The organism is Bradyrhizobium quebecense, assembly GCF_013373795.3.
GTDB lineage: Bacteria > Pseudomonadota > Alphaproteobacteria > Rhizobiales > Xanthobacteraceae > Bradyrhizobium > Bradyrhizobium quebecense.
In genome coordinates this window covers 4,182,982-4,298,324 of the sequence record NZ_CP088022.1, presented here as the reverse complement: position 1 = coordinate 4,298,324, position 115,343 = coordinate 4,182,982, and the positions used below count along the sequence as shown (strand labels likewise).

Below are 115,343 nucleotides of genomic sequence, written 5' to 3'. Positions count from 1 at the left end.
TGAGATATTCGGTCGGCGCCTTCTGGAGCTTGATCTCCGGATTGCATCCCTTGGGTCCGACCAGGCAGGGATGATCCGAGCGATCGGCATAGGATGGGAGATAGCCGCCGCCATGCGCGGCGATGATCCTCAGTCCCGGGAAGCGGTCAAGCGTGCCCTCGAAGATCAAATGGGACAGTGCGATCGTGGTCTCGAGCGGATTGCCGATGGTGTTGCCGAGCCAGCCATTGCCGGAGAGCCGCCTGCCGAGCTCGGGTACGCCCTGCGGATGGATGAAGAGGGGGACGCCGAGTTCCTCGGCCTTGGCCCACACAGGATGAAACCTCGGATCGGAGAATTCGACGCCGTCGACGACACCGCCGATCGCGGCGCCCTTCAGGCCCTGCTTCTTGACCGCGGTCTCCAGCTCCTGCACCGCAAGGTCCGGCGCCTGCAGCGTCAGCGAGGCGAAAGCTGCGAACCGGTCGGGCTTCGAGGCGCAGAGTTCGGCGAGCTTTTCGTTCTGGATCTTCACGATCTTTCCGGCAAGCTCGCGATCTCGGTCGTACCAGTACGGATTGATCGAGAGGACCTCCATATCGACGGCCTGGGCGTCCATTGCAGCGAGGCGCTTGTCGATTTCGACGAAGGCCTCGGCGGCGCCGTTGACCGGCGGCAGTTGCAGTTTTCCGGCGTCGGCGCCGAGCAGCGCGCCGGCCTCGCGGAAGTGGCAATGCGAGTGAATGTCGATCGTCCTGATGCGCTTGCCGTCGACGGTGACCGGCAATTTCTGGCGCGATTGCTGCGCATTCGCATTGTGGACGAGCCCGCAGCCGCAGAACACGATGCCCGCCGCCGCTGCTCCCGCTTTCAGGAAATCCCGCCTTGTGGTCATGACGATCGCCTCCCTGGTCTTTTTGTTATGGACGGGGAGCCTAGGGGCGCCGGCGAGCGATCGCAAGACCACACGCTGTGCGTGTCGCGCAATGTTGATCTGCTCAGACCGGTTTGATCCCGGCCCTGGCGATGATGTCGATGGGTTCCGGTGACGGCCGCAGTTCTGCAAGACGCCGCTTGCCCTCAGTGCAGCACCTGGAGTTGCCGCGGCAGCCATAGCGAGATCTCCGGCAGATAGGTCACGCACATCAGGACAAAGAACATCACCGCGTAGAACGGCCAAATCTTGCGCATGACCTGCTCGATCGTGACCTTGCCGACCGCACAGCCGACAAAAAGGATTGCTCCGACCGGTGGGTGGCACAGGCCTATGCCGAGATTGAGCAGCATGATCATGCCGAAATGAACTGGATCGACGCCGAAGTTCTTCATGACAGGCAACAGGATCGGCGTGGCGATCAGGATCGAGGGTGCCATGTCGACGAGCGTGCCAAGCACCAGCAGCAGCACGTTGATCAGGAGCAGGATGACGTACTTGTTGTCGGAGATCGACAGGAAGAAGGCGGTCATCTTGGCCGGCATCTGCGTCAGGGCCATGATGTAACCGACGCTGGAGGCGCAAGCGATCAGCGTCATCACCATCGCGACAGTGCGCAGCGTGCGATGGAGCAGCACCGGCAGGTCGCGCCAGCGATAGTCGCGATAGATGAACATTGTGACGAAGAAAGCCCAGATGCAGGCGACGGCGCCGGCTTCGATTGCCGTGAAGATGCCGCCGAGAATGCCGCCAAGGATGATGACGAGGGTGATGAGACCCCAAGAGGCATCGATGGCGATCCGGATCGCGTCCTTGGCCGGCACGGTCTGGCCGTGCGGATGCTTTTCGCGATAGGCGACCGCCAGGCACAGGATGATCAGCGAGAAGCCGAGCAGCAGCCCCGGGAATACGCCGGCCATGAAGAGGGCGCTGATCGAGATCGTTCCGCCCGTCGCCAGCGAGTAGAGCACCGCATTGTGGCTCGGCGGCACCAGAAGGGCCTGGACCGACGAGGTGATCGTCAGGTTGGTCGCGAACACGCGCGGATAGCCGTTCTTTTCCATCTGCGGGATCATCACCGAGCCGATGGCGGATGTATCGGCGACCGCCGATCCGGAAATGCCGCTCAGGAATGTCGTCGCAAGCACGTTGACGATCGAAAGGCCGCCACGCAGACGGGTCAGTCCAACCAGCACGTCGGCAAACGCAACCAGCCGTCGGGCCATGCCGCCCTCCGCCATGATTGCGCCGGCCAGCACAAAGAACGGGATCGTGAGCATCGCGACCTTGCTGACACCGTCGGAGATCTTCAGCATCACCGCTTCCAGGGGAATGCCGATCCATAAGGCGCCGACGATGGCCGCCATCGCCAGCGAATAGGCGATCGGCATGCCGATCAGAAAGCACAGCAGCATGGTCGCGAGCAGAATGAGGATGTCCATCGTGGCCTCGCGCGATCAGTCGGCGGAAAAGTCGCGGTGCGGCCCGATCGGATCGGGCGGCGCACCCAGGAAAATCCGTTCGATGATGAACAGCAACAGGCAGGCGCCGCCGATCGGAATCGGAAGATAGGTGACGCCGACCGAAAGCGACGGGAAGTCGGCGATCGTGTTGTACCAGGTCACCTCGACGAGACGAGCGCCCCAGATGATCATGAACAGCGCGATCAGGCCCATCAGCAACTGGACGACAAGGTCGGTCAGGTTGCGGAGCGGGGCGGGCAGCTTGTTGGCAAAATATGCGACGTTCATATGCAGATTGAGCCGATATCCGGCGGCCGCACCGATGAACGTCACGACGATGGTGAGCAGCACCGCGAGAGGTTCGGGCCAGGATGCGGCGCTGTTCAGGACATAGCGCGTGAACACTGCCCAGGGGATGACGGCTGAAATCAGGATCAGCGCGACAGAGCCTGTGATGACGCAGGCAAGATACAGATAGTCCATCGCGCGGCGATATGATCCAGCCATGTCCATTTCCTGTAAGAGGACGATTTCCCGTATGGCGTGGTGTCAGGCAGACTGGATACGTCCGATCATGTCCTGGTATTTCGGGCCGTATTTGTCCCAGACCGGCTTGACCGCGTTCTGGAATGGCGCCTTGTCGGCAATCTCGATGATTTCGCACCCGGCAGCTTTCGCCTTTTCCATCGCCTGCTGCTCGTAGGTGTTCCAGAGCCCGCGCTCTTCCATCTGCGCCTCCCGGGCGAGCTTCCTGATCAGCGTCTGGTCATCGGCTGCCAGCGCGGACCAGGCGCGTTTCGAGAACACCAGCAGCTCGGGAACGATCAGGTGCTCGGTGAGCGAAAAGTGTTTCGCCGCGGTGTAATGATTGCTGAAGACGTAGCTCGGGGGATTGTTCTCGGCGCCGTCGATGACGCCGGTCTGCAGCGCGCTGAACACCTGATCGTAGCCCATCGCGACACCGTTGCCGCCCAGCGCGTTCATCATGTCGATGAAGATCGGATTGCCGATGACGCGGAACTTGAGGCCCTTGATGTCGGCGATCGTCTTGATCGCGTGCTTGGTGTTGTAGAGGCTGCGTGCGCCGGAATTCATCCAGCACAGTGCGACCAGTCCGGCATTTGGGCTTGCCGTGATCTTGTCCAGCAGCTCCTGGCCGATCGGGCCATCCATCATCCGCTCGGCATGTGCCATGTTCTTGAACAGGAAAGGCATGTTGACGACGTTGATGTCATCGACGATCGGGCCGATCGAGCCGGCGCTGACGCGCAGCATCTGGATCGCGCCGATCTGGGTCTGCTCGATGGTTTCCTTCTCGCCGCCGAGCTGCATCGAGGGAAACATCTGCAGCGACTGGCGGCCGTTGGTCGCCGCCGCCAGCTTCTTGCCGAGGTTTTCCGTCGCGACGACGGTCGGGTAGCCCGGTGGCTGTACGTCCGACGCCTTGAAGACCGCTTTCGACTGGGCGAGGGCGGTCTGCGCCGAGGTCGCAACCACCGCGCCGAGGCCGGCGCCGATCTTGATGACGTCGCGACGGTTGAGCCCGGCACCGCGGTGCTGCGATCGATCTGTACGATTCATGTCAAATCCTCCCAAAGTGCCTGGCCGGAGTCCGGCCGCGGTCATGCCGGCTGGCTCTGCTCGTCGAAGAACTCCGGATTGTTGTGCTGGGTGGCCGAGATATCGGCCAGAAGGCGTTCGAGATGCCGCGCCATCGCGGCTCCGGCGGATGCCGGGTCGCGGGCCTCGATCGCGGCCATCACGGCCTCATGCTCGGCGATGACTTCCGCCATCCGCCCACGCTGCGGCAGCGTGAGCCATCGGAAGCGGTCCACGTGAACCTTGACCTGCAGGATCAGCTTCCAGATGCCGGGATGTCCGGCAATTTCGGCGATGGCGGCGTGAAAGGCCTCGTCGGCCTGATGGAATGCTTCGCGATCGGCGGCCACCTCGGCCTCGCGCTGGCGTTCGAGGATCGCGTGCAGGCTGAGGATCTGGCTGGCGCTGGCGCGCTCGGTTGCCATGCGGGTCGTGGTTTCCTCCAGCGACCTGCGGACTATGATCGCCTCCGGAAGGGCGGCGAGCGGGATGCGAGATACGAAGATGCCCGATTGCGGGAAGATCTCGACCAGGCCTTCGTCCGACAGGCGCAGGATGGCTTCCCGCACCGGGGTCCGGCTGACGCCATATAAGCGCGCGATCTCGGCCTCGATGATCGGATCGCCGGGTCTGCGCTGTAGCGAGACCAGTTCAGCACGCAGTTCGGCATAAATCCGCGCCGCCGCAGTTGCGGCCCGCGGACGGCCGGTTCGCCGGTGGCCGGCGAGGTTGCGGAGCTTCGACTTTTTCGGCGAGCGGGCGGGCATTCGTGCTCCCAAAATTGATATATTAGTATATGAAGTCGTCACGGAAGGCAAACGAGCACCGGGAGGTCACATGACCGACTACCGCAAGCTATTCGATCTCACCGGCAAGACCGCCGTGGTGCTGGGCGCCGCCTCGGGCATCGGCAAATCCTCGGCTGAAGCGCTGGCGTCGCTTGGCGCACGCGTGCTGTGTGCCGATCGCACGCTCGAGGGCGCGGATGCGACCGCCGCGGCAATCCGGGAGCACGGCGGATCGGCAACGGCCGCCGGTTGCGATGCCGCCGACCGTGCGGACGTCGAGGCGCTGGCGGCGAAGGCGCTTGCGGAATTCCAGCGCGTCGACATCGCAGTCACCACGCCGGGGCTGAACATCCGCAAGACCATCCTCGACTACACCGACGAGGATCTCGACCGCGTCATCAACCTCAATATCAAGGGCACGGTGTGGTTCTTCCAGGCGTTCGGCCGCATCATGGTCCAGCAACAGGGCGGCAGCCTGATTGCCTGCTCCTCGGTGCGCGCCGTGACGATCGAGCCGGGGCTTGCAGTCTATGGTTCGACCAAGGCGGCGATCGGTCTGTTGGTCAAGGGCTTCGCGTCCGAGGTCGGGCGGTCCGGCGTCCGCGTCAACGCCATCGCGCCGAGTATCGCGGAGACCGCGTTGACCGGCCCGTTCAAGCAGCGGCCCGACATCTACAATCTCTATGCCGGCCACACCGTGTTCAATCGCTGGAGCAGCGCCGACGAGGTCGCCACCGCCGTGGCTTACCTTGCATCTGATGCGGCGAGCTATGTCAGCGGCAGCACGCTGTTCGTCGACGGCGGCTGGACGGCGGTCGATGGACCGCCGACGGGTCTCACGCAACTGGCGCGTTAGGCTGTCGCATCTAGGACGTCAGGCTGGAGACAAAGCCAGCCTCGCCACGTAGCTCCGACGTATCTGACGACGTCAGAATTGCGATCAAACGCTGCGCCTGCGATGCAGCCGAGGCCTGCGTTGCAACGGCAGCCGTATACATGGTCGCGAGCCCGCATCCCGGCGGCAAGGTGCCCGATAGCACGACGCCCTGCGTGCTGATGATCTCGGTGGATTGCGTGCAACCGATCGGCCGCCGGTCACTGGACCCGGCCAGATGCCGCATCGCCGTCGCGCCGTTCGGAAAGACTTTCAGCCGGTCGGCGACGACTTCGGCAATATCGAGTTGCGCCAGCACCTTCGCGACATGAATTCCGGCGGTTGACGCCTTGATATCGGGCACGAAGATCGCGTCCGCATCGAGCAGCACCGCGCGCAGGCTGGCCGCGTCACCAGCGGACGCCGGCGGATCTCCGGCGCGGACCGCAAGCGCCGTTTCAACGCGGCCGATGTCGGCGATCGAGCTGCGCAGAACCAGCCCTTCGTCGGCAAGCTTCGCGATCAGCGCGGCGGTCAGGATGACGATGTCGGTCGGAACGCCGGCCCGCAATCTGTCGGCCATGGCGCCGACCGCGCCGAAATCACCGGCAATGCCGAGGCCGGTTTCGGCTTCAAACGCCGGCTCCAGGCTGCGCACCAGTCCCTGCGCTGCGCCGCCGCTCAGGATGTTCAACGTCTTCATTTGCACCTGTTCCGTTACCACGGTTTGGCCGCTACGTGCCTATTCGGTCTTGTCCAGTCTTTTGACGACGTCTGTCCATTTCACGATATCGGCGCGCAGAAATTTGTCGAAGGCTTCCGGCGTCATGGTCATCGGCACCGCGCCCTGCTCGGCCCAAAACTTCTCGACCTCCGGCCGCCTGACCGCGGCATTCACGGCCGTGTTGAGTTTCTCGATGATCGGCTTCGGCGTGCCTGCTGGGGCCATCAAGCCGAGCCAGATCGTCGCCTCATAGCCGGAAACGCCCGCCTCGGTCACGGTCGGAATGTTTGATAGCACCGCGGAACGGGACTTACCGGTTGTTGCGAGCGCGCGGACCTGGTTTTCGGCAACATTCGGTGCCATCGCCGGAACTGCATCGATCATCATCTGGACCTGGCCGCCGATGACGCCGCTGCGGGCCTCACCACTGTTGCGGTAGGGCACATGCACGATGTTGACCCCGGCCATGGCTTTGAACAACTCGCCCGCCATGTGATACGGCGTCCCCTGACCCGACGAGGCGTAGTTCAGCTTTCCGGGCGCTGCCTTTGCAAGCGCGATGAACTCCTGCAGCGTCCTGGCCGGCACGGCGGGGTGAACCACGATCACCAGATCCGAAGTGTTCAGGGATGCGATCGGCGTCAGGTCGCGCATCAGCTCATATTTGCGCTGGGGCACCAGCGATTCATTGGCGGTCTGGGTGTTCGACATCATCAGAAGGGTGTAGCCATCGGCCGGCGCCTTCGCGACCTCGAGCGTGCCGATCACGCCGCCGGCGCCGGCGCGGTTCTCCACCACGAAGGGCTGGCTGAGGTTTTCCTGCAAGATGCTGCCGATCTGGCGCGCAACGACGTCGGCCGGACCGCCGGGACCAAACGGAACGACGATCCTGACCGGCCGCGCAGGATAATCCTCGGCGTCCGCATGTGAGCCCGACATCGAGACGGTCAGCAATGCCGCGACACACATCACGGCGTACCGAAAGTCCGCCATTGATCGTCTCCCCCAACTTTAGTCTTCTTTCTTGACCAGAAGTCTAGCTGCAACCTGAAGCATCTGTCGACGACAGACATCGTCTTCGCGCATCGGAACAAGGGCGGGAGGACGGTGTACTCAAACTTCGCCAACGCGTGCGGGGAATCAAATGAGGAAACATCCTGGATTATCGCGCCGCGATTTGCTGAAGGGCAGCAGTGCCGTGCTGGCAGGGACCGCCTTTTCAACGCGCGTGATGGCCGCCGCGCCAGCTGCGGAACCGGTGACGCCGGCGCTGATCGAGGCGGCGAAGAAAGAGGGGCAGGTCGTCTATTACACTTCGACCGATTTGCCGGTCGCCGAGAAATTGGCGAAGGCGTTCGAGGCTAAGTATGCGGGGATCGCCGTCCGTGTCGAACGCACCGGCGCGGAGCGTGTGTTCCAGCGGGTGGGCCAGGAATACGCCAGCAACATTCACGCGGTCGACGTCGTCAATTCCTCCGACGCCGCGCATTTCATCGTGTGGAAGCGCGACGGCGTTCTGGCGCCCTATGTGCCGGAGGAGGTCGCGAAATACTATCCGGACGAGCATCGCGATGCGGACGGCCAGTTCGCAAGCTTCCGGGTCTGGCTTTCGATCATTGCCTACAACACCAATCTCGTGAAGGCCGAGGATGCGCCGAAGAGCTTCGCCGACCTGCTCGATCCGAAATGGAAGGGCAAGATCGTGAAGGGGCATCCCGGCTATAGCGGCACCATCATGACCGCGACCTATCAGATGCAGCGCGACCTCGGCTGGAGCTTCTTCGAGAAGCTCGCAAAGCAGAACATCATGCAGGTGCAGTCCTCGACCGATCCACCGAAGAAGCTCGATCTCGGCGAGCGCGCTGTCATGGCCGACGGCAACGAGTACAACATCTTTCAGCTGAAGGAGATGGGCCGCCCGGTCGAGCCGGTCTACGCCACCGAAGGGTCGCCGATCATTGTCGGTCCCAATGGGATCTTCAAGGACTGTCCGCATCCCAATGCGGCAAGGCTGTTTCAATCGTTCGCGCTCGGGCGCGAGGGGCAACAGCTCAACGTCGAGATCGGCGGCCTCAGGTCCGTCCATGCGCAGGCCCAGGAGAAGGCCGGGCGCAAGCCGTTGAAGGACATCAAGACGATGAAGGACGACCCGGTGGCGGTGGAGAGGGAAGGGGAATCGATCAAATCGCACTACACCCGCATCTTCCGCGTTTGACGGACGGAGTGGGCCGGTAGCCGAGCCTTTGGGCGTTTGCCGCATGGCTTATGCGCGGTTTTCGCCCGGACCGGGTCAATAATGCCCCTCGGCGGGGCGGATATTTGATGTTACCAATTTGGCATGAACCAGCATGCCAAGGTTGACATCCGCCATTCCACCTGTCCGCACGACTGCCCTTCGGCATGTGCGCTCGACGTCGAGGTGATCGACGGCCGCTCGATCGGCAGGGTGCGCGGCTCGAAACAGCAGACCTATACGGCCGGCGTGGTCTGCGCCAAGGTCGCGCGTTACGCCGAGCGGATCCACCACGCTGAACGGCTGATGCATCCGCTGCGCCGGACCGGCCCGAAGGGCTCCGGTCAGTTCGCGCGGATTTCGTGGGACGAGGCGCTGGACGAGATCGCGGCGCGATTCGACGCTGCCGAGCGGGAGTTCGGCGCCGAGTCGGTCTGGCCCTACTACTACGCCGGCACCATGGGGCTCGTGATGCGCGACGGCCTCAACCGGCTGTCGCATGTGAAGAAGTATTCGCGCTTCTACGGCACGATCTGCTCGACCATCGCGCGCATCGGCTTTGCCGCCGGAACCGGCAAGATCGCCGGCGTCGATCCGCGCGAGATGGGCGTCTCCGACCTCGTCGTGATCTGGGGCACCAATCCGGTGAACACCCAGGTCAACGTGATGACGCATGCAGCGCGCGCGCGGAAGGAGCGCGGCGCCAAGATTGCGGCGGTCGACGTTTACAATAACGAGACCATGAAGCAGGCCGACATCAAGATCCTGCTGCGGCCGGGAACCGATGGCGCCTTCGCCTGCGCCGTGATGCACGTGCTGTTCCGCGAGGGACTTGCCGATCGCGACTATCTCGCGCGCTATACCGATTGCCCGGACGAGCTGGAAGCGCATCTGAAGACGCGCACGCCGGAATGGGCATCAGCGATCTCGGGCGTGCCGGTCGAGGAGATCGAGGCGTTCGCGCGGCTGGTCGGGACCACCAAGCGCTCGTTCTTCCGCCTAGGCTACGGGTTTACCCGCAGCCGCAACGGCGCCGCGCAGATGCATGCCGCGCTGTGCATTCCCGCGGTGACTGGTGCCTGGCAACATGAGGGCGGCGGTGCGTTCTTCAACAATGCCGGCATCTGGCGCTTCGACGAGTCCATTATTGAGGGCCACGATGCGATCGATCCCTCGACCCGCGTGCTCGATCAGTCGAAGATCGGCCGCATCCTGACCGGTGATGCCGAGGCGCTGCGCGGCGGCGGACCGGTCAAGGCGATGCTGATCCAGAACACCAATCCGATGACGGTGGCGCCCGAGCAGGCGCTGGTGCGGCAGGGATTTGCCCGCGAGGATCTGTTTGTCGCGGTGCATGAGCAGTTCATGACCGAGACGGCGCAGATGGCCGACATCGTGCTGCCGGCGACGATGTTCATGGAGCACGACGACCTCTATTACGGTGGCGGTCACCAGCACATCTCGGTCGGCCCGAAGCTGATCGATCCGCCCGGCGAGTGCCGCTCCAATCACGAGGTGCTGCAGGGGCTCGGCCGCAGGCTCAATGCCGTGCATCCCGGTTTCGACATAACGCCGCGCCAGCTGATAGACGCAACTTTGAAGAAAAGCGGGCACGGCGATATCGAGACGCTGGAAGCCGATATTTGGCGCGACCTGCAGCCGGATTTCCGCACCTCGCATTATCTCGACGGCTTCGCCCATCCCGACAAGAAGTTCCATTTCAAGGTCGATTGGGGCAAGGTGCCGGTCGGGGCAGGCGGGCTGATGGGCGCCTGGGACAAGATGCCCTCGCTGCCCGACCACTGGACCATCATCGAGGAGGCGGACGCGCAGCATCCGTTCCGGCTCGCGACGTCGCCGTCGCGCAGCTTCCTCAACACCAGCTTCAACGAAACGCCCTCGTCGCAGGCCCGCGAGGGCGCGCCGACCGTGATGATCCACCCCGACGATGCGGCCGCGCTGTCGATCGCCGATGGGGAGGCCGTGACGCTAGGCAACATGCGCGGTGAGACCACGCTGACCGCAAAACTGTTCGATGGCGTTCGCCGCGGCGTGCTGATCGCCGAGTCGATCCATCCGAACAAGTCCCACATCGGCGGGCGCGGCATCAACATGCTGACCGGGGCGGAGGCCGTCGCACCGCTTGGCGGCGCCGCGTTCCACGACAACAAGGTCTGGATCAGGAAGGCGTCCGCTGCCGATTAAATCCTGCTTGCAGTCGGCGCCGATCCTGCCGCAAATGTGCGCTGACACCAGCGTACAGGCAAGAAAACAGGCAAGAAAACAGGCAAGAAAACAGGCAGGAAACATGACCGACAACAGCGTTCTTCTCGAGAAGCGCGGACAGGCGTTCTGGATCACCATCAACCGGCCGGACAAGCGCAACGCGCTCAATGCCGGTGTGATCGCGGGCATCGCCAGGGGCTATCGCGAGGCGCATGACGACAAGGACGTGCGCGTCATCGTGCTGACGGGTGCGGACGACAAGGCGTTCTGCGCCGGCGCCGATCTGCAGAACAGCGGCGCGGCGTTCTCGATGGATTTCTCGCGTCCGAATGTCGACTACGCCGATTTGTTGCGGCTGTCGCAGAACGCGACCAAGCCTGCGATCGCGCGGGTCGGCGGCGTCTGCATGGCCGGCGGCATGGGCCTGCTGTGCATGACCGACATGGCGGTGGCCGGCGATCAGGTGATCTTCGGTCTGCCCGAGGTGAAGGTCGGCGTGTTTCCGATGCAGGTGCTGAGCCTGCTGCAGTCGATCGCTCCGCCGCGCCTCGTCAACGAATGGGCGCTGACCGGCGAGCCGTTCGACGCCAAGACGGCGCAGGCCGCGGGTCTTCTCAACTACGTCGTGCCGACGGCCGAGCTCGACGCCAAGGTCGATTGGCTGATCGGCCGCATCGTCGACAAGTCGCCGACCGCGATCCGTCGCGGCAAATATGCGATGCGGGCGATCGCGTCGATGTCGTTCGACGAAAGCATCGCCTACACCGAAAGCCAGATCGCGCTGCTTGCGATGACCGAGGATGCCAAGGAAGGCCTCAAGGCCTTCGGCGAGAAGCGCAAGCCGACCTGGACGGGACGCTGAGGCATCATTGTGCCCGCTTCACCTCGCTGCATACGACCGCTCAGGGTGACGGAATTGGCTTGCTCAGTGTCATCACCCGCGCATGCGGGTGATCCAGTATTCCAGAGACGGTTGTGCTTGAGCCGATAGGCCGCGGCGTACTGGGTCGCCCGGTCAAGCCGGGCGACGACAACAGTGGATGAGGACAAAGCTTCACGTCCTCTCAGGCGCGCAGTATCAAAATATCGAAAACAACCCCATGCACAGTAGCTGGGCGGCTGCCGGCGTTCGACACGGCAGCTTGACACGTCGGGCAAATCAGCGGCATTATTCTATTATACCGAAATATCGCGAGCGCGCCTCGCACCCTCTCCCGGGAGAACGGGGTGAGGGAGCGCGATGCCCATCGCACGCTAGCCCGCATTGGCCTTCAGGCCGGCGGCTTCGATGCCGGCCACGGCGCAGATCTCGTCATTGTCCGAGGTGTCGCCGCTGACGCCGACGGCGCCGAGCAGGGTGGCTCCGTCCATGATCAGCACGCCGCCGGGGACCGGCACCAGCCGGCCCTGCGCCAGCGTGTTCACGGAATCGATGAAATAGGCCTGCTCTTGCGCGCGCTGAAACAGGGCGCGCGATCCCATCCCGAGCGCCAGCGCGCCATAGGCCTTGCCGTGGGCGATCTCGGCCCGCATCAGGCTGGTGCCGTCCTGCGCCGCCGTCACCTTCACCGCGCCGCGCGCGTCGAGGATGGTGACGACCAGCGGCTTCAGCTTCTTCTCGACGCCCTTGGCGAGTGCGGCATCCAGAATCTTGCGGGCAATGTCGAGAGTGAGTTCAGCCATGGGCCTTGTCCTTTGTCGGCAATGATTGGTCGGAATTCGATTTCGCACGTTTCAGGCTCATCGCCAATACGCTGGCGACATGCAGCGGCGTGCGTCCGCTGCCGTCCTTGATCTGGTGCCGGCATGAGGTGCCGTCGGCCACGATCAGCGCATCCTGATCCGCGCTGCGGACTGCCGGCAGCAGCGACAGCTCCGCCATCTCGATCGAGGCCTGATAGGTGTCCGCGCCGTAGCCGAACGCGCCGGCCATGCCGCAGCAGCTCGACTCGATGGTCTTGACCTCGAGGCCCGGCACCAGCCGCAGCACTTTCTCCACCGGCTTGAGCGCGCCAAAGGATTTCTGGTGGCAATGACCGTGCACGACGGCCTTGCTAGCGACTGCGCCAAGCGGCAGAGCGAGGCGCCCAGCCTCGGCCTCTCGCACCAAAAATTCCTCGAACAGCAGGGCGCGCGCGCTGACGGTCTTCGCGGCGTCATCGGAACGCAGCGACAGCAGCTCGTCGCGCAGGGTCAGAAGGCAGCTCGGCTCGAGGCCAATGATCGGCACGCCGCGCGCCGCGAACGGCGCGTAGGTCGCAACCAGCCGGTCGAGCTCGGCACGGGCCTGTTCCACCAGGCCCGCCGACAGGAACGTGCGTCCGCAGCATGGCGGGCGGCCGCCGTCCGACGGTTTGGGCAGATGCACGCGATAGCCGCCGGCGACCAGGACCTCGATTGCGGCATCGAGATTCTCCCGCTCATAGCCGCGGTTGAACGTATCGGCGAACAGCACGACTTCGCGGCCGTCACGCGGCCCCATCACCTCGACGTCCGGCCGGAAGGTGTCGCGGCGAAATTCCGGCAGCGCGCGTTTGGCGCTGATGCCGGCGAGTGTCTCGAACAACGCACGCAGCAGCGGGCTGCGGTTGCGCCAGTTCGCGAGCGGGGCGAAGCGCGAGGCGAGATCGACATAGCGCGGCAGGTAGCCGACCAGCCGGTCGCGCAGCGACAGGCCGTGCGACGCGGCGCGGGCGGCCAGCACCTCGATCTTCATCTTGGCCATGTCGACGCCGGTCGGGCATTCATGGCGGCACGCCTTGCAGGAGACGCAGAGTTTCAGCGTGTCCATCATCTCGTCGGAGGCCAGCGCGTCCGCACCCAACTGGCCCGAGATCGCCAACCGCAACGTATTGGCGCGGCCGCGGGTAACGTCCTTCTCGTTGCGCGTCGCCCGATAGGACGGGCACATCACGCCGCCTTCGAGCTTGCGGCAGGCGCCGTTGTTGTTGCACATCTCGACCGCGCCCTGGAAGCCGCCGCCGGCGCCGGGATAGGCCGACCAGTCCAGCGCCGTCTTCAATTCGCCGACGCGATACTCCGGCGAATAGCGAAACAGCGAGCGGTCGTCCATGTCAGGCGGATCGACGATCTTGCCCGGGTTGAGCGTATTGTCCGGATCGAAGCGCTGCTTGACCTCGCGGAAATCGGCCACGATGCGCGCGCCGAACATCGTCTCGTGGAACTCCGAGCGCACCAGGCCATCGCCGTGCTCGCCGGAATGCGAGCCCTTGTATTCGCGCACCAACGCGAAGGCTTCCTCGGCAATGGCGCGCATTGCCTTGACGTCCTTCTCGAGCTTGAGATTGAGCACCGGGCGCACATGCAGGCAGCCTTCGGAGGCATGCGCATACATCGTGCCGCGGGTGCCGTGTTTGGCGAAGACGGCATTGAGCCGTTCGGTGTAGTCGGCGAGATGCGGCCGCGGCACTGCGCAATCCTCGACGAACGAGACCGGCTTGCCCTCCTGCTTCATCGACATCATGACGTTGAGGCCGGCGGCGCGGAAATCGGCGATGCCGGATTGCAGCGCGGGCTCGACGATCTCGACCACGCCGCCCCATTTGCGCGGTGGCTTGTCCCAGCCGAAACCGAGATCGGCCATCAGCTCGTCGAGCTGCTTCAGGCGGGCGAGGTTGTCGGCCTGATCTTCCTCGGCGAACTCGACAACCAGGATCGCGTCGGGATCGCCGCGCACCGCCGCGGAAATGATCGGCTGAAACATCGCGATCTCGCGGCCGAGCGCGATCATGGTGCGATCGACCAGCTCGACTGCGATCGGCCGCAGCTTCACCAGATGCTGGGCCGCGTCCATCGCCTCGTAGAAGCTGCCGAAATGGCAGACGCCGAGCGCCTTGTTGCGGATCACGGGCCACAGCTTGAGCTCGACCTGCGTCGTGAAGGCGAGCGTCCCCTCCGAGCCGACGAGGAGATGCGCCATGTTGTTCGGCGCGTTGCGCGGCACCAGCGCATCGAGGTTATAACCGCCGACGCGGCGCTGCACCTTGGGGAATTTGTCCGCGATCTCGGCCGCCTCGCGCTCTCCGAGATCGAGCATGTCGCGGAACAGCTTCGATCCGTTGTCGGACGCATTGATCCGCGTCAGGTCGCGCGGCACCTCGCCGAAATGCAGCAGCGTGCCGTCGGCGAGCGCTGCATCCATCGACAGCGTATTGTCGCGCATGGTGCCGTAGCGCAGCGAGCGGCCGCCGCAGGAATTGTTGCCGGCCATGCCGCCGATCGTGGCGCGCGACGCGGTCGAGACGTCGACCGGAAACCACAGCCCGTGTTTCTTCAGTTGGCGGTTGAGGTCGTCGAGCACGATGCCGGGCTCGACCACGCAAGTCCGGTTCTCGACGTCGAGCGAGAGGATACGGTTCAGATGCTTGGAGAGGTCGACCACGATGCCGTCATTGACGGTCTGACCGCATTGCGAGGTGCCGCCGCCGCGCGGGGTCACGATCCGCCCGGCGTCGCGGACGATCGCAAGCGTGCGCAACGCCTCGTCGACGGTGCGCGGCACCACCACGCCGGCCGGCATGATCTGGTAGAACGAGGCGTCGGTCGCGTAGCGGCCGCGGTTGAAGGCATCGAAAAACACGTCGCCGGTCAGGTCGGACCGCAGGCGCTGTTCGAGCGATGAGGCGTTCTTCATCCCAGATCCGATGTGATCCGCGGCGCAACCCATATTGCCCGGGGATTATTCATTCGATTGAGCCGAGAATTACATTATGAATTCAAAATGAGCAACTAGCTGCCTTGAGGCGTCGCCTCTTGGCCGCTGTCCGGTCCCTCGGCGAGGTGCTCGATAGCAGCGCTCCGCTTGTTGCGCAGATGTCCGAACAGGATGTCGCTGAGCTCGCTTCCAGCGCGGCGGCGCAGCGCATCGAGGATCGCCTCGTGCTCGCGCATCGCCTCGGCCCAGCGTTGCCGCTTGCGGGCGAAATTGGCGGAGTAGCGCACGCGGCGGATCCGGCCCGCGAAGTTGGCGTAGGTGGTCTTCAGCGTCTCGTTGCGCGCAGCCGCGACGATGCTCTCGTGGATCTGCTGGTTGGTCTGGAAGTAGCCGTGCATGTCGCGGTGCAGATAGTGACCGTACATCTCGTAGTGCAGTCGCTCGATCGCCGCGATTTCCTCGTCCGTGATGTTCTCGCAGGCCAGCCGTCCGGCCAGGCTCTCCAGTCCGGCCATGACGTCGAACAGTTCCTCGAGGTCGCGCTGGCTGAGCTGGCGCACCCGCGCGCCGCGATTGGGCAAGAGCTCGATCAGGCCTTCGGCGGCCAGCACCTTGAGCGCCTCGCGCAGTGGCGTCCTGGAGATCCCCAGCATTTCGCACAGCTGGCGTTCCGGAACGCGCCCGCCCTCCGGAATGTTGCCTTCCACCACGTGGTCGCGGAGCCGCAGCAGGATCTCGCCGTGAAGCGAGACCTCCTGGCGGTCGCTGCTGTTGCCGGCGGCGGGCTCGGTGATCGGAACCCCGGACTCGGGAATCGCAGATTTCATATTCTGAACAATAATTTGCCGGCGCGGTCGCGTCGATCTCCGCAATCAAATACCAAAATTGGATTGAAAATACAAAAAATGAATGCAAAATAGTTGGCCAAGGAGCCGAAATCCGGCAATTGGGAGGTTCTCATGCATCAAGGACGCCATTTTCTACAGATTCCAGGGCCGAGCCCCGTGCCGGATCGCATTCTTCGCGCGATGGACATGCCGGTCATCGACCACCGGAGCGCGGAGTTTGCCGAGCTTGGCCGCACCGTGCTCGAGGGAAGCGGCAAGATCTTCCAGACCGCGGGCCCGGTGGTGATCTTCCCGTCGTCGGGCACCGGCGCCTGGGAAGCCGCGATCGTCAACACGCTGTCGCCGGGCGACAAGGTTTTGATGGTCGAGACCGGGCACTTCGCCACCCTGTGGCGGCAGCTCGCCGGCCGTTTCGGCATCGAGGTCGACTTCATAGCCGGCGATTGGCGGCGCGGCGCCGATCCTGCGTTGATCGAGGCAAGGCTTGCCGCCGACACCGCGCACAGCATCAAGGCGGTGATGGTCGTCCACAACGAGACCTCGACCGGCGCGACGAGCCGGATCGCCGACATCCGTGCCGCCATCGACCGCACCGCGCATCCGGCGCTCTTGATGGTCGATACCATTTCCTCGCTCGGCTCGGTCGATTACCGGCACGACGAGTGGAAGGTCGATGTCAGCGTCAGCTGCTCGCAGAAGGGTTTTATGCTGCCGCCCGGCCTCGGCTTCAACGCCATTTCGGAAAAGGCGCGCGCCGCGTCCCGTACCAACAAGATGCCGCGCTCCTATTTCGATTGGGAGGAAATGCTGAAGCCGAACGCCAAGGGCTTCTTCCCCTATACGCCGGCGACGAACCTGCTCTACGGGCTGCGCGAGGCGATCGCGATGCTGCTGGAAGAGGGGCTCGACAACGTATTCGCCCGCCATCGGCGGCTCGCCGCCGCGACGCGCGCGGCCGTCAACCAATGGGGGCTCGAGAATCTCTGCCAGGAGCCGTCGGAGTTCTCGCCGGTGCTGACGGCGGTGTTGATGCCGCCCGGCCATGATGCCGATCAGTTCCGCAAGGCCGTGCTCGACAATTTCAACATGTCGCTCGGTGCCGGCCTGTCGAAGGTCGCCGGCAAGGTGTTCCGCATCGGTCATCTCGGCGAGTGCAATGAGCTGACGCTGCTCGGCGCGCTCACCGGCGTCGAGATGGGGCTGTCGGTTGCCGGCGTGCCGCACCGCTCGGGCGGCGTCGAGGCGGCGATGCGGCTGCTCGAGCAGCGCGATCAACGCAACGCGTCGCATCTGAAGGTGGTCAGCACTTAAGCGCCGACCAACGGCATCCCGCACGCCAACGGCTCAGAAAAATCGCGGATCAGGGAAGGGGAGGGATATGAGGCTTCGGTTCAAGGCCACCCATGTCGTGTTGGCCATGCTCTGCGTGATGTATTTCATCACCTATGTCGACCGCGTCAACATCGGCACCGCGGCCAGCGAGATCCAGAAGGAGCTCGGCCTGTCCAACACCGAGCTCGGCCTGGTATTCTCGGCCTTCGCCTATCCGTATCTGCTGTTCCAGGTGATCGGCGGCTGGGTCGGCGATCGTTTCGGGCCACGCCAGACCTTGTTCTGGTGCGGCATGATCTGGGCCGCGGCGACCATCATGACCGGCTTCGTCCACGGTCTCGCCGCGCTGTTCATCGCGCGCTTCGCGCTCGGGTTCGGCGAAGGGGCGACGTTCCCGACCGCGACCCGCGCCATGCAGTACTGGACGCCTGCGAACCGCCGCGGCTTCGCGCAAGGCCTGACACACGCGTTTGCGCGGCTCGGCAACGCGGTGACCCCGCCGGTGGTCGCGCTCCTGATCCTCTGGCTGACATGGCGCGGTGCATTCGTGGTGCTCGGCGTCGTCAGTCTCATCTGGGGTGTTGCGTGGATCTGGTACTTCCGCAACGAGCCTAGGGACCACGGCTCCATCACGGAGGCCGAGCTTGCGACGTTGCCGCCGCGCCCGCAGGGCGAGCGGCCGAAGGTGCCGTGGGGGCCGCTGTTGCAGCGGATGTGGCCGGTGACGCTGACGTATTTCTGCTACGGCTGGTGCCTGTGGCTCTACCTCAACTGGCTGCCGCTGTTCTTCAAGAACAACTACAGCCTCGATCTGAAGAACTCGGCGCTGTTCGCATCCGGCGTGTTCTTTGCCGGCGTCGTCGGCGACAGCATCGGCGGCGTCCTCTCCGACCGCATCCTCGAGCGCACAGGCAATGTGCGGCTGGCGCGGCTCAGCGTGACGATCGTGGGATTCGCGGGCGCACTGCTCTCGCTGATGCCGATCCTGTTCGTCCACGACATCACGGTGGTCGCGCTCTGCCTGTCGGCCGGGTTCTTCTGCGCCGAGCTCGTGATCGGCCCGATGTGGTCGATCCCGATGGACATCGCGGCGAAATATTCCGGCACCGCCGCGGGGATCATGAACAGCGGCTCGGCGTTCGCGGCGATCGTCTCGCCGCTGGTCGCCGGTTTCGTCATCGACGCCACCGGAAACTGGTACCTGCCGTTCCTGATGTCGATGGGCCTGCTGTTGCTTGGTGGTTTCTCAGCGTTCCTGATGCATCCGGAGCGCCCGTTCGAGGAGGCCGGCGAGTTGGCCGCGCCGCGAAAGGTGGTGGCCGCCGAATGAGCGGATGAAGGTGTCGGCATGGCGCTCCCGGATATGCATGACTGCCCCCCGCCGGGCGGAGGACAAACCCGGCGAGAATGATGACATGGATACAGTCTTGAAGAGAGGCTGGGAGTAGTGAGCTTGGGTATGCTTAGCGGCGGCTGCCACTGCGGTGAGATCAGGTTCGAAGTCCCCGATCAGGCGGCTTTCAGTACCGTCTGCCATTGCCACGATTGTCGGAGGCAATCTGGAGCGCCGATGCTGGCGTGGGCAATGGTCCCGAAGGCCGCGGTATTGATCCAAGGGAAGCCGAAGATCTATTCGTCTTCAGAAAGCGGCCAGCGCTCGTTCTGCCCGACGTGCGGCGCGGGGCTGTTCTTCAGCAATGGCATTCTCGACCGGATGGGCATGATGCAGGTCAGGATCGCTGCGCTCGACGATCCCAATTCGATCTCGCCCCGGGTTCAGGTGCAGACTGCCGAGCGCGTCGGATGGGTAGGGTCCCTTCACGAACTTCCGGCCTTCGAGCGCTTCCCGAGTTGAGTCGTTGGGATCGCCAGGATTTGGGCCAGTACCCATCAGGGCGGCCGGTACGGTTGGGGCGGGCCCTGCTCCAACAGGCGTGGTCCAATATTCTTCCAGATGGCGTCGCGCTGGATCGGTCTGGCCGGGTATGGCCTCGGATGCCAACTCACTGAGCCATCTCAAGAAGAGTTAAGCCATGTGGGCCGCTATGGGCTGATATGGTTGGCTTCGATTTCCGGATAATGATATGCGAGCGGCTTACCGAGACCAAGGCAAGACCGGGAAAGACGCTCATGACCGTGCACACTGGAAGGCATTTTCTGCAGATTCCGGGACCGACCAACGTGCCGGACCGGGTGCTGCGGGCGATGGACATGCCGACCATGGACCATCGCGGTGCCGAATTCGCCGAGATCGGCTTTGCCGTGCTTTCTGCGATGCAGCGTGTGTTCCGCACCAAGCAGCCCGTGATCATCTACCCCTCGTCGGGGACGGGCGCCTGGGAGGCCGCGATCGTCAACACTCTGCAGCCGGGCGACAAGGTCCTGATGTGCGAGACCGGCCAGTTCGCGGTGCTGTGGCACGGCATCGCCGACAAGTTCAAGCTCGACGTCGATTTCATTCCGGGTGACTGGCGCCACGGCGCCGACCTCGAGCAGATCGAGGCCAGGCTGTCCGCCGACAAGGCGCACAAGATCAAGGCCGTCTGCGTGGTCCATAACGAGACCTCGACCGCCTGCGTCACCTATCCGCGCGACGTCCGCAAGATCCTCGACACCTTGAAGCATCCGGCGCTCCTGATGGTCGACACCATCTCCGGCCTCGGCTCGCTGGAATATGAACACGATGCCTGGGGCATCGACGTCTCGATCGCCGGCTCCCAGAAGGGGCTGATGCTGCCGCCCGGCCTCGGCTTCAACGCCGTGTCGGAGAAGGCGCTTGCCGTGGCCAAGGCCAATCCGGGGATGCGTTCCTATTGGGATTGGCAGGAGGTCATCAACATCAACAAGGCCGGCACCTGGCCGTATACGCCAGCGACCAACCTGCTGTTCGGCCTGCGCGAGGCCGTGAAGATGCTGGAGGAGGAGGGGCTGGACAATGTCTTCGCCCGCCACAAGCGCCACAGCGAAGCGACGCGTGCCTCCATCAAGGTCTGGGGGCTGGAGACGCAGTGCCAGGAGCAGGGCGCGCATTCGCCGGCGCTGACCGCGGTGCGCGTGCCCGATGGCCACGATGCCGATCACTTCCGCAAGGTCGTGCTTGAGAATTTCGACATGTCGCTCGGCACCGGCCTCAACAAGGTCAAGGGCAAGGTGTTCCGGATCGGGCATATCGGCCACTTCAACGATTTGATGCTGATGGGCACGCTGTCCGGCGTCGAGATGGGTCTTGATCTGGCCAAGGTGCCGCATCGCAGCGGCGGTGTGCTGGCGGCGATGGAGGTCCTCAAGGGACGTGACCCATCGCAGGCGTCGAAAGCCGTTGCTTGAGTAGGCTGGCCTGAAACCTTATCGCAAAGAACAGAAAGAGCGAGACATGAACGCGCCTGTCGCACCGACCGAAGACCTGATCTACTCCGTCGCGGACGGGATCGCGCGCATCACGTTCAACAGGCCGCAGGCCCGCAACGCGCTGACCTTTGCGATGTACGAGCAGATGGCCTCGATCTGCGAGAACATCAATCAGGATCACTCCATCAAGGCGCTGATCCTCACCGGCGCCGGCGAGAAGGCGTTCGCCTCGGGCACCGACATCTCGCAGTTCCGGGCGTTCAAGACCGCGCAGGATGCGCTGGACTACGAGGCGCGCATCGACCGCGTGCTGGGTACGCTGGAACAGTGCCGCGTGCCTGTCATCGCGGCGATCGCCGGCGCGTGCACCGGCGGCGGCGCCGGTATCGCCGCATGCTGCGACATCCGCATCGGCACCGAGTCGACCCGGATCGGCTTCCCGATCGCCCGCACGCTCGGCAACTGCCTCTCGATGTCCAACATCTCGCGGCTGGTTTCGCTGATCGGTCCGGCGCGGACCAAGGATCTGATCTTCAAGGCGCGCCTGGTCGAGGCGCCCGAAGCACTGGCGCTCGGGCTGCTCAACGAAGTCGTCCCCGACGTGGAAACGCTGCAGCGCCGCGCCACCGAGACCGCGCAGCTTGTCGCCGGCCATGCGCCGATCACGTTAGAGGTGACCAAGGAAGCGGTGCGCCGCATCCGCCGCACGCTGTCGCGCGACGAAGGCGAAGACCTGATCCTGCGCGCCTATATGAGCGAGGATTTCCGCGAGGGCATGGACGCTTTCCTCAACAAGCGCCCGCCCAGCTTCAAGGGCAAGTAGCGGCCGCGCTAAATCACTGAGTTGCCCGACGGGTCGAGGCCCCGAGGGCGGAACGAGAAGCAAGGCTCGGGCAATTCATGTCGCGAGAATGCAACGCTATGTCCCCACCCACATCTGTCATCGCCCGGCTTGTCCGGGCGACCCAGTACACCGCGGCCTTTCGGCTCAAGCATTGGCGCCTCTGGAATACTGGATCACCCGCATGCGCGGGTGATGACACCGCGTGTTTTGACGTTTGAGTCGAGTGCCATCCTCATCGTCGCAACGCGCAGCCACCTCATTCCAAAGTCATAGGTCGTGCGGCAGTTCGGCGGCTTGCACTCACCTGCATTCTCGGCACAATGACACGAACCCGCCACCTCGACGGTTTTGCGAAGCCGAACAAATAGATAGGGAAGAAATACGTGGGACAGATCGTGAAAACCACGGCAGCCATCGCGGCCTTGCTGCTGAGCACGCCGGCGTTCGCCGGCTGGGAGCCGAGCAAGCCGGTCGAGATCGTGGTTGCGGCCGGCGCCGGCGGCGCCTCCGACCAGATGGCGCGCATGATGCAGGCGGCGATCCAGAAGAACAATCTGATGAAGCAGCCGATGGTGGTGTCGCTGAAGGGCGGCGCGTCGGGTGCGGAAGCGCTGATGTACATGAAGTCCAGCGAGGGCGATCCCAACAAGGTGCTGATCGCCTATTCGCTGATCTACATGCTGCCGCTGTCGGCCAAGATTCCCTTCAACTGGCGCGACCTGACGCCGGTGTCGGTGATCGCGCTCGACCAGTTCGTGCTGTGGGACAATGCGTCGGGCCCCAAGACCGTGAAGGATTTCATCGCGGCCGCCAAGGCCGCGAGCGCGCCGTTCAAGATGGGCGGCACCGGCTCCAAGCGCGAAGACCACGTGCTGACCGTGTTCATGGAGCAGAAGACCGGCGCAAAATTCTCCTATCTGCCCTACAAGTCCGGCGGCGAGGCCGCGACCCAGCTGGTCGGCGGCCATACCGAATCCAACGTCAACAATCCGAGCGAAAATCTCGAGGTCTGGCGCGCCGGACAGGTTCGCGCGCTCTGCGTGTTCGACAAGGAGCGCATCTCCTACAAGACCAAGGTCACCGACACGCAATCCTGGAACGACATTCCGACCTGCAAGGAAGAGGGGCTGGACGTACAGTATCTTATGCTGCGCGCGATGTTCCTGCCCGGCAAGGTCACGCAGGAGCAGCAGGCATTCTATGCCGACCTGTTCCAGAAGGTGACGCAGACGGCGGAATACAAGGACTACATGGAGAAGCAGGCGTTGAAGCCGATCTTCCTCACCGGCAAGGACATGGTGGAATTCCTCGAGGATGACGACAAGCTGAATGCCTCGCTGATGAACGCGGCGGGCTTCGTCGCGAAGTAGCAGTCGCGGTTTGCTTACCTTCGGGCCGGAATTGGCTTGCAAGCGGCAGTGGCGCAGTGATTATTTGCGCCGCAGTATGGTCAAACGTCCGGCGAGCCCGATCGGGCTGGGTCACCCCTCCGTCGTCGTTGCGGGACCGTGAGGAGCGATCATGACCAAAGCCGTTCTCGGTGTCATCGGCGGATCCGGCATCTACGACCTGCCGGGCCTGGAAAATGTCCGCGAGGAAGCGATCACGAGCCCCTGGGGTGAACCATCCGCGCCACTGCGCCGCGGCGAGGTGGCGGGATTGCCGATCGTGTTCCTGCCGCGACACGGCCAGGGACACACGCTGTCGCCGTCCGACATCAATTATCGCGCCAATATCGATGTGCTGAAGCGGGCAGGGGTCACCGACCTCGTGGCGCTGTCCGCCTGCGGCTCGTTCAAGGAAGAGCTGCCGCCGGGCACCTTTGTGCTGGTCGACCAGTTCGTCGATCGCACCCACAAGCGCGAGAGCTCGTTTTTCGGCAGAGGCTGTGTAGCGCATGTGTCGATGGCGCATCCGGTGTCGCCGTTGCTCGCCAAGCATCTCGCTGCCGCTGCCGAGGCCGAGCGCATCGCGTTCGCTCGTGGCGGCACCTATCTCTGCATGGAAGGGCCGCAATTCTCCTCGCTCGCCGAAAGCCTGACCTACAAGGCGCAGGGCTATTCGGTGATCGGCATGACCAACATGCCTGAGGCCAAGCTCGCCCGCGAGGCCGAGATCTGCTACGCCAGCGTGGCGATGGTCACCGATTTCGACTGCTGGCATCCGGCCCATGATGCCGTCACGGTGCAGGATATCATCCGCGTGCTGAATTCGAACGCCGAGAAGGCAAAGGCGCTGGTCGCGCGTCTGGCGCGGGATTTCCCACGCGCGCACGAGCCGTGTCCGATCGGTTCGGACCGCGCGCTGGACACCGCGCTGATCACCGCGCCTGCGGCGCGCGATCCTCAGTTGTTGGCGAAGCTCGATGCCGTGGCTGGAAGGATGTTGCGCGGATGAAGGTCGATGGACGGCATTTTCGCAGTATCTGGCTCGAGCCAGACGGCTGGTCCGTCGGTGCGATCGACCAGCGGCGGTTGCCGCATGAATTCATCGTTGCGAAGATCAAGACGGCGGACGAGGCCGGCAAGGCCATCAGCTCGATGCTGGTGCGCGGCGCGCCGTTGATCGGCGCGACCGCAGCCTATGGCATGGCGCTCGCGATGCGTGCCGATTCCTCCGATGCGGCGCTCGACCGCGCCGGCAGGATGCTGGCTGCGACCCGGCCGACCGCGATCAATCTGAAGTGGGCGATCGACGAGATGCAACGCGCGCTCGCGCCGCTCGCAGCTTCAGCCCGGGCGGAAGCGGCCTATGCCCGCGCCCAAGAGATCGCCGACGAAGACGTCGAGATCAACCGCGAGATCGGCCGCCACGGCCTTGGCCTGATCGAAAAAATCGCCGCGACCAAGAAGCCGGGCGAGCCGGTGAACGTGCTGACGCATTGCAATGCCGGCTGGCTTGCAACCGTCGATTGGGGAACAGCGACGTCACCGATCTACCAGGCGCATGATCGCGGCATTCCGGTCCATGTCTGGGTCGACGAGACGCGGCCCCGTAATCAGGGCGCTTCGCTCACCGCCTGGGAACTCGGTCACCACGGCGTGCCGCACACCGTGATTCCCGACAACACCGGCGGCCATCTGATGCAGCATCGCATGGTCGACCTTGCGATCGTCGGGACCGACCGCGTCGCCGCCAATGGCGACGTCTGCAACAAGATCGGGACTTATCTGAAAGCGCTCGCCGCGCATGACAACGGCGTGCCGTTCTACGTTGCGCTGCCGTCGCCGACCATCGACTTTAGTATCGATGATGGCGTCAGGCAGATTCCGATCGAGCAGCGTGCGGCCAGTGAGGTGACGCACCTCACCGGGCGCACGGCGGACGGACGGATCGAGACCGTGCGCGTGGTTCCGGACGGCTCTTCGGTCGCCAATTTCGGCTTCGACGTCACGCCGGCGCGGCTGGTGACGGGATTGATCACCGAGCGCGGCGTCCTCGGCGCTGATCGTGCTGCGCTTGCGAGCGCATTTCCCGAACGTTCCGGGCGTTAGCTGAAGGCTGCATTGACGGTGATTGGTTCAGCACGCTATCCCAATCGTTGCCCTCGCAACCCAGACCGTCCAGTCCATGTCCAATACCGAACTTGAGATCGTCGTCGACGATCCGACCGCGCCTGAAGAGAATTCGCCCGCCGTCGTCAGAACCGGCGTCGTCGATGTCGTCGTCTCGCTGCTGCTGCTCGCGCTCGCATTGGTGCTCGGCTGGGATAATTGGCGCACCGGCGCATCGTGGGACTCGACCGGGCCGCAGCCGGGCTATTTTCCGTTCTATCTTTCGGTGATTCTCGGCGCCGCCAGCCTCTACGGCCTCGGCGCCGCCTTCGTCTCGCGCCGGGAAGCCGCCGAGACCTTTGTCACCCGCGCCCAGTTTCGCCGGGTGCTCGCGGTGTTCGTGCCGACATTCCTGTTCTGCCTCGCCACCCAATATCTCGGCCTCTACGTCGCGAGCTTTCTCCTGATCGCGGGCTTCATGCGCCTCGTCGGCAAGATCGCGCTGTGGAAGTCGCTGCTCACCGCCTTCGTCTTCACCGCCGCGATGTTCGTGACCTTCGACATCGCATTCGACGTCATCATGCCGAAGGGGCCGCTCGAAGCGGCCTTCGGCTACTGAGCTAACCGACAGGATTTCGAAAACATGGAAGCCTTCGGTCTCCTGCTGCACGGCTTTGCCGTCCTGCTGACGTGGAAGACGCTGCTGTTGATGATGGTCGGCCTCGTGCTCGGCATCTTCGTCGGCGTGCTGCCCGGGCTTGGCGGCCCCAACGGCGTCGCGATCCTGCTGCCTTTGACCTTCACGATGGACCCCACATCCGCCATCGTGATGCTGTCCTGCATCTATTGGGGCGCGCTGTTCGGCGGCGCCATCACGTCGATCCTGTTCAACATCCCCGGCGAAGCCTGGTCGGTCGCGACCACGTTCGACGGCTATCCGATGGCGCAGCAGGGCAGGGCGGCCGAAGCGCTGACCGCGGCGTTCACCTCGTCCTTCATCGGCTCGCTGGTCGCGGTGCTGCTGATCACCTTCCTGGCGCCGATGATCTCGTCGTTCGCGCTGAAGTTCGGCCCGCCGGAATTCTTCGCCGTCTATCTGCTGACCTTCTGCTCGTTCGTCGGCCTCGGCCGCGAAGCCAAGCACAAGACCGTGATCTCGATGTCGCTCGGGCTGCTGCTTGCCGGCGTCGGCATGGATACGGTGTCCGGGCAGCTGCGCATGACGTTCGGCTCCGCCGAGTTGCTGCGCGGCATCAACTTCCTCGTCGCGGTCATCGGCCTGTTCGGCATCAGCGAGATCCTGCTCACGATGGAGGAGCGGCTGGCGCTGCGCGGGCACGCCGCCAGTATCAGCCTGCGCGTCGTGCTCTCGGTGTGGAAGGACCTGCCGAAATACTGGGTGACGCTGCTGCGTTCGTCCGTGATCGGCTGCTGGCTCGGGATCACACCGGGCGGCGCGATCGCGGCGTCCTTCATGGGCTACAACCTCGCCAAGCGTTTCGCCAAGGATCCGGAAAGTTTCGGCAAGGGCCGCATCGAGGGCGTGTTCGCGCCGGAGACCGCCGCGCATGCATCTGGCACCGCGGCCTTGTTGCCGATGCTCGCGCTCGGCATTCCCGGTTCGGGCACTGCTGCGATCCTGCTTGGCGGCCTGATGGTGTGGGGCCTCAACCCCGGGCCGCTGCTGTTCGTCGAGCACAAGGATTTCGTCTGGGGCCTGATCGCCTCGATGTATCTCGGCAATGTCGTCGGCCTGGTGCTGGTGCTCACCACCGTGCCGATCTTCGCCTCGATCCTGCGGGTGCCGTTCGCGGCTGTCGCGCCGATGATCGTGGTGTCCTGCGCGATCGGCGCCTACGCGATCCAGAACGCGATGTTCGACATCTGGCTGATGCTGGGCTTCGGCGTCGTTGGCTACGTCTTCAAGAAGATCGGGATCCCGCTTGCGCCGTTCACGCTCGCATTGGTGCTCGGCAGCCGCGCCGAGGACGCATTCCGGCTCTCGATGATCGGCTCCGGCGGCGACATGAAGGTGTTCTGGTCGAACGGCCTCGTCGGCACCATCACGACCCTGGCGATCGTGCTGCTGTTCTGGCCGGTGATCGATCGGGCCTTTGCCGGCGTCGCGCGTCTGGTGCGGCCGGCAAAGGCGTGAGGCCTTATAGCGTTTTCAAGCGAAGTGGATACCGGTTCGCGTGAAGAAAACGCGTCAAGACTAGAATCTCTAGACGACCTTGCGCTGGCGCAGCTCGGCGATCTCGTCCTGGCCGAAGCCGAACTCGGCCAGCACTTCCTCGGTCTGCTCGCCGAATTCCGGCGGCCGCGCTGCCATCTTGCTCGGCGTCCGCGACAGCGTGACGGGCTGGCTGACCAGCTGGATGTGCCGGTTCTCATCGTTGGGAACGTGCTGGGCCATGCCGAGATGCTTGACCTGGGCGTCCTCGAACATCTGGTCGATCGAGTAGATCGGCCCGCACGGTACGCCGGCGGCGTTCAGCTCCTGCACCCAGGTCTCGGTCGATTTCTTCTCGGTCAGCGCGTTGATTCGTGCATTCAGCGCGTCCCGGTTCTTCGAGCGCGCCGGTGCGGTCGCATAATCGGGGTCGGTGATCAGCTCGGGCGCGCCGATCGCCTGTGCGCAGCGCTCCCAGATACGGCCGCCCGTGGTGGCGATGTTGATGTAGCCGTCGGTGGTCTTGAACACACCGGTCGGGATCGAGGTCGGATGGTTGTTGCCGGCCTGCTTGGCTACTTCCTTTTCCATCAGCCAGCGCGCCGCCTGGAAATCCAGCATGAAGATCTGCGCCTGCAGCAGCGAGGTCTGCACCCATTGGCCTTCGCCGGATACGTCGCGTTCCAAGAGCGCGGTGAGGATGCCGATCGCGCAGAACAGCCCCGCGGTGAGGTCTGCCACGGGAATGCCGACCCGCATCGGGCCGCCGCCGGGCGCGCCGGTCACCGACATCAGGCCGCCCATGCCTTGCGCGATTTGATCGAAGCCCGGGCGCTTGTGATAGGGGCCGTCCTGGCCGAACCCGGAGATGCTGCCGTAGACGATCCGCGGATTGATCTTGCGCACGCTCTCATAGTCGATGCCGAGCTTGGCCTTCACGTCGGGTCGAAAGTTCTCGACGATCACGTCGGCCTGTTCGGCGAGGCGCTTGAACACCTCGAGCCCCTTGGGATCCTTCAGGTTCAGCGTCATGGCGCGCTTGTTGCGATGCAGGTTCTGGAAGTCGGACCCGCCGCGCGGGCCGCCCGGCTGCTCGCCGCCGCCATCTTCCAGCAGCGCGTCGATCTTGATGACGTTGGCACCCCAGTCGGCGAGCTGGCGCACGCAGGTCGGCCCCGACCGGACCCGGGTCAAATCCAGCACGGTGAACCGGGACAGGGCTTGGGATGCGCGGGGGAAGGGCATTGAGACACCTCTTGTTTGGCGGGCCGCTCTGGGGCTACTGCCTAACTGCCATAGACAATTTGACAGGTCTTTCCAACCGTTACCCGGGCAACAAACCGGGCTGGAAACAAACAGGCATGGTTCCGCGCAGATCGGCCTCCGCCTCGGCGGTCGTTCAGGCTTCCCCACACCTGCTTACAGGCTCCGCCATCCGCCAACCCTCGACAATCACTTCGCCGGCTGCTAGCCCGTCGCCATCCGAATGAGTTTTTGCCCTTATGGAAGAGGCACTTGAGGCGCATCAAGGCGATGGACCGAAAGCTGGCATGGCGGTGAAAAAGGGGCCATCCCATCTGCTCGGCAATTCGGCATGGAACGCGACGGCGTTCGCGGTCGCGGTGCTGCTCAACCTCGCGATTCTCCCATTCGTGATCTTCCGGCTCGGCCTTGCCACCTTCGGGGTTGCGGGCCTGGTGACTGCCTGCGTCGCGCCTGCGCTGATGTTCAGCAATGCGCTTGGCCTCTCGACGGCGCGCGAACTCGCGCAACGGTTGGAACCGTCCGATCGCGGCGAGGCACGGCGTTTCTTCGCGACCGCCCTTGCGCTCGCCGTCGCCGGGGGCAGCCTGATCGCGGCCTTGCTCGTCCTTGCCGGACCGCCGCTCGCGCGATTGGGATTTCACCTGGGTGGTCCGGCGTCCGACGACCTCGGGCTGGCCTTTGCGTTGGCCGGCGTCGGCTGGCTGTTCCAGTGCCTGTTCGCGGTCTTCCTCTCGCTGTTCACGGCGCGCCAGGATTATCGGCGGATCGCGTCGATCAGCATCACGGGCACGGTGGTGACGACGATGTCGATGCTGCTGTTGATCCCATACGCGCCGCGCGCCTCGACCTTCCTTGGTTGTCAGGCATTGGGCTTCACAACGAACCTCGTGATGGCCTTCGCCTGGTCGCGACATGCCATCAGCGACTGGCTGGCACGGCCCGCGCTCGATCGCAGTGCGCTGCGCGCACTCGTGAAGCTTGGCGGCTGGCAGGTCGCGGCGCAAAGCGGCGCGCTATTTGCCGGCCAGGCGGACCGCTATCTGCTCGGTGCGCTGCTGCAGCCGCAATTCGTCGGCTTCTACAGCGTCGCGCAGCGGCTGGAGGAGGCGGTCTATATCGGCGTGTTGAAGATCGGCGAGATCTTGTTCCCGTTCTTCAGCACGCTGCAGAAGGAAGATGACGACCGCAAGGTCGACCTGCTGCTTCGCTCCTCCTGGATTCTCAACGTGCTTGCCGCGAGCGCGCTTGGCGGCCTCATCCCGGTCGCAGGCGCGCTGCTGTATCGATGGACCGGCGCCGAGGTCGCCGCCGAGGCGCAACTCGTGCTGGTGGTGCTTGCGATCAGCGGGATATTGGGCTCGAGCGCCAACGTGTTCGCATTCTATCTGCTGTCGCAGGGACGCTCCAGTTTCAACGCGTTGATCTCGCTTGTCACCGGCATCTTCACACTGGCGACCAGCGCCATTGCGCTGCCGTATTTCGGCTGGCAGGCCGCCGGCTGGAGCTCTTGCGTCGGGATGGTTGCCCAGATGGTCGTCACGGTGCTGCTGCTGCGACGAACCTTCAGGCTCTCGGCCATGTGGTCACGGATGGTGCATTTCGTCTTGATTCCGCTCGGCACCGGCATCGCCGTTGCGCTGGTGCTGCGCTCCCAGCTTGGCCACGTGTCGTTCGACCACGCGCCGTCATGGTGGTATGTGGTGTCGCTCTACGGCGTGTCGGCGGCGGCGATCTTTGTCGCCGCCGTCGCCGTGTCGCAGCTTGGTCCCTATCGCGCCGTCTGCTGGCGGGATCTCCGCATCATCATCGCCCGCTTCTTGCCGTTGAAGGCCGCCTAGACATGTGTGGTATCGCAGGCATCGTCAATCTGCGCGGCGCCCCCGTGGATCCGGCCGACATCTCGCGGCTCACCAGCCTGATCGCGCATCGCGGTCCGTTCGGCGAGGGCACCTGGTTCAACGCGAAGCGAAACGTCGCCTTCGGCCATCGCCGGCTCGCCATCATCGATCCCGGCGAGGGTGGTTATCAGCCGATGGTGTCGGGCGATGGGCGCCACGTGATCGTCTACAACGGCGAGATCTACAACTTTCTCGAATTGCGCGGCGAACTCGAGGCGAAGGGCACGGTCTTCCGCAGCCAGTCCGACACCGAGGTGATCCTTGCCGCCTGGCAGGCGTGGGGCGAGGACATGCTGCTGCGCTTCAACGGCATGTGGGCGCTGGCGATCTACGATACGACGACGGACGAACTGTTCCTTGCCCGCGATCGCTTCGGCATCAAGCCGCTGTTGTATGCGCTGTCGTCCGAGCGGTTCGTGTTCGCATCCGAGCAGCGGGCGCTGGCGCGGAGCGGGCTGCTCGAGACGTCACTCGACATCGACGTGGCGCGGCGGCTGTTGCTCGACCCGTTCGGGATCGAAGGCAGCGACCGCACCCTGTTCGCGCAACTGCGTCGCCTGCAGGGCGGGCACTGCATGTGGTTGCGCCAGGGGCGCGTGCAGGTGCGCCGCTGGTGGCGGACCGTGGATCATCTGCCCGCGATCCCTGATACTGAATCCGAACGCGTCGCGCGGTTTCGCGACCTGTTTCAGGATTCCGTCGCCCTGCGGATGCGCAGCGACGTTCCGATCGGCACCTGCCTGTCCGGTGGCTTCGATTCGTCCGCGGTGATCTGTGCGATGGCCGCTCATGAGAAAGCCGGCATGGGGCCGCGCGACAGCACCGCCTGGCGGCACGCCTTTGTCGCGACCTTTCCCGGCGCCAGCAATGACGAGCGGCCGATGGCGGAGGAGGCGGCCGCATGGGCCGATGTGACGCCAAGCTTTCTCGAGATCGGGCGCTCGGATGCGCTCACCGACCTCGATCGGATCCTTGACGACAACGACGACGTCTATATCGGGCTGCCGAGCGCGCCGTGGCTGATCTATCGCGAACTCCGGCGCCAGAACGTCACCGTCTCGCTCGACGGCCACGGAGCGGACGAATTGATGGGCGCCTACCTGCAGGAGGGGCAGTCGACCGCATTCCGGATCCGGAACGCTGCCGCGGCGCTCACGTCACGATCGCAGCTGGCGCAACGCGGCATCGACTTCCTGCGGGCGCAGATGATCAGGCGTCAGGGGCACTATTTCCTGCGGGGCGGCCCGACGGCGATTCCTGCCGCGCTGCCGCTGGTCGCCGAGGGCGACGAGTTGCCGAACGCGTGGGGCGCGCTGAACCGGCGTCTCTATCGCATGTTCCACTCGACCACGCTGCCGACCATTCTGCGCAATTTCGACCGGCTCTCGATGGCGCACGGGATCGAGGTCCGCATGCCGTTCATGGACTGGCGGCTGGTGACCTATACGATGGCGCTGCCGGAAACGAGCAAGTCGGCCGACGGCATGACCAAGGTGGTCGCGCGGCAGGCGATGGCAAACCTGATGCCTGAGAGTATCCGCACCGCGCGCCGCAAGGTCGGCTTCAACTCGCCGATGCCGGAATGGCTGAACGGGCCATTGGCGGGCTGGACCAGTGAGCTGCTCAATCGCAATGTCCCGGCGTTTGCCGAGTTCGTCGACGAAGCGCCGCTTCGAAAGACTGTCGGCCACTTGACGGCATCGCAGAGCTGGGATTGGGAATCCGTCGGCCGGATCTGGCCATACCTGAACATGAAATGGATGTTGGCAAGGTCCGTATAACCAATGCGTCTGTTCCAGAATAGCGGTCTCTATCCGTCCTATCTGCCGCGGCTGAACCAGCTTGCGGCAAAAGCGTCGACCTTCGCTGCGCGTCGCGACGTGTTCCTGCATGATCGCTTCGGCGCGGCACATTTTCTCGAGCCCGTGCTCGACGGTGCGCCTGAAGCCTTCTTCACCAACGGCGACGACGAAGTGCTGCAGCGCCAGTGGGCGCGAGAGCAGGGCATGAAGGGGACGCCGACGCTCGACGCCATTCTGCTCGCGCAGATCGAGCATCACCGGACCGACGTGTTCTACAATCTCGATCCGGTGCGTTATGCGAGTGCGTTCATTGCCAGGCTTCCGGGCTGTGTGAAGAAGACATTGTGCTGGCGCGCGGCGCCCTCCGGTAATGCCGACCTGACCGCCTACGGCGCGGTGCTTGGAAACTTCCCCTCGATCCTGGATGCGTGGCGTAACAAGGGCTGCCGGGCGGAGCTGTTCTTCCCCGCGATCGATCCTGTCATGGAGCAGTACGGCCACGGCGAACGGCCGATCGATGTGGCGTTTGTCGGCGGATATTCGCGGCATCACAGTGCGCGGGGCAGAACGCTCGAACAGGTCGCGGCACTGGCCGCTGAACGCAAGATCGTGTTCTGCCTCGATGCGTCGCGGCTGACACGGCTTGCCGAAAGCGCGGTCGGTCGGTTGTTGCCGCTGCAGAAGCACCGCAGGCCCGACGTCATCGCGCGAATAGCGCGGCTGCCGCTGTTCGGCAGGGACCTCTACGAGCTGTTCGGGTCCGCCAAGATCGTGCTCAACGGCGCAATCGACATGGCCGGCAACGACCGTGGCAACATGCGTTGCTTCGAGGCGATGGGCTGCGGGTCGCTGCTCGTGTCGGATTCCGGCAACTATCCGGAGGCGATGCAGCAGGGTGTCACGATGCGCACTTACGACGCTCCTGAAAGGGCAGCCGAGGTGATTTCGAGCAGCCTGCAGGATTGGCCGCAATGGGCCGCCATCGCCGCGTCTGGTCGAAGCCGCGTGCAGCAGACCTACAGCAAGGCCTCGCAATGGGCCCAGTTTACCGATCTCGTCGCGCGGATTGAGCCGTGCTAGAGCGTTTTCGAGCGAAATGATGCCGGTTCGCGCAAGGAAATCGCGTCAAAACACCAGTCTGGAGCTCCGTTCCGATTCCATCGGAACGGAAAAGGCTCTAGACGGTGCACAGTGCCGGCCGGTGGGCGGGCGATCGGGCCGAGATGATGTCTGCAAGTGACTTGATCCATCGACTGAAATGGGTGGCCGACGGGCTTGCCGTGCCGCTGTTCAGGATGCGGCCGCGGCCGTTCGGGCCGGGCTATCAGACGGTCAAGCGCGATACGATCACCGCAGCCATCGACGCCGGCCTGCTTCAGGCAGGAAAGGAGCTTCCACCAGGCTACGGCGTCGCCATGGACGAGCGCGTGGTGGAATATCCCTGGGTCTATGGCCGATTGAACAATGTCGGCAAGATGCTGGACGCTGGATCGACCTTCAACCACGACTTCCTGCTGCAGCGTCCGCCGTTGCGCGGCGCGGATCTCACCATCATGACGCTGGCGCCCGAGCGGCGGTGCTATTGGCATGACGGCTACTCCTATGTGTTCGGCGATCTCCGGAAGACGATGTTCGGCGATCAGGTTTTCGACACCGTCGCCAGCATTTCGACGATCGAGCACATCGGCCTCGATAATCAGATGCTGTACACGGGCGATCCGCGTGACGCCGAGACCGATCGCGACGGCTTTGTTCCGGCGGTGCAGGAGTTCAAGCGCATTCTCAAGCCCGGCGGAACCTGCCTGATCTCCGTGCCGTTCGGCAAACGCGAGAATCTCGGTTGGTATCAGGTGTTCGATCTTGCCATGATCGAGCGGATCATCGAGGCATTCGGCGCGGCGTCTCACCATGTCGACTATTTCGGTTATTCGCGACAAGGCTGGTCGCGGCAGAGCGCCGAGGCGCTCGCCGACGCCACCGTTTTCGACGTCCACACCGGCAAGGGGCAGGGCAACGACCTTGCGGCGTCGTCGCGCGCCGTCGCGTGCCTGCAGTTGACGGCATGAATCTCGATTATCTGATCCAGCGTCTGCTCGGTCGCGCGACGTGCCGCTTGCAGGCGGACGCGGCGCTCGGCCGCCATGCCAGGATCAGAAACATCCGTGGCGATTCCGACAAGATCGTCGTCGGCCGCAACAGCCGCATCCTGGGCGAGCTCCTGACCTTTGCGCATGGTGGGGAGATCAAGATCGGCGAGTGGTGCTACGTCGGCGAGGGAACCCGGATCTGGTCGGCCGCCTCGATCGAGATCGGCAACCGCGTTCTGATCTCGCATTCGGCGAATGTTTTCGACAATCTCACGCACCCGCTGCGGGCGACGGAGCGGCACCGGCAGGTCCAGCAGATTTTCACGCGCGGACATCCCAGCGATATCTCGCTTGACGAGAGCCCGGTGAAGCTCTGCGACGACGCCTGGGTCGGCGCGGGCGCAATGGTCTTGCGCGGTGTGACGGTTGGGCAGGGCGCTATCGTCGCAGCCGGCGCGGTCGTGACCCGGGATGTCGCGCCGTTTTCGATCGTGGCGGGCAATCCGGCCGTGCTGGTGAGGGAGCTTGGCCCCGATGAACGGTGAGCGCAAGTTTACCACCTGGGAGGATGCGGTGGTCTGGCTGCGCAATCAGCCGGAGCAGCGCCAGCTTGTGCTCGACGCGTTCTACGACGATCCGCTGGTTGGCGCTGCCGAGCGCTATTTCCAGAGCTCCGAGTGGCAAGCGGTTGCCGCGCTGGTCGCCGGCCGGTCCGGTGCTGCGCTCGACGTTGGAGCCGGTCGTGGCATTGCGAGTTACGCGCTCGCCCGGAGCGGCTTTGCGGTGACGGCGCTCGAGCCGGATCCCAGCGCGATCGTGGGAGGGGCGGCGATCCGCGGCCTGGTGCAACAGACGCAATTGCCGATCCAAGTGGTCGAAGAGTTTTCCGAGCGGTTGCCGTTCGCCGATGCGACGTTCGATCTCGTCTTCGCCCGCGCTGTGCTGCACCATACGCGCGATCTCGAGGGGGCGTGCCGGGAGATGTTTCGCGTACTGCGGCCCGGTGGCATGCTGATCGCGGCGCGCGAACACGTCGTCAGCAAGGAGGCGGATCTCCCGCAGTTCCTTGCGCAGCATCCGCTGCATCACCTTTACGGCGGCGAACATGCCTTCCTGCTCGATCGCTACACCGGCGCGCTGACCAAGGCAGGGTTTTCCGCGATCGACACGCTGGCGCCGCTGCAAAGCCCGATCAACCTGTTTCCCTATACGTCGGAGACCCTGAAAGCCGCGATCGTGACCAAGTTGTCGCAAAAAATTCCGGTTGCTCCGCTATGGCGAACTGCGCTTGCCTCACCCCGACTGTTTGGTTCGCTGCTGTCGATGGCCGAACGTTTCGATCATCGACCGGGACGGCTCTACTCCTTTGTCTGTCACAAGGCCTGAGCGATGATCGTCTGGGTTACAGGCGCAAACGGGTTCATCGGCCGCCATCTCGCGCATGAATTGGCGGGGGCAGGCCATGCGGTGCATGGCGTCGGACACGGGGCGCTTGATGCAACGGAAGCCCGGCGGCTCGGTTTGCAGAGCTGGATCAACGGCGAGATCGATGCGGCCAATCTCGATGCGCTTGCTGCTGCGCATGGGCTGCCGACGCATGTCTTTCATCTGGCTGGTGGATCGTCCGTCGGCGTCTCGATCGAACGGCCGTTCGAGGATTTTTCGCGGACTGTCGCGAGCACGGCGCGGCTGCTCGAATGGCTGCGCGGAGCCGCGCCAGACTGCGCGGTGATCGCTGCGTCGAGTGCGGCCGTCTATGGCGCCGATCATTTCGGCCCGATCGCTGAAAGGGCGATCGTAACTCCGATGTCGCCCTATGGGCAGCACAAGCTGATGATGGAGCAATTGTGCGCGAGTTACGCGCGGTCATTCGGGTTGCGTTGCACGGTCGTGCGGCTGTTCTCTGTCTATGGGCCCAACCTGCGCAAACAATTGCTCTGGGACATCTGCTCGCGGCTCAACGCCAAGGAGCAGGTGCTCACGCTCGGTGGGACCGGCAACGAGATACGGGACTGGACCGACGTTCGCGATGTCGCGAGGCTGCTTGCAAGCGTCGCGGAAGCGTCGTCGTCACAGGAGACCTTCCGGGTCATCAATGGCGGTTCGGGCCGGGGGACCAGCGTTGCCGACATCGCCGCCGGTCTCATCGGACAATGGGGGAGCAAGACGGCCGTGCGGCACTCGGGCGTCAGCCGCCCCGGTGATCCCATGAGCCTGTTGGCCGATGCTGCAATGCTGCGCCAGATCGGCTTCGACTGGCGCATTCCGCTCGATCAGGGCCTCGCCGATTACGTGGCCTGGTTTAAGGGGCAGGCTTCGTGACGTCCCGCCCATTGCGGTTCGCATTCAATCACATTTCACGACGGATTTGGGCCGGCGGGTTCAACTATCAGCGCAATCTGTTCGCGGCGCTCGATCGGTTTTTGCCCGGCGAGTTTGCCCCGGTCGTCTTTGCCGGGACGCGGGCCGACCAGAGTGAACTCGACGAGCTTGATGCGATACCGGGCGTCGAGATCGTCCGATCGGAGGTGTTCGACGGGCAGCCGGGTCTCGCTGCGGCACTCGCGCTTGGTTTGGACCGCGGCGCCGCGGCGGCGTTTCGCTCCGCGCACGTAGATGTTGTTGTTGAATCCGCGCGCTTCTTCGGCTGGCGGCTGCCGATTCCTGCCGTGGCGTGGATTCCGGACCTGCAGCACCGTTCGCTGCCTCGGCTGTTTCCAACGACGGCACGCTGGCGCCGCGAGATTGGCTTTCGCGTGCAGATCGCGTCGGGGCGGACCATCATGCTGAGCAGCGAGAGCGCCTTCCGCGATTTCAGGGCTTACTACCCACACGCCAGCAACCGGGTCAGCGTCGTTCGCTTCGCGACCCAGCCGCCGGCCGCGTTCCTGAACATCGACCCATCAGAGATCATCGCGGCGTACAATCTGCCGACGAACTACTTCTATCTGCCCAATCAGTTCTATCGCCACAAGAACCATCAGCTTGTCGTCGAAGCCTTGGCGATCCTGAAGCGTCGTGGGGTCGAGGTCGTTGTCTGTGCATCCGGCAGCACGGAAGATCGGCGTGAGCCGGGCTACTATGATCTGGTGAACTCCGAGATCCGGAAGCGCGGCCTCGATACGCACTTTCGTCACCTCGGCGTGATCCCGTTGCCGCACGTCTACGCGCTGCTGCGAGCCTCCACAGCCCTGCTCAACCCGTCGCGCTTCGAGGGTTGGAGTACGACGGTCGAGGAGGCGAAGTCGTTCGGCGTTCCGATGATCCTGTCCGACATCGATGTGCACCGGGAGCAGACCGCCGGCGCTGCGCGCTATTTCGGCGTCGATGATCCGGTCGCGCTGGCGGATCATCTGACGCAAGCCTCACAGCAGGCTCGCGGGCTCGTGGTCAGAAATGTTGTCCTGCACCAGGATGACAACGTCAGGGCGTTTGCGGCAAATTTCGCGGCGACGATGCGCCGGGCGGCCGTACAGGATGTCTGAACCCGTCTAAGTTGGAAGCAAACGTTGAGCGAAACGCCGGCCTCATTTCGCCTGCGGGACCAGCTCGAAGTCGGAGTTGGGGCTTTCGTAGGCCCTCAGCATGGCCTTCGCAATGAGCTGCGGGTTGTGCCATCGTTCGACATAGAGCCGTGATGCCTGGCCACGCGTGAGCCATTCAGATCGGCGATCGAGAATGGCGGCAATGTCCTCGACAAGGTTTCCGGGGTTAAGTCTGTAAGCGGGCAGCTCGCGCCTGATGGCATCCGGAACGAACATCATATCTTCGTCCCGGATGTAGCATGCGACCGGCTTTCCCATCGCCATCATCTCGACCGCGAAGCCCCCGTACCAGCCTGCCAGCACCTGGTCGATTGCGAGGTCTGCCGACCGATAAATCTCCAGCGCCTGCTCGTGACTCGTCTTTTCGACAAGGATGAGGTCGAAGTCGTACCGCGACCGCAATTGCTCCAGGGCGTTCAGGATCATCGGTGTCCCCTTGATCCGTCCGGCAGTCGGGGCATGAACGATCTTGAGCCGCCCCTGTTCGGAAGGCGGCACAACGTCGAACTTCTCGATCTCGACGTTTGAATATGGGAGGAACCGGCCGTTCGGTACGATGTGTCCGAGTTCCGGATTCAGATAGAAGACCCGATCGAACAGCGGCAGAACCCTTTTGATCAGAAAGTGCCGTCGATGGTCGAGAGCGTCCGTGCATCGTTGATACAGCTCGCAGTGTTGCGGGGCGCACATCGTCCATTCGTTTCGCCTGTTTCCCTCGTTCGCCAGCCGGACATCACAACCCTGCAGGGTCATGAACAGCTTCTTGTCGAACAGGCGGGCGGCGTGCAGGTCTGCGGTCGCCAGTCTGTTGATGATGTCCGTTAGCAGCGATGGCCGGGAGAGCACTGATCCCGGCGCGGAGAGGGGAAAACCCGGCGACAGAAAGGTCTGTCCAAAATAGTAGTGAAGAACGTCGTAATGCCACTGGTTCCTCAGACCGAACGCCGCGCTGCGAATGGCCGTCTCGAGAAATCCGGCATCCCTGGCCGACAGCATCCGGTCTGCCGGGTATCCGAGCCACGTGTCGTTGCGAACGACCACGTCGCTGGATGCTCCCAGTTGCCGCTCGGCGCGGGACAGCACCCAAGGCTGATTTCCGACATTGACTGGTCCGTGCAGGATCCTCATGTGCGCGTATTCAGATGCGCTGACGGGCGCGAAGGCCGCACAGGGCTATGAGGCATGATTGTCTCTCGCGAACTTGCTGACTTGCCTCGCCAGGCTTGCCCGCAGATCCTCGGGCAGATCGGCGGTTTCACAATAGAGCCTTCCGAGCCTCGCTGCGACCGCTTGCAAGCTGTAATGCGCTTCGACATAGCGGCGCCCCGCCTGGCCGATATCGTTCAGGTCGAGCTCACCCCTCAAGCATCGCTTCAGCACATGATAGATTTCGTCGGGACGCGTGTTGATGATCGGGCAGGTTGCCGGATCGACCATCATTCGGTCGTCACGCAGAAAGCACAGAACCGGTTTGGCCATGGCCATCGCTTCCAGGGCCGTATAGCCGTGAAAGCCTGCGACGAATTGATCCGCAACGACGTGCGAGGCGCCGAAAAGCTCGATGACCTTCTTGTTGGGAACTCCCTGCACGGAGACCAACTCGATCTTCTCTCCCTCCTTCACTAGCCGATCGATCGCCTCGATCAGAAGCCTGGTTCCCTTGAAGTGCCCGTGGTTCGGCGCATGTGCCACTCTCAGCACATCGCCAGCCTTGTAGACTGGCGGCCTCGCGGCGAGCTTGCTCGCGTCAATCGGCCAGTAGTGCATGTCCCGGCAGCCCGGCACATACGTCACCATATCTCCCATCGCGATCTGCGCGGTCGCACGGCCCTTGAGGCGATTGATCGATGAGGCGTGCATCTCGGTCGTGCAGACACAGAACTTGCCTGGGGCTGGGCATTCTTCGCACAGGTTCGGATGACCGAGTTCGAGCGTCGGTTCCCGTGCTCGGACGTCGGCACCGTAGGCGTAGGTATACAATCGCTTTCCCGACCGGAACAGGAGGTCGAGTTCCTCAGGATTGATGCCATAGCGTCCATCGCTCAGCATCAGGCCGCGGTCATAGAAGTAGTTGAAGAAATCGTAGCGCAGCAGGGCCCACCCCAGAACCAGGTGACGAAACAGGCCGAGGCCTCTTCGGCTGCGCAGCAGTCGAAGGAATCCCTCGAACAGGATGAGGTTGATGTCGAATGATCTCGTCACATAGTAGGTGTTGAACACCAGCGACGAGGAGCGAAATCCCAACATTCGATCGCAGCGTGCGAGAAGCGGCAAGGTCAGGATCGGAGTGGAGGCCCACAACGTACGCACCTTTCCCTTCGCAAGACGCTTCTCGGTGGCGCGCCGCGCCGCGCGAACAAGCACGCGCGTGACGAAATCCGCGATGGCAGATTGGGCCGGCCGGGAAGATGCAACGTCGTCGGCGGGAAGCGGCGCTTCCGTCAGGGACGTCGGTCCGATGGGTTCGATCTTGTTCACTCAGGGATCCGATGGATGCCAACTCAACATCAGCCAGCAGCTTCTAGCACAGGTTTGGTCCGAAGCGGCCATGCGATGCAGGCCCGGAGAGGCGGTGCAGAATTGGCAGCCGGTCCTCGCTATCTCAGGTTTCAGCCGCGTATGAAAACAGCTTCGACTGGTCCGGGAACGTTGACGTTCAATACACGAACAGGTTAAGACAGCCGCGGTTTGTTCCAAATGCGCGCATATTCTGACGCGGCGGTTATACCGAGCTCCGCCATCGAATCAATCTGGATAGGCATTTCGTGTGCGGCATATTTGGCCTCATAGATAAGACCGGGCCCGTCGATGCCCGCCAAGTGGACCAGATGACCGATCTCGTTGCCCACCGCGGTCCGGATGGGCGTGGGGTGAGGATCAACGGGAACGTCGGGATCGGACACCGGCGACTGGCGATCATCGATCTGACCGATGATGGCGCACAGCCGATGCGCGACAGACGGCTCCCGATCTGGATTACCTACAACGGCGAGATCTACAATTATGTCGAGCTCCGCACGGAGCTCGAGGCGCTCGGATACACCTTTCATACGGCCTCGGATACCGAGGTCCTGCTCACAGCCTATGTTTGCTGGGGTGCAGCGTGCCTCGAACGCTTCAACGGCATGTGGTCGTTTGCGATTCACGACGAGCGCGACAACACGCTGTTCTGCGCCCGCGACAGGTTCGGCGTGAAGCCGTTCTACTACGTCAATACGGCGAAGCAGTTCGCGTTCGGCTCGGAGATCCGCCAGCTTCTTCCGCTGATCGAGCGCCCGATCGCGGATGATGATCTGATCAACGATTTCCTCGTTTGCGGCATGACCGACCATACCAGTCGGACCTTCTTCAAGGGCGTCGAGAAATTGCCTCCCGGGCATCGGATGCGCGTCGACGTGTCGACGGGGCAGGTCGAAATCGAGCGCTACTATTCACTTGCGCCTGGGGTGGCCGTGTCTGATGAAGGCAGCGCAGCGAAATCGTTGCGAGAGCTGCTCGATGACGCGACGCGTCTGCGGCTGCGTTCGGATGTTCGGGTCGGAACCTGCCTGTCGGGTGGGCTGGACAGTTCGAGTGTCGCGACGCTGGCCGCGCGGCGCTATGCGCCAGGCTCGAGCGAGCGCTTCTTTGCCATCACTGCCGTGAGCGAGCAGGCGTCCAACAATGAAGAGGCGTACGCGGCGGAGGTTGCAGAACGGGCAGAGTTGAACTGGCTGCGCACCAAGCCGACCTATCAGGACTTTGCATCGACGGCGGAGACCTTGCTCGACGTCCAGGAGGAGCCGTTCGCAGGTCCTTCGATCATGATGCAGTATGCGGTGATGAAGGCCGCGCGATCGAACGGCGTCATCGTGCTGCTCGATGGTCAGGGCGGTGACGAAACGTTGCTGGGGTACCATCGCTACTATGCGGCCTGGCTGCTCGACCATCTTCGCAGCGGTGGCGTCCGCGGATTCCTGTCCGCCTTCGGCGCCGCCACGCGGGCGGGTATTTCGCGCCGGCGGTTGCTGATGTATTTGTTCGGTGCCGGTTCGGCAGGGCTGCGCGCCGCCTATTACCGGCTGCGTTACACTTTCCTCAGAAATCCCGACTTGCCGGAGCCGCTTCGCCGCTTTGCGTCGAAGACGAGGGATGCGCAGGGCATGCAAGTGCTGGAGATTACCGAGACCAATTTGCCGATGCTGCTGCGTTTCGAGGACAAGAACTCCATGCGGTTCGGCATAGAAACGCGACTTCCGTTCCTCGACTATCGCTTCGTCGAGTTTGCGCTGGCGCTTCCCACACGCATCAAGCTGAACAAGGGATGGGCAAAATGGCCGCTTCGCGCAGCCATGAGCGATCTGCTGCCGGCCAGCATCACCTGGCGGAGGGACAAGATCGGTTTTGCCGCCCCCGACCGAATCTGGCTCACGCGACACTCCGCCGCGATGTATGACAAGGTGATCGCAAGCGAGCTCTTGGCCCGCTATGTCGACATGCCGAAGCTCAAGAGGAAATTTCACCGGCTCGATCTTGGAATGCGCTGGAGGCTTTATTGCGTTGCGCTCTGGGGTGAGCGCTTCCGGGTCGAAGCGCCATGAGGCCCGATGGTTCCTGGATGTCATCGTCGCCGTCGATAATCGCCGGCTCGTCGGGCCCTACTTTCCGGGCGGCCCGATGAACATCTGGCTATTGCATCCATTCGCGGGCGGGCCGGGCCTCGGCCGTCACTGGCGTCCGTTTTGGCTCGCAGATGCCTGGGGAAAGATGGGGCATCGGGTGGTGGTGGTCAGTGCCGGCTTCCATCATCTTCACAGGGAGCCGCGCGCTCCGGGGCCGCAGCGGATCAACGGTGTCGACTTCTGGTTCCTCGACACCCCGCGCTATGATGGCAGCAATTTGGGGCGGCTGCGCAACAACCTGAGTTTTGCGCCGGCCTTTCGTTCGGCGACATCTGCGATCGCCGCGCAATTCGGCGAGCCGGATCTGATGATCGCGTCCAGCCCGCATTTGTTCTTCATTTCGGCGGCGCGTCAGATCGCGCAGCGCTTCGGTGCCAGGTTCTGGTTGGAGGTTCGTGACCTCTGGCCGGAGAGCATCGTGGCGCTTGGAATGACCCCGACCTGGCACCCCCTCGTGAGGTTGCTCGGCTGGAAGGAGCGGTCCGCCTATCGCGCCGCGGATCGCGTGATCTGTCTTTTGGCCGGTGCGGAAGCCCATATGCGGGCGCGCGGCTTGAGCGCCGGCAAGTTCATCTGGATCCCCAACGGGGTGTCCGACGGTGAGATCCAGAGCGCGCTGACGATCGAAACTCTCGGTCATCCGTTGATCGACCGCATCAATCAACTGAAGCAGCAGGGCAGGCGGGTTGTCCTCTATGCCGGCGGCATGGGGCCGCCAAACGCAGTGGAGGTCGTTCTCGACGCCGCCGCTGTCCTCGGCAGCACAAGCCCCGAGATCAGTTTCGTTCTGATCGGTTCAGGCACTTCGCTCGCCGCACTGAAGCAGCGGGCGGCAGGGCTTGCCAACGTGGAGTTTCACGACGAAGTCGATCGGTCGATCGTGCATGGCATGCTGCACGCGTCCGATTGCGCGGTCGTCGCCTTCCACAAGAACGCGCTCTACCATCATGGCATCAGCCCCAACAAGCTGTTCGACTACTGCCTCTTCGCACCGCGCAGCGTCATTGCCTGCGAAGCGCAGGCGCTCGCCGGGCTCGAGGATTTGGTGACTGCGCGATGCGCGCCGGACGACCCCGGCGCACTCGCCGCGTCCCTGCGCGCCGCGCTGGACGGTCCGGCGCGTTCGCGGGCCGTACGCGTCGCCATTGCGCAGCGGTACAGCTATTCGGCGCTTGCCGCGCGGTATCTGGCCGAGGCCGGGAATCCGGCCTAGGTGTGACTGTGGCGACACATGCGTCTTAGGTAAATATATTTGTTATCAATGGCTTGCGATGTTCATGGCGTGAACGAATTCGCTTGACGTTCATCCGGTGAACGCGCTATCAGCCACTCCAGTGGGGATAGGCGCGATGGCGGGCATTCTACCGACAGATGAGAATGACAGCGACCGGCTGGTGCTCGGTCTGCTCACCTCGCTTGAAGCCGATGGTGCGCAGTCGCAGCGGCGGATCGCGGCCGATCTGGGCGTCGCGCTCGGCCTGGTCAACGCGTATCTGAAGCGGGCGATCAAGAAGGGCTTCGTCAAAGTCGGGCAGGCGCCAGCGCGGCGATACGCCTACTACCTCACGCCGCAAGGCTTCTCCGAGAAATCGCGACTGACCGTCCAGTTCCTGTCGGACTCCTTTTCGCTCTTCCGAAAGGCCAAGGAGGAGTATGGCAGGCTGTTTGAGCGTGCTCAGGCGCTCGGCTTCAGGCGGGTGGTGCTCGCCGGACAGTCCGACCTCTGCGAAATCGCGATCCTGTGCGCGGTCGATGGGCCCATCTCTGTCCTTGCGATCGTCGATCCCGATGCAACCGCGACCCGGTTCATCGGTGTCAAGGTCGTTTCCTCCTATGCGCTGGTGGACGAGCCGTTCGATGCGGTCGTCGTGACGCATCTGACGGCCGCGCGCAGTGTATTCGAGCAGGCGGTCAGCAATTTCGGGGCGGAGAAGGTCCTTGCGCCGGATCTGCTGGGCCTGCGTCCAAAGCAATCGTTGGGGGCGTGATGGCCATGGAGCTCAGTTCACGTTGGTACGTCGTTCAGACGCAGGTCAATGCCGAAGCAAAGGCGGCCGCCAACCTCGAGCGGCAGGGATTTTCGATCTATTTCCCCCGTTACCTGAAGCGCCGCAGCCATGCCAGGAAGGTGGAGACTGTGCCGCGTCCGTTGTTTCCGCGCTATCTCTTTGTCGGGATCGACCTCGCGTCGCAGCGGTGGCGTGCCATTCAATCGACGCTCGGCGTGTCGCATCTCGTGTGTGTGGGAGATCGACCGGCGGTGGTGGAAGACCGCGTCATCGATGCCTTGAAGGGGCGCGAGGACGACGCCGGCTTCATCACGCTTGCGCGCAGGCCGGCGTTCTCGCCCGGGGATAAAGTGCGAATTGTCGAAGGTGCGTTCGTCGACAGTCTTGCGCTCGTTGAAGACGCCAGCGATCAGCATCGCGTTGCGGTTCTCTTGAACCTGTTGGGCCGCAAGGTCCGTGTTCTTGTCGGGACGGACCTGATCGCTGCGGCGTAACTGCGTCTGCCTCCGGGCAGGCGTAACGGACATGTTTGGCTTGGGTGTGATGTTCGATTCACCCCGAGTGCGGTAGCTTGCCTGAAGCAGGCAGAAACGTTTGAGAGAGGGGCCCATGACGACTTACGCATTGATCGGCGCTGCCGGCTACATCGCGCCGCGGCACATGCGGGCGATGGCCGAGACCGGCGGCAATCTGGCCGTGGCGTACGATCCCAACGATTCCGTGGGCATCATGGACAGCCATTTCCCGGATGCCGAGTTCTTCACCCAGTTCGAGCTGTTCGATCGCTACGTCGACCAGTTGCGAAGGGGCGGCCGTAAGATCGACTATATGTCGATCTGCTCGCCGAACTATCTGCACGACGCGCATTGCCGGTTTGCGCTACGCTCGGGCGTGGATGCCATCTGCGAGAAGCCGCTGGTCCTCAATCCCGGCGACATCGACGAACTGGCCGCCATCGAGCGGGACACCGGCCGCCGCATCTCGACCATTCTGCAATTGCGGCTGCATCCGGCGATCATCGCCCTGCGCGATCGCTTCGCGAACTCGAACAAGCGCCATAAGGTCGAGCTGACCTACATCACCTCGCGCGGGCGCTGGTATCACACCTCCTGGAAGGGTGCAGACGCCAAGTCGGGTGGCGTCGCGACCAATATCGGGGTGCACTTCTTCGACATGCTGAGCTTCGTGTTCGGCCCCGCCAGCCGCAACGAGGCGCACCTGCGCGAGGCGGAGAGGGCGGCTGGCTCTCTGGAGTGTGAGCGCGCGGATGTCAGCTGGTTTCTGTCCCTGGACCGCAACGACCTGCCCGACAGCGTGAAAGGCAAGAAGACGACCTATCGCTCGATCACCGTCGACGGCGAGGAGGTCGAATTCTCGGAAGGGTTCACCGATCTTCATACGCGCAGCTATGAGGAGATCGTCGCCGGGCGCGGCTTCAGGCTGGACGAAGTCCGCCCCTCGATCGATATCGTCTCCACGTTTCGCGATGCGCCGATCGTCAGAAGCAACGGCGTTCACGCCTTTGCCCAGAAGGCGATGCACAAATGAGCGAGATGCGCGAGGATCCGCGCTTTCCGGGCGTCCTGATCCATCAATCGAGCTACGTTGACGATGGGGCTGTGCTCGGGCGCGGCACCAAGATCTGGCACTTTTGCCATATTCTGTCGCGCACGGTGATCGGCGAAGACTGCTCGATCGGCCAGAACGTCATGATCGGTCCGAACGTCAAGATCGGAAACGGCTGCAAGATCCAGAACAACGTCTCGATCTACGATGGCGTCGAACTTGACGACGACGTGTTCTGCGGCCCGAGTTGCGTCTTCACGAACGTGAACAATCCGCGCGCCGGCGTGTCGCGGAAGGACGAGTTTCGCAAGACGCCGATCGGACGCGGCGCCAGCATTGGCGCCAATGCGACCATCGTCTGCGGACATTCGCTGGGCGAGTACTGCTTCATCGGAGCCGGTGCCGTCGTCACGAAGAATGTCGCCGCATTTTCGTTGATGGCAGGCAATCCGGCCCGCCGAATTGGTTGGATGAGTAGGGCAGGCGAGCGGCTGGGCAGCGATCTGGTCTGCCCGCGCACTCACCGTCGTTATGAGCTTCATCATGAAGCGCTGGTTGAAATCGAGGATTGAAGAAGATGGACATTCGCGGAAAGAAGGTTGTCGTTATCGGGGGCGCCGGGCTGATCGGGTCGCATGCGGTCGATCAGTTGACGCAGACTGACGTCGGCGAGATCGTCATTTACGACAACTTCGTGCGCGGCACGCATGAGAACCTTGCGGGCGCGCTGCGTGACCCGCGCGTCAAGATTTTCGAGGCCGGCGGCGATATCACGCAAGTCGACATCCTCGATGCGGCCCTGAAGGGAGCCGACGGGGTGTTTCAATTCGCTGCGCTCTGGCTGCTGCAGTGTCACGAATTCCCGCGAACGGCTTTTGACGTCAACGTCAACGGAATGTTCAACGTCCTGGACGGATGCGTGCGCAACGGCGTCAAGCGGCTGGTCTGGTCGTCGTCAGCCTCCGTTTACGGCGATGCCGTCGAGGAGCCGATGACGGAAGACCATCCGTTCAACAACAAGAACTTCTATGGTGCGACCAAGATCTGTGGCGAGGCGATGGCGCGTGCCTACCACTTCCGCTATGGCCTCGACTATGTCGGCCTCCGGTACATGAACGTGTACGGACCGCGTCAGGATTACCGGGGTGCGTATATCGCGGTGATCATGAAGATGCTCGACGCGATCGACAAGGGAGAGGGGCCGACGATCCTGGGAGATGGCTCGGAGGCGTTCGATTTCGTCGCGGTGGAGGATTGCGCGCGCGCCAATCTGTGCGCCATGGGCGCGAGTGCGACGGATCGCTTCTACAATGTCGGCACGGGACATCGGACCTCGCTGAAGCAGATCGCCGAAAAGCTCCTGAACCTCACCGGCTCCAATCAGCCGATCAACTATGCGCCGCGGAGCCAGGCCACGCTAGTGCGCAATCGGATCGGATCGCCGAAGCGGGCGCAGGAGGAGATCGGCTTCACCGCCGCGATCGACCTGGACGAAGGGTTGCGGCGGCTGATCGACTGGCGCAGGAGCCATATCGATCAGGTCGATCAGCGTCGTGCCAAGGCTCAAATCTGAAGGCTCAGATCTGAGCTCGCATCCGACATCATTGAATAGATCGGCCAGAATCACATGTGTGGCATAGCCGGAATTCTGCACCGCGACGGGCGGCCCGCTTCAATCACCACGTTGACGGCAATGACCGATATCATTGCTCATCGCGGGCCGGACGGCGAGGGCCATTACTGCAACGGTCCCGTTGGGCTCGGTCATCGCCGGCTGTCGATCATTGATCTGACCGACGCCGCCCGGCAGCCGATGGAGATGCGCGACGGCCGATTTGTGCTGACCTACAATGGGGAGATCTACAACTTCAAGGAATTGAAGGTCGAGCTTTCGGCGAGGGGCCACGTCTTCAACTCTTCCGGCGACAGCGAGGTGTTGCTGCACGCCTTCGCCGAGTGGGGTCTCGGTGCGCTTCTCAAGTTCAACGGCATGTTCGCCTTTGCGATCTGGGACAATCACGAGCGGAAGCTCACGTTGGCCCGGGATCGCTTCGGCGTGAAGCCGCTCTACTATGCCGAACTTGGGCAGACCTTCGTGTTCGCCTCCGAGCACAAGGCTTTTCGGGCATTTTCGGAGTACAAGCCGCGCGTCGACATCAGGGGTCTGTCGGAATATCTCAGCTTTCAGAACTTCTTCGCTGAGCGGACACTGTATGCCGGCGTGAAGCTGTTGCCGGCCGGTTGCTATCTGCAGATTTCGCAGGACAGCAGGGCCGTCGCGCCGGTGCAGTACTGGGATTTTCATTTCGAGGAGCCCGAGTACGCCGTCGATGAGAATGAGGCCACCGACGAGCTCGATCGCCTGTTCAGGCAGGCGGTCAACCGGCAGCTCGTGAGCGACGTCGAGGTCGGGTGCTATCTTTCCGGCGGCATGGATTCAGGCTCCATCACCGCGCTGGCATCGAGCCAACTGCCGTTCATGCGGACTTTTACGGTCGGCTTCGATCTCAACTCTGCCTCGGGCGTCGAACTCGGATACGACGAGCGGACGAAGGCCGAGCATATGTCGTACCTGTTCAAGACCGAGCACTACGAGATGGTCTTGAAGGCCGGCGACATGGAGCGGGCATTGCCTCAGCTTGCATGGCATCTGGAAGAGCCTCGCGTCGGCCAGTCCTATCCGAATTTCTATGCGGCGAAACTCGCATCCAAATTTGGCAAGGTGGTCCTGACCGGGACCGGGGGAGACGAACTCTTCGGCGGATACCCCTGGCGTTACTACCGCGCCGTCGTGAACGACGACTTCGATCACTATATTGAGAAGTACTTCGGATTCTGGCAGCGCATGGTTCCGAGCGGAACGATGCCGAAGCTGCTGGGGCCGGTATGGGATGAGGCCAGGCAGACCTCGCCGATCGATATCTTCAGGGGAGTGTTCAAGGAGCACGCCTCGGAGCTGCGGCGGCCCGAGGACTACGTCAATCACTCGCTCTACTTCGAGGCCAAGACGTTCCTGAACGGGCTGCTTATCGTCGAGGACAAGCTGGCGATGGCGCATGGACTCGAGAGCCGAGTGCCGTTTCTCGACAATGATCTCGTCGATTTCGCAATGAAGCTTCCCGCCAAGATGAAGCTCGGCAATCTGACCGAGGTCATTCGCCTCAACGAAAACGAGCCCGGCGGAAAGGCGCAGCGCTATTACGAGCGCACGAAGGACGGCAAGTTGATTTTGCGGAAGATGATGAGCCGGCATATCCCCGACGAAGTGGTGGAGCGCGAGAAGCAGGGCTTCTCTGCGCCGGATGCCAGCTGGTTCAAGGGAGAGAGCATCGAGTATGTCAAACGGAGGCTCTTCAGCAACACGGCCCGCATCTACGACCTGGTCGACCGAAAGACCGTTCGCTCACTGGTCGACGAACATCTGGAAGGACGGGAAAACAGGCGGCTGCTGATCTGGTCTTTGCTCAATCTCGAGCAGATCATGGAAAGCAGCTTTTAGGCACGCACAAATGGGAGCGCGCTGCAGATGAACGGTCTCTTCCCGGCGGCAAGATGGGTGCGGGTTGGCCTCTCGCCATACCGCAACTCTCAGGCCCTATGGACCACGATCAGCCAGATCCGGCGATATCCCGATCTCTTGCGGGAGATGGTCGATCGTGACCTGAGCGCTGCGCATGCGCGGCACGGGTTTGGCGCCTTGTGGATTTTCATTCATCCACTCGTTGTCGTCGGAACATACCTGCTCATCTTCGGCTTCGTGTTGGGCAGCAAGCTGTCAATCAGCGCAGATTTTCCCGGCGATTTCTCGGCCTACATCCTGGCAAGTCTGGTTCCGTGGCTCATGATGCAGGCTGCGCTGGTTCGCGGGCCCGGAGCGCTGATAGGGAGCGCAAGTCTCGTCAAGCAGGTCGTGTTTCCGATCGAGCTGCTTCCGATCGCGGCAACCATTGCTGCTACGATCCCTCATCTGCCGGCGCTTGCGCTCGTCATTCTCTACAAGGCTCATGTGGGGGGGCTCAGCTGGATGCTCCTGCTGCTGCCGATCGTATTTGCCGTTCATGCAATTCTGGCGATCGGATTGAGCTTCGCGCTTGCTGCAATCACTCCCTTCTTTCGCGATCTGCGCGAGATCGTTACGGTCTTCACCTCGATCGCGATGTATCTGATGCCGACGGTGTACCTGCCCGACTGGATGCCGCGTGCCCTTCGCCCATTGATCTATTCGAATCCCTTCAGTTACCTCGTCTGGGTCTACCAGGACGTTCTCTTCTTCGGTTCGTTCAAACATCCGTACGCCTGGGCGGTGACCATCGTGTTCGCGCTGCTGAGTCTGGGGCTCGGATACCGCATCTTTGAAAAGCTGAAACCGTACTATGGCAATGCCCTCTGACAATCTGGAAGCCGGCGTCCTGATCCCGCTTGCCGGGTCGTTGGAACCGCAGTGCGCCATTCGGGTCACCGATCTGGGCAAGGCCTATCGGCTCTATCAGCAGCCGTTGGATTTCCTGAAGGAGATCATCACCGGAAAGCCTCGACACCATGAGCACTGGGCGATCCAGAATGTTTCCTTTGAGGTGTTGCGCGGACGCGTGGTCGGCATCATCGGGCCGAACGGCGCGGGAAAGAGTACCCTCCTGAAGATCATTGCCGGACTGCTGGATGCCACAACCGGGCGAGTTGAAGTGGCCGGAAAGCTGTCCGCGATTCTGGAATTGGGGACCGGCTTTCATCCGGATGTGTCGGGTCGCGACAACATCGTGCTGGGCGGCATGTGCCTGGGTATGACGAGAGCCGAAATCGAGGCGAAGGTTCCCTGGATCATCGATTTCAGCGAGCTTGCCGAGGTGATCGATCAGCCGTTCCGGACCTACTCGAGCGGTATGCAGGCGAGACTCACCTTCGCCACGGCGATCAGCGTCGATCCGGAATTGTTCATCGTCGACGAGGCTCTCGCTGCCGGCGATACCGCCTTTGTCAACAAGTGCATGAAGCGGGTTCGCCAGATCTGCGAAAGCGGCGCCACCGTTCTGTTCGTCTCGCACTCGAGCGGGTTGATCAGCGAGCTGTGTGACGAGGCGATCTGGATCGACAAGGGGCGGGTGCTGATGCACGGAAATGCCCAGCGCGTCAGCAAGGCCTATGAGCAGAGTGTCTGGGATATCGAGGAAGCGCGCAATCTCCGGGAAACCAAGAAGCTGAGCGAGTCGGTTGAGAGCACAGCCGAAACCGGAAAATACGAGCTTGGCGGCGGCACCCTGCAGATCACGGCCGTCGAGGTGATCGACGTCGAAGGCAAGCCGATCGGCGTTGTCAAGAATGGGCAGCCACTTCGAATCCGGGTGTCGTGGTCGGGCTTCTCCGAGCACAAGCAGATCTACGCAAGTCTGCGGATCGATACCGCGCGCCTTCAGGCGGTGACCGGAATCGAGGGGTACGACGGTGGCCTGTTTCTCGATGGGGAGGATGGCCTGCCGGAACGCGGAAGCGTCATCTACGAGGTGCCCGAGCTCGCTCTTGGCGAGGGGCAATATTACATCTCCGCCGCTCTGTGCCGGCACATGCTGCCGAAGGGGGCGGAAGCCATCCTGCATTATGTCGAGAAGGCCGCGCAGTTTTCGGTGTCGCGCGATTCACTGTGGCATTTCAATTATCTCTACGATCCGAAATTCACCTGCAGTATCGAGCGAAGCTGATGACGATGACGGATGGTGATTGGCAGGAGAAGCTCGAGGCGTTCTTTGAGCTTCGCGCACGGCAGATATCGGAGAAGCCGACGCTGGACGACCTCTGTTATGTCGCCGGCAGAAATCCATTTCTCTGGACCGACAAGGACCTGCTTTCCGATCTGAAATCGCACATGTTGAGCCTGATGCAGCTCGACCAGAACTGCAAGGTTCTGGAGGTGGGATGCGCCGCCGGCCTTCTTGCGTTGCTCGTTGCGCCGGACGTGGGCAAATACGTGGGCGTCGATCTGGCGGAGACCCCGCTCGGCGTTGCGCGACGGCTTGAGCTCCCCAATGCCGACTTCCGCCAGGCGGCCGGGGAGAATTTGCAATTCGCTGACCGCGAGTTTGACGCCGCCTTTTGCTACGATGTGTTCTCGAACTTTCCGAAGTTTCAGACCGGCGAATCGATCATTCAAGAGATGCTTCGGGTCGTGCGTCCTGGTGGCCGCGTTCTCATCGGCTCTGTGCCCGACCGGAGCAAGCTTGAACAGTCTCAGCAGATCGCGGCGCAACTGGCGGCTGGATTCGGCGCACAGCTAGCCGCTCGCCCGCCGCTGGAAACCATGGTCAAGCAACGGAAGCCCAATTCTTTGGCCAAGGTTGCGAGCTATCTTGGATTGGCCAAAGACGCGCCCTCCGCACAGATCAAGCCGGAAATCGTATCGTATGACTTCCTCAAGGAGGACTTCATCGATCTCGGGAAGCGCCTTCGGGTCGAGACAGAGATAGTCGATATCCACCCGCGCAATCCCTATCTCGGCACCCGCTTCAACGTCATTTTTGTCGCCAAATGAGAATCGTCGGATTTCACGACGTCGATCGTGGCCGCTGGAACGCGCTGGCGGCGTCGTCGCCCGAGGCCTGGCTGAACCACGATACGGCGTGGGTTTCGATCGAGGAGCGCTTCTTTGTCGATGCGAACCTGTCCTTTGCGCTGATCGAGAACGACGAAATCGTCGGTATTCAGCCGTTGTACCTGAGCGACGGGACGGGTACGCCGTTCGGTGAGCGCCTTCTGCATTCAGGAATCCATCGTCATACCGGCTTGGCAACGAGCGGGCGGATCGATCGCGGTACCAGGAAAGCCCTCCGCACGGCGGCCATGGACGAGATATTTCGACTGGCCGAACTGTACGATGTCGATCGGATCCAGCTCAATTCGCACAATCTCGCACCGAGCAATCAGGCGGGTTCGCGCGAGGAAATTCCGTTTTGGGTGAGAGATTTTGGTTTCCAGTTGGGAATAGCGTTTGGTCCAAATGGAATGAGCCCTTTTCCGGGTCTCTCGACGGTCAATGCCGATCAACTGATCGATCTTGACCAGTCCGAAGACGATTTGTTCTCGAATTTGGACGAAGGGTGCCGAAGGGCCGTTCGGAAGGCGCTCAAGGCAGGTCTCGAGTTCGAAGTCGCTACCGATCGATCAGCTCTGAAGGACTACCTGGAAATAGCCGAAGAGTCGGCCGTCAGGACGGGAGAGGCGTTGCCGCCGATTCCCTACTATGAGGCGGTCCTTGATGGCTTTTTCGCACAGGGCCGGGCGCATCTGCTCTTCGTGCGTGAACGAGACACCCCGTTGGCCGGATTGATCGTGCTCAGCGACAAGACGGCCGTGCACTTCATGGCCGGAGCCGCCCGATCTGATGCCTTGAAGCTCCGACCCAACGATTTGCTTCATTGGAATGCAATGTTGTGGGCCAAGCGAGCCGGATTTCGAACCTATCGTCTGGGGCCGTGGTTTCCGGAAGTGCCGCGAGACTGGCCGATTTCGAAAGTGTCGTACTTCAAGACGAAGTTCGGATCGACGTCGTTGCCGATCATTCAGGGAAGCATGTTTCGTCGCCCGGAAAGATATCGTCGAGAAATGCCCGCGTTGGAAGAGAGCCTCAGAGGCGTGGGCTATCGCGCCGCGGAGTCTCTTGTGTCCGCGCGAGCCGGTAGTGAGTTTGTCGCCCACCTGCTGCGCGTCTTCGGATTTCCTGGTGCCTCGGCGTCGCCGGACGGCAGGCCTCTGGTTCTGTATCGTCCGCAGCGCGAGGACGTGAGCCGAGCGTCTGACTTTCTCGGTCGCGGCGGCTCCGTCGTTGCCGTATTGCCGGCCGTTGGGTTTGCGAAGGCATTCGCCGTCAGATCCGAAGCAAGGGCCGCCGATTCGCCGCGGGTCCTGAAGGCCGAAATGGCGGGGCAGAAGCCCTGGAAAAGGTTGCGGACGCTTCACTCGTACATGCGATTTGTGGCCGCGGAAGGCGTGCCTGTCGTCACCGATGACGAAGGGCGAGCTGCTTGGCTTTGCTTACGCACGTCCGTGGGCGGATCGATGATATTCGCCGGCACCGATTTCGTTTCGGACCTCGTTCGGTATCGGCAGGGCGATCCCGCGGCCGCCAACAAGCGGCCCACCGAGCCGTTGTGGGGCATCGCTGGCGAGCGGCCAAACTATCTCTTTGAAGGCCACCTTGCCGGTGAGGATCCGCGCGAGCGTCACGCGGACTGGTGGTGCGAAGTGCTGTCGGACGCGCTGACGCGCCTGTGCGGTGAGACCAGGCTTCCGATGTTGCCGAATGGGGCGCCGGGTGCGATTGTCATCACGGGCGATGACGATCAAGCCGGGCTCGGTCGCTATGCTCAGCAACTGGAAGCACTCGGCTCGCTGCCGGTTACATATTTCCTTCATCCCCTTACCAAGCATACTCCGGAGACGTTGGCGCAACTCAAGTCGCGCGGGCGCGTCGAACTTGGCTTGCATCCCGATGCGCTCGAAGAGCCGCAAAAATATGCCGAGCTCTTCTCGGAACAGGCGAACTGGTTCAAGCAGCTGACGGGAGAGGACACGCGGACTGTACGGAATCATGGATTTCTGAACGACGGGTATTGGAAACATGCCGAGCCATGGAATGCGCACGGTGTGAAAGGTAGCTCCAACCTGCCCGGGCTTGACGGTCGCATGCTCAACGGCTCGTTGTTACCCGCAAGACTTTTGCTCGATGACAAGCTCACGGATCACTGGAGCATTCTGACCGCCATCGGCGACGGGATCGTGTTCGTGCACGGCTGGAATGACGATCAATCGGCGGATTGCATTTTTGGACTTGCGGACGATATTCGCAAGAGCGGCGTCCCCGGCGTGATCGTCGTCAATTTGCATCCGGAGAATATCGACAAGACCCGCGGGATGCATCACGCGGTTCGCAAGGTCGTCGACGACGGATTCGTTCCATGGACGATGAGCGAATGCCTCGCATGGTTCGAGAGCCGTCCCGAGCAGCGGCAGGCTGACCTTCGGCCGGCTTTCTCCTGGGCGCGGCTTTTGGGCCGACGGAGCAGCTGAGTATGCGCCTTGGCATTCTGTCCGACGCTCACGGGAATATCGAGGCGTTCGAGCTGGCGCTGTCCATCTTGGCGGACGCGAAAGCCGATGCAATCTACTTCCTGGGGGACGCAGTTGGGTACATCCCGGAAAAGGCAGTGGTCGGCGTACTCCGGGCCGGCGGCATTCACATCGTGAGAGGAAATCACGATGACATGCTGGTCCGGCAGACGACGATTGCGGACCGTGAGGCGATCTATCGGCATCGCGAGACGTTTGCGCTGCTGAGCGACGATGAGCGCGACTTTGTCGGCAGCTGGCCGTCGGAATTGACCGTCCGTGATGAGCGTGGGACGTTCCTGTTTGTTCACGGCAGCCCAAAGGACCCGTTGGGAGGCTACGTGTATCCGGACAGCAGCCTGTCGGACTATGCGGAGGTCGACGCAGACGTCGTCTTCATGGGACACACACACCATCCCTTTGTGCGGCGGCACGCGGACAAGCTCTTTGTCAATGTCGGGAGTTGCGGCCTACCGCGAGGAAGTGACCTTCGGGGATCGGTCTGTATCTTCGATAAAGGCGAGCGGACCGCAGAGATCATCCGCTTCGACATCTCAGGTCCTTGCCGTCGTGTCCTGTCGCGCTACCCGCTAGCGCCTCCGGTCGCTTCCCTCCTTGAGAGGTGCGCCGATTTCAAAGCGAATGAGGTGCAATCTTGAAGAGTAGACGCGCAAAGGTTCTGCTGACGGGGATCGGCGGCGGCGGTCACGGCGAACAGATACTCAAGGCTCTCCGGTTGGGCGAGCTCGAGTACGACATCGTTGGCACGGACGTGAGCGATCTGTGCGCCAACCGGAACCTCGTCAATAAATTCGTGCAACTGCCGCGGGCGAGCCACCCCGCGTATCTGGATGAGCTTCGATCGCTGGCCCTATCGGAAAAATGTGTTGCGGTCTTTCATGGATCCGAACCCGAGATGGCTGTTCTGAGCCGGGCGCGATCCGCGCTCGAGGCTGACGGCCTGTACGTACCCGTCAATCCACCGACCGTTCTGGAGATTTGTCAGGACAAGACGAAGACGATGGCTCACCTGGCCTCGTGCGGATTGTCGGCACCGAGCTTCATGGAAGTGCGCGATCTGTCGGATCTCGACCAATGGGACACCCTGCCGGCAATCCTCAAGCCGTCGGTCGGCGGCGGTGGGTCGGCGAATGTCTTCATCGTTCAATCGCGCGAAGAGCTGCTGGCCTTCTCGCGCTATCTGCTTGCGACGTCTGAAGCCTTCATTATCCAGGAATACATCGGAACCTCGGACGACGAATATACGGTCGGCGTGCTGTTCGGTGCGGATGGTGCCCTCCTCAATTCGATTGCGATCAGGCGGGTCATCAATAACGCCCTGACGATCCGTACCCAGGTGCCCAACCGGTCGGGTCGTCCCGATCTCGGATCGCGGCTTGTGATCTCGACCGGCATTTCGCAGGGACATGTTGCCGACTGGCCTGATGTGCGAAGCGCGTGCGAGAAAATCGCCGGCTCGCTTTCACCAAGAGCTCCGATCAACGTGCAGTGCCGTGTCGTGGACGGTGCGGTCGTTCCGTTCGAGATCAATCCCCGATTTTCGGGAACAACCTCGTTGAGGGCAATGGCCGGATACAACGAGCCGGACATTCTCGTTCGAAGAGATGTCTACGGCGAGAACATTCCGGTGCGATTTCCATACAAGGAAATGACGATCCTGCGGGGCTTGCAAGAGCATTCGATTGGCTAACTGAGCGTTCTGAACTCGACAGGCGGCAGCGGATCAACAAGGAGTGAGCTTATGACAGCGCAATGTCCGGTATGCGAATCGACGCAGCTAGGTGATATCTATCCGTCCTTCTCCGGGACCTGCATCACATCCGACATGATGGTGCTTCGCGAGGCATCCCTCGACAATCGGCTGTGCAAGGAATGCGGCCTCATATTCAACGCCGGCGGGACGAGGGGGCGTGCCGAAGCCTTCTATAAGGACAGCTACAATCTGATGATGAAGAGCCCGGACGCGGCAATTCAGAGCTTCTCGGGTCCGGCTCCCATCTCTCAAGCGGAGCGCACGCACCAGATTCTGAGGGAAATGACCAATCTGCCGACCGGCGGATCGGTGCTGGAGATAGGCGCCGGAAAGGGCGATTTCCTGGGACATTTTCTCGAAGAATCCCGGGACTGGCGCGCGGCGGCATTCGAGCCGAGCTCGGCATTCGACGTGTTGCAGAAGAGATTCCCCGCCGCGTTGCTTCGACGCTGCGACTACAAGGATTTCGACGCCGAAGCGGCGAGCTTCGATCTGATCGTCGCCTTGGGCGTCCTGGAGCATGTCGAGAATCCGCTCGACATGTTGAAGTGGGCGCATGGGCGGCTCAAGGACGCGGGCCTCTTCTACATTCGCGTTCCCAACTTTGCGAAGAATCCGAACGATCTCTTTTGCGCAGACCACCTCTCGAAGCTCACCCTCCATACATTGGAATCGCTCGCGCACGCCGCTGGATTTGATGTGGTGTCTTCGAAAGAGGCAGGTGTGCCGATCTTTGTTCTGCTAAGGAAGATTGCTGCTCCGAAGCCGTATGCGGTGAACGTGGCAGAGCTCAATCAGCACACGGTCGATCAGAACGCGACCGTGGCCAGGAGCGCGATGGATGCGATCGATCGGTGTCGCAAGGCCGCTGATGCTTCCGGAGAGCCATTCGCCATTTTCGGCCTGGGGTCGTCGGGCTTGTTTGCACCGTTCTACCTTGGCTTCGACGCCGGAAAGATCGCGGCTTATCTCGATGAAAATCGTTCCACGTGGGGAAGCGGCTTGAATGGACGCCCGGTGGGCGGTCTCGACAAGATCAAGGAATTGGGGATCCGGCACGTGGCGTTGGCGATCAGTCCGGTTTATTTCGATCAAGTGAAGGCGAAGCTGGCACCTTACGGAGTGGAAGTGTATTCGGCCTAAGGTCAGGTCAAAGACCTGTCCGTCAGCGCACCGCCGGATTCCAGGCATCGAGAGTAGCGATCCAATGAACATCACAGAACCGAGTTTCGACGAAGCTGAAATTGCGTTGCTGCGAGAGTGCCTCGACTCGAAATGGGTTACGCAGGGGCCGCTCACAGAACGGTTCGAGCGGCTCATTGCAGAGAAGCAAGACGTCAAGCATGCCCTTGCGTGCACGTCTTGCACCGCCGCGCTGCATCTGGCGACCATGGCCCTGAAACTTGGGCCAGGAGACGAAGTGATTGTTCCCGCTTTCACGTGGGTAACAAGCGCGCACTCGGCTGAATACGTCGGTGCCAAGCCTGTCTTCGTCGATGTCGATCTGTCGACCTACAATATCGATCCCGAGAAGCTAAAGGCAGCTATCACGCCGCGCACGAAGGCCATCGTTGCGGTCCACCTGTTCGGTCTCGCCGCCCCGATGGATGAGATCAAGGCCATTGCGGAACCACGCGGCATCGCCATCATCGAGGACGCTGCCTGCGCGATTGGCACCACGTACAAGGGCAAGCCCGTCGGTGCGATTGGCGATATCGGTTGCTTTTCCTTTCACCCGCGCAAGGCTGTTACGACAGGAGAGGGCGGGGCGGTAACGACCAATCGTGATGATCTTGCTGCGCGCGTGCGCTCGCAACGCAATCATGGTGCCACCGGAGCGCCGGATCCTTCGATCGAGCCTCCCGGTCCCTGGACGATGGCCACGTTTGGCAATCTCGGCTTTAATCTTCGGCTCTCCGATATCCAGGCAGCGGTCGGAGTTGCTCAGATGGGGAAACTCGATCGATTGCTTGCCGAGCGCCGCCGGCTGGGCCGTCGTTACTCCGATCTGCTCAGTGATGTAAATTCGATTGGCCTTCCGTCAGGTGGAGACGTCGACGGGCATACCTATCAGTCCTATGTGATCCGCGTGCTCGATGGTGGGCGCAAGCACCGAAATGACATCATGCGGGCTCTTGCTCAGGAGAACATCCAGACACGGCCCGGTACTCATGCCGTTCACCGGTTGGAGTACTATTCAAAGAAGTATGGGCTGACAGCGGGACAGTTTCCGAATGCCGCGTCCGCGGAAGATACGACGATAACGCTGCCGATTTTTCCTGGCATGACCGAGGACGATCAGCGGAAGGTCGTGCAGATCGTGCGGGCGATGGGTTGATGGCGCTCTCTCAGGAAGAGACGGAGGCGCTGCGGAAGTCGCTGGTGGAGTGCAACCTGCCTCTGGAAGAGCGGTGGAGGCGCGCCGGTGAAGCGTCTCCGCCCAGGGACGAATGGCATAGTTTCGACCGGACGCCCTGGAACCACCCTTGGATGAAGCCGGAGAACATTCGGCACTTTGCCGATTTTAGCGCAGCCAAACTGTCCGAGCTCGGGGCGTTGCTCGGAGCCAACGGAGGCAGGGACAAATCGCAGCAGAGGAGCTGGCTGAGAGGCAAGGTTGACCGTCTGATCGGCGGTTCAAGGGAAGTGGGGCAGCGGTTTGCCTTCGTGGGTAATATGGCGAACGTCAACTACATCCGCGCCCGGCCGCTTCGCCAGCGCAACGTTCCGGTCGATCTTGTCCTGCATCCGCACGATGACTTCATCTTTGCGCAGCCGGGTTGGGAGGAATTCGACGGCGAGGTTACGGATCTCGGCGCAGACCCGAAGAAGGCGCTGCTCGAAAAGGCGTTGCCTTCATGGGTCCATCGCCATCAATCGGAACCCAATTGGGAACATATCCCGTTTCAGCTCGACAAATTCGCCGCAACCCCCGCACAAATCCTCCTGTGGCCGGAATACATGCAGTACTTTCCGACGCTAGCGGCATTGTCGTGCTATGATGCGCTGCTCGTCTCCCAGTTTCCGTATCTTGGCTACTTCTCCGGCAGGCCGTATCTGTTCGGTCAAATCGGCGGAGACATCTGGTTTGAAGCATCACGCAACGATTCGTTCGGGATACTGACGCGCCGCGCCATCGCGGCGTCTGCTGCCGTGCTTGTTTCAAATCCGATCACTCTGGCACATGCGCGTCGATACGGTCTGAGCAACGTGCTCTATGTCCCGTGGCCACTCAGCGAGGACGACTACAGTCCTGGCGATGCGGATGACATCCGCGCCGAGTGGCGACAGCAGATCGGCGGCGAGTTCTTCGTGTTCACCTCGATGCGAATGGATCGCCACTGGAAAGGCGCCGAGCACGCCTTGGAGGGCTTCGCCCGCTTCGCCTCCCGCGCGCCATCGGCGAGGCTGGTGGTTCTTGGCTGGGGCGAGGATATCGAGTTTGCCCGCAGCCGGATGACCCAGTTGGGACTTCAGGATCGCGTGCTTTTCCTGCCCACGGTCGGCAAGAGGAGGCTCGTGCGATATCTTCGGGCCGCTGATCTGGTCATCGAGCAATTCGTTCTGGGCTACTATGGAGCTTCGGCCCTCGAGGCCATGGCCTGTGGCAAGCCGGTCATCATGCGGATCGAACGTGAGCAATATGACGCGCTCATCGATGTCGGGGCTCCGCCGGTTCTTGATGCCGAAAGTGGAACGGACGTCGAGCGGCATCTCTACAGCCTTTACGAAGATAGAGCGAAGTGCCGAAAGGCCGGGGAACAGGCCCGGGAGTGGTTCATCAAGGCGCAGTCATCCGAGAGATGGGCCAAAACCTACACTGTGTTGCTGGAAGCGCTGGCTGCGGGCATTCCCCTGTCCTTCTCGGGTTCGCCATTGCTGGAGCCACTCTCCGCAGACGAGCAGCGGTATCACGCAAGTCAGCTTTCCTCTGCTCCGCCCTTCCCAAATTACGTCGATCCCTAGGAATGTCTGTCGGCCGACGACGCTCAGTTTGATGCCGAAGATTCCACTCTTCCCAAGCAACTCGATCAGCAACGCCGAATCGCACCTGATGACTCCGCAAGAAGTTCAACAGCAGAACAGGAGAAGTCTTGGCCTGATTGGCGAGTTCCAAAAGCAGGCCGGTCGTCCTCTTCGCGTCCTGCACATCGGCAATATCGCCAACAACGCATACAACAACGCATGCATTCAGCGACAGTTTGGCATCGAGGCTGACGTGCTATGCTACAACTACTACCACATCATGGGGTGCCCGGAGTGGGAGGACGGCGCAATCCAGGAGGGCGCTTCCGCCCTCGGGCAAGATCATTTCAAGCCGGACTGGTGGGCGACAAGCCTGCGTGGATGGAAACGGCCGGGCTGGTTTGTGCAGGGACCATCTGGCCTGTGCATTGAATATTTGCGTGCCAGGAATGCGCGCTGGAGATCGACCAGCTATTTGAAGTGGCTGGAGCTCGAACTGGCAGCGTTCCAGGACGCCAGATCCGCTGATCCCGGCAATTCGCCGGCCAAGTATATTCCAGCACGACTGAAGTTCATGCTCTGGCTCAAACAGGCGGGGGGGCAAGCCGAACCTGGAAATGGGCGGCGTCTCACGTTCTACAGGATATGGCTGGGGTCAGCCGTCGCGAACGGTATCCTTGGTCGCGACGACACCCAATATGGTCGCTCGGAGCCGACCCGGCTGGACCGGATTTCGGCTGCCGCCTGGCTGAGGATGACGCGGCGGGGCTCTCAGGTCGACATCGAGTCGCGTGCCGCACTCGCCGCATATCGAGAGGATGTTCGGAGGCTGCAGGCGGCCGGGGTTCGGGGTCTGACGAAACATTGGCTGGAGCGCGCCGCTTCGCCGGCGCGGACGCTCGTTGAGCGCTCGCTGTCGCTGCTGGAGCGGATACTGCGCAGGCTATCTCCCGTCACGGAAACGGGCTGCGTCGCTCGATCCATGTCTGATCCGGTCACACGGGCAAAAGAGATCGAGACGATGCTCGACGAGATCAGGCAGGATCCGGCCGAACTTGACGGACAATCCGTCAGCTATCGCGAAGAGTACATCACCAATCATCCGAGACCTTTCGAGGCGATCCTTTCCCATTATGACGTCATTCAGGGGTACGCCATCGACGGGCTGATACCCATGATCAACGGCGTCAAGAATTTCTGCTGCTACGAGCACGGCACACTTCGCGAGATTCCTTTCGAGAACAATCTGACCGGCTTGATATGCCGCTTCTCGTTTCAGCGCGCTCCGGCGGTGTTTGTCACGAATTCCGACGTGCTGCCTTCGGTGGAGCGGTTGGGGTTGAAGCCGGAGCGGGTGTTCTATCTGCCGCATGCATTCGACGACCGAAAACTGGCTGAGTTTCGCGCTGCGCATCCTGAGCTTGCCCCGCCGAAAAGCGGCCCCGTCATTTTCTTCAGTCCGACGCGTCATCATTGGAAACGTGGAAACACGTCGTGGCAGAAGGGCAACGACGTCGTCATTCGCGCAGCCGCGGAGATTGCAAGAGAACGAAGCGACTTCAAGCTTGTATTCGTCGAATGGGGCCAAGAGGTTGCGGACAGCAAGGAGTTGATCGAGGAATTAGGCCTGACGAAGCTGGTTGAGTGGATACCGACCATGTCGAAGCGGGAGCTGTGGCAGCGCTACTGCGTATCGCATGCAGTCGTTGACCAATTCGTTGTTCCAGCTCTCGGCGGCGTCGGATTCGAGACGATGGCGTTGGGCGTCCGGCTGATTTCCGCGATCGACCGGCAACAGACAGCCTTGTTTTTCGGTGAGGAGCCGCCGTGTCTCGCGGCTAATAGCGTTGGCGAATGCGCCGCGCGGATGCGGGAGGTCATCGAAGATCCTCTTGATTCCCGAGGCCAGGGTCGGGCTGCTTCTCAGTGGATGATGACCTTCCATTCGGCGGAAAGAATCGTTGCTCTCCAGTGCAAGGCGTATAGCAACCTGTTGGTAGGCCAGTGGTGAGGACGCCTCATCCCATGCCGTTCCTGATTTTTGGCGATCCTGTAGCGTGATGTTCAAGCAGATTTCATCGTTCATAAAGCGGTGCCCGCCGCTTTTCCGCGCCCTGCGGCCGGGAGTTTATTTCTTTTTCCGCGTGCGGAATGCCTTGATCGCACGGTTTGCGATTTTTCGCGCGTGGCTCGCGCACGCTCGTTTCCCGAGGATGCAGGACGTCGGTGAAGCCACGTCGCAAAACAGACGGATTGGAAGATCCGCCTCCGGTCGCGAAGTGGTGATGCTTGTCGTTTCCGATTTGCGCGTGGACTCGAGAGTTGAGAGGGAAGCTCGAGCGCTTGCTGCCGCCGGATATGACGTGACGGTGATCTGTCCCGAGCCTTCGAAGGGGGTGGGGATATCCTTCAATCTCGATTGGGGACCGCGCGTTCATATTGAGTACGCCGACTGGACGGCGGCGACGTTCATGAACGAGCAGCCGGGTTACCTTGCGGATCAACTTTACTGGGGAGCAGTGAAGAGGAAGCCGTTTGCGTTCCATGCGCATGATCTCTCCACCGCCTATGCTGCAATGGCGGCCGCAAAGTACCGAGGCGCGCACCTCGTGGTCGACTTCCACGAGTGGTTTTCGGAGAATGTTCATTGGAACACGAAGCAGTCCGCTTGGGCGCCGTACCCTGCCGAGTGGAAGCGGGCGCTTCAGGAGCTGGAAGTTCGTTGTCTTAACGAGGCGTCAGCCACGATCACTGTGTGTGACTCAATTGCGGATACAATGGAGGCCGAGCTCGGCGGTCGCCGTCCCGTCGTGGTCCGCAACATTCCCGATATCGCGGTCACGCCGTCGCGCGAGTATCCGCCGCTGAAGCGGCAGCTGGGGCTGCCGGACTCGACGTTCGTTCTGCTGTGGCAGGGAGGGACTGGCCCAACGCGCTTGATCGAGCCGATTATTGAAGCCCTTGCCTACGCACCTGATTGTATCTTCGTCATTCGGGGGCCTTCTCTGGATCTGTTTGGCCCCGACTATCTGGCATTGGCGCGGCGCACCGGCGTGGAGGGCAGGCTTGTGCTTGCTCCGCCGGTGCCGTCGAAGGACGTCGTCGCGGCCGCCCGAGGAGCGGATGCCGGGATCTGGACGTTGCCGGCTTTGTGCCGCAACTTCACCTTTGCACTCCCCAACAAGATTTTTGAATACCTGGCCGCCGATCTTCCCGTGCTCGTTGCGCACTACCCCGAGGCAAAGCGTCTTGTCATGGAGAACGAGGTAGGGTTGACGTTCGATCCCTATGATCCGCGTTCCATCGCGGAGTCGATCAACCGCCTCGTCCAGGATAAGCAACTCCGAGCGACCCTCACCGCCAGCACGCGGAAGACGCTCGCAAGGCTGGATGCAAAGTCGGAGTGGCGGAAGGTTGTTTCGCTCTACGACAGCCTTTCTCCAGGAAAGCCGCCGCAACGCGGATCCATGCAATGAAAGACCGACTGAGATCACTCGCGCGGCTTGTGTTGCCGTGGAGCGTTCGAAGGTGGATGCTCACAACCTGGTCGATTGCGAGATCGCCGGGTCGGGGGACAATAGCCCGCCACAAGTTGCAGGCGCTGCCGAAAAAGCTCCTAGGCCTGGTCGCTACGGCACTATCGATTGTCATTCTAAAACTCGCGATTTGCGTCGCTCCGGCACTTGGAGCCGTGCGGTTGCGGCGCACGCAGCCCAGGAGCTTGTGGGGGGTAACGCCGATCCTGACCCTGCAACTCAAAGCCAGGGCAGATCGAGAACTTGGCTTTGGATCGACCTCGCTTGTCTACGTAACCTACGTCATAACGTCCCGCTTCGATCTGAATCTCCAACGGCCTTACGTTCTGGCACTGAAATTTGGCCTGGGGCTCGCGTTCCAGCGTGTGGTGCTCGCATGGGCCTTGGTTCGGTATGACGTGTTTCACTTCTTCGCCGACCGCGGCTTGCTCGATTCGAAGGAGCGTTTGCAGATCAATTTTGAGGAGCTTGCCGCTCTGCGGAGGGCCGGCAAGCGGGTCTATGTATATGCGTATGGTGCCGATGTTCGTACCAGGCTTGCGACCTTGGCCCTCGGCAAATGGAATTTCTGCGGCGACTGTACGGAGCCACCCAAATATTGCACGTGTCACGACGCAGAGGCTCAACATTATGTTTCCGAACTGACCAAGTCCGTAACGGCCCTGGTCTCGCTCGGCGACATGCTGACCTACATGCCTACGGCAAAACATATCAACTACTGGCCGTTGGATCTGGATCGGTTCAGTGTGGTTCTCCCGGATACGCCGCCATCCGGTCCTCTTCGTATCGCTCATGCGCCAAATCACACGCACTTCAAGGGCTCAAAATACCTGGAGCGGACGATAGACAGGCTGAAAGCGCAGGGATACGACATCGAATATTGCAAGGTACAAGGCGTTCCCAACAGTGAGGTCCTCGCGCTTTTCGCCCAATCCGACATCGTGGCGGATCAGTTTATCGGCGGTGCTTACGGATACACCGCGCTTGAGGCGATGGCCCTCGGCAAGCCGGTCCTGAGCTTCGTTAGAAGTGCGGATCTGGTCGAAGCGCCGGAGGAGTGCCCGATCATCAACGCAACGCCGGATGAACTTGAGCAGGCATTGCTGTGGGTCATCCGCAATCGGGATAGCCTTCGCACGATCGGCGAGCAGGGCCGGCGCTACGTCGAGCGATGGCACAGCATATCGGCGATCGCTGCGCGGCTTGGACAGCTTTATCGGGAGACTGCAAACTTTCCGCCTGGCGTCGTCGACCGCATTCGAGACCAGCAGGAGCAGGAGGAAGCCCGGCGCAATGCCATTCCCCTCCTGAGGAATTGGCAGCATCCATTCCAGATCGCGAGGCAGGCCGCTTCAGAAGGTCTCAGTGCGCTCGCCGGGACGACTCCCCGATGATCGGGCCCCAAGGGTATCTCCGGTGACATCGGTCGACACATCAGGCGCAATCACGCGCTCGCCGCAGCCACGGGGCCTGGATTGGCATCGGCGCTTCCAGGAACGGCATGGGCGAGCGCTGCGCGTGCTGCACCTCGGCAACATCGCGAACAACGCGTTCAATAATGCCAGGATCCAGCGCAAGCACGGCATCGACGCTTATGTCATCGCCTACGAAAACTACCACATCATGGCTTCGCCTGAATGGGAGGAGGCGACGTTTGAGGGAGACCTCGGCGATCCATTCTTTCCGGACTGGACCAGGGTCGATCTCGGAGGCTACCAGCGGCCGGGATGGTTTGCCTCTGGACCTCTGAATTTATGTTGCTCAATGATTGCCGCTGAGGTTGGCGGGCAGCCGGACCTCGCCGAGGAATTCCGACGCTCGCTGGATCGAGCCCGGCAGTCGGTATGTTCGCAGAGAGTGTCTGCCCGCTTGATCCGTCTCGGTCAGAAAATAAGACGGAGGATTCGTCGATCCCCCGCAACGGCGCGCGACATCTTCATGCGCCGTGTTCTGGCAAGGGATGACCCGGAGCAGAAGCGGCTTGTTGACGTCTGGCAGCAAGGGCGTGCGCCGGGTTCTCCGCCAAGCGCCGCGGATTTTGGCAGCTACCGGGCGCGGCTCGCGCCGCTTTTGGGCCTGCTGGATCGGTTTGACATCATCCAGGCCTACGCTACCGATGGTGCCTGGCCGCTGCTCGCTCGGCGTCCCTACTTCGGATATGAGCACGGAACGTTGCGAGCAATCCCGTTTCAGGACGACGGCCTCGGGCGGCTCACCGCCACGGTGTTCCTCGGAGCCGACCACGTCTTCGTCACCAACATCGATTGCGTACCTGCCGCACGACGGCTCGGCGTGCCGCCGGATCGGATTACGCCGCTGCCGCATGCGTTCGACGATACGAAGCTCGTTGAATTCGGGGTCAGAAACGGCACGATCAGGCCGCCCGACGACCAGGTCATCGTTTTTCATCCGACCCGACAGGACTGGCGGGACGCGGACCCCAGCCTGGTGAAGGGTAATGACCGGCTGATCCGTGCCCTCGCGCGCGTTGCGCAGCAAGCGCCTGCGCTGCGACTTGCGATGATCGCCTGGGGACGGGACCTTGACGCCTCGCGGGAGCTCATAAGAAGTCTGGGGCTCGATGATAAGGTGCAGTGGCTTGCGCCGATGCGCAAACCGGAGTTGTGGAGGACGTATCTCCGTAGCCACGCTGTGCTGGATCAGTTCGTTCTTCCATCATTCGGTGGAATCACCTTTGAGGCCCTGGCGCTTGGCAGGCGAGTCATCACGAACGTGGATGCGGGGACGGCCAAGGAGTTCTTTTCCGAAGCGCCTCCCATCCTGTCGGCATCGACCGAGAGTGAGATCGCCGAGGCGCTTCGCAAGATCGTCGCGGATCGGGACGACCGGCATGGACTCGGCGCTGCCGGAGCAGCCTGGATCCAAAAGTATCATTCCGCGGCGAGAATCGTCGAGTTGCAGTTGGCAGCGTATCGACGGCACATCGAATCCGTTCGGGCCTGAACCACCATCGCGATGCATGGCAGCGACGCGCACAGATCGGCACATTCGCTCAGTAAAATGAAAATCCTTCACGGCCCCTTCAATATCGGCAATCAGCCCTGGTCACTCTCGCGTGCGGAGCGCCGGCGTGGAAACAGGAGCGACCTGGTCATTCGTAGCGGGACCTGGTTTCGATACCCGGCCGACAAGGTTCTGTACGACGACACGGCAAGTAACTTTCAGAAAGTGGCCCGAAGCGCGTGGTTCGGATTGTCCGCGCTCCTGCGCTACGACGTGCTCCACTACTATTTTGGAACAACGTTCCTGTATCCAGGCTATGCGTTCGAGGGCGTAGGTCGGATGGGGCCGCTGCTGAATCGGCTCGTGACGATCGATCTCAAGCTGGCCAAGGGGTTGGGCAAGAAGCGGTTCATGACCCTGCAGGGATGCGACGCAAGGCTTGCGGGCGAGGGCAATCGGCGAAACGAGTGGACCATGTGCGCCAGCGGGCGTTGCTCCGCCTATGAGGCTTGCGTCACGTCGCTCGATGCGCGCCGGTCCCGCCTGATCGATCACGTGCTTCCGCTGTTTGACCGCGTATTCTATCTCAATCCGGAACTGGGGCACGTCGTCCCGGGAGGGCAGTTCCTGCCTTACGCCAACGTGGAGATCGGTCATTTCTCGCCCGAGTATCCCCGCGCTGAAGGCAAGCCGAGAATTGTCCACGCGCCGAGCGATGCAAGTATCAAGGGCACTCAGATGATACTCGATGCGTTGGAGCGTCTGAAGTCCCGGTTCGACTTCGAGCTGATCCTGGTTGAAAAGAAAACGCATGAGGAGGCGATGGCCATTTACAGGTCCGCCGATCTTGCCATTGACCAGGTGCTTGCGGGTTGGTACGGCGGCTTTGCCGTCGAGATGATGGCGATGGGAAAGCCGGTGGTATGCTACGTCAGGGAAAGCGACCTGCAGTTCGTCCCGCCGGCCATGCGGGATGATCTTGCGATCCTGAACGTCGATCCCGGACGGCTCACGGAAGATCTTGCGGCTATTCTCGAGCGTCGCGCCGAGTGGACTGAGCTGGGGAAGCGGGCGCGTCGCTATGTCGAGCGATGGCATGATCCTGATCATATTGCCGGGGCGATGATCGCAGCCTATCGCAGCCCCGACAGTAAGTTCGTGCTGGCGCCGGCGGGCGCCGAGGTCGAGTAGATTCAGATGTGTGGCATTGCTGGCATTCTGCATTTTGGCGCCTGTCCGGACGCGGACGCTCGGATTCGGAAGATGGCGGCCAGTATCGAGCACCGCGGCCCCGATGACAGCGGCTTCCATTTGTCGCCAGACGTCGCACTGGGCTTCCGCAGGCTTGCGATCGTCGACCTGGTCACCGGCAACCAGCCAATGTGCAACGAGGATGCAACCGTATGGGTGGTCTTCAATGGAGAGATCTACAATCACCGCGAACTGAGAAAAGAGCTTGAGGCCGCTGGGCATGTTTTTGCGACCGACCATTCGGACACCGAGATTCTGGTCCACGGCTGGGAGCAGTGGAAGGACAGGCTGTTCAACAAGCTGAACGGCATGTTCGCCTGCGCCATCTGGGACGAAAGCCAGTGTGAGCTGGTGATCGCCCGCGACCGATACGGGATCAAGCCGGCCTACGTCGCGGAGTTGCCGGGCAAAGGACTCGTGTTTGGCTCGGAAGTGCGTGCGCTGTACGCCAGCGGATTGGTGAACAAGCAGTTCGATGCGTCAGCGACGTTGGAGTACTTCACGCTGATGAACAATTGGGGAGGGCGCACGCCGTTCCGGGGTGTCCGTCTTCTCAAGCCTGGTACGTTCGAACGATTTACGGCGAATGGGAGTTCGAGCGGCACCTATTGGGCTGCCTCTTACCATCGCAAGTACGCGCCCGGTCTGGCGCGGGCTTCAGGCGAATTCGGCGAAATATTGCAGGCGGCGTTGCGCAGGCAGTTGGCTGCGGATGTGCCGGTCATGGCGTATCTGTCGGGCGGCATCGACAGTTCGGCGATCACGGCAGGTGCGCATCAGATCGATCCGGTCGTGCGCGCGTATTCGTGCATCTTCGATCTTGAGAATGTCGGTGTCGACAAATTCGTCGACGAACGCGAGTTCTCCCGGGAGGTCGCAAAGCAGCTCGACATCGAACGTGTCGAGCTCATGGTGCCGCAGGATGCCTTGGCTCGCCATCTCGATGCGACGGTTGGCGCGATTGAATATCCTCGCATGGGAATGGCCTATGTGAACTATCTGATCGCGCAGCGCGTCGCTCAGGACGCCAAGGTCGTGCTGTCGGGTACCGGCGGTGACGAAGTCACTGGAGGGTATGTCGGCAGATACGCCATCGTGCCGAGGGCGACTCCGGCTTCCCTGATGCAGCGTGTCATGCAGCGTTTTCGCGCCGCGGCGGGAGATCCGGCAGCGTCACGGGATGCCTTTGCCCTCTACCGGGCAAGCCTCAACGTCCCGGTATCGGCCGACAAGATCGGCGATGCCTTTACGCCGGAATTTCTGCGAGCCGCAGGAGGTTTCGATCCGCTCGCTGCGATCGGAGATGCGATCGGGTCGGTTCCGTCGCGGGATCCCTGGGACGCCGTCATGCACGTCGACCTGACCACCTATCTTCCGGGTCTTTTGTCGCTGGAAGACAAGCTGTCCATGGCGCATTCCCTTGAGACCAGGGTGCCGCTTCTGGATAACGAACTGGTCGACTATCTGCTCGGCGTGGATTGGGGTCTGCTGTCCGACGGCACCACCGGCAAGATCCTGTTTCGCGAAGCCGTACGGCCGCTGGTCCCCGACACGATTTACCGGAAACCGAAGATGGGATTTGGTCCTCCGGACGCGTCTTGGTACAGAGGAATTCTGCGCTCATGGATCGAGGAGCAACTCTCGGAATCCCGCATTAGGCAGCGAGGCGTATTCCAACACGACTTCGTACGTCGGATTCTGGACGAGCATTTCGAGCAAAAAGCAAACCACGTCGCGTTGATCTGGTGTTTGCTCAGCTTCGGGTCCTGGTGCAAGCAACATGGTGCCTATGGCGGCGCCCTCCATTAGTTGCAGTTGTAGGAGCTAGATTTATGCGAACCGTTGCGTCTTCACGTCTCCGTCCGAACGGAATGGAGCTTCAGCTTGAGGCTTTCACGCAACAGGAAGGCCAGGTCATCGAAGGCGTGCTTCGGACGCCCGATGCATCGCTGTGGTATCCGATCCTGCACGGGGTTCCCTGCTTCCTGAGCGGCCCGATGCAGCCCGACCTGACCGATTTCTGCTCGCGGTACGGCTTGCCGAAGCCGGCGACCGCGCAGAGCCGGCCGGAAGCCCATGAGCAGGCCAAGACAAATCAGACCTTCTCGGACAAGTGGCGCCGCTTCAAGCAGTATGGGCTGCAACCCGAGCACAAGGAATTCCTGTTCGGTTGGTATTGCAAGAAGCTAGGGCTGCCTGATCTGGACGCCTTGAAGGCTTTCTACCGGTCCAAGCAGCGCGTGCTCGAGGTCGGTCCAGGGTCGGGCTTCAACACGAGGTTCATCGCTGAGAACTGCCCGGGCGAGGTGTTTGCGCTCGACGTGTCTGATGCGGCATTGACCACGTTCGAGAACACCCGCGATCTCGAGAATTGCTCGGTCGTCCAGGCCGACTTGATGGAAGCTCCGTTCCCCGACGACACGTTCGACTTCATCATCGCAGACGGAGTGCTGCATCACACACCCAACACCAGAGCGGCGGTGGAGGCCCTGTACCGAAAGGTCAGGCCCGGCGGCCAGTTCTTCTTCTACGTCTATCGGAAGATGGGAGCCGTGCGCGTCTTCGCCGACGACCACGTCCGCCAGAATTTCATGCCGCTTTCCGCGGAGGAATGCTACGCGGCGTGCGAAGGGATCACGGAGCTGGGCCGGGAGCTATCGCGGCTGAACGCCACGATCACGCTTGAGAAGCCGATACCGGTGCTCGGGATTCCCGCAGGAACGCACAACGTTCAGCGATTGCTGTACTATAACTTCCTGAAATGCTTCTGGAACGAGGCGTTCGACTATGAAACAAACAATATGGTCAACTTCGATTGGTATCATCCGCACAACGCCTGGCAGCACAGTGATGACGAGGTTGCGGGCTGGATGAAGGAGCTTGGAGTCAAGGACTATTCCTTCAATGACTCCAATCCGAACGGGATTTCGGTCTTGCTGACGAAGCCAACGGTCTGACACGGGCATGCGGATATTATTGACGGGCTGTAGCGGTTTCGTCGGCTCTGCTCTCGGCCCTCGGTTGGTGGCCGAGGGGCACGAGCTCTTCTGCGTGTGCCGGCCGGGAACGTCGGTCGCCTTCGGAACGACCGTGGTTTGGGACGGAGCGGCTTCGATCGAAGCTTCCAGCTTCCCGAAGACGGTCGATGTCGTTGTTCATGCCGCCCAGTCGCGGCGCTATCGCGATTTCCCCGCGGATTCGCGCGAGATGTTTGACGTCAACGTCGGCATGACGATGCGGCTGCTGGATTGGGCGGCTCGGGCGGCGGTCAAGCATTTTTGCCTGCTGTCGTCGGGGGCGGTCTACGAGCCGTTCGCGGCGGCGCTGAGAGAAGATGCCGGCCTGGCGCCCCCCGGCTTCCTCGGCGCGAGCAAGTTTGCCTCTGAAGTCGTTGCGAAGCCGTTCTCCAGCATTCTTTCCTTGAGCATTCTGCGGTTGTTCTTTCCGTACGGCCCGGGCCAGCGCGATCGGCTCATTCCGCAACTGGTACGCAGGATCCGGGACGGTGGGGCGATCCAGCTCTCAGGCGGCACGGAGGGGATTCGCCTCGCTCCCACCTTCATCGACGACATCGTCGAGGTCATCCTTGCGAGCATTGCGTCATCCTGGACGGATACGCTCAACGTGGCGGCTTCCGAGACGCTCTCAATCCGGCAGATCTCGAACACGATAGGTCAGCAGCTCGGCCTCGAACCGAAGTTCGAGATCGTGAACCCGAACACCCCTGGCGTCGATATTGTTCCTGATCTGAGCCGCCTTGCATCTCGTTTGGACTTGCGGCGATTTGTGCAGTTCAAGGAAGGAATTCAAAAGACGATCTCGGCGAGCCCTGTCGACGCGCCGGATCATCGTCTGGCTGAATCGCAACACCGTTAGTGAAGTCCATGACGCTGAAGATTCTGACCATCGTTGGTGCCCGGCCGCAGTTCATCAAAGCCGCGGCCGTCAGTCGCGCGATCCGGGAGACCGACGGGCTCTCGGAAGTGATGGTGCATACCGGCCAGCATTTCGATCCGAACATGTCCGACGTCTTCTTCGAAGAGCTCGACATTCCCAAGCCACGACATCATCTCGATATCAATGGCGGCGGCCATGGCGATATGACGGGACGCATGCTGATGGCGATCGAGCCGATCCTGCTCGAGGAAAGGCCCGACTGGGTCGTCGTCTACGGCGACACCAATTCGACGCTGGCAGGTGCTCTCGCGGCGTCGAAGCTGCACATTCCGGTCGCGCATGTCGAGGCGGGGCTCCGATCGTTCAACCGCCGCATGCCGGAAGAGATCAACCGGGTCGTGACAGACCATCTCTCCGCTCTGCAGCTCTGTCCGACGACGACCGCCGTCACCAATCTCGCCGCTGAAGGCGTGACGGCCGGCGTACATCACGTCGGGGACGTGATGTACGATGCGACCCTGTTCGTGACCGACAAGGCAGAGAAGAGTTCGACGATATTGACCAATCTCGGGTTGGCCTCGAAGACATATGCGCTCGCGACGATCCATCGCGCCGAGAACACCGGCGATCGGCAGCAGCTCCTCGCGGTCGTGCAGTTCTTGCAGGATCAGTCGCGAAAGTTTCCCGTGGTCCTTCCGCTGCACCCACGCACCCGCCAGGCTGCGCTGGCGATGGGGGTCGATCTGGGCGGCTTGAAGGTCATCGATCCGGTGGGCTACCTCGATATGGCGAAGCTTCTGCACAACGCCCTCGAAGTCTATACGGACTCGGGAGGGGTACAGAAGGAGGCCTATTTCCATCGTGTGCCGTGCATCACGTTGCGTGACGAGACCGAGTGGACCGAGACCATCACGCACGGGTGGAACCGGCTCTGGAAGCAGTCGTCGCAGGCGGTTCGGCGCGATATCGACGAGTATGGGACTGGTCGCGCCGCCTACCATGTCGCGCGCCTGTTGAGCTCAGGCGGCCCGCGATAGCCTTGCCGTCGGGAGAGGCCTCCAGCACGGCTTCCAGGGTTGTGGCTTCGCCGCTATGGCGCTATCAGAGGCCCAGTTAGATGGTTTTCAGGCCGATTATCCGTAACAACCCCGTACGAGTGATGAAATGAATTCCGAATTGATCGCGAAGCTCAACGACAGAACGGCCAAGATCGGCATCGTCGGTTTGGGCTATGTCGGCCTGCCTCTGATGCTTCGCTATTGCGAGGTCGGCTACAAGGTGATCGGCTTTGATATCGACCAGACCAAGGTCGACGCGCTTCGCGCCGGCCGCTCCTATATCGAGCATATCTCGAGCGCCAGCATCAAGAATGCGACGGAGCTTGGGTTCGAGCCGACGACCGATTTCTCGCGCGCCCGCGAGGTCGATGCGCTTATCCTTTGCGTTCCGACGCCGCTCAACAAGTATCGCGAACCCGATCTCAGCTTCGTGCTGAACACCACGGAATCGCTGCTGCCGTATCTCCACCAGGGAATGGTGTTGTCGCTCGAGAGCACGACCTATCCCGGTACGACGGAGGAGGAGCTGAAGCCGCGCATCGAAAAGTGCGGCTTCACCGTCGGCAAGGACGTATTTCTCGTATTCTCGCCGGAACGCGAAGATCCCGGCAACCAGAATTTCACGACGCGTTCGATCCCGAAAGTCTGCGGCGGCTGCACGCCGGCATGTCTTGAGGCCGGCATCGCGCTCTATGGTCAGGTGATCGACAAGGTCGTCCCGGTGAGCTCGACGCAGGCCGCCGAGCTGACCAAGCTCCTGGAGAATATCCATCGCTCGGTGAACATCGGTCTCGTCAACGAGATGAAGATGGTTGCCGACAAGATGGGGATCGACATTCACGAGGTGATCCGCGCGGCCGCAACCAAGCCGTTCGGCTTCGTTCCGTACTACCCCGGTCCCGGCATCGGCGGTCACTGCATTCCGATCGACCCGTTCTACCTGACGTGGAAGGCGCGGGAGTACGGCATGCACACACGCTTCATCGAGCTCGCCGGAGAGATCAATTCCTCGATGCCGGACTACGTGGTGTCGAAGATCTCGCTGGCGCTCAATCAGAGGCACAAGTCGATCAGCGGCAGCTCGATCCTGGTTCTTGGCATCGCCTACAAGAAGAATGTCGACGACGTCCGCGAATCACCGTCGGTGGCGCTGATGGAGCGGCTTCGCGATCTCGGCGCCAAGGTGTCCTACAGCGATCCGCACGTCCCCGCGTTCCCGAAGATGCGGGCGCATTCGTTCGATCTGTCGAGCGTCGCGCTCACCGAGGACAATCTGCGGCAATTCGATTGCGTCCTGCTTGCGACCGACCACGACAAGTTCGACTATCAACTGCTCGGCGCGCATGCGCCGCTGCTGGTCGATTGCCGTGGAAAGTTTCCTCAGCCGGCGGACAACATCATTCGCGCCTAGGCGACTGCGCAGGCGCTCCGGCTGCCATTCGCCCAGAACCGCAGCTCTAGGCGGCCTCAGTAGTTGGTCGATGGTCGCTCACCGCGACCGTCGACGCTGCCGTCCGGTCGAAGGCCGACCGCGGCGCGATGTACCAGAGCAGGAAGAGCAGCCCTGTGCCGTTCGTGAGCAGCGCTGTCGAAAGCGGTACGTTGAGGAGAACTTGCGGGAGAAGCCCGGCGGACAGCAGCACGAATTGCGGCGGCAACCCGGACGAGAGACGGTTGCCGAGAGCAATGATCAGGCCGCAGCCCAGCGCGGACACCGGGGCGAGCACGAGGCCGACCGAAGCGATGCCTTCGGTGGCAAACAGCGAAGCGTTGAAAGCACCGAGATCGTAGGACCTGGCCATGACGGCCCATATCGGCTCGTTGTAGGCGCACGCGACCACGAGCTTCACGGCGTTGATCTGGCAGAAATGGGTCAGCGGATGTGCCGAGAAGTAGTTGTTGTAGATTTCGAGGGCGAGTGACGGGATCGCAACCATCCTGGTGTTGACAGTGCCGAAATAGATCAGTCCGGGCTTGAGTGGAAACAGATCGGTCTTGACCAGCACGAACAGGATCATGCCGATCAGGACGGGCAGGAAAAACGACAGTATCGTTGCAACCCTGGCCTCCGCCAGCTTGCAGACGAGCGCGAGAAACAGCAGCCAGACCGGCGCGAACAGCGCCATCTTGGTCAGCATGATTGGGTAGATCAGGAGCATCAGAACGAGCGCGATCCCTGCCTGCCAGAACCGCTTGCTGGTGACGAAGCAGGCAAAGGCGAGCGGCAACAGGGCGTTTGAGACGATCCAGACCGCATATCGTAGGATGCCCGGCAGCGCGACCTCCGCGCGATATTTGTACATCTCGTTGAGATCGACCAGCTTGAGGTTGTAGAGGGCGCCGATGCCGATGATCACAGCTGAGGCGATCAGGATGACGGAAGGCATCATGTAGAAGGCGCGGGCCGGCATGACGACAGCCTGCCGCATCGGCGAGGTGATAAACAGCGTGGGGACAAGGAAGGCGAACGCCGAAAGCACGATCGAGATGAGCGCCAGGCGGTGATCGTAGTCGAGCAGCGAGAACTCGATCAGCCAGAGATATCCCAGGATCATGATGTAGAAATAGAAGCCGACGAGATAGCCGAAACTGAAGCGGCCGATTGCGAACAGGATGACGACGGGACTGAACACCAGAACGTTCAGGATCGCAGATGTCAGGTGCGATTTGTCGAAGCCGATGACGCCCGGGAAAGAATCTGTGATCGTGATGCAGTACAGCGAAATGCAGCAAATCGCGACGTGGGCATAGGCGAGCAGGGCAAGCCTGGCTTGGCGCCAGCCCAAATCCGGCTCCAGCTGCATGAGGCGATGGTTCATTCTCATTTGCCGCCGTACCGGGCTCCGCGTTTGGACTGTCTCGTTGGTGATCGTCGTATTCGGCCAGGCTGGGTCCGAATAATCGCCGCACGATGACGCCTCCTGTGTCCAACGACATGGCACGGCGCTGCTAGGACGACAAGGATAGGCTGGTGCTTCATGCCGCTTTTCCTGCCCGGTGATCCGGGGCGGCATTGCCTTGAGCAACAAATCCGCCGCGGGTCGTGCCGTCCGATCGGGGCAAGGCCTTGCCTTATCCCGCGTTTTCTGGGTAATGGACGCTATGCTGCGGCTCGCAAGGCCGCTTGTTCCCTCGGCTCTTCGGCTGGCTGCAATGGCTGGTCACGAGACAAGACAGGGCCTGTCGCATGATCAGATTTGGCCTGCTCGGGTGCGGGCGTATCGCCAAGCGCCATTCCGATCTCTTGGGTGGCAATCACATCGCGGGAGCGAGCCTGGTTGCAGTTTGCGATCCGCTTCGTGCGCGTGCCGATGCGATTGCCGGGAAGTTCGCCATTCCCGCCCACTACGACATGGACGAGTTCCTGGCGCGCAAGGATATCGACGCCGTTGCCGTGCTGACGCCGAGCGGGCTGCATCCCGCGCATGTGATCGCCTGCGCCAGGGCCGGCAAGCACGTCGTGGTCGAGAAACCGATGGCGCTGCGGTTGCAGGATGCCGACGACATGATCCGGGCCTGCGACGAGGCCGGCATCAAGATGTTCATCGTCAAGCAGAACCGCTTCAACGTGCCGGTGGTCAAGGCGCGCGAGGCGCTCGATGCCGGTCGCTTCGGCAAGCTCATCCTGGGGACGGTCCGGGTGCGCTGGTGCCGCGACCAGGCCTATTACGACCAGGACGATTGGCGCGGCACCTGGGCCTATGACGGCGGCGTGCTGACCAATCAGGCGAGCCACCATGTCGATATGCTGGAGTGGTTCTTCGGCGACGTGGTGAGCGTGCATGCGCGCGCGACGACGGCGCTCGCCAACATCGAAACCGAGGACACCGCCGTCGCGACGCTGAAGTTCCGCAACGGCGCGCTCGGGGTCATCGAGGCGACCACCGCGGCGCGCCCGACCGATCTCGAAGGCTCGCTATCGATCCTGGGCGAAAAGGGCACGGTCGAGATTTCCGGTTTCGCGGTCAACCAGATCCGGCACTGGCGCTTTGTCAACGAGCTGCCGTCGGACAAGGACGTCGTGGAGAAGTTCTCGGTCAACCCGCCCAACGTCTACGGCTTCGGCCATCAGGCCTACTATCATCATGTGGTCGATTGCCTGGAGAATCAGCGCGCGGCGCTGGTCGACGGGCTCGAGGGCCGCAAGAGCCTGGAGCTGATCTCGGCGCTCTATGAGTCGATCGAGACGGGAGAGGAAGTTGCGCTGCGCTTCACGCCGCGGTTGAGCCGGCTGGGTGTCGTTTCGTGAATCGGCCGGAAGTGCATCAGGCCGGCGTGCGCGATGTCGCGTTCGGCGAACGCGTCAAGATCGTCGAGCCCTGCAATCTCTACGGCTGCACGCTCGGCGACGACTGCTTCATCGGGCCTTTCACCGAAATCCAGAAGGGCGTGGTGGTCGGAGCACGCACCCGCGTGCAATCGCATGCCTTCGTCTGCGAGCTCGTCACCATCGGCGAGGACTGCTTCGTCGGGCACGGCGTGATGTTCGTCAACGACACGTTCTCCACCGGAGGCCCGGCGCGCGGCCGCAAGGAGCTGTGGCGCGAGACGGTGATCGGCAACCGGGTGTCGATCGGCTCCAACGCCACGATCATGCCGGTCAGGATCGTCGACGACGTCGTCATCGGCGCAGGGTCTGTCGTGACCAAGGACATCACGACATCAGGCACCTATGCCGGCAATCCGGCGCGCCGGCTGCTGGCGAGCCAATAGGGGAATATCGATGCCGGTGCCGTTTGCCGACCTGCAACTGCAATACCAGTCCATCAAAGGCGAGATCGATGCCGCGATCGCCGGCGTGATCCGCGACAACGCGTTCATCCGCGGCAGCTATGTCGACGCCTTCGAGCGCGAATTCGCCGCGGCTGCGCAGGTCGCTCATTGCGTATCCTGCGCCAACGGCACCGATGCGCTTTACCTCGCCATGCGCGCGCTGAAGGTGAAGCCGGGCGACGAGGTGATCACGACGGCGCATTCCTGGATCTCGACTGCGGCGATGATCACCCATTCCGGCGCCACCGTCGTGTTCTGTGACACCGACGACGCGACGTTCACGATCGACCCGGCTGCGATCGAGGCCGCGATCACGCCGCGCACGGTCGGCATCATCCCGGTGCATCTGTACGGCCAGCCAGCGGATATGGACGCGATCATGGCGATCGCGCAGAAGCACAAGCTCTGGGTGATCGAGGATTGCGCCCAGGCCCATCTCGCACGCTACAAGGGCCGCATGGTCGGAACGTTCGGCGAGGCCGCGACCTATTCATTCTATCCCGGCAAGAATCTCGGCGCGATGGGTGATGCCGGCGCGGTCGTCACCAACGATGCGGCGCTCGCCCAGCAGATGGCGATGCTGGCGCGCCATGGCGGGTTGGTGAAGCACCAGCACCACATCGAGGGCGTCAACAGCCGGCTCGACGGCATGCAAGCCGCGATCCTCTCCGCCAAGCTGCCGCATCTCACCGCATGGACCGAGGCCCGGCAGGCCGCAGCCGAGGTCTACGACGCCGGCCTCAACCAGATCGAGGACGTCGTGGTGCCCGAGGTGGCGCCGGCGCGCAGCCACGTCTACCACCTCTACACGATCAGGCATCCGCGCCGCGACGCGCTCGCCGCGCATCTCAACGCCAATGGCGTGCAAACTGCGATCAACTACCCCACCGCGCTGCCGTTCCTGCCGGCCTATGCTCGGTTTGGCCATCGGCCGGAGCAATTTCCCAACGCGCATCGCGATCAGGGCCAGATTCTCTCGCTGCCGATCTTCGCCGAGATCACGCGCCAGCAGCAGGACGAAGTGATCGACCTGGTTCGGAAGTTCTGATCGAGGTCATCAACCTCGCTGCAGCAGAGGCTTCAGGAACAGCTCGAGATTGGAGCCTGAGAACAGGTACCCCTTCAGGCCAGCCGCGCGCGCCGCCTCAAGATCCCTTTGCTGGTCGCCGACCAGAAAGCTTCGTTCGAGATCGACTGGAAAACGCTCCAGCAGGTCATTGATCATGCCCGGCGAGGGTTTGCGGCGATGGCTGACTTGTCGATATCGTTCCACGATTCCCTCAGGATGGAAGGGGCAGTACTCGAAGGCGTCGATATGGGCGCCGACCCTCCCGAGTTCGTCCGCCATCCAGTCGTGGAGCCGCCGGACCTGCGCTTCTTCGTAAAGACCTCTTGCGACGCCTGACTGGTTCGTCACGACAAACGCAAAGTAGCCCATGTCGTTGACGGCCTTCACGGCCTCGCGCGCGCCGTCAATCCAGACCAGCTTGTCGCTTTCGAAGAGGAAACCGATGTCCTTGTTCAGGACGCCGTCCCGATCGAAGAAAACCGCTGGCCTTGGCGCTCGATCTGCTGGTGCGCTGCTCATGAGGTGATGATCTGCTTGTCTCCGCGAGGCACGAGCTCCCTCAATAGTTCACAAAGTCGCGGGCGACAATGTGGCCTGGATCAATGTTGCGGGGTTGTCGGCCTATCGCTCGTCGGCGATCACCTTGCCGTCGTTCGGCAGCGAGCCTGCGCCGACCAGCTCGACGGTGCCGCCGAGCTTGGTGACCGCGCGCAGCGTCGCCGCAACCTCGCCCTGTCGGGCATTGGACGGCGAGCCGCATTCGGCTTTCAGCGTCATCGCGTCAGCCTCGCCGGCGCGCGTGACGACGAGGCGCAGCCGTCCGAGCTCGGGATGGCGCTTGCCGATCTCTGCGATCTGCTCGGGGCGCACGAACATGCCCTTGACCTTGGTGGTCTGGTCGGCGCGGCCCATCCAGCCCCTGATGCGCATGTTGGTGCGTCCGCACGGGCTCGCACCGGGCAGGGCGGCGGTCAGATCGCCGAGCGCGAGGCGGATCCACGGATGATGCGGATCGAGCGAGGTCACCACGATCTCGCCGACGTCACCGGGTGCAACCGGATCGCCGGTGCCGGGCTTGACGATCTCCAGGATCAAATCCTCATTGACCGTCATCCCCTCGCGCGCCGGCGTCTCGAATGCGATCAGGCCGAGATCGGCCGTGCCGAAAGCCTGATAGGCCTCGACGCCGCGCGATTTCATCTCCTCCTGCAACGATTTCGGAAATGCGGCGCCCGAGACCAGGGCGCGCTTGATCGAGGACACGTCGCGGCCGCCTGCTGCGGCGGCGTCGAGCAGGATCTTCAGGAAATCGGGCGTGCCGCTATAGCCGACCGGGCGATAGGCCTCGATCAGCTCGAATTGCTGCTCGGTATTCCCTGGGCCAGCCGGTATCACCGCGCAGCCGAGCGCCCGCGCTGAGGCGTCGAAGATGAAGCCGCCGGGGGTGAGGTGATAGCTGAAGGTGTTGAGAACCACGTCCCCCTCGCGAAAGCCCGCCGCAAACAACGCCCGCGCGCCGCGCCAGGGGTCCGCTTGGCGGCCTTCGGGTTCGAAGATCGGTCCGGGCGAGGTGAACAGCCGAGCAAACGAGCCGGGCTTGTCGGCCACGAAGCCGCCGAAGGGCGGGGCGGCCTTGTGCAGGGCTGGGAGTTCCGATTTGCGCAACACCGGCAGCCCCGCCAGCGTCTGCCGGCTGGTGATGGAGGCGGGGTCGGTGCCCCTGAGGAGGTTGGCATAGGCGGGCGCCGCCATCGCCCTGCGCAGCACATCCGGCAGCCGGGCGAACAGGGCGGCCTCGCGCTCGGCCGGCTCGCGCGTTTCAAGGGCATCGTAATGGTCGGTCATGGCAGGTCCTTGAGAGGATTTGCACAGGTGGCGTGCCGGTCCGCCCGTGCTATCAGACGGTGACCGCTGACATTGGGACGGTTCCAGGGAGCACGATGGCTGAGGCAGAGAGCGTTGCGGCGGACGGGGCCGCCGACGTCGTCGCGAGGTTGAAGCACCGCATCATCGACCACGCCTTGCCGCTGTGGTCGACGGTCGGCTGGGACGGCACGGCCGGCGGCTTTGTCGACCGGCTGCATCAGGATGGGACAGCCGACAACGCCGCGCCGCGCCGCCTGCTTGTGCAGGCGCGCCAGATCTATTGCTACGCCAAGGCGGCCCAGATCGGCTGGTATCCCGAGGGCCGCGCGATCGCGCTGAAAGGGCTGGACTACCTGCTGGCCAAGGCCAAGGCGCCGGATGGCAGGCCTGGCTTCGTCTTCAGCCTGACGCCGGACGGCGGCGCGCATAACCCGCTGCGCGACACTTATGGCCATGCCTTCGTGCTGCTTGCGCTGGCGACCGCCTATGGCCTCGACCAGGACGCCCAGATCCGCGCCGAGATCGACGCGCTGCTGTCGTTCCTCGACACCCAGCTGCGCTCGCCCCATGGCGGCTTCCAGGAAGGCCTGCCGCCGTCGATGCCGCGCCGGCAGAACCCGCAAATGCATCTGTTCGAGGCGATGATAGCCTGCTTCGACGCAACTCACGATTTGTCGTTCCAGAACCGTGCCGGCGATTTCTTCGCGCTGTTCCTGGCCAATCTCTACGACAAGCAGACGCACACCCTCGGCGAATATTTCGAGGAGGACTGGTCGAAGATCCCGCCGGTCAGCGTCGAGCCCGGGCACCTCGCGGAATGGGTCTGGCTGCTGAAGGGATTTGAACGGATCACCGGTTGCCCCACGGGGCGCCCGCGCGGCGAGCTCTTGGCCTCTGCGCTGCGCTACCGCGACGCCACCGGCTGCCTGATCGACGAGGGTGATACGGAGGGCAACATCCGCCGCCACAGCAGGCGGCTTTGGCCGCAGAGCGAGCTGGCGAAGGCCTGGATCGCGCAGGCGGAGTCGGGCGAAGCTGGCGCTGCGGACGAGGCCCGCGCGGCGCTGGTGCTGCTGGAGCGGTACTATCTCAGCCATCCCGTGGCCGGCGGCTGGTACGACCAGTTCGACCGCGAGGGCGCGTCGCTGGTCGCCACGATCCCGGCGTCGTCGTTCTACCATGTGCTCTGTGCGGTCACTGAGGCCGAGCAGGTGCTCGGATAGAACCGCCTTCCTGGTCTGACGCGTTTTCTGCACACGCAACTCCGCCCGAAAACGCTCGATATCCTCACAGCCAGCGCTTGCGCCGCTTGAAGCTCTTCAGGTTCTTGAAGCTCTTGCGCTGGTCGCCGGCGCCGCCGAGGTAGAATTCCTTGACGTCCTCGTTGTCGCGCAGCTCGTCGGCGGAGCCGTCGAGCACGACCTTGCCCTGTTCCATGATGTAGCCATGGCTCGCGACCGACAGCGCGGCGCGGGCGTTCTGCTCGACCAGCAGGATCGTGACCCCGAGATCGCGGTTGATTTCCTTGATGATCGCGAACACTTCCTTGACCAGCAGCGGCGACAGCCCCATCGAGGGCTCGTCCATCAGGATCATCTTCGGGCGCGCCATCAGTGCGCGGCCGATCGCGAGCATCTGCTGCTCGCCGCCGGAGAGGTAGCCGGCGAGGCCGGTGCGCTCCTTCAGGCGCGGGAAATATTTGAACACCATGTCGATATCGGCCGAGACCTCGCGGTCGCGCCGGGTGAACGCGCCGAGCCGCAGATTCTCCAGCGATGTCATGTCGGCGACGATGCGACGGCCTTCCATCACCTGGAAGATGCCGCGGCGGACGATCTTGTCGGGATCGATGCCGTTGATGCGCTGGCCCTCGAACAGGATCTCGCCGCGGGTGACTTCGCCGTCCTCGGTCTTGAGCAGGCCGGAGATCGCCTTCAGCGTGGTCGACTTGCCGGCGCCGTTGGCGCCGAGCAGCGCCACGATCGCGCCCTTCGGCACCTCGAGGCTGAGGCCGCGCAGCACCAGGATGACGTCGTCATAGACGACCTCGATGTTGTTGACGCCGAGCAGTGGCGGCGGCGGGACTGCCGTCGGCACCGGGCGGGTCGCTTCGAGGGTTTCGTTCATGGTCTCGATCACTCTCCACGGTCGTCACCCGCGTTTCGTACGCAACTGCGCGCTAGAGCGGGTGACCCAGTATTCCAGAGACGCCGGCGATCAATCGAGAGGCCGCGGCGGACTGGATCCCCCGCTTTCGCGGGGGATGACGATTGTTGTCGAGGCTGCGCTGGTGGCAGCCTCACGGCCTTACCAGCCAAACCATTCCGGCTTGCGCGGCAGTTCGACGGTCTTCACCTTCTCGAGCTTGATCGTGCCCTTGCCCATCAGGTCGTTGATGTCGCCGTCGGTCGCGCCCGACACCTTCGAGCGATAGAGGTCGACCTTTGTCGTCGGGCGGTGATCCTTCTCGGTCCAGGTGGAGGGATTGCAGACGCCGTCCATGCCGGCCGGCACCCAGTCCTTCTTCTGGTAGAAGCCCTTGGCGACGTTCTCGCCGGTGGCGCCGCCATTCTTGGCGGCCCAGTCGAGCGCTTCCTTCAGATAGAGCGCGCTACACACCGCCGCGATGTAGTGCACGGGGCGATAGACCTTGCCCGATGGGTCGGACATCTTGGAGATTTCCATCACCGTCTTCATGCCGGGCGCGTTGCCGCCCCAACTCACCGCGGTGCGCAGCGGGAAGATCACGCCGTCGGCGGCATCGCCGGCGGTCTTGGCGGCGTTCTCATCCATGCCCCAGACATTGCCCAGGAACTGGACGTCGACGCCGGCGGTCTTGCAGGCCTTCAGCACGGAGATGTTGGAGGCAGCCGTATTGCCGAGATAGGCGTAGTTGGCGCCGGAGCTCTTCAGGCTCAGGCACTGCGCCGAGTAGTCGCCGGGTGAAAGCGCAAACACCAGCGGCGGCAGCACCTCGAAGCCGAGTTCGGTGGCGAGCGCTTCGCCGGCCGCCTTCGGTGCGTTCGGATAGGGATGGTTGGCGCCCATGTGGACGAATTTCGGCTTGCCGGACTTGCCCTTGGCCTTCCAATCCTCGGCGGCCCAAGTCAGCATCGCGCGCATCGCGTCCGAATAGCTCGGGCCGTAGAAGAAATTGTACGGCGCCGGCTTGGCCTTGCCGCTGGTGCCTTCCGGATCGGTCAGCGCGGCGGCGTAGGAGCCGGAGATGTCGGGGATCTTGTCCTGTGCGAGAAAGCCGGTCAGCGCCTCGGTGTCCGCCGTGCCCCAGCCCATGATCGCCGCGACCTTGGCGTCGGATGCCGACCACTTCTTGTACAGCGCGATCGCGCGCGGCACCTGGTAGCCATAGTCGTTGCTGTCGACGCTGAGCTGCTTGCCGCCGACGCCGCCGTTCTTGTTGACCCAGGCGAAGGTGTCGACCACGCCCTGGCCATAGGGCGTTCCGACATCGGAGGTGCCGCCCGAGAGGTCCTGCAGATGGCCGATGGCGATCTGCGCCTGCGCGGTGGCGGCCGCGCTGCTGACCAGCAGCGCAAGCGAGACCGAGCTCAAAAGGGATCTAATCGTCATTGTTGTTTCCTCCTGCTTTTATTCGTTGAACCGAATTTGAGTTGTTCCAGGCGTCAGTGCGAGAACGGATAGAGCTTCCAGTAGGCCTTGATCTGCCGCCAGCGATGCGCGAGGCCGTCCGGCTCGAACATCAGGAAGCCGATGATGATCAGGCCGATCGCGATCTCGCGCAGGAAGGTGATGTTGTTGTTGAGCTGCAGCGCCTTGTCGATGGCGCTGCCCTTCAGCCAGGCGCTCAGCCATTCCATCGATTCCGGCAGCAGCACCACGAAGGCCGTGCCCATCAGCGTGCCCATCACCGAGCCGGTGCCGCCGATGATGACCATCGCCAGGAACAGCACCGAGCGTTCGATGCCAAAGCCTTCCTGGGAGACCACCAGCTGATAGTGCGCGTAGAGCGCGCCGGCGATGCCGGCAAAGAAGGCGGCAAGTCCGAACGACAGCGTCCGGTACTTGGTCAGGTTGATGCCCATGATCTCGGCGGAGAGATAGTGATCGCGGATCGCGACCAGCGCGCGACCGTCGCGAGTGCGCATCAGATTGGTGACCAGCAGATAGCTGATCACCATGTAGGCGAGCACGACGTAGAAATACTGCCGGTCGCCGCGTAGCGTGTAGCCGAAGATCGAGAACGGATTGGCGCTGGCCGGCACCGAACCGCCCGAGAACCAGTCGGCGCGCGAGAAGAAGTCGAGCAGGATGTACTGCGCGGCGAGCGTTGCGATGACGAGGTAAAGCCCCTTCAGCCGCGCCGCCGGCACGCCGAACACCAGGCCGACCAGCGCCGTGATCACGCCGGCGAGCGGGATCGCGAAGAACACCGGGATCGGCGCGTTGTTGGAGATGTAGGCCGAGGTGAAGGCACCGAACAGGAAGAACGCGGCGTGGCCGATCGAGATCTGGCCGGTGAAGCCGACCAGCACGTTGAGGCCGAGCGCCGCGATCGCGAAGATGCCGATCTGGATCGCGATCGAGAGCAGGTAGTTGGACAGCAGCATCGGCGCAAAACAGGCGAGCGCGATGCCCAGAATCGCGAAGTTGCGGCTGGTCGCGGTCGGGAAGATTGTGGTGTCGGCCGCGTAGCTGGTGCGGAAATCGCCCGACGGGATGAGGGTGCTCGTTGCCATTGATCAGACCCGCTCGATGTCTTTGGTGCCGAACAGCCCGTACGGCTTGATCATCAGGATGATGATCAGGACGTAGAACGGCGCGATCTCGTACAGATTGCCCCAGTGCAGATACTCGCTGTCGACATACTGGGCGACGTTTTCCAGCAGCCCGATGATGATGCCGCCGAGCACCGCGCCGCCGACCGAGTCGAGGCCGCCGAGGATCGCGGCCGGAAACACCTTGATGCCGTAGGTGGAGAGGCCGGACGACACGCCGTTGACCACGGCGACCACCACGCCGGCGACTGCCGAAACGGTAGCCGAGATCGCCCACGCCATTGCGAACACGCTCTTCACGGAGATGCCGAGCGACTGTGCGACCTGCTGGTTGAAGGCGGTGGCGCGCATCGCGAGGCCGTATTTGGAGGCACGGAAGAACCAGGCCATGCCGACCATCATGGCAAGCGAGACCACGAGGCTCATGACATAGACAGTCTGGATCTGCAGCCCGAACAGGCTGACCGATTGGCTCTGGAACACGCGCGGGAACGGCTGCGGGTTGACGCCGAAGATCCATTTCAGCGCGGCCTGGAACACGGTCGAGAGCCCGATCGTCACCATGATCACCGAGATGATCGGTTCGCCGATCATCGGCCGCAGGATCACGACCTGGATCGCGATGCCGAAGATGAACATGAACACCAGCGTGATCGGCATGCCCACCCAGAACGGCACCTGGTACTTCGTCAGCAGCGCCCAGCACACCCAGGCGCCGACCAGCAGCAATTCGCCCTGCGCGAAGTTCACGACCTGCGTCGCCTTGTAGATCAGCACGAACGACATCGCGACCACGCCGTAGAGCGTGCCGACCACGAGGCCATTGACGATCAGCTGGATCAGGAACTGGATGTTCATGTGATGTCGCCAAATTTGCAGATCGTCATCGCCGGGCTTGACCCGGCGATCCATCGCGAATGAAGACCCTTGCGAAGGGGATGGATGCGCGGGTCAAGCCCGCGCATGACGGCCGAATATGCGGATCGAGCGGCTTGAATGGTCATTCCGCAGCCTCCGCGATCACGGCACGGCCGAGATCGACGACCTCGAGCGTGGTGCGGACGCGCTGCGTGGTGCCGTCCTGGAAGCGGATCACGGTGTCGACGGGGATGTTGGCCTTGCCGCGGTAAATCGCCTCGATGATATCGGCATATTTTTCGTTGATGACGCCGCGACGGACCTTTCGGGTCCGCGTCAGCTCGCCGTCGTCGGCATCGAGCTCCTTGTAGAGCAGCAGGAAGCGCGAGATGCGTTGCGCGGGCGGCAGGGTGGCGTTGACCGTCTCGACCTCTTTCTTCAACAGCGCGTAGACCTCGGGCCGCGAGGACAGGTCGGTATAGGTCGTGAACGAGATCCGGTTCTTCTCCGCCCATTTCGAGATGATCGAATAGCGGATGCAGATCATCGCGGCGAGCGCTTCGCGGCCGGCGCCGAGCACGACCGCCTCAGCGACATAGGGCGAGAACTTCAGCTTGTTCTCGATATATTGTGGCGAGAAGCGCTCGCCACGCGAAGTCTCGGCGAGGTCCTTGATGCGGTCGATCACAACAAGCTGCCGGTTGTCGTTGTAGTACCCGGCGTCGCCCGAGTGCATCCAGCCGTCGTTGATGTCGGCGACCGATGCTTCGGGGTTCTTGTAGTAGCCGTGGAACATGTTCGGGTGCCGCACCACGATCTCGCCGACGCCGTTGACGTCGGCATTGTCGATGCGGATCTCGATGTTGTCGGCCATCGGAACGCCCGTGGTATCGGGATCGACCTTGCCTTCGGGATGCAGCGTGTAGGCGCCGAGCAGCTCGGTCTGGCCATACAGCGTGCGCAGCGGCACGCCCATCGCCTGGAAGAACTTGAAGGTATCCGGTCCGAGCGCCGCGCCGCCGGTTGCCGCCGAGCGCAGCCGCGTGAAGCCGAGCCGGTCGCGCAGCGCACGGAACAAGAGCTGGTCGGCGAAGACAGAGTGCTTGCCGTCGGCGAGCGCCGCAAGCCCGGTTTTCATGCCGAGCTCGTAGAGCCGCTGCTTGAACGGCGAGGCATCCATCACGCCGGCGCGGACGTCGGCCGCGATCGATTCCCAGACCCGCGGCGCGAACAGCACGAAGGTCGGCGCGATCTCGCGGAAGTCGTTCATCATCGTCTCGGGCTCTTCGACGAAGTTGACCTTCATCCGGGAGAGCAGCGCTTTGCCCAGCGCGTAGATCTGCTCCATGATCCAGGGCAGCGGCAGCACCGAGACATATTCGTCGTCCGGCCCCTTCGGATCGAAGGCGAGATAGGTCGCGCAGTGCCGCAGCACGCGCCCGGCCGAGAGCATCGCAAGCTTCGGATTGGCTGTCGTGCCCGAGGTCGTGCAGAGGATTGCGACGTCCTCACCGCGTGTGGCGTCGACCAGCCGCTCGTACAGCCCGGGCTCGCGCGTGGCGCGGTCGCGGCCCAGTGCGACGAGCTTGCTCGCCTCCATCAGCCGCGGATCGTCGTATTTCCGCATGCCGCGCGGGTCGGAATAGACGATGTGCTTGAGATTGGGCACGCGGTCGGCAAGGCCGAGCAGCTTGTCGACCTGTTCCTCGTCCTCGGCGAAGACCAGCTTGGCCTCGCCATAGGTCAGGAGATAGGAGGCTTCCTCGTCCAGCACGTCGCGGTAGAGGCCGAGGCTCATCGCGCCGATTGCGTGGCTGGCGATTTCGGCCGCGACCCAGTCCGGCCGGTTGTCGCCGATGATGCCGATCACGTCGCCGCGGCCGAGGCCGAGCTCGACCATGCCGAGCGCGAAATCATGGGTGCGCGTCTGGTAGTCGCTCCAGGTGAATTCGCGCCACAGCCCAAGATCCTTCTCGCGCAGCGCGATCTCGCCTCCGTGCTCCCTGGCGTTCAGGCGCAGCATCTTGGGAAAGGTGTCGGCCTGCGCGGCCCGACCGGCATAGTCCATCATGCCGCGCTCTCCCGCACCGCCGGCTTGTCGTCGGGATCGACCAGCACCTCGTCCTCTTCGCCGAGATAGGCGCGCTTGACATGGGGATCGGCCAGCACGGCCGCCGGATCGCCCTCGGCGATCTTGCGGCCGAAATCCAGCACCATGACACGGTGGGAGATGTCCATCACGACGCCCATGTCGTGCTCGATCATCATGACGGTCATGCCGAACTCTTCGTTGAGATCGACGATGTAGCGCGCCATGTCTTCCTTCTCTTCGAAGTTCATGCCGGCCATCGGCTCGTCGAGCAGGATCAGCTGCGGCTCCAGCGCCATCGCGCGGGCGAGCTCGACGCGCTTGCGCAAGCCGTAGGGCAGGGTGCCGGCGGTCGCCTTGCGCACCGACTGCAGATCGAGGAAATCGATGATCTCCTCGACCTTGCGGCGGTGCTCCAGCTCCTCGCGGCGCGCGCCGGTCAGCCAGTACAGCGATCCCGTGATGAAGTTGTTCTTCAGCAGGTGATGGCGGCCGACCATGATGTTGTCGAGCACGCTCATATGGTGGAACAGCGCGAGATTCTGGAAGGTCCGGCCGATGCCGAGGCGGGGCCGCGCGTTCGGGGTAAGGCCGGTGATGTCCTGGCCGCGATAGAACAGCTGGCCTTCGGTCGGCCGGTAGCGGCCGGAGATGCAGTTGACGATCGAGGTCTTGCCGGCACCGTTCGGGCCGATGATGGAGAACAGCTCGCCCTCGTTGACGCCGAAGCTGACTTCGGTCAGCGCGCGGACGCCGCCAAAGCGCAATGAGACTCCGCGCACCTCGAGACTGTTAGCCACCCTGTTCCCTCCAGATACGGGCGCTTTGGCGCGCTCTTCATCTTCGCTTCGATCTGACTTCGATCCTACATGGGCCGCCGGAGGGAGACCATCCGACTAATGAAGCCGGCGTTCGGGAGCATCGCTCGCCCCGATCGCCTGCGTCATGCGCGGTAACGCCGCACCCCGCCTGCAAGCCTGTCTCTCGCGTCGTCCGCGGTCAGCGATCCATCAAGGGGCTGCACGCGGCGTTAGGCGAGGTGGCTCTGAATACGAGAAAGCGATAGGTTGAATTGTCATGTGCCCGACAATTGGTCAGGAATTTTCGCTGGCATTGCAGGAAGCGGGTTCCTGGCTTCGCGCACGGCGTTGCTGCGGTGCAATATCGTGTCAGTATCTTGGGGTGGGATGCCGTCGCCAGAATGATTGCTGCTGATTACCTCAAGCGCATCGCGGCCTGGTCGCGCGAACTGAGCGAGCAAGAGATCGAGATCGCGCGCGCCGGCATTTCCGAGAAGTCCTACCGCGCCAACGAATTCATCTTCATGCGCGGCGACAATTTCCAGTACTGGACCGGCATCGTCACCGGGCTGGCGCGGATGGGCATCGTCTCGCGCGGCGGCAAGGCGGCGAGCTTCGCAGGCCTCACGGCCGGCGCCTGGTTCGGCGAGGGCACCGTGCTCAAGAACGAGCTGCGGCGCTACGACGTGGTCGCACTGCGCGACACGCGCCTCGCGATGATGGATCGCCGCACCTTCGTCTGGCTGTTCGAGAACAGCGTCGGCTTCAACCGCTTCCTGGTGGGACAGCTCAACGAGCGGCTCGGCCAATTCATCGCGCTGCTCGAATCTGGCCGCACGCTGGACGCCACCGCGCGGCTGGCGCGCTCGATCGCCTCGCTGTTCAACCCGATTCTCTACCCCGAGCTCACCTTGCACCTGGAGATCACCCAGGAGGAGATCGGGGCGCTGTCGGGTATCTCCCGGCAGAACGCCAACCAGTGCCTGAAACGGCTCGAGCGCGAGGGCCTGCTGCGGCTCGAATATGGCGGGGTGACGATCATCGAGCTCGACCGCCTACGCCACTACGGGGAGTGACCGGCTCGGGGCCGAACGACGCCACTTTTCGAGGCTCTAAAGCGCGATGAGATCGATCGCGCTTTAGCTTCTTGTTTGGGCATGATCTTTTCGGAAAACCACTTCACACTTTTCCGGATCCTGCCTTAAAGTCCTGATTTCAAACGATTATGCCATTAGACTTGAAGCAGGCCGGATGCTACAGACCGGCCTCGTCGGGACCGCGCGGTTTCGCGCTCTCTGGAGATGACATGGCGGTTAAGGATTCGGCGGCTCAGGACTCAAAGCGGCGCGTTGCGCTGATCACCGGCATCACCGGGCAGGACGGCGCGTATCTCGCCGAATATCTGCTCGGCCTCGGCTATACCGTGCACGGGATCAAGCGCCGCTCGTCCTCGTTCAACACCGCGCGCGTCGATCATCTCTACCAGGATCCGCATGCCGGCAACGTGCCATTCCTGATGCACTACGGCGACATGACCGATTCGACCAATCTGATCCGGCTGATGCAGCAGATCCGGCCGACCGAGATCTACAACCTCGCCGCCCAGAGCCACGTCCAGGTCAGTTTCGAGAGCCCGGAATACACCGCCAACGCCGACGCCATCGGCGTGCTGCGCCTGCTGGAGGCGATCCGCATCCTCGGCATGGAAAAGGAGACCCGGTTCTACCAGGCCTCGACCTCGGAGCTGTACGGGCTCGTGCAAGAGGTGCCGCAGAAGGAGACCACGCCGTTCTATCCGCGTTCGCCCTATGGCGTCGCCAAGCTCTACGGCTACTGGATCACGGTGAACTACCGTGAGGCCTACGGCATGTTCGCCAGCAACGGTATCCTGTTCAACCACGAAAGCCCGATCCGCGGCGAGACCTTCGTGACGCGCAAGATCACCCGCGCCGTCGCCCGCATCGAGGTCGGTCTCGAGACCAAGCTCTATCTCGGCAATCTCGATGCCAAGCGCGACTGGGGCCACGCCCGCGACTATGTCGAGGGCATGCACAAGATCCTGCAGGCGGACGAGCCCGGCGACTTCGTGCTCGCGACCGGCGAGACGCGGTCAGTCCGCGAGTTCGTCGAGCTGGCGTTTGCCGAGGTCGGCCGCAGCATCGAATGGCGCGGCGAGGGCGTCGCGGAGGTCGGCGTCGACAAGGCGACCGGCAACACCCTGGTTCAGATCGACCCGGCCTATTTCCGTCCGACCGAGGTCGATCTTCTGATCGGCGACGCCAGCAAGGCGCGCGCCAAGCTCGGCTGGGCGCCGAAGACGCCGTTCGCGCAACTGGTGAAGGAAATGGTCGCCAGCGATCTCCTCGAGGCCAGGCAGGATGCGGCCAATGGCAAGCACGGCGTTTGAACTGAAGGGCAAGACGGTTTTCGTTGCCGGCCATCGCGGTATGGTCGGCTCGGCGCTGATGCGCCGGCTGGCGCGCGAACAAGCCGATCTGCTGACCGTGTCGCGCGGCGAGGTCGATTTGCGCGACCAGTCCGCGGTCAATGCCTGGTTTGCCGCGAAGCGGCCGCAGGCCGTGTTCCTCGCCGCCGCCAAGGTCGGCGGCATCGTCGCCAACAGCACGCTGCGCGCCGAATTCCTCTACGACAATCTGGCGATCTCGACCAACGTGATCCAGGCGGCCCATGCCAATAGCTGCGAGAAGCTGATATTCTTCGGCTCGTCCTGCATCTATCCGCGCCTCGCGCCGCAGCCGCTGCGCGAGGATTCGATGCTGACCGGCCCGCTGGAGCCGACCAACGAGCCCTATGCCATCGCCAAGATCGCCGGCATCAAGATGGCCGAAGCCTATCGCAGCCAGTATGGCGCCGATTTCATCAGCGTGATGCCGACCAATCTCTACGGTCCCGGCGACAATTATCATCCCGAATACAGCCACGTCGTCGCCGCGTTGATCCGCCGCTTCCACGAGGCCAAGGTCGCCGGTGCAGGCAGCGTCGTGGTGTGGGGCACCGGCACGCCACGCCGCGAATTCCTCTATGTCGACGATCTCGCCGACGCCTGCATCCATCTGATGAAGACCTATTCCTCGCCGGAGCTGGTCAATATCGGCACCGGCGAGGACATCACCATCGCCGAATTCGCCCGCGTGGTCGCCGCGACCGTCGGCTATCGCGGTGAGATCAGCTTCGACACCTCGCGCCCGGACGGCACGCCGCGCAAGCTGCTCGACGTCAGCCGGCTCGCCAAGCTTGGCTGGCGCGCCACGACCTCACTCGAGGATGGCATCAAGCTCGCCTACCAGGCCTATCTGAACGAGATCAAGCAGGCGGCGGAATAGAATTCGACTGCTTCCACGCCGTCATTGCGAGCGCAGCGAAGCAATCCATCACGCCGCTGCGGAGCAATGGATTGCTTCGTCGCTTCGCTCCTCGCAATGACGCTTTTGGCCATCACCTCCCTGCCGTCCGTGGCGGAGCTTTCGCCAGCGCCGTCGCCATCGCCGAGATCAGCGGCTTCATGAAGAACGCATCGTTCGCCGGGTAGATGTCGGTGGATAGGCCGTAGGTCTTCAATTCGTCCGACACCACGGGCCCGACGGAGGCGATCGGGGTCTGCTTCAGGCCCTCGCGCAATTGCGCCTCGCACCGATGCGCCTGCGCCACCTCGATCAGGCGTCGAACCTGACCTGAACTGGTCAGCGCGATCGCATCGATGCGGCCTTGCGCCATTTCCTCGATCGCGGTCACGATGTTGGCGTCGGCGGCTTGCGCGTCATAGACATAAGGCAGCACCGTATCGACCTCGGCGCCCTGCGCCTTGATCGCGCCGATCAGGGTGGCGTGATCCTTGTCCGGATAGAGCTGCAGGCCGAGCCGATGGCCGCTCAGGTCGAGCTGCGACAGCATCTCGGCGACGCCTTCCGAGGTCGGCTTCTCCGTCGTCATTTGCGGCTCCAGTCCGATCTCGCGCAGCGCGCGGCCGGGCTTGGGGCCGCGGGCGAATTTGCGCGTCTTGCCGAGGCCCGTGACAAACTCCGCCTCGACCCCGATCCGGCGCACCACCTTCATCAGCCGGCGCAGGCCTTCGCCGGTCATCAGCACGAGGTCGTAGAGCGGCCGCTCGATGGCGCGGCGAATCCAGGCCTCGATCGGCGCCGGGTCCGGCGCGTCGTGGATGGTGAACATCGGGCATTGCAGCACGTCGGCGCCCTGCTCGGCGAGCAGGCGGGAAAACTGCGCCTCCTCGCGCGTCTCGAGGATCAGGATGCGGTAGCCGTTCAGCCGGTCAGCCATGATGGTCCCTCACAAACATTGTCGTCATTTGTTCGATTTGACCCCCGCGCCGGGATTGGCGCAAGGCCGCCTGCGGTGTAGACGGAGGCCGAAAATGAACGTTCCACGCATCTGCTCAAGCTTTGGTCAATTGGCATGCCCGACCATCAATTCGTTCTGACCCTGTCCTGTCCGGATCGGCCGGGGATCGTCTCCGCGGTCTCGACGTTTCTGGCGCATAATGGCCAGAACATCCTGGACGCCCAGCAGTTCGACGACATCGAGACCGGCAAGTTCTTCATGCGCGTGGTGTTCACCGCGGCCGATCTCGCGGTCGGGCTGCCGGCGCTGCAGACCGGCTTTGCCGCGATTGCCGAACGGTTCGGCATGGAATGGCAGATGCGCGATCGCGCCAGCCGCCGCCGGGTGATGCTGCTGGTGTCGAAGTCCGATCACTGCCTGGTCGACATCCTCTATCGCTGGCGCACCGGCGAGCTCGAGATGATCCCGACCGCGATTGTCTCCAATCATCCGCGCGAGAGCTACGGTTCGCTCGATTTCGGCGATATCCCGTTCCATCATCTGCCGGTGACCAAAGAGACCAAGCGGCAGCAGGAAGACGCGGTCTGGAAGCTCGCCCAGGACACCAATACCGACCTCGTGGTGCTCGCCCGCTACATGCAGATCCTGTCGGACGAGATGTCGGCGCGGCTGTCGGGCCGCTGCATCAACATCCATCATTCCTTCCTGCCGGGCTTCAAGGGCGCCAAGCCCTACCACCAGGCGCATGAGCGCGGCGTCAAGCTGATCGGCGCCACCGCGCATTACGTCACCAGCGATCTCGACGAGGGGCCGATCATCGACCAGGACGTCGAGCGCATCAGCCATCGCGACACGCCCGAGGATCTCGTGCGCAAGGGCCGCGACATCGAGCGCCGCGTGCTGGCGCGGGCGATCCGCTACCATCTCGCCGACCGCGTCATCCTCAACGGGCGCAAGACCGTGGTGTTCGTGGACTGATCCGCAGGGTTCACCCCGGTTGCCGCGCTTTGACGGCGATGGTGTCGAGCTGCATCGAGGTGCTGCATGAAACTCATCCACATGAGCGACATCCATCTGACGGTACCAGGGAGGACGATCTTCGGCCGTGATCCCCTGGGCAATTTCGAGCGTGCGCTCGATCAGGTGCTTGCCGATCATCGCGATGCCGAGCTCATGGTGATCTCGGGCGATCTTTCCGATCTCGGCGACCTCGCCGACTATCAATTGTTGCGCGAACGCCTGAGCCGGTTTCCGATCCCTACGCGGCTTTGTATCGGCAACCACGACCATCGCGAGACGTTTCTCGGCGTGTTTCCCGAATGCGCCGACGCGGACGGTTTCGCACAGGGCGTTTACGACGCCGCGTTCGGCCGTTGCCTGCTCCTCGACACCTATGAGCCGGAGACGGCCGCCGGCAGTTTCTGCGAGAGGCGGCAGGCCTGGCTGCGGCGGCAGCTATCGGAGCATGACGGTCCGTTCTTCCTGTTCATGCATTACAATCCATTCCCGACGCATATCGCCCCGGTGGACCGGATCGGCCTGCTCGACGATGCCGCGTTCCGGTCGATCGTCGCGAAGCACCGGAGCAAGATCCGGCACATCTTCTTCGGTCACTGCCACATGGTGCTGAGCGGTTCGGTTGCCGGTGTCCCCACGACCTCGCTGCGCGGAACGAACCACGCCAGCTATCCCGTGTTCGCGGAGGTCTTGACCGTCGCCGATCTGCCGGAGTCCTATGGCGTCGCGTTCATCGGCGCGGACTACGTCACCGTGCATATGGTGGAGTTCGGCTACCGCGGCGACATCCTCAGCGAGGATTCGCCCAGCCAGGCAGTCATTGGGTAGCGTTCTGCGCCGGCGCCGCCGGCTTGGCGTCGTCGCCGCGCTCCGCCGCCGGCATCAGGCGCTTGCGTTCCCGCTCCTGCATGAACTTGTCGTATTCGGGGGTGCCCGCCCGCGGCGGCGCGTCTGCGGGCAGACCGCCGGCCCAGGCCGGAATGGTGTCGGCCATGCCGGCCGAGACCTTTTGGTTCACACCGCTGCATCCCCCGAGCGCGCAGGCCGCGAACGCCAAGGCAATCAGGACAGGGATGTGGCGTGTGAAGATCGGCATTGGCGGCAGCATACAGCCCTGATCTTTATGGATGATGACCTCAGGCGCGACCGTTCGGCTGCAATTGTGCTTGTTTCTTGACATTGGCGATTGATTTGCACGATCGTACAAATCAATCGAGCCAACGGAGGTCTGAGCGCGCGAGTTCTGTTCTCGTGGGGGCGTTGAGTTTCGGGGAATGATTCTGGTATCGTGATACTTGTTTCTGCGGCTGGGCCAAACCGCGGCGCGTGGGATACACGTCCATCGTCCGATTGACAGAGGGCGCAGGGAAACGCCTTGTCGCGTTGCGGCTCGGCTGTGACATGCTTGGGTTTAGGTAAGGCAAGGGCCGGGCACTCGGCTCGACGCAGAAGAATGGAAGGGGGAGGGACGTCGATGTTCAATCGTCGCAGGATATTGCTGTGGGGCGCCGCTTCGGCCGTGCTTCCGGGATTGTGCGCCAGCGTGCCGGCGTGGGCGGAAGACTCCGTCAAGATTGGCCTGATCCTGCCGATGACCGGCGGTCAGGCGTCGACCGGCAAGCAGATCGATAACGCCATCAAGCTCTACATGCAGCAGAAGGGCGACACCGTCGCCGGCAAGAAGATCGAGATCATCCTGAAGGACGACGCCGCGGTGCCCGACAACACCAAGCGGCTCGCGCAGGAACTGATCGTCAACGACAAGGTCAATTTCATCGCCGGCTTCGGCGTGACGCCCGCGGCGCTCGCCGCGGCGCCGCTGGCGACGCAGGCCAAGATTCCGGAAGTCGTGATGGCCGCCGGTACCTCGATCATCACCGAGCGTTCGCCTTATATCGTGCGCACGAGCTTCACGCTGGCGCAGTCCTCCACCATCATCGGCGACTGGGCGGTCAAGAACGGCATCAAGAAGGTCGCGACGCTGACCTCCGACTACGCGCCGGGCAATGACGCGCTGACCTTCTTCAAGCAGCACTTCACCGCCGGCGGCGGCGAGATCGTGGAAGAGGTCAAGGTCCCGCTTGCCAATCCCGACTTCGCGCCGTTCCTGCAGCGCATGAAGGATGCCAAGCCCGACGCGATGTTCGTGTTCGTGCCGGCCGGGCAGGGCGGCAACTTCATGAAGCAATATGCCGAGCGCGGGCTCGACAAGAGCGGCATCAAGGTGATCGGCCCCGGCGACGTGATGGACGACGACCTGCTCAACAACATGGGCGATGCCGCGCTCGGCGCGGTGACGGCGCATCTCTATTCGGCGGCGCATCCGTCCGCGATGAACAAGGATTTCGTCGCCGCCTACAAAAAGGCATACGGCAACCGCCCGGGATTCATGGCGGTCAGCGGCTATGACGGCATCCATCTGATCTACGAGGCGCTGAAGAAAACGGGCGGTGCGACCGATGGCGACAAGCTGATCGAGGCGATGAAGGGCATGAAGTGGGAGAGCCCGCGCGGCCCGGTCTCGATCGATCCGGAAACCCGCGACATCGTGCAGAATATCTATATTCGTAAGGTCGAGAAGGTCGACGGCGAGCTCTACAATGTCGAGTTCGCGACCTTCGAGGCCGTCAAGGATTCCGGCAAGACCAAGAAGTGACGCGCGAAAGCGCGTCATCCCGGGGCGCGCATTAGCGCGAACCCGGGATCTCGAAATTATTGCAGAAGATTTCGGGTTCAACGCTACGCATTGCCCGGAAATAAATGATGAGTGGCTGTCAGGATTCGTCATCTCTCCATGGCCTCTATCCTCACCAATTTGTTCGACGGCGTCGCCTACGGCATGCTGCTGTTCGTGCTGGCCTGCGGGCTTGCGGTGACGCTCGGGCTGATGAACTTCGTCAACCTCGCGCATGGCGCCTTCGCGATGGCCGGCGGCTATATCTGCGCCGTGCTGGTCAACAATTCCGGCTGGCCGTTCTTCGCAGGTCTGCCACTCGCCTTTGTCGGGAGTGCTGCGATCGGCGTTGCGCTGGAGCGCACGCTGTATCGCCATCTCTATCGCCGCAGCCATCTCGATCAGGTGCTGTTCTCGATCGGTTTGGTGTTCATGTCGGTCGCGGCGGTCGACTACATCATGGGATCGTCGCGGGTCTTCATCAAGCTGCCGGCGGCGCTGGAAGGGCAGATCAATCTGTTCGGCGTCGGCATCGGCCGTTACCGGCTGATGATCGTCGTGATCTGCGGCCTGCTGACGCTGGCGCTGCAGCTGATCCTCGCCAAGACGCGGTTCGGAAGCCGCCTGCGCGCCGCGGTCGACGATCCGCGCGCCGCGATCGGGCTCGGCATCAACGTGCCGCAGGTGTTCGCCTTCACCTTCGCCTTCGGCTGCGGCCTCGCCGGGCTCGGCGGCGCGCTGAGCGCGGAGATCCTCGGGCTCGATCCGTACTTCCCGCTCAAATTCATGATCTACTTCCTGATCGTGGTCACGGTCGGCGGCTCCTCCTCGATCACCGGGCCGTTCCTCGCATCATTGCTGCTCGGCATCGCCGACGTCGCCGGCAAATATTACGTGCCCAAGGTCGGTCCCTTCGTGATCTACACCGTGATGATCGTGATCCTGCTCTGGCGCCCGAACGGCCTGTTCGGCCGCACCGCGGCGCGGTGAGGCGGGCATGACCGCGCTGTCCGACGTCTCCACTCATGCGATGGCCAGCGCGCGCTGGCGGATCAGCGAGGTCGCCTTCTGGGTGCTGGCGCTTGCCTGCGCCTTCCTGTTTCCGTCGCGCTATCTGATCATGACCGACATCGTGCGGCTCGGCCTGTTCGCACTGTCGCTCGACCTGATCCTCGGCTATGCCGGCATCGTCTCGCTCGGCCATGCGGCATTCTTCGGCGTCGGCGCCTATTCGGCCGGCTTGCTGGCGCTGCACGGCATCATCAACGAGCCCGTCATCGCGCTGGTCGCCGCCGGCTTCGTTGCGGCCGTGCTCGGCTTCCTGACCAGCTTCCTGGTCATTCGCGGCGTCGATCTGACGCGGCTGATGGTGACGCTCGGCATCGCGCTGCTGCTGGAAGCGCTCGCCGAACGCTTCTCTGATATCACCGGCGGCACCGATGGCCTGCAGGGTATCGAGATGCAGCCGATCCTCGGGCTGTTTGCCTTCGACATGTTCGGCAAGACCGGATTCTTCTACTCGCTGATCGTGCTGTTCGTCCTGTTCCTGTTCGCCCGTCGCGTGGTGCATTCGCCATTCGGCCTGTCGCTGCGCGCAATCAGGAACAATCCGCTGCGCGCGGCCGCAATCGGCATACCGGTCAACCGCCGCCTGATCGCGGTCTACACGCTCGCCGCCTTCTATGCCGGGATCGCCGGCGCGCTGTTCACCCAGACCACGGCGTTGGCCTCGCTCGACGTGTTTTCCTTCGAGCGCTCCGCCGACCTGATGCTGGTGCTCGTGATCGGTGGCACCGGTTATCTCTATGGCGGCCTGATCGGCGCCGTGGTTTTCAAGATGCTGCAGGAGGTGTTTCAGAGCATCACCCCGCAATACTGGCTGTTCTGGATCGGCCTCGTGCTGGTCGTGATCGTGATGGTCGGCCGCCCACGGATCCACCGCTGGGCGCTGTTCGTGCCGAACCTGATCATCGGCCAGTTCGCCGGCCGCAAGGCCGCCGCCGTGCCGGAGAGTGACCCGTTATGACGATCGCGCTCGAAACCCGCGGCCTCGAAAAATCCTTCGGCGGTCTTCGCGTCACACGCGACCTTTCGCTGAAGGTGATGCAGGGCGCCCGCCATGCGCTGATCGGACCGAACGGCGCCGGCAAGACCACCGTCATCAACCAGCTGACCGGCGTGCTGACCCCGAACAGCGGACAAGTCTTGCTCGAGGGCAGCGACATCACCGGCCTCTCCGTGCACAAGCGGGTGCTCCGCGGGCTGTCGCGTACCTTCCAGATCAACCAGCTCTATCCCGACCTGACCCCGCTCGAGACCATCGGGCTTGCGGTCTCCGAGCGAATGGGCCGCGGCGGCGACTGGTGGCGGCGGATGGGGACGCGAAGCGACGTTAACGCCGAGATCGCCGAGATCCTGTCGCACTTCCATTTGCTGGATGTGATGACCGAGCTCACCTCGACATTGCCCTACGGCAAGCAGCGCCTGCTCGAGATTGCGGTCGCGATCGCCGCCAAGCCGCGGGTGCTGCTGCTCGACGAGCCCGCGGCCGGCGTGCCCGAGAGCGAGCGCCACGATATCCTGGCGGCGGTCGCAGCATTGCCGCGCGACGTCACCGTGCTGCTGATCGAGCACGACATGGATCTCGTGTTCTCCTTCGCCGACCGCATCTCGGTGCTGGTCAATGGCGGGCTGCTCACCGAGGGCGCGCCCGACGAGGTCGCGCGCGATCCGCAGGTGAGGGCGGTCTATCTCGGCGAGGCGGCCGATGTCTGACCTGCTCTCCATCAAGGGCTTGCGCGCCGGATATGGCGAGGCGGTGGTGCTCCCCGACATGTCGCTGGCGCTTGCCGAGGGCCAGGTGCTGGCGCTGCTCGGCCGCAACGGTACCGGCAAGACCACGCTGATCAATTCGATCGTCGGCATCGTCAGGCGCCTCAGTGGCAGCGTCGCGCTCGCAGGCCACGACATCACGGCACTGCGGCCCGACCAGCGCGCCCGTGCCGGGATCGGCTGGGTGCCGCAGGAGCGCAACATCTTCCGCTCGCTGACGGTGGAAGAGAACATGACCGCGGTGGCGCAGCCCGGTCCGTGGACGGTCGAGCGGGTGTACGAGATGTTTCCGCGGCTGAAGGAGCGGCGCGGCAATTTCGGCAACCAGCTGTCCGGCGGCGAGCAGCAGATGCTGGCGATCGGCCGCGCGTTGACGCTGAATCCGAAAGTGCTGCTGCTCGACGAGCCGACCGAAGGCCTCGCGCCGATCATCGTTGAGGAATTGTTAAAGGCGATCGGAACCATCACGCGATCCGGCGGCATCTGCTCGATCATCGTCGAGCAGAATGCACAAAAGATTCTCGGGCTCGCCGACCGCGTTGTGATATTGGAACGCGGAACGATCGTGCACGATGCGGCAAGCAGCGCGCTGAAGGCCGATCCCTCCGTCCTCGAGCGCCATCTCGGCGTCGCCGGGACCAAGAAACACTGACGCCCTCAGGGAGTTGACCATGCAGCGAACCAAGCCACCGTTCCGCGCCGACGAGGTCGGCAGCCTGTTGCGGCCGCCGAAGATCAAGGAAGCGCGCGCCAGGCTGGAGAAGGGCGAGATCTCGGCCGACGAGCTGCGCAAGATCGAGGACATGGAGATCGAGAAGGTCGTGCACAAGCAGGCCTCGGTCGGCCTGAAGCTTGCGACCGACGGCGAGTTCCGCCGCTCCTGGTGGCACTTCGATTTCCTCAGCCACCTCACCGGCTGCGAGTTGTTCCATCCCGACATGGGCATCCAGTTCGCGGGCGTGCAGACCCGGCACGACGCCATCAGGGTGATCGGCAAGCTCGACTTCTCCGATCATCACCCGATGCTCGATCACTTCAGGTTTCTGAAGAAGTACGCCGACCAGGCGCATGTTGTGCCCAAGATGACGATCCCGTCGCCGGCGGTGCTGCACTTCCGCGGCGGCCGCAAGCTGATCTCGAGGGAGGTCTATCCGGACCTTGAGGAGTTCTACCAGGACCTCGGCAAGACCTATCGCAAGGCGGTGAAGGCGTTCTACGACGCCGGTTGCCGTTACCTGCAATTCGACGACACGGTGTGGGCCTATCTGTGCTCGCAGGAGGAATTGCAGAAGTCGCGCGACCGCGGCGACAATCCCGATGGCCTGCAGGAGATCTATGCCCGCGTCATCAATTACGCGATCGCCGATCGTCCGTCCGACATGGTGATCACGACGCATGTCTGCCGCGGCAATTTCCGGTCGACCTGGATTTCCTCCGGGGGCTACGAGCCGGTCGCCGAGACCATGCTGGCCGGCACCAATTACGACGGTTACTTCCTCGAATATGATTCCGATCGTGCCGGCGGCTTCGAGCCGCTGCGCTTCCTGCCCAAGGGCAACAAGGTCGTGGTGGTCGGCGTCATCACCTCGAAGTTCGGCGAGCTCGAGAAGAAGGACGACATCAAGCGGCGGCTGGAGGAGGCATCGAAGTTCGCGCCGATCGAGCAGCTCGCAGTGTCCCCGCAATGCGGCTTTGCCTCGACCGAGGAGGGCAACATCCTCTCCGAGGAAGAGCCGTGGGCCAAGCTCAGGCTCGCGGTCGAGGTCGCGAACGAGGTGTGGGGCAAATAGGCTTCGCTGTCTCGTTCTCGTCATTGTTCCGCCAGATAAACCTCGCCGAGCAGCGAGGAGTTCGACCACGGCACCTGCTTGCCCTTGGTCGCGGCGACGACCTCGGCGCGGACCCGCGTCAGCATCTGCTGCACCTCGAGGCCGGGCGTGCCGACATGGCGCGACAGCGCCGCGGAGAATGGGCTGTTGGCGCCTTCGCCGTCGAGCGCGACCTGGCCCGGCGCGGTTGCAAACGCGATCAGCGTGCCGGCGCCGAGCGTCGAGCCCGACCCGAGCGAAGCCGGTGCGGCAAGGCCGGAGCCGGCCTCGATGCCGCGGCTCGGGCCTGCGGATGCCACCTGCGGCGCCATCGGATTGTTGCGGCAGGCATCGAGGATCAGGATGTTGGTGCGGATCAGATCGTCGAGGCCGGCCATGATGGTGTCCATGTCGACCATCGCGTCGGTCATGCGGCCGCCCGCCTTGAACTCGATATCGACCGGCACGAGGTAGTTGCGGCCGTCGACCTGCACGCCGTGACCGGCGTAGTAGACCACGGCGATCTGCGACCGCGCCGCCTCGCGCAGGAAATCGTGGATCGTCTTCTGCATCGCGTCGCGATCGAGATCGAGGCCCTCTGAAACGGTGAAGCCGATGTCGCGCAGGCTCCTGGCGATGGCACGCGCGTCGTTGGGCGGATTGGGCAGCGCCTTCACATGCGCATAGGCGCCGTTGCCGATCACCAGCGCGACGCGCCGGCCGGTTGCTGCGGCCTGCACGCGTGCCGCGGGTGCGGCCGGAGCTGCTGCCGCGGGCGCCGGCGGTGCGGGCGCAGGGCCGCTCTCGGCGGCAGGCGCCGCCGCGGTCTTGCGCGGTGCTGCGTCGGCCTCTTTCAGCAGTGCGAGCCGCACCTTGGCGGTGGCCTGGTTGGCCTTGCTGCCGGCGTCGGAGGCCTGGCCCTCGAGCACCGCGGTGTAGTCCTCCTTGGCGTGCGCTGCGTCGCCCTTCGCCTCATAGGCGAGGCCGCGCTGGGTGTAGGCCGAGATCAGCACGCTGCCGGGCGGCGTCATGATGTTGACGGGCGTTTTCGCCTTCGCGAGCCGGATCGCTTCTGAGGTGTCCGCAATCGCGCGCGCGATGTCGCCCTTGGCGCGCCAGATCACGGCGCGGCTGATCAGCGGCTGCGGCAGCGACGGGTCGATCCTGACGGCCTCGTTGATGTCGGCGAGCGCGCCGTCGAGATCGCCGAGCGCCTGCTTTGAGGCGCCGCGGTTCTGATAGGAGAACGCCGACTTCGGACCGGCCTTGATCGCGGCGTCATAGTCGGCGATGGCCTTGGCGTAGTCGCCCTTGCCGCGATAGGCGTTGCCGCGGTTGTGAAAGATGATGCCGCTCGGCGGCCCCATGCGCAGCGCGTCGTTGAAGTCGGCAATCGCGATGTCGTACTCGCCCTTGTCGTAATAGGCCGAGCCGCGCAAATTGTAGACGGCAGTGCTCGGCTTCAGGCGCAGCGCCTCGGTGGCGTCAGCGATCACCTGGGCGTAGTTGCCCTTCTTGTTCCAGCCCACCGCGCGCCAGAAATGGATCGTCGCGAGCTTCTCGCCGGAAAACACCTTCAACGCGATGATCTTCGTGCAGGCGTCGATCATCTGGTCGGCTGGCGTGGTGTCGGTCGTGCAGAGCGAGCCGAGCTGGGAGCGCGCCTGGGCGAAGCAGGGCGCCGACCACAGGATGGCCGCGAGCAGGCAGGGGATCAGGAGCAGTCGGCGCATTGGTCATCCGGGGCTAGGGCCGTCACGGTGGTCGGCGGCGGGGAGGCGGTCCAAGAGGCTATCCATGACTGTTTGGTGATCGGCCGTGGAGGGGGGTTCAACTGGTGGGAAAATGGTGATAAGACCTCGCCGCACACTATCTCTGCCCACTTTTGTCCCACTGGCCTCTGCCCACTCCAGGCACCATGAAGAACGACGAAATCCTCAGTCAGATCACGGATTTCTGCCGTCACTCCGACATGGCGGAGACGACGTTCGGCCGCCGTGCCGTCAACGACGGCAAGCTGGTGCACCGGCTGCGCGAGGGCAAGCGCATCACCATCGATACGCTCGACCGCATCAATGCGTTCATTGCGACCTCGACGCCGGGCGGCGTGGCGCCGCCGCGCGGGCTCGTGGTGCCGCCGGAAAAGCGCGATCCGAGGGGCAATTTCCGCTTTTTCGAGAACCGGCAGCGCTATCTGCTGTTCGTGCACACCTGCAGCGAGAAGCGGGTCATCGCCGACCGGGTTGCGCTCGAATTGGCCGCGATCCACCCGCGGCCGCCGGCGCTGCGGGTGTTCGATGCCGGCATGGGCGACGGCACGGTGCTGGCGCGGGTCCTGCGTGCCATGCATGGCCGCTTCCCACATATGCCGTTCTATGTCGCCGGCAAGGAACTGAGCCTGGAGGACGTCCGCCTCACCCTCGACAAGGTGCCCGACCGCCTGTTCGAGCATCCGGCGAGCGTCTTCGTGTTCACCAACATGTATTACGCCGAGGCGCCCTGGTTGACGCCCAAGAACTCCGCGGCGGCCGCCAGCATGATCTGGCACGAGGTGGCCCTCCGCGGCGCGTCTTCCGGCGAATTCGAGACCCAGATCGCGGAACTCGGTCCATTCCTGGAGCAGAACTGGCGCGCCAATCTCAGCCCCGGCAATGCGATGCCGATCTATGAGCGGCCGGTGGCGCTGGTGCTGTACCGGGACGATCACCGGTTCCTGCTCGATTCCATCATTCCCCGCGCCGGCCGGAGCGAGGCCAATTTCGACCTGGTGATCGCCTCGCAGCCCTATCGGGCCAAATCCTCGGTGAATTTCCGCGCCAAGCGGATCATCGCGCCGCTCGCCCGCGCGCTGCGCGGCGGCGGACGGCTGATAGGAATCCACTCCCACGGAAGCGATCCCGGACTTGAAATCATTCAAGCCGTCTGGCCCGGAGAAAATCCTTTCGCCGTCAGCCGTCATGAGATACTGCGCGCGGTGAAATACGAGTTGGGCTCGGCCGGCCGCGAGCTGAACTTCAACGCCTACGCCGATAACCGTTCGATCTTCCGATATGATATGGAAGCGCTGCCTAATGAGGTGACCGGCTCGATCGGAACCTCGACCGCCTTCGCCGCCTGGAACGCAGCAGTGTATGTCGCGCAGATCGAAGATGAGCGGTTGACTGAAACGACCGAAAACGGACGAGCTCTCGAGGCCACACGCGAGGTCCTCCGTAAACACAACGGACTGTGGTTTTACGACGAATCCTACGTCATCTCGCGGCGACGAGACTGACATTCCGGGGACATATTCACCAACCAACGTCGGACTTCGACGAAACAAGGGGTTTGCTTGATGCGCGCGTCTTATCTCTTCACCAGCGAGTCGGTCTCGGAAGGCCATCCGGACAAGGTCTGCGATCGCATCTCGGATGAGATCGTCGATCTGTTCTATCGCGAGGGGCCGAAGGCGGGCATCGACCCGTGGCAGATCCGCGCGGCGTGCGAAACGCTCGCGACCACCAACAAGGTGGTGATCGCCGGCGAAACCCGCGGACCGGCCTCTGTCACCAACGAGCAGATCGAGGGCGTGGTTCGCTCCGCGATCAAGGACATCGGCTACGAGCAGGACGGCTTCCACTGGAAGACCTGTGACATCGAGATCCTGCTGCATCCGCAGTCGGCCGACATCGCGCAGGGCGTCGACGCGCTGCAGCCGGGCGAGGTCAAGGAAGAGGGGGCCGGCGACCAGGGCATCATGTTCGGTTACGCCACCAACGAGACGCCGGACCTGATGCCGGCGCCGATCTTCTACGCCCACAAGATCCTGCGGCTGATCTCCGAAGCACGTCACTCCGGCAAGGAGAAGGTGCTCGGTCCGGACTCCAAGAGCCAGGTCACCGTGCAGTACGAGAACGGCAAGCCGGTCGGCGTTCGCGAGATCGTGGTGTCGCACCAGCATCTGGTCGAGGACCTCTCGTCCAGCCAGATCCGCGACATCGTCGAGCCCTATGTGCGCGAGGCGCTGCCGAAGGAGTGGATCAACGGCAAGACGATCTGGCACATCAATCCGACCGGCAAGTTCTTCATCGGCGGTCCCGATGGCGACTCCGGCCTGACCGGCCGCAAGATCATCGTCGACACCTATGGCGGCGCGGCTCCGCATGGCGGCGGTGCGTTCTCCGGCAAGGATCCGACCAAGGTCGACCGTTCGGCCGCCTATGCCGCGCGCTACGTCGCCAAGAACATCGTCGCGGCCGGTCTCGCCGATCGCTGCACGCTGCAGCTAGCCTACGCGATCGGCGTGGCGCGTCCGCTGTCGATCTACATCGACACCCACGGCACCGGTAAGGTGTCGGAGGACGAGCTCGAGAAGGCGGCAGCCAAGGCGATGGATCTGACGCCGCGCGGCATCCGCAGCCATCTCGATCTCAACCGCCCGATCTACGCGCGCACCTCGGCCTACGGCCATTTCGGCCGCACGCCGGACAATGAGGGCGGCTTCTCCTGGGAGAAGACGGATCTCGTCGAGCAGCTGAAGCGCGCGCTCTGACGCTCTTACCTCGCCCCGCTTGCGGGGAGAGGTCGCCGCGAAGTGGCGGGTGAGGGGGACTCTCCGCGAATTCAGTGCGCGGATGGAGCCCCTCACCCCAACCCTCTCCCCGTAAGAACGGGGAGAAGGAGTAGGCCGCGCCGCAGGGCGGTTGGCTCGCTTTGTTACTGACACGCTGAACACACCGACCAGGAAAACAACATGAACGCCCCCACGAAGCCCGGCTTCACCGACTACATCGTCAAGGACATTGCGCTCGCCGATTTCGGCCGCAAGGAGATCTCGCTGGCCGAGACCGAGATGCCCGGCCTGATGGCCACCCGCGAGGAGTTCGGCCCCAAGCAGCCGCTCAAGGGCGCGCGCATCGCGGGCTCGCTGCACATGACGATCCAGACCGCCGTGCTGATCGAGACGCTGGCTGCGCTCGGCGCCGACATCCGCTGGGTCTCCTGCAACATCTATTCGACCCAGGATCACGCCGCCGCCGCGATCGCCGCGGCCGGCATTCCGGTGTTCGCCGTGAAGGGCGAGACGCTGACCGAGTATTGGGACTACACCGCCAAGCTGTTTGACTGGCATGGCGGCGGCACGCCGAACATGATCCTCGATGACGGCGGCGACGCCACCATGCTGGTGCATGCCGGCTACCGCGCCGAGCAGGGCGACACCGCCTTCCTCGACAAGCCCACCTCCGAGGAAGAAGAGATCTTCTACGCGCTGGTCAAGCGCCTGCTGAAGGAGAAGCCGAAAGGCTACTTCTCCGAGATAGCCAAGAACATCCAGGGCGTCTCGGAAGAGACCACCACGGGCGTGCATCGCCTTTACGAGATGGCCAACAAGGGCACGCTGCTGTTCCCGGCGATCAACGTCAACGACAGCGTCACCAAGTCGAAGTTCGACAACCTCTATGGCTGCCGCGAGTCGCTGGTCGACGGCATCCGCCGCGGCACCGACGTGATGCTGTCGGGCAAAGTCGCGATGGTCGCGGGCTTCGGCGATGTCGGCAAGGGCTCGGCCGCCTCGCTGCGCCAGGCCGGCTGCCGCGTCATGGTCTCCGAAGTCGATCCGATCTGCGCGCTGCAGGCGGCGATGGAAGGCTATGAGGTCGTGACGATGGAAGACGCAGCTCCTCGCGCCGACATCTTCGTCACCGCCACCGGCAACAAGGACATCATCACCATCGAGCACATGCGCGCGATGAAGGATCGCGCCATCGTCTGCAACATCGGCCACTTCGACAACGAGATCCAGATCGCTTCGCTGCGCAATCTGAAGTGGACCAACATCAAGCCGCAGGTCGACGAGATCGAATTCCCCGACAAGCACCGCATCATCATGCTGTCGGAAGGACGCCTCGTGAACCTCGGCAATGCGATGGGCCACCCGTCCTTCGTGATGTCGGCCTCGTTCACCAACCAGACGCTGGCGCAGATCGAGCTGTTCGCCAACAACAAGGACGGCAAGTACGCCAAGAAGGTCTACGTGCTGCCGAAGACGCTCGACGAGAAGGTCGCGCGCCTGCACCTCGCCAAGATCGGCGTCAAGCTGACCGAACTGCGCAAGGACCAGGCCGACTACATCGGCGTCAAGCAGGAAGGTCCGTACAAGTCGGACCACTACCGCTACTGATCTACACTGACCGTGATCGATGAAGTGAAGAGCCCCGGCATCGTCCGGGGCTTTTTGCTGAGGTGGTGTGGGGCGGGCCTCTTCGTCCGTCGTCCTGGCTTTCGCCAGGACGACACTGATAGTGTGGCACGGTCTGCTCTACAAACCGTCGTCCCGGCGAAGGCCGGGACCCATACGCTGCGGCGGATGTTGTCGGCGGGACTCGTCGTTCCAGAATCGCGCAACCATTTGCAGCGGTGGTTATGGGTCCCGGCCTTCGCCGGGACGACGATGAGGATGGTTCTGGGTTCATGATGTCAAACAGCCAAGCTCTCGGCGTAATCACCCGCGCATGTGCATGAGAGGGCGGCTGAACACTCTGATCACTTCACCGCAATATCGACACCCCGCACCGTGCCGTGCCCGAGCTGCCGCGAGATGTCGCTCGCGCAATCACGCAGCGCGGTTGCGATCGCGCTGTCCCAGCTGGCGTCGAAGGTGCCCTCGGGTCCCATCGCGGTGATGACCAAAGCGACGTGGCCGGCGTGATCGAACACCGGGGCGGCGAACGCGTTGACGCCGGGGAGGGGATCGCCGATCGCGCGCGCGAGCCCGCGGCTCTGAACCTCGGCAAGCATCTCCGTGGTCTTCGCGTTGATGGTCTCACGCTTCGGATTGTAGCCGACGCCGAGGCGGTCGAGGCCGCTCTCGAGCGCCGTCTTGACGGCGTTCGGCGGCATGAAGGCGGCGAAGGCGCGGCCGGTCGCGGTCTCGAGCAGCGCCACCACCGATCCGACGCGCATCGCGATATGCACGGGATGGCTCGGCTCCTCGAGCCGCACCACGGTTGCGCCGTGGGTGCCCCACACCGACAGCGACACCGCATGATTGATGCTGTCGGCGAGCGCGGCGATCCGCGGCGTCGCGATTCGCACAGCGGAGAGCCGGCGCAGGCTGATCAGCCCGAGCTCGAGCGCCAGCGCCCCGATCTCATAACGGCCGGTGGTCTCGTCCTGCTCGATCAGGCCGATGCGGGAAAAACTCACGAGATAGGGATGCGCCTTGGCCGGCGGCATGCCGGCCTCGCGGGCGAGATCGCGCAGCATCATCGGCTCGCCGCTGCGGGCGAGCGCGCGGAGCAATTCTCCGCCGACCTCGATCGACTGTATGCCGCGGCTTTCTCTCGTCATGTCGCCCTGTCAGTTCTTCGACAATTTGCTTACACGGCGAGAAACCCTCCGTCGACCGGCAGGGTCACGCCGTTCACATAAGATGCCAGCTCCGACGCCAGGAACACCACCGGGCCGACCAGCTCTTCCGGCTGTCCGACGCGGCCGAGCGGCGTGCGCCCCAGAAAGCCGGCGAGCCGGGCAGGGTCGTTGCGGGTCGCCTCGGTCATCGCGGTCTCGATCACGCCGGGCGCGATTGCGTTGACGCGGATGCCGTCGGCGGCGAGCTCGCGGGCGAGCGCCTGGGTGAGCAGCTTCACGCCGCCCTTCGACGGCGCGTAGCCCAGTGTATCGGCAACGCCGAGGAAGGAGGCGATCGAGCCGAGATTGATGATCGCGCCGCGCGTCTCGCGCAGCGCCGGCAGGAAGGCGTGCGTGACGTTGAAGGTGCCGGTCAGGTTGACGTCGAGCACCCGCCGCCAATTGTCGTGCGCGCGCGGGGAAGAGATCCCTTCACGGATGATGATGCCGGCATTGTTGACCAGGATCGCGATCGGCCCGATTTCGCGCGCCACACCCTGCGCCAGGGCGGAGCACGCCTCGGTATCGGTCACGTCGAGCTGGAACGGCCAGGCCGCGCGGCCGCGCTGGCGAATGTCGGCCGCGGTCCGCTCGGCGCCGGCGCGATCGATGTCGGCGACCACGACGTCGGCGCCATGCGCCGCAAGGCCGAGCGCGATGGCGCGTCCGTTGCCGTGCGCGGCGCCGGTCACCAATGCGCGCTTGCCTGCGAGCAGGCTCGCCATCGCGCTCATGCCGCGCTTCTTTCTGCCGCTGCGCCGGCGATGTGCTTGCCCGCGATGTAGCCGAAGGTCAGTGCGGGCCCCAGCGTGATGCCGGCGCCGGGATAGTTGCCGCCCATGATGCTCGCCATGTCGTTGCCGGCGGCATAGAGGCCGGCGATCGGCTGGCCGTCGGCGTCGAGCGCGCGGGCATTGGCGTCGGTGCGGATGCCGGCATAGGTGCCGAGATCGCCGATCACCATCTTGATGGCGTAGAACGGCCCGTGTTGGATCGGCGCGATGCAGGGATTGGGGCCGTGCAGCGCATCGCCCTGGTAGCGGTTATAGGCGCGCGAGCCCTTGCCGAAGACGGGGTCGCGGCCTTCTGCCGCGGTTGTGTTGAACGCCGCGATGGTTGCCTCGAGCGCTTTCGCATCGATGCCGGCCTGCGCGGCAAGCTCGGACAGCGTCGCGCCGCGCTTGAGATAGCCGGTCTTCAGATGGTGGCCGAGCGGCATCGGGCGTGGCGGCACGCAGCCGAGGCCATATTTGCGCAGCGTCTCGTGATCGCAGACGAGATAGGCCGCGATCTCCTCGCCGGGCTTCGCCGCCTTGATCATCGCCTGCACGAAGTCGTGGTAGGAATTGCCTTCATTGGCAAAGCGCTTGCCGTCGCGCATCACCGCGATCACGCCGGGCTTGGCGCGGTCGATGAAATGCGGCATCACGCCCTTCGAGCCATCCTTGCGCGTGGTGACCGAGACCGGCACCCAGGCCGCGGCATTCGGCAGCGAGTCCTCGACACGGCCGCCGGCCGATTCCGCAAGCCGCAAGCCGTCGCCGGTGTTGCCGACAGGGCCCGGCGAATAGTGCTCTTTTCCGGTTGGCGCATGCGGAAACATCTTCTGCCGCCGCGCGACGTCATGCGGGAAACCGCCGCAGGCGAGCACGACGCCACGCTTCGCGTTGACGCGGATGGTGCGGCCTTCGCGCGCGATGACCGCGCCGCGCACCACACCGTTCTCGACGATCAGTTCGCGCACCGGCGAATTGAGCCAGAGCGGGATATTGAGGTCGAAGGCGGATTTCGCCAGCCGGCCGGCCAGCGCGTTGCCGTTGGTCAGCGTCATGCCGCGGCCGTTGCGCATCACGTCGATCGCATGCTTCGACAGCCGCTTGGCGACATAGGCCGCCGAGGTCACTGACCGCGTCGCGCGCATGAAGTGGACAATCTCCTTGCCGGAGCCGAGCATCATGCCGAACACGGTGAGCTCGGGCAGGGGGCTGCCGAGATTTTTGAGGGCGTCGCCGAGTTCGTGGCCGTCGAACGGCCGCGTCACCATCGAGCGGCCGCCCTGCGCGCCGCCGGGCGCTTCCGCGTGATAGTCCGGGAAGGTCAGCGGCATGTCGAAGCGCACCGCGGTCTTCGTCGTGAAGAAGTCGACCGCCTTCGGACCTTCGCTCAGGAACGCGTCGACGCGCGCGGCATCAAAGCTGTTGCCGGCCTCATGGCGCAGATAGGTCTTGGCCTGATCGGGGCTCTCCTCGATGCCCCAGGCCTTGGCCAGCGAGGTGCCGGGAATCCACAGCCAGCCGCCTGAGCGCGCGGTGGTGCCGCCGAAGCGCGGCTCCTTCTCGACCACCAGGACCTTCAGGCCGTGATGGCCGGCGGTGACCGCCGCCGACAGCCCGGCACAGCCGGAGCCGACGACAAGCGCGTCGCAGTCATACGTTTCTTCGTTGGCCACGCGATCGATCCTATTTCTTGAGCAGCGGACACTTGGACTCTGACACCGGACGATAGGCGTCCTCGCCCTTCACCGTCTTGATGATGTCGAGATAGTCCCACGGCTCCTTGGATTCCGAGGGCTTCTTCACCTTCGCCAGATACATGTCGCGGATGACGCGGCCGTCCTCGCGCAGCTTGCCGCCATGCACGAAGGTGTCCTCGATCGGCAGCTCGCGCATCTTGGCCATCACCGCCTTCGGATCATCGGTGCCGGCGGCCTGGATCGCCTTCAGATAGTGCAGCACCGAGCCGTAGACGCCGGTCTGGATCATGGTCGGCATCACGTTGGTGCGGGCGTAGAATTTCTTCGACCATGCGCGCGTCTTCTCGTCCATGTTCCAGTAGGACGCCGTCGTCATGTAGGTGCCTTGCGCGGCGTTGAGCCCGATCGCATGCACGTCGGTGTCGAACATCAGAAGGCCGACCAGCTTCTGGCCGCCCTGCACGAGGCCGAACTCGCCGGACTGCTTGATCGAATTGTCGGTGTCCTGGCCTGCATTGGCGAACGCCACCACGTCGGCCTTGGAGCTCTGCGCCTGCAGCGCAAAGGAGGAGAAGTCGGCCGTGTTGGTCGGATGCCGGACGCTGCCGAGCACCTTGCCGCCCATCTCGTTGATGAAGCGCGTCGCATCCTTCTCGAGCTGCTGGCCGAAGGCGTAGTCCGCGGTGATGAAGTACCAGGACTTGCCGCCCTCCGCGATCACGGCCGAGGCGGTGACCTTCGACAGCGCATAGGTGTCGTAGGTGAAGTGCACGGTGTTGGGGCTGCACAGCTCGTCGGTCAGCGAGCTCGCGCCGGGTCCGGACAGCAGCGCGATCTTGTTGCGCTCGCGCACCATGTTGTGCACGGCGATCGCAATCCCGGAGTTCGGGATGTCGACGACGGCGTCGACCTTGCCGTTGTCGAACCAGCCGCGCACGATCTGGACGCCGACATCGGTCTTCATCTGATGGTCGGCCGAGATGATCTCGATCGGTTTGCCGAGCACGGTGGGACCGAATTCCTCGACCGCCATCTTGGCCGCTTCGACCGAGCCCGGGCCGGAATTGTCGCGCCCCCAGCTCGACAGGTCGGTCAGCACCCCGATGCGCACGACGTCATCGGAAACCTGCGCGTGCGCGGCCGTGGTCATCGCCGCGAGAATGGCTGCCGCCAAAAAATGTCTCATCATTCCTCCCTCTGGATGTCCGCATTCTCAGGCGGAGTATCCCATGATTAGGAATTATCTAATTAGTTTGTCAATAACGAATTAGAGGTGTGGGAATGTTGCCACACGGTAGCTTCCTCGAATGAGGCGGGTGCTTCACATTTGGTGAGCATACGCTTACATGGCTCATCCGGGATGGCACCGCGACTGGGCTTCGGGCTCGCGCCAGAGTTCAGCAGCAGTGCCAAGTCACTATGAAACGGGGGAATTTCGCGGACGGCGTTGCGCTTCGCCGCCCGGGGCTAAGCCGCCCATCGAGGGTCCAGGCTGCTACGGGGCGGTGCATGGAGAGCATCGGCGGGCCGCGATCATAGACGGATCATGTTGAGACAACTCTTCGCGCCGCAGCTCGTCATCCTTTACGTGCTGGTGGCCTCCACGCTCTACGTTCACTTCCGCGGCAAGCACCGCCTGCGGTTCGCCCGCCAGCTCGGCGATCACTCGACCTACCTCGCTCCCTACAATGTGCTGATGTATGCGGGCTCCGCGGTGCCCAACACGCCGGTGATCCCGGTCGAGCAGTTTCCCGAGCTCAAGAAGCTCTCCGACAATTGGGAGACGATCCGCGACGAGGCGACGCGCCTGTTCGACGAGGGCTTCATCCGCGCCGCCGCCAAGAACAACGACTGGGGCTTCTATTCGTTCTTCAAGAGCGGCTGGAAGCGCTTCTATCTGAAATGGTACGACGACTTCCTGCCGTCGGCGCGCACGCTGTGCCCGAAGACGGTGGAGCTGCTCAACTCGATCCCGAACGTGCACGGCGCGATGTTTGCGATGCTGCCGCCCGGCGGCAAGCTCGGGGCGCATCGCGATCCCTTCGCCGGCTCGCTGCGCTATCACCTTGGCCTGGTGACGCCGAACTCCAATGCGTGCCGCATCCTGGTCGACGGCGTCGAATGCGTCTGGCGTGACGGCGAAGCCTTCATGTTCGACGAGACCTTCATCCACAGCGCCGAGAACAAGACCGACGTCAACCGCATCATCCTGTTCTGCGACGTCGAGCGCCCGATGAAGTACGGCTTCATGACAAGGATGAACCGCTGGGTCAGCCACAACATCGTCAAGGCGTCCGCCACCCAGAACGTCGACGGCGAGCATGTCGGCGCGCTGAACAAGGTGTTCGGCAAGCTCTACGAGATCCATCTCGCCAGCCGCAAGGTCAAGGCGTGGAACCGGAACGTGTACTACACGCTGAAATATTCCGTGACCGCGCTGATCCTCGGCCTGATCGTGGTGTCGGCGCTGCGGTGAAGGCAATGGCCGCGCCGGGTTGAACGCAAAAGCCCCGGATCGAACCGGGGCTTTTTGTCCGGGGCGTGAGTAGTGGGGCGCAACCGCATCAGTCGCGTTCGAAAACCTTGGCGCCGGGGTAGACGCGCCGGGCATAGGCGACGACCCACTCCCGGTCCTGGGTCTCCAGGAACGGCGTCCGGATCGTGCATGATCCGACGACGAGGTGCCACAGGCCGTTCAGCTTCTGAATGTT

General features: G+C 63.1%; 98 protein-coding genes (2 of these 98 only partly in view). 68 read left to right on the top strand and 30 right to left on the bottom strand.

Annotation, left to right across the window (positions count from 1 at the left end):
* From HU230_RS20825 to HU230_RS20805, 5 genes are all read right to left on the bottom strand, one after another.
* On the bottom strand, positions 1 to 874 hold the 5' portion of the coding sequence (locus HU230_RS20825) for an amidohydrolase family protein (RefSeq protein ID WP_176530066.1). Its footprint begins 218 nt before the window's first position; only the first 874 of its 1,092 coding nucleotides appear in the window; the start codon lies at positions 872 to 874; its stop codon lies off the left edge, out of view.
* A 185-nt stretch (positions 875 to 1,059) separates the two neighbouring features.
* Entirely contained in the window at positions 1,060 to 2,355 is a 1,296-nt protein-coding gene (locus tag HU230_RS20820; RefSeq protein WP_176530067.1) for a TRAP transporter large permease, read from the bottom strand.
* Positions 2,356 to 2,370: 15 nt separating this feature from the next.
* A complete protein-coding gene (locus tag HU230_RS20815) occupies positions 2,371 to 2,883 on the bottom strand; it encodes a TRAP transporter small permease (protein ID WP_176530068.1) in 513 nt (170 codons plus the stop codon).
* Between the two features lie 42 nt (positions 2,884 to 2,925).
* A complete protein-coding gene (locus tag HU230_RS20810; RefSeq protein ID WP_176530069.1) occupies positions 2,926 to 3,957 on the bottom strand; it encodes a TRAP transporter substrate-binding protein in 1,032 nt (343 codons plus the stop codon).
* Between the two features lie 41 nt (positions 3,958 to 3,998).
* Positions 3,999 to 4,742: a GntR family transcriptional regulator gene (locus HU230_RS20805; RefSeq protein WP_176530070.1), complete on the bottom strand. Its 744-nt coding sequence runs from the start codon at positions 4,740 to 4,742 to the stop codon at positions 3,999 to 4,001.
* A 70-nt stretch (positions 4,743 to 4,812) separates the two neighbouring features.
* Between HU230_RS20805 and HU230_RS20800 the strand changes: the two genes are divergently transcribed.
* Entirely contained in the window at positions 4,813 to 5,619 is an 807-nt protein-coding gene (locus HU230_RS20800) for an SDR family NAD(P)-dependent oxidoreductase (protein WP_176530071.1), read from the top strand.
* Positions 5,620 to 5,629: 10 nt separating this feature from the next.
* Here the strand turns inward: HU230_RS20800 and HU230_RS20795 are convergent, their stop codons facing one another.
* Positions 5,630 to 6,340, bottom strand: coding sequence for a molybdate ABC transporter substrate-binding protein (locus HU230_RS20795; protein ID WP_176530072.1), 711 nt, complete (start codon positions 6,338 to 6,340; stop codon positions 5,630 to 5,632).
* 39 nt (positions 6,341 to 6,379) lie between these two features.
* Entirely contained in the window at positions 6,380 to 7,330 is a 951-nt protein-coding gene (locus HU230_RS20790; RefSeq protein WP_420840890.1) for a Bug family tripartite tricarboxylate transporter substrate binding protein, read from the bottom strand.
* A gap of 175 nt (positions 7,331 to 7,505) precedes the next feature.
* On the opposite strand from HU230_RS20790, the gene HU230_RS20785 reads away from it, so the two are divergent.
* The 3 genes from HU230_RS20785 (at position 7,506) to HU230_RS20775 (ending at position 11,682) form a co-directional block, all read left to right on the top strand.
* The gene (locus HU230_RS20785; protein WP_176530074.1) at positions 7,506 to 8,576 is read left to right on the top strand and encodes an ABC transporter substrate-binding protein; all 1,071 of its coding nucleotides are present in this window, start codon (positions 7,506 to 7,508) and stop codon (positions 8,574 to 8,576) included.
* A gap of 123 nt (positions 8,577 to 8,699) precedes the next feature.
* Positions 8,700 to 10,799: a molybdopterin oxidoreductase family protein gene (locus HU230_RS20780; protein ID WP_176530075.1), complete on the top strand. Its 2,100-nt coding sequence runs from the start codon at positions 8,700 to 8,702 to the stop codon at positions 10,797 to 10,799.
* A gap of 103 nt (positions 10,800 to 10,902) precedes the next feature.
* A complete protein-coding gene (locus HU230_RS20775) occupies positions 10,903 to 11,682 on the top strand; it encodes an enoyl-CoA hydratase/isomerase family protein (protein WP_176530076.1) in 780 nt (259 codons plus the stop codon).
* Positions 11,683 to 12,074: 392 nt separating this feature from the next.
* On the opposite strand, the gene HU230_RS20770 is transcribed toward HU230_RS20775, so the two are convergent.
* The 3 genes from HU230_RS20770 to HU230_RS20760 all read right to left on the bottom strand — a co-directional run bounded on the left by HU230_RS20770 (position 12,075) and on the right by HU230_RS20760 (position 16,322).
* Positions 12,075 to 12,503, bottom strand: a complete 429-nt coding sequence (locus tag HU230_RS20770; RefSeq protein WP_173637723.1) for a GlcG/HbpS family heme-binding protein — start codon at positions 12,501 to 12,503, stop codon at positions 12,075 to 12,077.
* Positions 12,496 to 15,474, bottom strand: a complete 2,979-nt coding sequence (locus tag HU230_RS20765) for an FAD-binding and (Fe-S)-binding domain-containing protein (protein WP_176530077.1) — start codon at positions 15,472 to 15,474, stop codon at positions 12,496 to 12,498. Before HU230_RS20765 ends, HU230_RS20770 begins: the two co-directional genes overlap by 8 nt.
* Before the next feature lie 95 nt (positions 15,475 to 15,569).
* Entirely contained in the window at positions 15,570 to 16,322 is a 753-nt protein-coding gene (locus HU230_RS20760; RefSeq protein WP_176530078.1) for a GntR family transcriptional regulator, read from the bottom strand.
* A 132-nt stretch (positions 16,323 to 16,454) separates the two neighbouring features.
* On the opposite strand from HU230_RS20760, the gene HU230_RS20755 reads away from it, so the two are divergent.
* From HU230_RS20755 to HU230_RS20710, 10 genes are all read left to right on the top strand, one after another.
* Positions 16,455 to 17,654 carry a pyridoxal-phosphate-dependent aminotransferase family protein gene (locus HU230_RS20755; RefSeq protein ID WP_176530079.1) on the top strand — a complete coding sequence of 400 codons (1,200 nt, stop codon included), beginning with the start codon at positions 16,455 to 16,457 and terminating at the stop codon, positions 17,652 to 17,654.
* A 67-nt stretch (positions 17,655 to 17,721) separates the two neighbouring features.
* Entirely contained in the window at positions 17,722 to 19,005 is a 1,284-nt protein-coding gene (locus tag HU230_RS20750; RefSeq protein WP_176530080.1) for an MFS transporter, read from the top strand.
* A gap of 129 nt (positions 19,006 to 19,134) precedes the next feature.
* Positions 19,135 to 19,530: a GFA family protein gene (locus HU230_RS20745; protein WP_176534938.1), complete on the top strand. Its 396-nt coding sequence runs from the start codon at positions 19,135 to 19,137 to the stop codon at positions 19,528 to 19,530.
* Between the two features lie 275 nt (positions 19,531 to 19,805).
* A complete protein-coding gene (locus tag HU230_RS20740) occupies positions 19,806 to 21,002 on the top strand; it encodes a pyridoxal-phosphate-dependent aminotransferase family protein (RefSeq protein WP_176530081.1) in 1,197 nt (398 codons plus the stop codon).
* A gap of 46 nt (positions 21,003 to 21,048) precedes the next feature.
* Positions 21,049 to 21,846 carry an enoyl-CoA hydratase/isomerase family protein gene (locus HU230_RS20735; protein ID WP_176530082.1) on the top strand — a complete coding sequence of 266 codons (798 nt, stop codon included), beginning with the start codon at positions 21,049 to 21,051 and terminating at the stop codon, positions 21,844 to 21,846.
* A gap of 413 nt (positions 21,847 to 22,259) precedes the next feature.
* On the top strand, positions 22,260 to 23,237 hold the full coding sequence (locus HU230_RS20730) for a Bug family tripartite tricarboxylate transporter substrate binding protein (protein ID WP_409334671.1): 978 nt from the start codon (positions 22,260 to 22,262) through the stop codon (positions 23,235 to 23,237).
* A gap of 151 nt (positions 23,238 to 23,388) precedes the next feature.
* Positions 23,389 to 24,264 carry an S-methyl-5'-thioadenosine phosphorylase gene (locus tag HU230_RS20725; RefSeq protein ID WP_176530084.1) on the top strand — a complete coding sequence of 292 codons (876 nt, stop codon included), beginning with the start codon at positions 23,389 to 23,391 and terminating at the stop codon, positions 24,262 to 24,264.
* Complete coding sequence (gene mtnA, locus HU230_RS20720; RefSeq protein ID WP_176530085.1) at positions 24,261 to 25,361, top strand: S-methyl-5-thioribose-1-phosphate isomerase; 1,101 nt, start codon at positions 24,261 to 24,263, stop codon at positions 25,359 to 25,361. The genes HU230_RS20725 and mtnA overlap by 4 nt, the downstream gene beginning before the upstream one ends.
* Positions 25,362 to 25,437: 76 nt before the next feature.
* On the top strand, positions 25,438 to 25,980 hold the full coding sequence (locus HU230_RS20715) for a tripartite tricarboxylate transporter TctB family protein (RefSeq protein WP_176530086.1): 543 nt from the start codon (positions 25,438 to 25,440) through the stop codon (positions 25,978 to 25,980).
* 24 nt (positions 25,981 to 26,004) lie between these two features.
* On the top strand, positions 26,005 to 27,516 hold the full coding sequence (locus HU230_RS20710) for a tripartite tricarboxylate transporter permease (protein WP_173637712.1): 1,512 nt from the start codon (positions 26,005 to 26,007) through the stop codon (positions 27,514 to 27,516).
* A gap of 69 nt (positions 27,517 to 27,585) precedes the next feature.
* Here the strand turns inward: HU230_RS20710 and HU230_RS20705 are convergent, their stop codons facing one another.
* Positions 27,586 to 28,779: a CaiB/BaiF CoA transferase family protein gene (locus tag HU230_RS20705; protein WP_176530087.1), complete on the bottom strand. Its 1,194-nt coding sequence runs from the start codon at positions 28,777 to 28,779 to the stop codon at positions 27,586 to 27,588.
* A gap of 305 nt (positions 28,780 to 29,084) precedes the next feature.
* Between HU230_RS20705 and HU230_RS20700 the strand changes: the two genes are divergently transcribed.
* From HU230_RS20700 to HU230_RS20665, 8 genes are all read left to right on the top strand, one after another.
* Entirely contained in the window at positions 29,085 to 30,638 is a 1,554-nt protein-coding gene (locus HU230_RS20700; protein WP_176530088.1) for a lipopolysaccharide biosynthesis protein, read from the top strand.
* Positions 30,639 to 30,640: 2 nt separating this feature from the next.
* Positions 30,641 to 32,479 carry an asparagine synthase (glutamine-hydrolyzing) gene (gene asnB, locus HU230_RS20695; protein ID WP_176530089.1) on the top strand — a complete coding sequence of 613 codons (1,839 nt, stop codon included), beginning with the start codon at positions 30,641 to 30,643 and terminating at the stop codon, positions 32,477 to 32,479.
* Between the two features lie 3 nt (positions 32,480 to 32,482).
* Positions 32,483 to 33,580, top strand: a complete 1,098-nt coding sequence (locus HU230_RS20690) for a glycosyltransferase family protein (RefSeq protein WP_176530090.1) — start codon at positions 32,483 to 32,485, stop codon at positions 33,578 to 33,580.
* A gap of 146 nt (positions 33,581 to 33,726) precedes the next feature.
* Positions 33,727 to 34,566 (top strand): methyltransferase domain-containing protein, encoded by an 840-nt coding sequence (locus tag HU230_RS20685; protein WP_176530091.1) that lies wholly within the window; start codon positions 33,727 to 33,729, stop codon positions 34,564 to 34,566.
* Positions 34,563 to 35,132 carry an acyltransferase gene (locus HU230_RS20680; protein ID WP_176530092.1) on the top strand — a complete coding sequence of 190 codons (570 nt, stop codon included), beginning with the start codon at positions 34,563 to 34,565 and terminating at the stop codon, positions 35,130 to 35,132. Before HU230_RS20685 ends, HU230_RS20680 begins: the two co-directional genes overlap by 4 nt.
* The gene (locus HU230_RS20675; RefSeq protein WP_176530093.1) at positions 35,122 to 35,973 is read left to right on the top strand and encodes a class I SAM-dependent methyltransferase; all 852 of its coding nucleotides are present in this window, start codon (positions 35,122 to 35,124) and stop codon (positions 35,971 to 35,973) included. Before HU230_RS20680 ends, HU230_RS20675 begins: the two co-directional genes overlap by 11 nt.
* A gap of 3 nt (positions 35,974 to 35,976) precedes the next feature.
* The gene (locus HU230_RS20670) at positions 35,977 to 36,909 is read left to right on the top strand and encodes an NAD-dependent epimerase/dehydratase family protein (RefSeq protein ID WP_176530094.1); all 933 of its coding nucleotides are present in this window, start codon (positions 35,977 to 35,979) and stop codon (positions 36,907 to 36,909) included.
* Positions 36,910 to 37,160: 251 nt separating this feature from the next.
* The gene (locus tag HU230_RS20665) at positions 37,161 to 38,072 is read left to right on the top strand and encodes a glycosyltransferase family 4 protein (RefSeq protein WP_224943402.1); all 912 of its coding nucleotides are present in this window, start codon (positions 37,161 to 37,163) and stop codon (positions 38,070 to 38,072) included.
* A 42-nt stretch (positions 38,073 to 38,114) separates the two neighbouring features.
* Here HU230_RS20665 and HU230_RS20660 read toward each other — a convergent pair whose 3' ends face one another.
* Both HU230_RS20660 and HU230_RS20655 read right to left on the bottom strand, forming a co-directional pair.
* A complete protein-coding gene (locus HU230_RS20660) occupies positions 38,115 to 39,260 on the bottom strand; it encodes a glycosyltransferase (RefSeq protein ID WP_176530096.1) in 1,146 nt (381 codons plus the stop codon).
* A 45-nt stretch (positions 39,261 to 39,305) separates the two neighbouring features.
* Entirely contained in the window at positions 39,306 to 40,610 is a 1,305-nt protein-coding gene (locus HU230_RS20655; protein ID WP_176530097.1) for a glycosyltransferase family protein, read from the bottom strand.
* A 350-nt stretch (positions 40,611 to 40,960) separates the two neighbouring features.
* On the opposite strand from HU230_RS20655, the gene asnB (HU230_RS20650) reads away from it, so the two are divergent.
* From asnB (HU230_RS20650) to HU230_RS20520, 27 genes are all read left to right on the top strand, one after another.
* The gene (gene asnB / locus HU230_RS20650; RefSeq protein ID WP_234633881.1) at positions 40,961 to 42,712 is read left to right on the top strand and encodes an asparagine synthase (glutamine-hydrolyzing); all 1,752 of its coding nucleotides are present in this window, start codon (positions 40,961 to 40,963) and stop codon (positions 42,710 to 42,712) included.
* Positions 42,645 to 44,006, top strand: coding sequence for a glycosyltransferase family 4 protein (locus tag HU230_RS20645; RefSeq protein ID WP_176530099.1), 1,362 nt, complete (start codon positions 42,645 to 42,647; stop codon positions 44,004 to 44,006). The genes asnB (HU230_RS20650) and HU230_RS20645 overlap by 68 nt, the downstream gene beginning before the upstream one ends.
* 136 nt (positions 44,007 to 44,142) lie before the next feature.
* Entirely contained in the window at positions 44,143 to 44,781 is a 639-nt protein-coding gene (locus HU230_RS20640; protein ID WP_176530100.1) for a winged helix-turn-helix transcriptional regulator, read from the top strand.
* A complete protein-coding gene (gene nusG / locus HU230_RS20635; RefSeq protein ID WP_224924509.1) occupies positions 44,781 to 45,296 on the top strand; it encodes a transcription termination/antitermination protein NusG in 516 nt (171 codons plus the stop codon). The genes HU230_RS20640 and nusG overlap by 1 nt, the downstream gene beginning before the upstream one ends.
* 115 nt (positions 45,297 to 45,411) lie before the next feature.
* On the top strand, positions 45,412 to 46,350 hold the full coding sequence (locus HU230_RS20630; protein ID WP_176530101.1) for a Gfo/Idh/MocA family oxidoreductase: 939 nt from the start codon (positions 45,412 to 45,414) through the stop codon (positions 46,348 to 46,350).
* Entirely contained in the window at positions 46,347 to 46,940 is a 594-nt protein-coding gene (locus HU230_RS20625; protein WP_176530102.1) for an acyltransferase, read from the top strand. Before HU230_RS20630 ends, HU230_RS20625 begins: the two co-directional genes overlap by 4 nt.
* A gap of 5 nt (positions 46,941 to 46,945) precedes the next feature.
* Entirely contained in the window at positions 46,946 to 47,941 is a 996-nt protein-coding gene (locus HU230_RS20620; RefSeq protein ID WP_176530103.1) for an NAD-dependent epimerase/dehydratase family protein, read from the top strand.
* 54 nt (positions 47,942 to 47,995) lie between these two features.
* Positions 47,996 to 49,867 (top strand): asparagine synthase (glutamine-hydrolyzing), encoded by a 1,872-nt coding sequence (gene asnB / locus HU230_RS20615; protein ID WP_176530104.1) that lies wholly within the window; start codon positions 47,996 to 47,998, stop codon positions 49,865 to 49,867.
* A gap of 27 nt (positions 49,868 to 49,894) precedes the next feature.
* Complete coding sequence (locus HU230_RS20610; RefSeq protein ID WP_176530105.1) at positions 49,895 to 50,758, top strand: ABC transporter permease; 864 nt, start codon at positions 49,895 to 49,897, stop codon at positions 50,756 to 50,758.
* Complete coding sequence (locus HU230_RS20605; RefSeq protein ID WP_176530106.1) at positions 50,742 to 52,061, top strand: ABC transporter ATP-binding protein; 1,320 nt, start codon at positions 50,742 to 50,744, stop codon at positions 52,059 to 52,061. Before HU230_RS20610 ends, HU230_RS20605 begins: the two co-directional genes overlap by 17 nt.
* A complete protein-coding gene (locus HU230_RS20600; RefSeq protein ID WP_176530107.1) occupies positions 52,061 to 52,888 on the top strand; it encodes a class I SAM-dependent methyltransferase in 828 nt (275 codons plus the stop codon). The genes HU230_RS20605 and HU230_RS20600 overlap by 1 nt, the downstream gene beginning before the upstream one ends.
* Positions 52,885 to 55,422, top strand: coding sequence for a GNAT family N-acetyltransferase (locus HU230_RS20595; RefSeq protein ID WP_176530108.1), 2,538 nt, complete (start codon positions 52,885 to 52,887; stop codon positions 55,420 to 55,422). The genes HU230_RS20600 and HU230_RS20595 overlap by 4 nt, the downstream gene beginning before the upstream one ends.
* Positions 55,423 to 55,424: 2 nt before the next feature.
* Positions 55,425 to 56,120 (top strand): metallophosphoesterase family protein, encoded by a 696-nt coding sequence (locus HU230_RS20590; protein ID WP_176530109.1) that lies wholly within the window; start codon positions 55,425 to 55,427, stop codon positions 56,118 to 56,120.
* On the top strand, positions 56,117 to 57,172 hold the full coding sequence (locus tag HU230_RS20585) for an ATP-grasp domain-containing protein (protein WP_176530110.1): 1,056 nt from the start codon (positions 56,117 to 56,119) through the stop codon (positions 57,170 to 57,172). Before HU230_RS20590 ends, HU230_RS20585 begins: the two co-directional genes overlap by 4 nt.
* A 135-nt stretch (positions 57,173 to 57,307) precedes the next feature.
* Complete coding sequence (locus HU230_RS20580) at positions 57,308 to 58,378, top strand: class I SAM-dependent methyltransferase (protein WP_176530111.1); 1,071 nt, start codon at positions 57,308 to 57,310, stop codon at positions 58,376 to 58,378.
* Positions 58,379 to 58,442: 64 nt separating this feature from the next.
* On the top strand, positions 58,443 to 59,573 hold the full coding sequence (locus tag HU230_RS20575; protein ID WP_176530112.1) for a DegT/DnrJ/EryC1/StrS family aminotransferase: 1,131 nt from the start codon (positions 58,443 to 58,445) through the stop codon (positions 59,571 to 59,573).
* Positions 59,573 to 61,201, top strand: coding sequence for a glycosyltransferase (locus HU230_RS20570; RefSeq protein ID WP_176530113.1), 1,629 nt, complete (start codon positions 59,573 to 59,575; stop codon positions 61,199 to 61,201). The genes HU230_RS20575 and HU230_RS20570 overlap by 1 nt, the downstream gene beginning before the upstream one ends.
* A gap of 31 nt (positions 61,202 to 61,232) precedes the next feature.
* Positions 61,233 to 63,212, top strand: a complete 1,980-nt coding sequence (locus HU230_RS20565; RefSeq protein ID WP_176530114.1) for a glycosyltransferase — start codon at positions 61,233 to 61,235, stop codon at positions 63,210 to 63,212.
* Between the two features lie 49 nt (positions 63,213 to 63,261).
* The gene (locus HU230_RS20560; RefSeq protein ID WP_176530115.1) at positions 63,262 to 64,677 is read left to right on the top strand and encodes a glycosyltransferase family 4 protein; all 1,416 of its coding nucleotides are present in this window, start codon (positions 63,262 to 63,264) and stop codon (positions 64,675 to 64,677) included.
* Between the two features lie 56 nt (positions 64,678 to 64,733).
* Complete coding sequence (locus HU230_RS20555) at positions 64,734 to 66,131, top strand: glycosyltransferase (protein ID WP_176530116.1); 1,398 nt, start codon at positions 64,734 to 64,736, stop codon at positions 66,129 to 66,131.
* Positions 66,132 to 66,153: 22 nt separating this feature from the next.
* Positions 66,154 to 67,701 carry a glycosyltransferase family 4 protein gene (locus tag HU230_RS20550; protein ID WP_176530117.1) on the top strand — a complete coding sequence of 516 codons (1,548 nt, stop codon included), beginning with the start codon at positions 66,154 to 66,156 and terminating at the stop codon, positions 67,699 to 67,701.
* A gap of 57 nt (positions 67,702 to 67,758) precedes the next feature.
* On the top strand, positions 67,759 to 68,892 hold the full coding sequence (locus tag HU230_RS20545; protein WP_176530118.1) for a glycosyltransferase: 1,134 nt from the start codon (positions 67,759 to 67,761) through the stop codon (positions 68,890 to 68,892).
* Between the two features lie 6 nt (positions 68,893 to 68,898).
* A complete protein-coding gene (gene asnB / locus HU230_RS20540; RefSeq protein ID WP_176530119.1) occupies positions 68,899 to 70,761 on the top strand; it encodes an asparagine synthase (glutamine-hydrolyzing) in 1,863 nt (620 codons plus the stop codon).
* Entirely contained in the window at positions 70,698 to 71,909 is a 1,212-nt protein-coding gene (locus HU230_RS20535; protein WP_176530120.1) for a class I SAM-dependent methyltransferase, read from the top strand. Before asnB (HU230_RS20540) ends, HU230_RS20535 begins: the two co-directional genes overlap by 64 nt.
* Positions 71,910 to 71,976: 67 nt before the next feature.
* On the top strand, positions 71,977 to 72,828 hold the full coding sequence (locus HU230_RS20530) for an NAD-dependent epimerase/dehydratase family protein (protein WP_234633880.1): 852 nt from the start codon (positions 71,977 to 71,979) through the stop codon (positions 72,826 to 72,828).
* Between the two features lie 8 nt (positions 72,829 to 72,836).
* Entirely contained in the window at positions 72,837 to 73,886 is a 1,050-nt protein-coding gene (wecB, locus tag HU230_RS20525) for a non-hydrolyzing UDP-N-acetylglucosamine 2-epimerase (protein ID WP_176530122.1), read from the top strand.
* A 127-nt stretch (positions 73,887 to 74,013) separates the two neighbouring features.
* On the top strand, positions 74,014 to 75,318 hold the full coding sequence (locus tag HU230_RS20520; RefSeq protein ID WP_176530123.1) for a nucleotide sugar dehydrogenase: 1,305 nt from the start codon (positions 74,014 to 74,016) through the stop codon (positions 75,316 to 75,318).
* 46 nt (positions 75,319 to 75,364) lie between these two features.
* Here HU230_RS20520 and HU230_RS20515 read toward each other — a convergent pair whose 3' ends face one another.
* Entirely contained in the window at positions 75,365 to 76,726 is a 1,362-nt protein-coding gene (locus tag HU230_RS20515) for a hypothetical protein (protein ID WP_176530124.1), read from the bottom strand.
* 368 nt (positions 76,727 to 77,094) lie between these two features.
* Between HU230_RS20515 and HU230_RS20510 the strand changes: the two genes are divergently transcribed.
* Genes HU230_RS20510 through HU230_RS20500 form a run of 3 tightly spaced genes read left to right on the top strand, consistent with a single transcriptional unit; the run spans position 77,095 to position 79,728 of the window.
* Positions 77,095 to 78,156, top strand: a complete 1,062-nt coding sequence (locus HU230_RS20510; protein ID WP_176530125.1) for a Gfo/Idh/MocA family protein — start codon at positions 77,095 to 77,097, stop codon at positions 78,154 to 78,156.
* The gene (locus HU230_RS20505; RefSeq protein WP_176530126.1) at positions 78,153 to 78,620 is read left to right on the top strand and encodes an acyltransferase; all 468 of its coding nucleotides are present in this window, start codon (positions 78,153 to 78,155) and stop codon (positions 78,618 to 78,620) included. Before HU230_RS20510 ends, HU230_RS20505 begins: the two co-directional genes overlap by 4 nt.
* Before the next feature lie 10 nt (positions 78,621 to 78,630).
* Positions 78,631 to 79,728: a DegT/DnrJ/EryC1/StrS family aminotransferase gene (locus HU230_RS20500; protein ID WP_176530127.1), complete on the top strand. Its 1,098-nt coding sequence runs from the start codon at positions 78,631 to 78,633 to the stop codon at positions 79,726 to 79,728.
* 9 nt (positions 79,729 to 79,737) lie between these two features.
* Here the strand turns inward: HU230_RS20500 and HU230_RS20495 are convergent, their stop codons facing one another.
* Together HU230_RS20495 and HU230_RS20490 are read right to left on the bottom strand one after the other, a co-directional pair.
* Positions 79,738 to 80,268: a D-glycero-alpha-D-manno-heptose-1,7-bisphosphate 7-phosphatase gene (locus HU230_RS20495; RefSeq protein WP_176530128.1), complete on the bottom strand. Its 531-nt coding sequence runs from the start codon at positions 80,266 to 80,268 to the stop codon at positions 79,738 to 79,740.
* Between the two features lie 102 nt (positions 80,269 to 80,370).
* Positions 80,371 to 81,594: a phenylacetate--CoA ligase family protein gene (locus HU230_RS20490; protein ID WP_176530129.1), complete on the bottom strand. Its 1,224-nt coding sequence runs from the start codon at positions 81,592 to 81,594 to the stop codon at positions 80,371 to 80,373.
* Positions 81,595 to 81,689: 95 nt separating this feature from the next.
* On the opposite strand from HU230_RS20490, the gene HU230_RS20485 reads away from it, so the two are divergent.
* Complete coding sequence (locus HU230_RS20485) at positions 81,690 to 82,838, top strand: AGE family epimerase/isomerase (RefSeq protein WP_176530130.1); 1,149 nt, start codon at positions 81,690 to 81,692, stop codon at positions 82,836 to 82,838.
* A 64-nt stretch (positions 82,839 to 82,902) separates the two neighbouring features.
* On the opposite strand, the gene HU230_RS20480 is transcribed toward HU230_RS20485, so the two are convergent.
* The 6 genes from HU230_RS20480 to HU230_RS20455 all read right to left on the bottom strand — a co-directional run bounded on the left by HU230_RS20480 (position 82,903) and on the right by HU230_RS20455 (position 90,119).
* On the bottom strand, positions 82,903 to 83,742 hold the full coding sequence (locus HU230_RS20480; RefSeq protein WP_176530131.1) for an ABC transporter ATP-binding protein: 840 nt from the start codon (positions 83,740 to 83,742) through the stop codon (positions 82,903 to 82,905).
* Positions 83,743 to 83,922: 180 nt separating this feature from the next.
* Positions 83,923 to 85,206 carry an ABC transporter substrate-binding protein gene (locus HU230_RS20475; protein WP_176530132.1) on the bottom strand — a complete coding sequence of 428 codons (1,284 nt, stop codon included), beginning with the start codon at positions 85,204 to 85,206 and terminating at the stop codon, positions 83,923 to 83,925.
* Between the two features lie 53 nt (positions 85,207 to 85,259).
* Positions 85,260 to 86,333: a branched-chain amino acid ABC transporter permease gene (locus tag HU230_RS20470; protein ID WP_173637664.1), complete on the bottom strand. Its 1,074-nt coding sequence runs from the start codon at positions 86,331 to 86,333 to the stop codon at positions 85,260 to 85,262.
* A gap of 3 nt (positions 86,334 to 86,336) precedes the next feature.
* Positions 86,337 to 87,230 (bottom strand): branched-chain amino acid ABC transporter permease, encoded by an 894-nt coding sequence (locus HU230_RS20465; RefSeq protein ID WP_176530133.1) that lies wholly within the window; start codon positions 87,228 to 87,230, stop codon positions 86,337 to 86,339.
* A 142-nt stretch (positions 87,231 to 87,372) separates the two neighbouring features.
* Positions 87,373 to 89,301 carry a long-chain fatty acid--CoA ligase gene (locus tag HU230_RS20460; protein ID WP_176530134.1) on the bottom strand — a complete coding sequence of 643 codons (1,929 nt, stop codon included), beginning with the start codon at positions 89,299 to 89,301 and terminating at the stop codon, positions 87,373 to 87,375.
* A complete protein-coding gene (locus HU230_RS20455; protein ID WP_106328397.1) occupies positions 89,298 to 90,119 on the bottom strand; it encodes an ABC transporter ATP-binding protein in 822 nt (273 codons plus the stop codon). The genes HU230_RS20460 and HU230_RS20455 overlap by 4 nt, the downstream gene beginning before the upstream one ends.
* A gap of 401 nt (positions 90,120 to 90,520) precedes the next feature.
* On the opposite strand from HU230_RS20455, the gene HU230_RS20450 reads away from it, so the two are divergent.
* The 3 genes from HU230_RS20450 to fcl all read left to right on the top strand — a co-directional run bounded on the left by HU230_RS20450 (position 90,521) and on the right by fcl (position 93,463).
* Positions 90,521 to 91,195, top strand: coding sequence for a Crp/Fnr family transcriptional regulator (locus tag HU230_RS20450; RefSeq protein ID WP_176530135.1), 675 nt, complete (start codon positions 90,521 to 90,523; stop codon positions 91,193 to 91,195).
* 230 nt (positions 91,196 to 91,425) lie between these two features.
* A complete protein-coding gene (gmd, locus tag HU230_RS20445) occupies positions 91,426 to 92,526 on the top strand; it encodes a GDP-mannose 4,6-dehydratase (RefSeq protein WP_176530136.1) in 1,101 nt (366 codons plus the stop codon).
* Positions 92,507 to 93,463 (top strand): GDP-L-fucose synthase, encoded by a 957-nt coding sequence (fcl, locus tag HU230_RS20440; RefSeq protein ID WP_275949092.1) that lies wholly within the window; start codon positions 92,507 to 92,509, stop codon positions 93,461 to 93,463. Before gmd ends, fcl begins: the two co-directional genes overlap by 20 nt.
* Before the next feature lie 112 nt (positions 93,464 to 93,575).
* On the opposite strand, the gene HU230_RS20435 is transcribed toward fcl, so the two are convergent.
* Entirely contained in the window at positions 93,576 to 94,418 is an 843-nt protein-coding gene (locus HU230_RS20435; protein ID WP_176530137.1) for a uroporphyrinogen-III synthase, read from the bottom strand.
* 135 nt (positions 94,419 to 94,553) lie between these two features.
* On the opposite strand from HU230_RS20435, the gene purU reads away from it, so the two are divergent.
* Both purU and HU230_RS20425 read left to right on the top strand, forming a co-directional pair.
* Complete coding sequence (purU, locus tag HU230_RS20430) at positions 94,554 to 95,417, top strand: formyltetrahydrofolate deformylase (protein WP_173637658.1); 864 nt, start codon at positions 94,554 to 94,556, stop codon at positions 95,415 to 95,417.
* A 66-nt stretch (positions 95,418 to 95,483) separates the two neighbouring features.
* Positions 95,484 to 96,284, top strand: coding sequence for a phosphodiesterase (locus HU230_RS20425; RefSeq protein WP_176530138.1), 801 nt, complete (start codon positions 95,484 to 95,486; stop codon positions 96,282 to 96,284).
* Here the strand turns inward: HU230_RS20425 and HU230_RS20420 are convergent.
* Complete coding sequence (locus tag HU230_RS20420; protein ID WP_371821781.1) at positions 96,274 to 96,474, bottom strand: hypothetical protein; 201 nt, start codon at positions 96,472 to 96,474, stop codon at positions 96,274 to 96,276. The genes HU230_RS20425 and HU230_RS20420 overlap by 11 nt on opposite strands.
* A 456-nt stretch (positions 96,475 to 96,930) precedes the next feature.
* On the opposite strand from HU230_RS20420, the gene HU230_RS20415 reads away from it, so the two are divergent.
* From HU230_RS20415 to HU230_RS20390, 6 genes are all read left to right on the top strand, one after another.
* Positions 96,931 to 98,112: an ABC transporter substrate-binding protein gene (locus HU230_RS20415; protein ID WP_176530140.1), complete on the top strand. Its 1,182-nt coding sequence runs from the start codon at positions 96,931 to 96,933 to the stop codon at positions 98,110 to 98,112.
* A 138-nt stretch (positions 98,113 to 98,250) separates the two neighbouring features.
* On the top strand, positions 98,251 to 99,120 hold the full coding sequence (locus HU230_RS20410) for a branched-chain amino acid ABC transporter permease (protein WP_176530141.1): 870 nt from the start codon (positions 98,251 to 98,253) through the stop codon (positions 99,118 to 99,120).
* A gap of 7 nt (positions 99,121 to 99,127) precedes the next feature.
* The gene (locus HU230_RS20405) at positions 99,128 to 100,156 is read left to right on the top strand and encodes a branched-chain amino acid ABC transporter permease (protein ID WP_176530142.1); all 1,029 of its coding nucleotides are present in this window, start codon (positions 99,128 to 99,130) and stop codon (positions 100,154 to 100,156) included.
* Positions 100,153 to 100,905 carry an ABC transporter ATP-binding protein gene (locus HU230_RS20400; RefSeq protein WP_176530143.1) on the top strand — a complete coding sequence of 251 codons (753 nt, stop codon included), beginning with the start codon at positions 100,153 to 100,155 and terminating at the stop codon, positions 100,903 to 100,905. The genes HU230_RS20405 and HU230_RS20400 overlap by 4 nt, the downstream gene beginning before the upstream one ends.
* On the top strand, positions 100,898 to 101,614 hold the full coding sequence (locus tag HU230_RS20395) for an ABC transporter ATP-binding protein (RefSeq protein WP_176530144.1): 717 nt from the start codon (positions 100,898 to 100,900) through the stop codon (positions 101,612 to 101,614). Before HU230_RS20400 ends, HU230_RS20395 begins: the two co-directional genes overlap by 8 nt.
* Positions 101,615 to 101,633: 19 nt before the next feature.
* On the top strand, positions 101,634 to 102,752 hold the full coding sequence (locus HU230_RS20390; protein ID WP_176530145.1) for a cobalamin-independent methionine synthase II family protein: 1,119 nt from the start codon (positions 101,634 to 101,636) through the stop codon (positions 102,750 to 102,752).
* A 20-nt stretch (positions 102,753 to 102,772) separates the two neighbouring features.
* Here HU230_RS20390 and HU230_RS20385 read toward each other — a convergent pair whose 3' ends face one another.
* Complete coding sequence (locus tag HU230_RS20385) at positions 102,773 to 104,503, bottom strand: caspase family protein (RefSeq protein ID WP_176530146.1); 1,731 nt, start codon at positions 104,501 to 104,503, stop codon at positions 102,773 to 102,775.
* Positions 104,504 to 104,688: 185 nt separating this feature from the next.
* On the opposite strand from HU230_RS20385, the gene HU230_RS20380 reads away from it, so the two are divergent.
* The 3 genes from HU230_RS20380 to ahcY all read left to right on the top strand — a co-directional run bounded on the left by HU230_RS20380 (position 104,689) and on the right by ahcY (position 108,930).
* Positions 104,689 to 106,044 (top strand): hypothetical protein, encoded by a 1,356-nt coding sequence (locus tag HU230_RS20380; RefSeq protein ID WP_176530147.1) that lies wholly within the window; start codon positions 104,689 to 104,691, stop codon positions 106,042 to 106,044.
* A 60-nt stretch (positions 106,045 to 106,104) separates the two neighbouring features.
* On the top strand, positions 106,105 to 107,301 hold the full coding sequence (gene metK, locus HU230_RS20375) for a methionine adenosyltransferase (protein ID WP_092115495.1): 1,197 nt from the start codon (positions 106,105 to 106,107) through the stop codon (positions 107,299 to 107,301).
* A 201-nt stretch (positions 107,302 to 107,502) separates the two neighbouring features.
* Positions 107,503 to 108,930 (top strand): adenosylhomocysteinase, encoded by a 1,428-nt coding sequence (ahcY, locus tag HU230_RS20370; protein ID WP_176530148.1) that lies wholly within the window; start codon positions 107,503 to 107,505, stop codon positions 108,928 to 108,930.
* 362 nt (positions 108,931 to 109,292) lie between these two features.
* Here ahcY and HU230_RS20365 read toward each other — a convergent pair whose 3' ends face one another.
* From HU230_RS20365 to HU230_RS20350, 4 genes are read right to left on the bottom strand one after another with little or no spacing between them, the layout of a single operon-like run.
* On the bottom strand, positions 109,293 to 110,099 hold the full coding sequence (locus tag HU230_RS20365) for an IclR family transcriptional regulator (protein WP_176530149.1): 807 nt from the start codon (positions 110,097 to 110,099) through the stop codon (positions 109,293 to 109,295).
* A gap of 29 nt (positions 110,100 to 110,128) precedes the next feature.
* A complete protein-coding gene (locus tag HU230_RS20360) occupies positions 110,129 to 110,893 on the bottom strand; it encodes an SDR family NAD(P)-dependent oxidoreductase (RefSeq protein WP_224943400.1) in 765 nt (254 codons plus the stop codon).
* The gene (locus HU230_RS20355; RefSeq protein ID WP_176530150.1) at positions 110,890 to 112,608 is read right to left on the bottom strand and encodes an FAD-dependent oxidoreductase; all 1,719 of its coding nucleotides are present in this window, start codon (positions 112,606 to 112,608) and stop codon (positions 110,890 to 110,892) included. Before HU230_RS20355 ends, HU230_RS20360 begins: the two co-directional genes overlap by 4 nt.
* Positions 112,609 to 112,618: 10 nt before the next feature.
* The gene (locus HU230_RS20350) at positions 112,619 to 113,821 is read right to left on the bottom strand and encodes an ABC transporter substrate-binding protein (RefSeq protein WP_420840880.1); all 1,203 of its coding nucleotides are present in this window, start codon (positions 113,819 to 113,821) and stop codon (positions 112,619 to 112,621) included.
* Between the two features lie 357 nt (positions 113,822 to 114,178).
* On the opposite strand from HU230_RS20350, the gene HU230_RS20345 reads away from it, so the two are divergent.
* Positions 114,179 to 115,108 carry an aspartyl/asparaginyl beta-hydroxylase domain-containing protein gene (locus tag HU230_RS20345; RefSeq protein WP_176530152.1) on the top strand — a complete coding sequence of 310 codons (930 nt, stop codon included), beginning with the start codon at positions 114,179 to 114,181 and terminating at the stop codon, positions 115,106 to 115,108.
* 88 nt (positions 115,109 to 115,196) lie between these two features.
* Here HU230_RS20345 and HU230_RS20340 read toward each other — a convergent pair whose 3' ends face one another.
* Positions 115,197 to 115,343: the 3' portion of a hypothetical protein gene (locus HU230_RS20340; RefSeq protein WP_173637640.1), read on the bottom strand. It continues 9 nt past the right edge of the window; 147 of the gene's 156 nt are visible here — the last part of the coding sequence; the start codon falls outside the window, past its right edge — the gene reads right to left on this strand; it ends in the stop codon at positions 115,197 to 115,199.

What these genes read in the sequence shown, in the direction of transcription:
- HU230_RS20820 (WP_176530067.1), bottom strand. Translation starts at nt 2,355, where the DNA reads ATGGACATCCTCATTCTGCTCGCGACCATGCTGCTGTGCTTTCTGATC.
- HU230_RS20815 (WP_176530068.1), bottom strand. Translation starts at nt 2,883, where the DNA reads ATGGCTGGATCATATCGCCGCGCGATGGACTATCTGTATCTTGCCTGC.
- HU230_RS20810 (WP_176530069.1), bottom strand. Translation starts at nt 3,957, where the DNA reads ATGAATCGTACAGATCGATCGCAGCACCGCGGTGCCGGGCTCAACCGT.
- HU230_RS20805 (WP_176530070.1), bottom strand. Translation starts at nt 4,742, where the DNA reads ATGCCCGCCCGCTCGCCGAAAAAGTCGAAGCTCCGCAACCTCGCCGGC.
- HU230_RS20800 (WP_176530071.1), top strand. Translation starts at nt 4,813, where the DNA reads ATGACCGACTACCGCAAGCTATTCGATCTCACCGGCAAGACCGCCGTG.
- HU230_RS20795 (WP_176530072.1), bottom strand. Translation starts at nt 6,340, where the DNA reads ATGAAGACGTTGAACATCCTGAGCGGCGGCGCAGCGCAGGGACTGGTG.
- HU230_RS20790 (WP_420840890.1), bottom strand. Translation starts at nt 7,330, where the DNA reads ATGTGTGTCGCGGCATTGCTGACCGTCTCGATGTCGGGCTCACATGCG.
- HU230_RS20785 (WP_176530074.1), top strand. Translation starts at nt 7,506, where the DNA reads ATGAGGAAACATCCTGGATTATCGCGCCGCGATTTGCTGAAGGGCAGC.
- HU230_RS20780 (WP_176530075.1), top strand. Translation starts at nt 8,700, where the DNA reads ATGAACCAGCATGCCAAGGTTGACATCCGCCATTCCACCTGTCCGCAC.
- HU230_RS20775 (WP_176530076.1), top strand. Translation starts at nt 10,903, where the DNA reads ATGACCGACAACAGCGTTCTTCTCGAGAAGCGCGGACAGGCGTTCTGG.
- HU230_RS20770 (WP_173637723.1), bottom strand. Translation starts at nt 12,503, where the DNA reads ATGGCTGAACTCACTCTCGACATTGCCCGCAAGATTCTGGATGCCGCA.
- HU230_RS20765 (WP_176530077.1), bottom strand. Translation starts at nt 15,474, where the DNA reads ATGAAGAACGCCTCATCGCTCGAACAGCGCCTGCGGTCCGACCTGACC.
- HU230_RS20760 (WP_176530078.1), bottom strand. Translation starts at nt 16,322, where the DNA reads ATGAAATCTGCGATTCCCGAGTCCGGGGTTCCGATCACCGAGCCCGCC.
- HU230_RS20755 (WP_176530079.1), top strand. Translation starts at nt 16,455, where the DNA reads ATGCATCAAGGACGCCATTTTCTACAGATTCCAGGGCCGAGCCCCGTG.
- HU230_RS20750 (WP_176530080.1), top strand. Translation starts at nt 17,722, where the DNA reads ATGAGGCTTCGGTTCAAGGCCACCCATGTCGTGTTGGCCATGCTCTGC.
- HU230_RS20745 (WP_176534938.1), top strand. Translation starts at nt 19,135, where the DNA reads ATGCTTAGCGGCGGCTGCCACTGCGGTGAGATCAGGTTCGAAGTCCCC.
- HU230_RS20740 (WP_176530081.1), top strand. Translation starts at nt 19,806, where the DNA reads ATGACCGTGCACACTGGAAGGCATTTTCTGCAGATTCCGGGACCGACC.
- HU230_RS20735 (WP_176530082.1), top strand. Translation starts at nt 21,049, where the DNA reads ATGAACGCGCCTGTCGCACCGACCGAAGACCTGATCTACTCCGTCGCG.
- HU230_RS20725 (WP_176530084.1), top strand. Translation starts at nt 23,389, where the DNA reads ATGACCAAAGCCGTTCTCGGTGTCATCGGCGGATCCGGCATCTACGAC.
- mtnA (WP_176530085.1), top strand. Translation starts at nt 24,261, where the DNA reads ATGAAGGTCGATGGACGGCATTTTCGCAGTATCTGGCTCGAGCCAGAC.
- HU230_RS20715 (WP_176530086.1), top strand. Translation starts at nt 25,438, where the DNA reads ATGTCCAATACCGAACTTGAGATCGTCGTCGACGATCCGACCGCGCCT.
- HU230_RS20710 (WP_173637712.1), top strand. Translation starts at nt 26,005, where the DNA reads ATGGAAGCCTTCGGTCTCCTGCTGCACGGCTTTGCCGTCCTGCTGACG.
- HU230_RS20705 (WP_176530087.1), bottom strand. Translation starts at nt 28,779, where the DNA reads ATGCCCTTCCCCCGCGCATCCCAAGCCCTGTCCCGGTTCACCGTGCTG.
- HU230_RS20700 (WP_176530088.1), top strand. Translation starts at nt 29,085, where the DNA reads ATGGCGGTGAAAAAGGGGCCATCCCATCTGCTCGGCAATTCGGCATGG.
- asnB (WP_176530089.1), top strand. Translation starts at nt 30,641, where the DNA reads ATGTGTGGTATCGCAGGCATCGTCAATCTGCGCGGCGCCCCCGTGGAT.
- HU230_RS20690 (WP_176530090.1), top strand. Translation starts at nt 32,483, where the DNA reads ATGCGTCTGTTCCAGAATAGCGGTCTCTATCCGTCCTATCTGCCGCGG.
- HU230_RS20685 (WP_176530091.1), top strand. Translation starts at nt 33,727, where the DNA reads ATGTCTGCAAGTGACTTGATCCATCGACTGAAATGGGTGGCCGACGGG.
- HU230_RS20680 (WP_176530092.1), top strand. Translation starts at nt 34,563, where the DNA reads ATGAATCTCGATTATCTGATCCAGCGTCTGCTCGGTCGCGCGACGTGC.
- HU230_RS20675 (WP_176530093.1), top strand. Translation starts at nt 35,122, where the DNA reads ATGAACGGTGAGCGCAAGTTTACCACCTGGGAGGATGCGGTGGTCTGG.
- HU230_RS20670 (WP_176530094.1), top strand. Translation starts at nt 35,977, where the DNA reads ATGATCGTCTGGGTTACAGGCGCAAACGGGTTCATCGGCCGCCATCTC.
- HU230_RS20660 (WP_176530096.1), bottom strand. Translation starts at nt 39,260, where the DNA reads ATGAGGATCCTGCACGGACCAGTCAATGTCGGAAATCAGCCTTGGGTG.
- asnB (WP_234633881.1), top strand. Translation starts at nt 40,961, where the DNA reads ATGACCGATCTCGTTGCCCACCGCGGTCCGGATGGGCGTGGGGTGAGG.
- HU230_RS20640 (WP_176530100.1), top strand. Translation starts at nt 44,143, where the DNA reads ATGGCGGGCATTCTACCGACAGATGAGAATGACAGCGACCGGCTGGTG.
- nusG (WP_224924509.1), top strand. Translation starts at nt 44,781, where the DNA reads ATGGCCATGGAGCTCAGTTCACGTTGGTACGTCGTTCAGACGCAGGTC.
- HU230_RS20630 (WP_176530101.1), top strand. Translation starts at nt 45,412, where the DNA reads ATGACGACTTACGCATTGATCGGCGCTGCCGGCTACATCGCGCCGCGG.
- HU230_RS20625 (WP_176530102.1), top strand. Translation starts at nt 46,347, where the DNA reads ATGAGCGAGATGCGCGAGGATCCGCGCTTTCCGGGCGTCCTGATCCAT.
- HU230_RS20620 (WP_176530103.1), top strand. Translation starts at nt 46,946, where the DNA reads ATGGACATTCGCGGAAAGAAGGTTGTCGTTATCGGGGGCGCCGGGCTG.
- asnB (WP_176530104.1), top strand. Translation starts at nt 47,996, where the DNA reads ATGTGTGGCATAGCCGGAATTCTGCACCGCGACGGGCGGCCCGCTTCA.
- HU230_RS20610 (WP_176530105.1), top strand. Translation starts at nt 49,895, where the DNA reads ATGAACGGTCTCTTCCCGGCGGCAAGATGGGTGCGGGTTGGCCTCTCG.
- HU230_RS20605 (WP_176530106.1), top strand. Translation starts at nt 50,742, where the DNA reads ATGGCAATGCCCTCTGACAATCTGGAAGCCGGCGTCCTGATCCCGCTT.
- HU230_RS20600 (WP_176530107.1), top strand. Translation starts at nt 52,061, where the DNA reads ATGACGATGACGGATGGTGATTGGCAGGAGAAGCTCGAGGCGTTCTTT.
- HU230_RS20595 (WP_176530108.1), top strand. Translation starts at nt 52,885, where the DNA reads ATGAGAATCGTCGGATTTCACGACGTCGATCGTGGCCGCTGGAACGCG.
- HU230_RS20590 (WP_176530109.1), top strand. Translation starts at nt 55,425, where the DNA reads ATGCGCCTTGGCATTCTGTCCGACGCTCACGGGAATATCGAGGCGTTC.
- HU230_RS20580 (WP_176530111.1), top strand. Translation starts at nt 57,308, where the DNA reads ATGATGGTGCTTCGCGAGGCATCCCTCGACAATCGGCTGTGCAAGGAA.
- HU230_RS20575 (WP_176530112.1), top strand. Translation starts at nt 58,443, where the DNA reads ATGAACATCACAGAACCGAGTTTCGACGAAGCTGAAATTGCGTTGCTG.
- HU230_RS20570 (WP_176530113.1), top strand. Translation starts at nt 59,573, where the DNA reads ATGGCGCTCTCTCAGGAAGAGACGGAGGCGCTGCGGAAGTCGCTGGTG.
- HU230_RS20565 (WP_176530114.1), top strand. Translation starts at nt 61,233, where the DNA reads ATGCCGAAGATTCCACTCTTCCCAAGCAACTCGATCAGCAACGCCGAA.
- HU230_RS20560 (WP_176530115.1), top strand. Translation starts at nt 63,262, where the DNA reads ATGTTCAAGCAGATTTCATCGTTCATAAAGCGGTGCCCGCCGCTTTTC.
- HU230_RS20555 (WP_176530116.1), top strand. Translation starts at nt 64,734, where the DNA reads ATGCTCACAACCTGGTCGATTGCGAGATCGCCGGGTCGGGGGACAATA.
- HU230_RS20545 (WP_176530118.1), top strand. Translation starts at nt 67,759, where the DNA reads ATGAAAATCCTTCACGGCCCCTTCAATATCGGCAATCAGCCCTGGTCA.
- asnB (WP_176530119.1), top strand. Translation starts at nt 68,899, where the DNA reads ATGTGTGGCATTGCTGGCATTCTGCATTTTGGCGCCTGTCCGGACGCG.
- wecB (WP_176530122.1), top strand. Translation starts at nt 72,837, where the DNA reads ATGACGCTGAAGATTCTGACCATCGTTGGTGCCCGGCCGCAGTTCATC.
- HU230_RS20520 (WP_176530123.1), top strand. Translation starts at nt 74,014, where the DNA reads ATGAATTCCGAATTGATCGCGAAGCTCAACGACAGAACGGCCAAGATC.
- HU230_RS20515 (WP_176530124.1), bottom strand. Translation starts at nt 76,726, where the DNA reads ATGAACCATCGCCTCATGCAGCTGGAGCCGGATTTGGGCTGGCGCCAA.
- HU230_RS20510 (WP_176530125.1), top strand. Translation starts at nt 77,095, where the DNA reads ATGATCAGATTTGGCCTGCTCGGGTGCGGGCGTATCGCCAAGCGCCAT.
- HU230_RS20500 (WP_176530127.1), top strand. Translation starts at nt 78,631, where the DNA reads ATGCCGGTGCCGTTTGCCGACCTGCAACTGCAATACCAGTCCATCAAA.
- HU230_RS20495 (WP_176530128.1), bottom strand. Translation starts at nt 80,268, where the DNA reads ATGAGCAGCGCACCAGCAGATCGAGCGCCAAGGCCAGCGGTTTTCTTC.
- HU230_RS20490 (WP_176530129.1), bottom strand. Translation starts at nt 81,594, where the DNA reads ATGACCGACCATTACGATGCCCTTGAAACGCGCGAGCCGGCCGAGCGC.
- HU230_RS20485 (WP_176530130.1), top strand. Translation starts at nt 81,690, where the DNA reads ATGGCTGAGGCAGAGAGCGTTGCGGCGGACGGGGCCGCCGACGTCGTC.
- HU230_RS20480 (WP_176530131.1), bottom strand. Translation starts at nt 83,742, where the DNA reads ATGAACGAAACCCTCGAAGCGACCCGCCCGGTGCCGACGGCAGTCCCG.
- HU230_RS20475 (WP_176530132.1), bottom strand. Translation starts at nt 85,206, where the DNA reads ATGACGATTAGATCCCTTTTGAGCTCGGTCTCGCTTGCGCTGCTGGTC.
- HU230_RS20470 (WP_173637664.1), bottom strand. Translation starts at nt 86,333, where the DNA reads ATGGCAACGAGCACCCTCATCCCGTCGGGCGATTTCCGCACCAGCTAC.
- HU230_RS20465 (WP_176530133.1), bottom strand. Translation starts at nt 87,230, where the DNA reads ATGAACATCCAGTTCCTGATCCAGCTGATCGTCAATGGCCTCGTGGTC.
- HU230_RS20460 (WP_176530134.1), bottom strand. Translation starts at nt 89,301, where the DNA reads ATGATGGACTATGCCGGTCGGGCCGCGCAGGCCGACACCTTTCCCAAG.
- HU230_RS20450 (WP_176530135.1), top strand. Translation starts at nt 90,521, where the DNA reads ATGATTGCTGCTGATTACCTCAAGCGCATCGCGGCCTGGTCGCGCGAA.
- gmd (WP_176530136.1), top strand. Translation starts at nt 91,426, where the DNA reads ATGGCGGTTAAGGATTCGGCGGCTCAGGACTCAAAGCGGCGCGTTGCG.
- fcl (WP_275949092.1), top strand. Translation starts at nt 92,507, where the DNA reads ATGGCAAGCACGGCGTTTGAACTGAAGGGCAAGACGGTTTTCGTTGCC.
- HU230_RS20435 (WP_176530137.1), bottom strand. Translation starts at nt 94,418, where the DNA reads ATGGCTGACCGGCTGAACGGCTACCGCATCCTGATCCTCGAGACGCGC.
- purU (WP_173637658.1), top strand. Translation starts at nt 94,554, where the DNA reads ATGCCCGACCATCAATTCGTTCTGACCCTGTCCTGTCCGGATCGGCCG.
- HU230_RS20425 (WP_176530138.1), top strand. Translation starts at nt 95,484, where the DNA reads ATGAAACTCATCCACATGAGCGACATCCATCTGACGGTACCAGGGAGG.
- HU230_RS20415 (WP_176530140.1), top strand. Translation starts at nt 96,931, where the DNA reads ATGTTCAATCGTCGCAGGATATTGCTGTGGGGCGCCGCTTCGGCCGTG.
- HU230_RS20410 (WP_176530141.1), top strand. Translation starts at nt 98,251, where the DNA reads ATGGCCTCTATCCTCACCAATTTGTTCGACGGCGTCGCCTACGGCATG.
- HU230_RS20405 (WP_176530142.1), top strand. Translation starts at nt 99,128, where the DNA reads ATGACCGCGCTGTCCGACGTCTCCACTCATGCGATGGCCAGCGCGCGC.
- HU230_RS20400 (WP_176530143.1), top strand. Translation starts at nt 100,153, where the DNA reads ATGACGATCGCGCTCGAAACCCGCGGCCTCGAAAAATCCTTCGGCGGT.
- HU230_RS20395 (WP_176530144.1), top strand. Translation starts at nt 100,898, where the DNA reads ATGTCTGACCTGCTCTCCATCAAGGGCTTGCGCGCCGGATATGGCGAG.
- HU230_RS20390 (WP_176530145.1), top strand. Translation starts at nt 101,634, where the DNA reads ATGCAGCGAACCAAGCCACCGTTCCGCGCCGACGAGGTCGGCAGCCTG.
- HU230_RS20385 (WP_176530146.1), bottom strand. Translation starts at nt 104,503, where the DNA reads ATGCGCCGACTGCTCCTGATCCCCTGCCTGCTCGCGGCCATCCTGTGG.
- HU230_RS20380 (WP_176530147.1), top strand. Translation starts at nt 104,689, where the DNA reads ATGAAGAACGACGAAATCCTCAGTCAGATCACGGATTTCTGCCGTCAC.
- metK (WP_092115495.1), top strand. Translation starts at nt 106,105, where the DNA reads ATGCGCGCGTCTTATCTCTTCACCAGCGAGTCGGTCTCGGAAGGCCAT.
- ahcY (WP_176530148.1), top strand. Translation starts at nt 107,503, where the DNA reads ATGAACGCCCCCACGAAGCCCGGCTTCACCGACTACATCGTCAAGGAC.
- HU230_RS20365 (WP_176530149.1), bottom strand. Translation starts at nt 110,099, where the DNA reads ATGACGAGAGAAAGCCGCGGCATACAGTCGATCGAGGTCGGCGGAGAA.
- HU230_RS20360 (WP_224943400.1), bottom strand. Translation starts at nt 110,893, where the DNA reads ATGAGCGCGATGGCGAGCCTGCTCGCAGGCAAGCGCGCATTGGTGACC.
- HU230_RS20350 (WP_420840880.1), bottom strand. Translation starts at nt 113,821, where the DNA reads ATGATGAGACATTTTTTGGCGGCAGCCATTCTCGCGGCGATGACCACG.
- HU230_RS20345 (WP_176530152.1), top strand. Translation starts at nt 114,179, where the DNA reads ATGTTGAGACAACTCTTCGCGCCGCAGCTCGTCATCCTTTACGTGCTG.